The 111,817-nt window shown below is 67.9% G+C and carries 113 protein-coding genes and 2 tRNA genes (2 of these 115 only partly in view); 34 read left to right on the top strand and 81 right to left on the bottom strand.

Features of this window, described 5'->3' with window-relative positions; translation table 11 throughout:
- The 40 genes from ACQP0P_RS07230 to ACQP0P_RS07035 all read right to left on the bottom strand — a co-directional run.
- Positions 1 to 629, bottom strand: partial view of an adenylate kinase gene (locus ACQP0P_RS07230; protein ID WP_030912884.1) — the 5' portion only. Its footprint begins 22 nt before the window's first position; the window shows 629 of its 651 coding nt (coding positions 1-629); it begins with the start codon at positions 627 to 629; its stop codon lies off the left edge, out of view.
- Entirely contained in the window at positions 629 to 1,948 is a 1,320-nt protein-coding gene (gene secY / locus ACQP0P_RS07225) for a preprotein translocase subunit SecY (protein WP_343968316.1), read from the bottom strand. Before secY ends, ACQP0P_RS07230 begins: the two co-directional genes overlap by 1 nt.
- A gap of 179 nt (positions 1,949 to 2,127) precedes the next feature.
- Positions 2,128 to 2,583 (bottom strand): 50S ribosomal protein L15, encoded by a 456-nt coding sequence (gene rplO / locus ACQP0P_RS07220; RefSeq protein WP_433372575.1) that lies wholly within the window; start codon positions 2,581 to 2,583, stop codon positions 2,128 to 2,130.
- A gap of 2 nt (positions 2,584 to 2,585) precedes the next feature.
- Entirely contained in the window at positions 2,586 to 2,768 is a 183-nt protein-coding gene (gene rpmD, locus ACQP0P_RS07215; RefSeq protein ID WP_030912892.1) for a 50S ribosomal protein L30, read from the bottom strand.
- A 3-nt stretch (positions 2,769 to 2,771) separates the two neighbouring features.
- Entirely contained in the window at positions 2,772 to 3,404 is a 633-nt protein-coding gene (gene rpsE, locus ACQP0P_RS07210; protein ID WP_030912894.1) for a 30S ribosomal protein S5, read from the bottom strand.
- Between the two features lie 61 nt (positions 3,405 to 3,465).
- Positions 3,466 to 3,849 (bottom strand): 50S ribosomal protein L18, encoded by a 384-nt coding sequence (gene rplR, locus ACQP0P_RS07205; RefSeq protein WP_030912897.1) that lies wholly within the window; start codon positions 3,847 to 3,849, stop codon positions 3,466 to 3,468.
- A gap of 2 nt (positions 3,850 to 3,851) precedes the next feature.
- Entirely contained in the window at positions 3,852 to 4,394 is a 543-nt protein-coding gene (gene rplF, locus ACQP0P_RS07200) for a 50S ribosomal protein L6 (RefSeq protein WP_433372570.1), read from the bottom strand.
- Positions 4,395 to 4,411: 17 nt separating this feature from the next.
- Positions 4,412 to 4,810, bottom strand: coding sequence for a 30S ribosomal protein S8 (gene rpsH, locus ACQP0P_RS07195; RefSeq protein ID WP_343968325.1), 399 nt, complete (start codon positions 4,808 to 4,810; stop codon positions 4,412 to 4,414).
- A gap of 146 nt (positions 4,811 to 4,956) precedes the next feature.
- Entirely contained in the window at positions 4,957 to 5,142 is a 186-nt protein-coding gene (locus ACQP0P_RS07190) for a type Z 30S ribosomal protein S14 (protein ID WP_189793343.1), read from the bottom strand.
- Positions 5,143 to 5,144: 2 nt separating this feature from the next.
- The gene (gene rplE, locus ACQP0P_RS07185; protein WP_030912902.1) at positions 5,145 to 5,714 is read right to left on the bottom strand and encodes a 50S ribosomal protein L5; all 570 of its coding nucleotides are present in this window, start codon (positions 5,712 to 5,714) and stop codon (positions 5,145 to 5,147) included.
- Positions 5,714 to 6,010: a 50S ribosomal protein L24 gene (gene rplX / locus ACQP0P_RS07180; protein WP_063766231.1), complete on the bottom strand. Its 297-nt coding sequence runs from the start codon at positions 6,008 to 6,010 to the stop codon at positions 5,714 to 5,716. The genes rplE and rplX overlap by 1 nt, the downstream gene beginning before the upstream one ends.
- A gap of 8 nt (positions 6,011 to 6,018) precedes the next feature.
- The gene (rplN, locus tag ACQP0P_RS07175; protein WP_386314812.1) at positions 6,019 to 6,387 is read right to left on the bottom strand and encodes a 50S ribosomal protein L14; all 369 of its coding nucleotides are present in this window, start codon (positions 6,385 to 6,387) and stop codon (positions 6,019 to 6,021) included.
- A 181-nt stretch (positions 6,388 to 6,568) separates the two neighbouring features.
- Positions 6,569 to 6,850, bottom strand: coding sequence for a 30S ribosomal protein S17 (rpsQ, locus tag ACQP0P_RS07170; protein ID WP_030912907.1), 282 nt, complete (start codon positions 6,848 to 6,850; stop codon positions 6,569 to 6,571).
- Positions 6,843 to 7,079, bottom strand: a complete 237-nt coding sequence (gene rpmC / locus ACQP0P_RS07165) for a 50S ribosomal protein L29 (RefSeq protein ID WP_030912909.1) — start codon at positions 7,077 to 7,079, stop codon at positions 6,843 to 6,845. The genes rpsQ and rpmC overlap by 8 nt, the downstream gene beginning before the upstream one ends.
- Positions 7,079 to 7,498: a 50S ribosomal protein L16 gene (rplP, locus tag ACQP0P_RS07160; RefSeq protein WP_362870058.1), complete on the bottom strand. Its 420-nt coding sequence runs from the start codon at positions 7,496 to 7,498 to the stop codon at positions 7,079 to 7,081. Before rplP ends, rpmC begins: the two co-directional genes overlap by 1 nt.
- A 2-nt stretch (positions 7,499 to 7,500) precedes the next feature.
- Positions 7,501 to 8,358, bottom strand: a complete 858-nt coding sequence (gene rpsC, locus ACQP0P_RS07155; protein ID WP_433372563.1) for a 30S ribosomal protein S3 — start codon at positions 8,356 to 8,358, stop codon at positions 7,501 to 7,503.
- Positions 8,358 to 8,711, bottom strand: a complete 354-nt coding sequence (gene rplV / locus ACQP0P_RS07150; RefSeq protein ID WP_030912916.1) for a 50S ribosomal protein L22 — start codon at positions 8,709 to 8,711, stop codon at positions 8,358 to 8,360. The genes rpsC and rplV overlap by 1 nt, the downstream gene beginning before the upstream one ends.
- Before the next feature lie 198 nt (positions 8,712 to 8,909).
- Entirely contained in the window at positions 8,910 to 9,188 is a 279-nt protein-coding gene (gene rpsS, locus ACQP0P_RS07145; RefSeq protein WP_030451498.1) for a 30S ribosomal protein S19, read from the bottom strand.
- 11 nt (positions 9,189 to 9,199) lie between these two features.
- Entirely contained in the window at positions 9,200 to 10,036 is an 837-nt protein-coding gene (rplB, locus tag ACQP0P_RS07140; RefSeq protein WP_271220144.1) for a 50S ribosomal protein L2, read from the bottom strand.
- 91 nt (positions 10,037 to 10,127) lie between these two features.
- Entirely contained in the window at positions 10,128 to 10,430 is a 303-nt protein-coding gene (rplW, locus tag ACQP0P_RS07135; protein ID WP_030912923.1) for a 50S ribosomal protein L23, read from the bottom strand.
- On the bottom strand, positions 10,430 to 11,077 hold the full coding sequence (gene rplD, locus ACQP0P_RS07130) for a 50S ribosomal protein L4 (RefSeq protein ID WP_433372559.1): 648 nt from the start codon (positions 11,075 to 11,077) through the stop codon (positions 10,430 to 10,432). Before rplD ends, rplW begins: the two co-directional genes overlap by 1 nt.
- Positions 11,074 to 11,727, bottom strand: coding sequence for a 50S ribosomal protein L3 (rplC, locus tag ACQP0P_RS07125; RefSeq protein WP_433372556.1), 654 nt, complete (start codon positions 11,725 to 11,727; stop codon positions 11,074 to 11,076). The genes rplD and rplC overlap by 4 nt, the downstream gene beginning before the upstream one ends.
- A 14-nt stretch (positions 11,728 to 11,741) precedes the next feature.
- Positions 11,742 to 12,050: a 30S ribosomal protein S10 gene (gene rpsJ / locus ACQP0P_RS07120; protein ID WP_030912931.1), complete on the bottom strand. Its 309-nt coding sequence runs from the start codon at positions 12,048 to 12,050 to the stop codon at positions 11,742 to 11,744.
- A 335-nt stretch (positions 12,051 to 12,385) separates the two neighbouring features.
- Positions 12,386 to 13,579 (bottom strand): elongation factor Tu, encoded by a 1,194-nt coding sequence (gene tuf / locus ACQP0P_RS07115; protein ID WP_433372554.1) that lies wholly within the window; start codon positions 13,577 to 13,579, stop codon positions 12,386 to 12,388.
- Between the two features lie 306 nt (positions 13,580 to 13,885).
- Positions 13,886 to 15,934 carry an elongation factor G gene (gene fusA, locus ACQP0P_RS07110; protein ID WP_433381727.1) on the bottom strand — a complete coding sequence of 683 codons (2,049 nt, stop codon included), beginning with the start codon at positions 15,932 to 15,934 and terminating at the stop codon, positions 13,886 to 13,888.
- 87 nt (positions 15,935 to 16,021) lie between these two features.
- Positions 16,022 to 16,492, bottom strand: coding sequence for a 30S ribosomal protein S7 (gene rpsG / locus ACQP0P_RS07105; protein WP_012887827.1), 471 nt, complete (start codon positions 16,490 to 16,492; stop codon positions 16,022 to 16,024).
- Between the two features lie 2 nt (positions 16,493 to 16,494).
- Positions 16,495 to 16,866, bottom strand: a complete 372-nt coding sequence (gene rpsL / locus ACQP0P_RS07100) for a 30S ribosomal protein S12 (protein WP_012887826.1) — start codon at positions 16,864 to 16,866, stop codon at positions 16,495 to 16,497.
- 541 nt (positions 16,867 to 17,407) lie between these two features.
- Complete coding sequence (locus ACQP0P_RS07095) at positions 17,408 to 21,295, bottom strand: DNA-directed RNA polymerase subunit beta' (protein ID WP_433372551.1); 3,888 nt, start codon at positions 21,293 to 21,295, stop codon at positions 17,408 to 17,410.
- A 26-nt stretch (positions 21,296 to 21,321) separates the two neighbouring features.
- A complete protein-coding gene (rpoB, locus tag ACQP0P_RS07090) occupies positions 21,322 to 24,789 on the bottom strand; it encodes a DNA-directed RNA polymerase subunit beta (RefSeq protein WP_433372548.1) in 3,468 nt (1,155 codons plus the stop codon).
- Positions 24,790 to 25,232: 443 nt separating this feature from the next.
- Positions 25,233 to 25,757 (bottom strand): hypothetical protein, encoded by a 525-nt coding sequence (locus ACQP0P_RS07085; protein ID WP_433372545.1) that lies wholly within the window; start codon positions 25,755 to 25,757, stop codon positions 25,233 to 25,235.
- Positions 25,754 to 26,272 carry a hypothetical protein gene (locus tag ACQP0P_RS07080; protein ID WP_433372542.1) on the bottom strand — a complete coding sequence of 173 codons (519 nt, stop codon included), beginning with the start codon at positions 26,270 to 26,272 and terminating at the stop codon, positions 25,754 to 25,756. The genes ACQP0P_RS07085 and ACQP0P_RS07080 overlap by 4 nt, the downstream gene beginning before the upstream one ends.
- Positions 26,273 to 26,475: 203 nt before the next feature.
- Entirely contained in the window at positions 26,476 to 27,477 is a 1,002-nt protein-coding gene (locus tag ACQP0P_RS07075; RefSeq protein WP_433372539.1) for an ABC transporter ATP-binding protein, read from the bottom strand.
- Positions 27,478 to 27,709: 232 nt separating this feature from the next.
- Positions 27,710 to 28,099, bottom strand: a complete 390-nt coding sequence (gene rplL, locus ACQP0P_RS07070) for a 50S ribosomal protein L7/L12 (protein WP_030923997.1) — start codon at positions 28,097 to 28,099, stop codon at positions 27,710 to 27,712.
- An 82-nt stretch (positions 28,100 to 28,181) separates the two neighbouring features.
- The gene (gene rplJ / locus ACQP0P_RS07065; RefSeq protein WP_343968364.1) at positions 28,182 to 28,706 is read right to left on the bottom strand and encodes a 50S ribosomal protein L10; all 525 of its coding nucleotides are present in this window, start codon (positions 28,704 to 28,706) and stop codon (positions 28,182 to 28,184) included.
- 321 nt (positions 28,707 to 29,027) lie between these two features.
- Positions 29,028 to 29,837 (bottom strand): LppX_LprAFG lipoprotein, encoded by an 810-nt coding sequence (locus ACQP0P_RS07060; protein ID WP_433372534.1) that lies wholly within the window; start codon positions 29,835 to 29,837, stop codon positions 29,028 to 29,030.
- A 164-nt stretch (positions 29,838 to 30,001) separates the two neighbouring features.
- On the bottom strand, positions 30,002 to 30,715 hold the full coding sequence (gene rplA, locus ACQP0P_RS07055) for a 50S ribosomal protein L1 (protein WP_030923988.1): 714 nt from the start codon (positions 30,713 to 30,715) through the stop codon (positions 30,002 to 30,004).
- A 177-nt stretch (positions 30,716 to 30,892) separates the two neighbouring features.
- Positions 30,893 to 31,324, bottom strand: a complete 432-nt coding sequence (gene rplK, locus ACQP0P_RS07050) for a 50S ribosomal protein L11 (protein WP_343968369.1) — start codon at positions 31,322 to 31,324, stop codon at positions 30,893 to 30,895.
- Positions 31,325 to 31,485: 161 nt separating this feature from the next.
- A complete protein-coding gene (gene nusG / locus ACQP0P_RS07045) occupies positions 31,486 to 32,256 on the bottom strand; it encodes a transcription termination/antitermination protein NusG (protein ID WP_433372531.1) in 771 nt (256 codons plus the stop codon).
- 72 nt (positions 32,257 to 32,328) lie between these two features.
- Positions 32,329 to 32,577 carry a preprotein translocase subunit SecE gene (gene secE / locus ACQP0P_RS07040; RefSeq protein ID WP_037972396.1) on the bottom strand — a complete coding sequence of 83 codons (249 nt, stop codon included), beginning with the start codon at positions 32,575 to 32,577 and terminating at the stop codon, positions 32,329 to 32,331.
- A 75-nt stretch (positions 32,578 to 32,652) separates the two neighbouring features.
- A tRNA-Trp gene (locus ACQP0P_RS07035) sits at positions 32,653 to 32,725 on the bottom strand.
- Positions 32,726 to 32,970: 245 nt separating this feature from the next.
- Here ACQP0P_RS07035 and ACQP0P_RS07030 point away from each other — a divergent pair.
- The gene (locus ACQP0P_RS07030; RefSeq protein WP_433372526.1) at positions 32,971 to 34,176 is read left to right on the top strand and encodes a pyridoxal phosphate-dependent aminotransferase; all 1,206 of its coding nucleotides are present in this window, start codon (positions 32,971 to 32,973) and stop codon (positions 34,174 to 34,176) included.
- A gap of 132 nt (positions 34,177 to 34,308) precedes the next feature.
- On the opposite strand, the gene ACQP0P_RS07025 is transcribed toward ACQP0P_RS07030, so the two are convergent.
- Both ACQP0P_RS07025 and ACQP0P_RS07020 read right to left on the bottom strand, forming a co-directional pair.
- Entirely contained in the window at positions 34,309 to 36,351 is a 2,043-nt protein-coding gene (locus ACQP0P_RS07025) for an ATP-binding protein (RefSeq protein WP_433372523.1), read from the bottom strand.
- Complete coding sequence (locus tag ACQP0P_RS07020) at positions 36,348 to 38,453, bottom strand: ATP-binding protein (RefSeq protein ID WP_433372520.1); 2,106 nt, start codon at positions 38,451 to 38,453, stop codon at positions 36,348 to 36,350. The genes ACQP0P_RS07025 and ACQP0P_RS07020 overlap by 4 nt, the downstream gene beginning before the upstream one ends.
- 266 nt (positions 38,454 to 38,719) lie before the next feature.
- On the opposite strand from ACQP0P_RS07020, the gene ACQP0P_RS07015 reads away from it, so the two are divergent.
- Positions 38,720 to 39,739, top strand: a complete 1,020-nt coding sequence (locus tag ACQP0P_RS07015) for an adenosine deaminase (RefSeq protein ID WP_433372517.1) — start codon at positions 38,720 to 38,722, stop codon at positions 39,737 to 39,739.
- On the opposite strand, the gene ACQP0P_RS07010 is transcribed toward ACQP0P_RS07015, so the two are convergent.
- Genes ACQP0P_RS07010 through ACQP0P_RS07000 form a run of 3 tightly spaced genes read right to left on the bottom strand, consistent with a single transcriptional unit; the run spans position 39,728 to position 43,138 of the window.
- Complete coding sequence (locus ACQP0P_RS07010; RefSeq protein WP_433372514.1) at positions 39,728 to 40,501, bottom strand: hypothetical protein; 774 nt, start codon at positions 40,499 to 40,501, stop codon at positions 39,728 to 39,730. The two genes, ACQP0P_RS07015 and ACQP0P_RS07010, sit on opposite strands and share 12 nt — an antisense overlap.
- Entirely contained in the window at positions 40,488 to 41,060 is a 573-nt protein-coding gene (locus ACQP0P_RS07005; RefSeq protein WP_433372511.1) for an RNA polymerase sigma factor, read from the bottom strand. Before ACQP0P_RS07005 ends, ACQP0P_RS07010 begins: the two co-directional genes overlap by 14 nt.
- A 41-nt stretch (positions 41,061 to 41,101) precedes the next feature.
- Positions 41,102 to 43,138 carry an ATP-binding protein gene (locus ACQP0P_RS07000; protein ID WP_433372508.1) on the bottom strand — a complete coding sequence of 679 codons (2,037 nt, stop codon included), beginning with the start codon at positions 43,136 to 43,138 and terminating at the stop codon, positions 41,102 to 41,104.
- 384 nt (positions 43,139 to 43,522) lie between these two features.
- Here ACQP0P_RS07000 and ACQP0P_RS06995 point away from each other — a divergent pair, with 384 nt between their 5' ends.
- The gene (locus ACQP0P_RS06995; RefSeq protein WP_350911335.1) at positions 43,523 to 44,233 is read left to right on the top strand and encodes a class I SAM-dependent methyltransferase; all 711 of its coding nucleotides are present in this window, start codon (positions 43,523 to 43,525) and stop codon (positions 44,231 to 44,233) included.
- Positions 44,234 to 44,496: 263 nt separating this feature from the next.
- Positions 44,497 to 44,676 carry a hypothetical protein gene (locus ACQP0P_RS06990; protein ID WP_433372504.1) on the top strand — a complete coding sequence of 60 codons (180 nt, stop codon included), beginning with the start codon at positions 44,497 to 44,499 and terminating at the stop codon, positions 44,674 to 44,676.
- 82 nt (positions 44,677 to 44,758) lie between these two features.
- Here ACQP0P_RS06990 and ACQP0P_RS06985 read toward each other — a convergent pair whose 3' ends face one another.
- The 3 genes from ACQP0P_RS06985 to ACQP0P_RS06975 all read right to left on the bottom strand — a co-directional run bounded on the left by ACQP0P_RS06985 (position 44,759) and on the right by ACQP0P_RS06975 (position 47,909).
- A complete protein-coding gene (locus ACQP0P_RS06985; RefSeq protein WP_433372501.1) occupies positions 44,759 to 45,904 on the bottom strand; it encodes an acetyl-CoA C-acetyltransferase in 1,146 nt (381 codons plus the stop codon).
- A gap of 174 nt (positions 45,905 to 46,078) precedes the next feature.
- Positions 46,079 to 46,975, bottom strand: a complete 897-nt coding sequence (locus ACQP0P_RS06980; RefSeq protein WP_433372498.1) for a class F sortase — start codon at positions 46,973 to 46,975, stop codon at positions 46,079 to 46,081.
- A gap of 13 nt (positions 46,976 to 46,988) precedes the next feature.
- A complete protein-coding gene (locus ACQP0P_RS06975) occupies positions 46,989 to 47,909 on the bottom strand; it encodes a hypothetical protein (RefSeq protein WP_433372495.1) in 921 nt (306 codons plus the stop codon).
- Between the two features lie 380 nt (positions 47,910 to 48,289).
- Between ACQP0P_RS06975 and ACQP0P_RS06970 the strand changes: the two genes are divergently transcribed.
- From ACQP0P_RS06970 to ACQP0P_RS06940, 7 genes are all read left to right on the top strand, one after another.
- On the top strand, positions 48,290 to 48,958 hold the full coding sequence (locus tag ACQP0P_RS06970) for a DUF2291 family protein (RefSeq protein ID WP_433372492.1): 669 nt from the start codon (positions 48,290 to 48,292) through the stop codon (positions 48,956 to 48,958).
- A complete protein-coding gene (locus ACQP0P_RS06965; protein WP_433372489.1) occupies positions 48,955 to 50,523 on the top strand; it encodes a sugar ABC transporter ATP-binding protein in 1,569 nt (522 codons plus the stop codon). Before ACQP0P_RS06970 ends, ACQP0P_RS06965 begins: the two co-directional genes overlap by 4 nt.
- Entirely contained in the window at positions 50,520 to 51,632 is a 1,113-nt protein-coding gene (locus ACQP0P_RS06960; protein ID WP_433372486.1) for an ABC transporter permease, read from the top strand. The genes ACQP0P_RS06965 and ACQP0P_RS06960 overlap by 4 nt, the downstream gene beginning before the upstream one ends.
- Before the next feature lie 166 nt (positions 51,633 to 51,798).
- Complete coding sequence (locus ACQP0P_RS06955) at positions 51,799 to 52,359, top strand: 2Fe-2S iron-sulfur cluster-binding protein (protein WP_433372483.1); 561 nt, start codon at positions 51,799 to 51,801, stop codon at positions 52,357 to 52,359.
- Positions 52,356 to 53,366 (top strand): FAD binding domain-containing protein, encoded by a 1,011-nt coding sequence (locus ACQP0P_RS06950; protein ID WP_433372480.1) that lies wholly within the window; start codon positions 52,356 to 52,358, stop codon positions 53,364 to 53,366. The genes ACQP0P_RS06955 and ACQP0P_RS06950 overlap by 4 nt, the downstream gene beginning before the upstream one ends.
- Positions 53,363 to 55,465 (top strand): xanthine dehydrogenase family protein molybdopterin-binding subunit, encoded by a 2,103-nt coding sequence (locus ACQP0P_RS06945; RefSeq protein ID WP_433372477.1) that lies wholly within the window; start codon positions 53,363 to 53,365, stop codon positions 55,463 to 55,465. Before ACQP0P_RS06950 ends, ACQP0P_RS06945 begins: the two co-directional genes overlap by 4 nt.
- 153 nt (positions 55,466 to 55,618) lie before the next feature.
- Complete coding sequence (locus ACQP0P_RS06940; RefSeq protein WP_433372474.1) at positions 55,619 to 56,782, top strand: PQQ-dependent sugar dehydrogenase; 1,164 nt, start codon at positions 55,619 to 55,621, stop codon at positions 56,780 to 56,782.
- Positions 56,783 to 56,824: 42 nt separating this feature from the next.
- Here ACQP0P_RS06940 and ACQP0P_RS06935 read toward each other — a convergent pair whose 3' ends face one another.
- From ACQP0P_RS06935 to ACQP0P_RS06925, 3 genes are all read right to left on the bottom strand, one after another.
- Complete coding sequence (locus tag ACQP0P_RS06935; protein ID WP_433372471.1) at positions 56,825 to 58,051, bottom strand: glycerophosphodiester phosphodiesterase family protein; 1,227 nt, start codon at positions 58,049 to 58,051, stop codon at positions 56,825 to 56,827.
- 1,491 nt (positions 58,052 to 59,542) lie between these two features.
- Positions 59,543 to 60,397, bottom strand: a complete 855-nt coding sequence (locus tag ACQP0P_RS06930; RefSeq protein WP_433372468.1) for a class F sortase — start codon at positions 60,395 to 60,397, stop codon at positions 59,543 to 59,545.
- A gap of 12 nt (positions 60,398 to 60,409) precedes the next feature.
- Positions 60,410 to 61,831, bottom strand: coding sequence for a hypothetical protein (locus tag ACQP0P_RS06925; protein WP_433372466.1), 1,422 nt, complete (start codon positions 61,829 to 61,831; stop codon positions 60,410 to 60,412).
- A 241-nt stretch (positions 61,832 to 62,072) separates the two neighbouring features.
- Here ACQP0P_RS06925 and ACQP0P_RS06920 point away from each other — a divergent pair, with 241 nt between their 5' ends.
- Positions 62,073 to 63,218, top strand: a complete 1,146-nt coding sequence (locus ACQP0P_RS06920; protein ID WP_433372463.1) for an acyl-CoA dehydrogenase family protein — start codon at positions 62,073 to 62,075, stop codon at positions 63,216 to 63,218.
- An 82-nt stretch (positions 63,219 to 63,300) separates the two neighbouring features.
- Here the strand turns inward: ACQP0P_RS06920 and ACQP0P_RS06915 are convergent, their stop codons facing one another.
- Complete coding sequence (locus tag ACQP0P_RS06915) at positions 63,301 to 63,720, bottom strand: hypothetical protein (protein WP_433372460.1); 420 nt, start codon at positions 63,718 to 63,720, stop codon at positions 63,301 to 63,303.
- 199 nt (positions 63,721 to 63,919) lie between these two features.
- Here ACQP0P_RS06915 and ACQP0P_RS06910 point away from each other — a divergent pair, with 199 nt between their 5' ends.
- Positions 63,920 to 64,081, top strand: coding sequence for a hypothetical protein (locus ACQP0P_RS06910; protein WP_169750261.1), 162 nt, complete (start codon positions 63,920 to 63,922; stop codon positions 64,079 to 64,081).
- A 16-nt stretch (positions 64,082 to 64,097) separates the two neighbouring features.
- On the opposite strand, the gene ACQP0P_RS06905 is transcribed toward ACQP0P_RS06910, so the two are convergent.
- The 5 genes from ACQP0P_RS06905 to pdxH form a co-directional block, all read right to left on the bottom strand.
- Complete coding sequence (locus tag ACQP0P_RS06905; protein WP_433372457.1) at positions 64,098 to 64,871, bottom strand: alpha/beta fold hydrolase; 774 nt, start codon at positions 64,869 to 64,871, stop codon at positions 64,098 to 64,100.
- 52 nt (positions 64,872 to 64,923) lie between these two features.
- Positions 64,924 to 67,149 (bottom strand): SpoIIE family protein phosphatase, encoded by a 2,226-nt coding sequence (locus ACQP0P_RS06900; protein WP_433372454.1) that lies wholly within the window; start codon positions 67,147 to 67,149, stop codon positions 64,924 to 64,926.
- 117 nt (positions 67,150 to 67,266) lie between these two features.
- Positions 67,267 to 67,971, bottom strand: a complete 705-nt coding sequence (locus tag ACQP0P_RS06895; protein WP_433372452.1) for a metal-dependent transcriptional regulator — start codon at positions 67,969 to 67,971, stop codon at positions 67,267 to 67,269.
- A 159-nt stretch (positions 67,972 to 68,130) separates the two neighbouring features.
- Positions 68,131 to 69,378, bottom strand: coding sequence for an MFS transporter (locus ACQP0P_RS06890; protein WP_433372449.1), 1,248 nt, complete (start codon positions 69,376 to 69,378; stop codon positions 68,131 to 68,133).
- A 56-nt stretch (positions 69,379 to 69,434) separates the two neighbouring features.
- The gene (gene pdxH / locus ACQP0P_RS06885) at positions 69,435 to 70,061 is read right to left on the bottom strand and encodes a pyridoxamine 5'-phosphate oxidase (protein WP_433372446.1); all 627 of its coding nucleotides are present in this window, start codon (positions 70,059 to 70,061) and stop codon (positions 69,435 to 69,437) included.
- A gap of 196 nt (positions 70,062 to 70,257) precedes the next feature.
- Here pdxH and ACQP0P_RS06880 point away from each other — a divergent pair, with 196 nt between their 5' ends.
- Positions 70,258 to 71,364 (top strand): citrate synthase 2, encoded by a 1,107-nt coding sequence (locus ACQP0P_RS06880; RefSeq protein ID WP_433372443.1) that lies wholly within the window; start codon positions 70,258 to 70,260, stop codon positions 71,362 to 71,364.
- A 221-nt stretch (positions 71,365 to 71,585) separates the two neighbouring features.
- Positions 71,586 to 72,695: a phosphoserine transaminase gene (gene serC / locus ACQP0P_RS06875; protein ID WP_433372440.1), complete on the top strand. Its 1,110-nt coding sequence runs from the start codon at positions 71,586 to 71,588 to the stop codon at positions 72,693 to 72,695.
- Between the two features lie 413 nt (positions 72,696 to 73,108).
- On the opposite strand, the gene ACQP0P_RS06870 is transcribed toward serC, so the two are convergent.
- The 10 genes from ACQP0P_RS06870 to ACQP0P_RS06825 form a co-directional block, all read right to left on the bottom strand.
- The gene (locus tag ACQP0P_RS06870; protein ID WP_433372437.1) at positions 73,109 to 73,516 is read right to left on the bottom strand and encodes a BlaI/MecI/CopY family transcriptional regulator; all 408 of its coding nucleotides are present in this window, start codon (positions 73,514 to 73,516) and stop codon (positions 73,109 to 73,111) included.
- Between the two features lie 409 nt (positions 73,517 to 73,925).
- Positions 73,926 to 74,582, bottom strand: a complete 657-nt coding sequence (locus ACQP0P_RS06865) for a rhomboid family intramembrane serine protease (RefSeq protein ID WP_433372434.1) — start codon at positions 74,580 to 74,582, stop codon at positions 73,926 to 73,928.
- A gap of 155 nt (positions 74,583 to 74,737) precedes the next feature.
- The gene (locus ACQP0P_RS06860; RefSeq protein ID WP_433372431.1) at positions 74,738 to 75,502 is read right to left on the bottom strand and encodes a crotonase/enoyl-CoA hydratase family protein; all 765 of its coding nucleotides are present in this window, start codon (positions 75,500 to 75,502) and stop codon (positions 74,738 to 74,740) included.
- 10 nt (positions 75,503 to 75,512) lie between these two features.
- Entirely contained in the window at positions 75,513 to 76,286 is a 774-nt protein-coding gene (locus ACQP0P_RS06855) for an SDR family oxidoreductase (RefSeq protein WP_433372428.1), read from the bottom strand.
- Positions 76,287 to 76,422: 136 nt separating this feature from the next.
- Complete coding sequence (locus tag ACQP0P_RS06850) at positions 76,423 to 76,761, bottom strand: STAS domain-containing protein (protein WP_350911279.1); 339 nt, start codon at positions 76,759 to 76,761, stop codon at positions 76,423 to 76,425.
- A gap of 103 nt (positions 76,762 to 76,864) precedes the next feature.
- Positions 76,865 to 77,602, bottom strand: a complete 738-nt coding sequence (locus tag ACQP0P_RS06845) for an energy-coupling factor ABC transporter ATP-binding protein (protein ID WP_433372426.1) — start codon at positions 77,600 to 77,602, stop codon at positions 76,865 to 76,867.
- Positions 77,599 to 78,363: a cobalt ECF transporter T component CbiQ gene (gene cbiQ, locus ACQP0P_RS06840; protein ID WP_433372423.1), complete on the bottom strand. Its 765-nt coding sequence runs from the start codon at positions 78,361 to 78,363 to the stop codon at positions 77,599 to 77,601. The genes ACQP0P_RS06845 and cbiQ overlap by 4 nt, the downstream gene beginning before the upstream one ends.
- Positions 78,363 to 79,394 (bottom strand): energy-coupling factor ABC transporter permease, encoded by a 1,032-nt coding sequence (locus tag ACQP0P_RS06835; RefSeq protein ID WP_433372420.1) that lies wholly within the window; start codon positions 79,392 to 79,394, stop codon positions 78,363 to 78,365. Before ACQP0P_RS06835 ends, cbiQ begins: the two co-directional genes overlap by 1 nt.
- A 133-nt stretch (positions 79,395 to 79,527) precedes the next feature.
- Positions 79,528 to 81,435, bottom strand: a complete 1,908-nt coding sequence (locus tag ACQP0P_RS06830; protein ID WP_433372417.1) for a glycosyltransferase family 2 protein — start codon at positions 81,433 to 81,435, stop codon at positions 79,528 to 79,530.
- Between the two features lie 218 nt (positions 81,436 to 81,653).
- A complete protein-coding gene (locus tag ACQP0P_RS06825) occupies positions 81,654 to 82,571 on the bottom strand; it encodes a COG1470 family protein (RefSeq protein ID WP_433372415.1) in 918 nt (305 codons plus the stop codon).
- A 452-nt stretch (positions 82,572 to 83,023) separates the two neighbouring features.
- Between ACQP0P_RS06825 and ACQP0P_RS06820 the strand changes: the two genes are divergently transcribed.
- Positions 83,024 to 83,482 (top strand): hypothetical protein, encoded by a 459-nt coding sequence (locus ACQP0P_RS06820; RefSeq protein ID WP_433372412.1) that lies wholly within the window; start codon positions 83,024 to 83,026, stop codon positions 83,480 to 83,482.
- Positions 83,483 to 83,589: 107 nt separating this feature from the next.
- Positions 83,590 to 83,892: a hypothetical protein gene (locus ACQP0P_RS06815; protein WP_433372409.1), complete on the top strand. Its 303-nt coding sequence runs from the start codon at positions 83,590 to 83,592 to the stop codon at positions 83,890 to 83,892.
- 783 nt (positions 83,893 to 84,675) lie between these two features.
- Here the strand turns inward: ACQP0P_RS06815 and ACQP0P_RS06810 are convergent.
- The gene (locus ACQP0P_RS06810; RefSeq protein ID WP_433372407.1) at positions 84,676 to 84,924 is read right to left on the bottom strand and encodes a hypothetical protein; all 249 of its coding nucleotides are present in this window, start codon (positions 84,922 to 84,924) and stop codon (positions 84,676 to 84,678) included.
- 902 nt (positions 84,925 to 85,826) lie between these two features.
- On the opposite strand from ACQP0P_RS06810, the gene ACQP0P_RS06805 reads away from it, so the two are divergent.
- Entirely contained in the window at positions 85,827 to 87,935 is a 2,109-nt protein-coding gene (locus tag ACQP0P_RS06805) for a tetratricopeptide repeat protein (RefSeq protein ID WP_433372404.1), read from the top strand.
- Positions 87,936 to 88,072: 137 nt separating this feature from the next.
- On the opposite strand, the gene ACQP0P_RS06800 is transcribed toward ACQP0P_RS06805, so the two are convergent.
- A complete protein-coding gene (locus tag ACQP0P_RS06800) occupies positions 88,073 to 88,525 on the bottom strand; it encodes an NUDIX hydrolase (RefSeq protein WP_433372401.1) in 453 nt (150 codons plus the stop codon).
- Positions 88,526 to 88,601: 76 nt separating this feature from the next.
- Between ACQP0P_RS06800 and ACQP0P_RS06795 the strand changes: the two genes are divergently transcribed.
- The 10 genes from ACQP0P_RS06795 (at position 88,602) to ACQP0P_RS06750 (ending at position 96,917) form a co-directional block, all read left to right on the top strand.
- A complete protein-coding gene (locus ACQP0P_RS06795; protein WP_433372399.1) occupies positions 88,602 to 89,387 on the top strand; it encodes a GntR family transcriptional regulator in 786 nt (261 codons plus the stop codon).
- A gap of 369 nt (positions 89,388 to 89,756) precedes the next feature.
- Positions 89,757 to 90,044 carry a hypothetical protein gene (locus tag ACQP0P_RS06790; RefSeq protein ID WP_433372396.1) on the top strand — a complete coding sequence of 96 codons (288 nt, stop codon included), beginning with the start codon at positions 89,757 to 89,759 and terminating at the stop codon, positions 90,042 to 90,044.
- A gap of 424 nt (positions 90,045 to 90,468) precedes the next feature.
- On the top strand, positions 90,469 to 91,203 hold the full coding sequence (locus ACQP0P_RS06785; protein ID WP_433372394.1) for a GntR family transcriptional regulator: 735 nt from the start codon (positions 90,469 to 90,471) through the stop codon (positions 91,201 to 91,203).
- 119 nt (positions 91,204 to 91,322) lie between these two features.
- Complete coding sequence (locus ACQP0P_RS06780; RefSeq protein ID WP_433372391.1) at positions 91,323 to 91,742, top strand: plasmid replication, integration and excision activator; 420 nt, start codon at positions 91,323 to 91,325, stop codon at positions 91,740 to 91,742.
- Positions 91,739 to 92,065 carry a hypothetical protein gene (locus ACQP0P_RS06775; RefSeq protein ID WP_433372388.1) on the top strand — a complete coding sequence of 109 codons (327 nt, stop codon included), beginning with the start codon at positions 91,739 to 91,741 and terminating at the stop codon, positions 92,063 to 92,065. The genes ACQP0P_RS06780 and ACQP0P_RS06775 overlap by 4 nt, the downstream gene beginning before the upstream one ends.
- Positions 92,066 to 92,148: 83 nt before the next feature.
- Complete coding sequence (locus tag ACQP0P_RS06770) at positions 92,149 to 93,594, top strand: FtsK/SpoIIIE domain-containing protein (protein ID WP_433372385.1); 1,446 nt, start codon at positions 92,149 to 92,151, stop codon at positions 93,592 to 93,594.
- Positions 93,594 to 93,788, top strand: coding sequence for a hypothetical protein (locus tag ACQP0P_RS06765; protein ID WP_433372383.1), 195 nt, complete (start codon positions 93,594 to 93,596; stop codon positions 93,786 to 93,788). Before ACQP0P_RS06770 ends, ACQP0P_RS06765 begins: the two co-directional genes overlap by 1 nt.
- Positions 93,785 to 95,524 (top strand): replication initiator, encoded by a 1,740-nt coding sequence (locus ACQP0P_RS06760; protein ID WP_433372380.1) that lies wholly within the window; start codon positions 93,785 to 93,787, stop codon positions 95,522 to 95,524. Before ACQP0P_RS06765 ends, ACQP0P_RS06760 begins: the two co-directional genes overlap by 4 nt.
- The gene (locus ACQP0P_RS06755; protein WP_433372377.1) at positions 95,521 to 95,775 is read left to right on the top strand and encodes an excisionase family DNA-binding protein; all 255 of its coding nucleotides are present in this window, start codon (positions 95,521 to 95,523) and stop codon (positions 95,773 to 95,775) included. Before ACQP0P_RS06760 ends, ACQP0P_RS06755 begins: the two co-directional genes overlap by 4 nt.
- Positions 95,775 to 96,917: a tyrosine-type recombinase/integrase gene (locus ACQP0P_RS06750; protein ID WP_433372374.1), complete on the top strand. Its 1,143-nt coding sequence runs from the start codon at positions 95,775 to 95,777 to the stop codon at positions 96,915 to 96,917. The genes ACQP0P_RS06755 and ACQP0P_RS06750 overlap by 1 nt, the downstream gene beginning before the upstream one ends.
- Before the next feature lie 51 nt (positions 96,918 to 96,968).
- Here the strand turns inward: ACQP0P_RS06750 and ACQP0P_RS06745 are convergent.
- The 3 genes from ACQP0P_RS06745 to cysS form a co-directional block, all read right to left on the bottom strand.
- A tRNA-Thr gene (locus ACQP0P_RS06745) sits at positions 96,969 to 97,041 on the bottom strand.
- A gap of 72 nt (positions 97,042 to 97,113) precedes the next feature.
- A complete protein-coding gene (gene rlmB / locus ACQP0P_RS06740; RefSeq protein WP_433372372.1) occupies positions 97,114 to 98,082 on the bottom strand; it encodes a 23S rRNA (guanosine(2251)-2'-O)-methyltransferase RlmB in 969 nt (322 codons plus the stop codon).
- 23 nt (positions 98,083 to 98,105) lie between these two features.
- Positions 98,106 to 99,503, bottom strand: coding sequence for a cysteine--tRNA ligase (gene cysS / locus ACQP0P_RS06735; protein ID WP_433372369.1), 1,398 nt, complete (start codon positions 99,501 to 99,503; stop codon positions 98,106 to 98,108).
- A gap of 193 nt (positions 99,504 to 99,696) precedes the next feature.
- On the opposite strand from cysS, the gene ACQP0P_RS06730 reads away from it, so the two are divergent.
- On the top strand, positions 99,697 to 101,025 hold the full coding sequence (locus ACQP0P_RS06730) for a hypothetical protein (protein ID WP_433372366.1): 1,329 nt from the start codon (positions 99,697 to 99,699) through the stop codon (positions 101,023 to 101,025).
- Positions 101,026 to 101,101: 76 nt separating this feature from the next.
- Positions 101,102 to 102,298, top strand: coding sequence for a fumarylacetoacetate hydrolase family protein (locus ACQP0P_RS06725; RefSeq protein ID WP_433372364.1), 1,197 nt, complete (start codon positions 101,102 to 101,104; stop codon positions 102,296 to 102,298).
- Positions 102,299 to 102,350: 52 nt separating this feature from the next.
- On the opposite strand, the gene ACQP0P_RS06720 is transcribed toward ACQP0P_RS06725, so the two are convergent.
- The 4 genes from ACQP0P_RS06720 to ACQP0P_RS06705 all read right to left on the bottom strand — a co-directional run bounded on the left by ACQP0P_RS06720 (position 102,351) and on the right by ACQP0P_RS06705 (position 104,122).
- Positions 102,351 to 102,617: a GlsB/YeaQ/YmgE family stress response membrane protein gene (locus ACQP0P_RS06720; RefSeq protein ID WP_433372361.1), complete on the bottom strand. Its 267-nt coding sequence runs from the start codon at positions 102,615 to 102,617 to the stop codon at positions 102,351 to 102,353.
- Between the two features lie 92 nt (positions 102,618 to 102,709).
- Positions 102,710 to 102,976 (bottom strand): GlsB/YeaQ/YmgE family stress response membrane protein, encoded by a 267-nt coding sequence (locus tag ACQP0P_RS06715; RefSeq protein WP_355561110.1) that lies wholly within the window; start codon positions 102,974 to 102,976, stop codon positions 102,710 to 102,712.
- A gap of 187 nt (positions 102,977 to 103,163) precedes the next feature.
- On the bottom strand, positions 103,164 to 103,622 hold the full coding sequence (ispF, locus tag ACQP0P_RS06710) for a 2-C-methyl-D-erythritol 2,4-cyclodiphosphate synthase (RefSeq protein ID WP_030924407.1): 459 nt from the start codon (positions 103,620 to 103,622) through the stop codon (positions 103,164 to 103,166).
- Between the two features lie 17 nt (positions 103,623 to 103,639).
- Positions 103,640 to 104,122, bottom strand: coding sequence for a CarD family transcriptional regulator (locus ACQP0P_RS06705; protein ID WP_030924410.1), 483 nt, complete (start codon positions 104,120 to 104,122; stop codon positions 103,640 to 103,642).
- Between the two features lie 261 nt (positions 104,123 to 104,383).
- Here ACQP0P_RS06705 and ACQP0P_RS06700 point away from each other — a divergent pair, with 261 nt between their 5' ends.
- On the top strand, positions 104,384 to 104,971 hold the full coding sequence (locus ACQP0P_RS06700) for a copper chaperone PCu(A)C (RefSeq protein WP_433372357.1): 588 nt from the start codon (positions 104,384 to 104,386) through the stop codon (positions 104,969 to 104,971).
- Positions 104,972 to 105,156: 185 nt separating this feature from the next.
- Here ACQP0P_RS06700 and ACQP0P_RS06695 read toward each other — a convergent pair whose 3' ends face one another.
- Positions 105,157 to 105,846: a response regulator gene (locus ACQP0P_RS06695; protein WP_433372355.1), complete on the bottom strand. Its 690-nt coding sequence runs from the start codon at positions 105,844 to 105,846 to the stop codon at positions 105,157 to 105,159.
- The gene (locus tag ACQP0P_RS06690) at positions 105,843 to 107,027 is read right to left on the bottom strand and encodes a sensor histidine kinase (protein WP_433381724.1); all 1,185 of its coding nucleotides are present in this window, start codon (positions 107,025 to 107,027) and stop codon (positions 105,843 to 105,845) included. Before ACQP0P_RS06690 ends, ACQP0P_RS06695 begins: the two co-directional genes overlap by 4 nt.
- Positions 107,028 to 107,185: 158 nt before the next feature.
- On the opposite strand from ACQP0P_RS06690, the gene phoU reads away from it, so the two are divergent.
- Positions 107,186 to 107,845, top strand: coding sequence for a phosphate signaling complex protein PhoU (phoU, locus tag ACQP0P_RS06685; protein WP_433372349.1), 660 nt, complete (start codon positions 107,186 to 107,188; stop codon positions 107,843 to 107,845).
- 87 nt (positions 107,846 to 107,932) lie between these two features.
- On the opposite strand, the gene ACQP0P_RS06680 is transcribed toward phoU, so the two are convergent.
- The 3 genes from ACQP0P_RS06680 to mshA are packed head-to-tail and all read right to left on the bottom strand — an operon-like array spanning position 107,933 to position 110,451.
- Positions 107,933 to 108,676 carry a phosphoglyceromutase gene (locus ACQP0P_RS06680; protein WP_433372346.1) on the bottom strand — a complete coding sequence of 248 codons (744 nt, stop codon included), beginning with the start codon at positions 108,674 to 108,676 and terminating at the stop codon, positions 107,933 to 107,935.
- Between the two features lie 34 nt (positions 108,677 to 108,710).
- Complete coding sequence (locus ACQP0P_RS06675; RefSeq protein WP_433372344.1) at positions 108,711 to 109,190, bottom strand: YbjN domain-containing protein; 480 nt, start codon at positions 109,188 to 109,190, stop codon at positions 108,711 to 108,713.
- 22 nt (positions 109,191 to 109,212) lie between these two features.
- Complete coding sequence (mshA, locus tag ACQP0P_RS06670; RefSeq protein WP_433381721.1) at positions 109,213 to 110,451, bottom strand: D-inositol-3-phosphate glycosyltransferase; 1,239 nt, start codon at positions 110,449 to 110,451, stop codon at positions 109,213 to 109,215.
- Positions 110,452 to 110,594: 143 nt separating this feature from the next.
- Between mshA and ACQP0P_RS06665 the strand changes: the two genes are divergently transcribed.
- Both ACQP0P_RS06665 and ACQP0P_RS06660 read left to right on the top strand, forming a co-directional pair.
- Positions 110,595 to 111,332, top strand: coding sequence for an SDR family oxidoreductase (locus tag ACQP0P_RS06665; protein ID WP_433372341.1), 738 nt, complete (start codon positions 110,595 to 110,597; stop codon positions 111,330 to 111,332).
- 3 nt (positions 111,333 to 111,335) lie between these two features.
- Positions 111,336 to 111,817 carry the 5' portion of a class I SAM-dependent methyltransferase gene (locus tag ACQP0P_RS06660; RefSeq protein WP_433372339.1) on the top strand. 310 nt of this gene lie beyond the right edge of the window, so 482 of the gene's 792 nt are visible here — the first part of the coding sequence; the start codon lies at positions 111,336 to 111,338; its stop codon lies off the right edge, out of view.

Raw genomic sequence — 111,817 nt, 5'->3', positions numbered from 1 at the left:
GCCTCCATAGCGCGCTGAGTGATCTCTTCCACCGGACCGGTGGCGTCGACTCCGACAAGGATGCCCTCGTCCGCGTAGAAGGAGACCAGGGGGGCGGTCTGCTCCTGATAGACCTCCAGGCGGTGCCTGACGGTCTCCTCCTTGTCGTCGTCGCGCTGGTACAGCCGGCCGTCACAGGCGTCGCAGATGTCGTCCTTCTTGTCGTCGAAGTCGACGTGCCAGATACGACCGCACTGGCTACAGGTGCGGCGCCCGGCGAGCCTACGGACGACCTCCTCGTCGTCGACCACGAGCTCCAGAACGATGTCCAGACCGGATCCGAACTCAGCGAGGATCTTCTTCAGGATCTCGGCCTGGGGCACGTTCCTGGGGAAGCCGTCGAGCAGGAAACCGTCCTGCGCGTCTTTCTCAGCGAGACGGTCGCGGACCATCGCGATGGTGACCTCGTCAGGCACAAGGTCACCGCGGTCCATGTATTCCTTGGCAAGCTTGCCGAGCTCCGTGCCACCCGAGACGTTGGCACGGAAGATGTCACCTGTCGAAATCTTCGGGATCGACAGGTTCGACGCAATGAACTGGGCCTGTGTCCCCTTACCCGCTCCGGGGGGCCCGACCAGGACGAGGCGCACTATTTCAGGAAGCCTTCATAGTTGCGCTGCTGCAGCTGGCTCTCGATCTGCTTCACGGTGTCAAGGCCGACACCAACCATGATCAGAATGCTCGTCCCTCCGAACGGGAAGTTCTGACTCGCACCGACGAGCGCCAGCGCGACGATCGGCACCATGGAGATCAGGCCCAGATACAGCGCGCCAGGAGCGGTGAGTCGCGTGAGCACATAGTTCAAGTACTCAGCCGTCGGGCGCCCCGGGCGGATGCCCGGGATGAAACCACCGTACTTCTTCATGTTGTCGGCGACTTCAACGGGGTTGAAGGTAATCGACACGTAGAAGTACGTGAAGAACACGATAAGCAGGAAGAAAGTGATCATGTACGTCGGGGTGGTCCCTCCGCCGCCGAACTCCTGCGAGATCCACTGGATGATCTTGTTCGGCTCTTCCTGGCTGTTCGTGAAGAGCGTCGTGATCAGCTGCGGAAGGTAGAGCAGCGAGGAGGCGAAGATGACCGGGATGATGCCGGCCTGGTTGACCTTCAGCGGGATGTAGGTCGACGTCCCGCCGTACATCCGGCGGCCGACCATGCGCTTGGCGTACTGCACCGGGATCCGGCGCTGGGCCTGCTCGACCATCACGACCAGGGCGATCATCGCGATACCGACGACGATGACCACGGCGAAGACGAAGCCGCCCTTCTGCCTGGCGATGTTCAGCAGCTCGGACGGGAAGACGGCGATGACCTGAGTGAAGATCAGGATGGACATGCCGTTGCCGATGCCGCGGTCGGTGACGAGCTCGCCCAGCCACATGACGACGGCGGTGCCGGCGGTCATGGTCAGCACCATCGTGACGATGGCGAAGACGTTGTCCTTGTCGAGGAGGATCTCTTCGCGGCACTGCGGGAACAGCTGGCCACCACGGGCCAGGGCCACGAAGGCGGTCGACTGCAGGACGGCAAGCCCGACCGTCAGGTAACGCGTGTACTGCGTGATCTTGGTCTGTCCGGCCTGCCCCTCCTTCTTGAGGGCCTCCAGGCGCGGAATGACCACGACGAGCAGCTGAAGAATGATGCTCGCGGTGATGTACGGCATGATGCCGAGGGCGAACACTGAAAGTTTCAGGAGGGCGCCGCCGCTGAACAGCTGCACCATTCCGTAGATGTTGCCCGCGTCCCCCGCCTGCGCCTGGGTGAGACAACGGCTGATGTTCTCGGTATGCACACCCGGAGTCGGCAGGACCGACCCAAGTCGGAACAGCGCAATGATGCCCAAAGTGAAGAGCAGCTTCTTACGCAGGTCCGGCGTACGGAACGCTCGGGTAAATGCGGTCAGCACGGTCCCTCCTGCGCGCCTGAAAGGCGAGGTCGGTCAGCGATGGTGCGGGGGTGTTCCATCTTTGCCATATCCAGTCAATGAGCCCAAGGAAATGAGTCGAGGCCCACTGTCCAGCGAACTCTAACGCACTACGGGCGCGGGAGCCCATTACGAGCCCCCGCGCCGCGTGATGATGACACCTACAGCTCGGAGACGGAGCCTCCGGCGGCAGCGATCTTCTCCTTGGCACTGGCGGAGAAGGCGTGCGCCTCCACGTTCAACGCCACGGAGATGTCACCGGTTCCCAGAACCTTGACGAGCTGGTTCTTGCGAACCGCACCCTTGGCGACCAGCGCCTCCACGGTGACGTCGCCACCGTCGGGGAACAGCTCACCGAGCCTGTCAAGATTGACGACCTGGTAGGCCGTCTTGAACAGGGCGTTGGAGAAGCCCTTGAACTTGGGCAGGCGCCGCTGCAGCGGAACCTGACCACCCTCGAAGCCGAGCGGGACAGTGTTCCTGGCCCTCGTGCCCTTGGTTCCGCGACCCGCGGTCTTGCCCTTGGACGCCTCGCCGCGGCCCTTGCGGACCTTCGACTTGTTGGCGCCGGGGGCCGGACGCAGGTGGTGGATGCGGAGCGGAGTGTTCTCTGCCATGTCTAGTCGACCTCTTCCACGGTGACGAGGTGCGTCACCACGGAGACCATGCCGCGGATCTCCGGGCGGTCCTCCTTGACGACGACGTCGCCGATTCGCTTAAGACCGAGCGAGCGCAGCGAGTCACGCTGCTTCTGCTTGCCACCGATCTTCGAGCGGACCTGGGTAATCTTCAGGCGTGCCATGAGCTAGCTCACCGCCTTCGCCGCCGCGGCCTCCGCGAGACCCTCGGCGCGAGCCTTGAGCATCGCCTTGGGGGCGACGTCCTCGATCGGCAGGCCACGGCGGGCCGCGATCTCCTCGGGGCGGCTGAGGCCCTTCAGAGCGGCCACGGTGGCGTGCACGATGTTGATCGGGTTGTCCGAGCCGAGCGACTTGGACAGCACGTCGTGGATACCCGCGCACTCCAGCACGGCGCGCACCGGGCCACCGGCGATGACACCGGTACCGGGCGACGCCGGACGCAGGAAGACGACGCCGGCGGCCTCTTCGCCCTGCACGATGTGCGGGATGGTGCCCTGGATACGGGGCACCTTGAAGAAGTGCTTCTTGGCCTCTTCGACACCCTTGGCGATCGCCGCGGGCACTTCCTTGGCCTTGCCGTAGCCGACACCGACCATGCCGTTACCGTCACCGACGATGACGAGGGCGGTGAAGCTGAAGCGACGACCACCCTTCACGACCTTGGCCACTCGGTTGATCTTCACAACGCGCTCGATGTACGAGACGCCCTTGTCAGCGTTGCCACCGCGGCGGTCGTCACGACGACCGTCACGCCGCTCGCCACCGGCGGCGCCACCGCGACGCGGAGCTCCGGCCATTAGTGGTTCCTCTTCTCATTCGTAAGACGGGCCATCGGTTGCGCTCTGGTGAAAGGAGTCATCAGAACTCCAGTCCACCTTCGCGGGCGCTGTCCGCGAGAGCCGCGATGCGGCCCGCGTAGCGGTTGCCACCCCGGTCGAACACGACCGCGGTGATCCCGGCTGCCTTGGCCCGCTGAGCGAGAAGCTCGCCGACCTGCTTGGCCTTGTCGGTCTTGGCGCCCTCGGCCGAGCGCAGGGAGGCGTCCATGGTGGAGGCGCTCACCAGCGTGTGGCCCTGGGCGTCGTCGACGATCTGCACGAAGAGGTGCCTCGTGGAGCGGTTGACGACCAGACGCGGACGCGTGGCCGTACCGACAACCTTCTTGCGGACTCGGCCGTGGCGGCGGGCCCGCGAGACGGCGCGGGCGGCCGTGTGCTTGCCGAACGCAGTCTTGCCAGCCATGCCTACTTACCAGCCTTTCCGACCTTGCGGCGGATAACTTCACCCTGGTAGCGCACGCCCTTGCCCTTGTACGGGTCGGGCTTGCGCAGCTTGCGGATGTTCGCGGCGATCTCGCCGACCTTCTGCTTGTCGATGCCGTCCACGTGGAACAGCGTCGGCTTCTCGACGCGGAAGGTGACACCCTCGGGAGCGTCGACGATCACCGGGTGGCTGAAGCCGAGAGCGAACTCAAGCTGAGTCGGGCTCTTGGCCTGCACGCGGTAACCGACGCCCACGATCTCCAGGGACTTCGAGTATCCCTGGGTCACACCGGTCACCATGTTGGCGACCAGGGTGCGGGACAGGCCGTGCAGCGCACGGACCTTGTTCTCGTCGTTGGGGCGGGTGACGGAGAGGTTTCCGTCCTCACCCTTGGCGATCGCGATGGGTTCCGCGACCGTAAGCGAAAGCGTGCCCTTGGGGCCCTTGACCGTGACGTCCCGGCCGTCGATGGCGACGTCCACTCCGTTCGGTACGGGGATGGGCAGCCGTCCGATTCTTGACATGCTGTTCGTTCTCCCCTCTACCAAACGAAGGCGAGGACTTCCCCGCCCACTCCACGCTTGCCGGCCTGCTTGTCCGTCATGAGACCGCCGGACGTCGAGATGATCGCGACGCCCAGTCCGCCCAGGACTCGAGGCAGGTTGTCCTTCTTTGCATAGACCCGCAGGCCGGGCTTGGAAACCCGTCGCAGGCCCGCGAGCGACCGCTCACGGCTCGGCCCGAACTTCAGCTCCACCACGAGGTTCTTTCCGACCTTGGCGTCTTCGACGCTCCAGGACTGGATGTAACCCTCCTGCTGGAGGATCTCGGCGATGTGCGCCTTGATCTTCGAGTACGGCATCGCCACGCTGTCGTGGTACGCCGAGTTCGCGTTTCGCAGACGCGTCAGCATGTCTGCGATCGGGTCGGTCATCGTCATGGCCGGTGGCCTTCCTCACCGCGGTTTCCGCAGGGGACCTTCGGTGCGGTCATGGGCGCTTGTAGTCAGCGCCCGGTGAATACGAACTTCTATGTGTGGCCGGTGCCCCGCGCGGGCCCGTGATGATCAGGGGACCGCGCGGACGGCTACCAGCTCGCCTTGGTGATGCCGGGCAGCTCGCCCCGGTGCGCCATCTCACGGAAGCAGATACGGCACAGGCCGAACTTCCGGTAGACGGCGCGGGGACGACCACAGCGCGAGCACCGAGTGTACGCCCGGACCTCGAACTTGGCCTTGCGAGCAGCCTTGACCTTGAGCGACGTCTTCGCCATGATCAGGCCTCCTTGAAGGGGAAGCCGAGGTGCTTCAGCAGCGCCCGGCCCTGGTCGTCGGTCTTAGCGGTGGTCACGACCGTGATGTCCATACCACGCTGGCGGTCGACCTTGTCCTGGTCGATCTCGTGGAACATGACCTGCTCGGTGAGACCGAAGGTGTAGTTCCCGTTGCCGTCGAACTGCTTGGGCGACAGGCCGCGGAAGTCACGGATGCGGGGCAGCGCCAGCGAGAGCAGCCGGTCGAGGAACTCCCACATGCGGTCGCCGCGGAGCGTGACGTGCGCGCCGATCGGCATGCCCTCGCGCAGCTTGAACTGGGCGATGGACTTGCGGGCGCGGACGACCGCCGGCTTCTGGCCGGTGATCACGGTGAGGTCGCGGACGGCGCCTTCGATGAGCTTCGAGTCACGCGCGGCCTCGCCGACGCCCATGTTCACCTTGATCTTGGTGATGGTGGGCACCAGCATGATGTTCTCGAACCCGAACTGCTCGTTCAGCTTCGCGATGATCTCTTCGCGGTAGCGCTGCTTGAGGCGCGGGAGGGTCCGCTCTTCAGTGTTCGCGGTCATCAGTTGTCCTCACCCGTCTCCTCGGAAGCAGCCTTGGCCGACTCCTTCTTGGCGGGCTTGTCGTCATCCTTGAGCTTCTTGACGTTGCTCACGTGGATGGGAGCCTCCATGGTCTGCACGCCGCCGGTCTTGGCGCCACGCGGACCCTGGTTGGTCTCCTTGGAGTGCTTCTTGACCATGTTGACGCCCTCGACCACCACGCGCTCGTCGCGCGGGTGGGCGGCGATCACGCGGCCCTTGGCACCCTTGTCCTTGCCGGCGATGACCAGAACGAGGTCACCCTTCTTCACATGCAGCTTCGGCATTACAACACCTCCGGCGCGAGCGAGATGATCCGCATGAACTTCTTGTCACGCAGCTCACGTCCAACGGGACCGAAGATGCGGGTGCCCCGGGGGTCACCGCTGTCCTTGATGATGACGGCGGCGTTCTCGTCGAAGCGGATGTAGGAGCCGTCGGGCCGGCGGCGCTCCTTGACAGTGCGGACGATGACGGCCTTGACCACATCGCCCTTCTTCACGGTGCCGCCGGGAATGGCGTCCTTGACAGTGGCGACGATGACGTCGCCGATTCCCGCGTAGCGCCGGCCAGAGCCACCGAGCACACGGATGCAAAGGACTTCCTTCGCACCGGTGTTGTCGGCGACCTTGAGCCGCGACTCCTGCTGGATCACTTGTACTCCTGTTTGTCTCGCTGGTTCTCACCCGTGGGTGAGCCTTGCGGAACCTGCTGGGTCTTTTTCCCCCGGCGACAGTCCTTGGCGGACCGCCGACGCAGGCGGGGCGAAGATCGCTTCGCCCCCTTGGACGCCGTCATGGGGGGTGACGGTGTCACCCCCCACGAGGCGCGTTGACTTACTTGGCCTTCTCGAGGATCTCGATGACCCGCCAGCGCTTGCTGGCGGAGAGCGGCCGGGTCTCCATCAGGAGGACGCGGTCGCCGACACCACAGCTGTTGGCCTCGTCGTGCGCCTTGTACTTGGTCGTCCTGCGGATGACCTTGCCGTACAGGGGGTGCTTGACGCGGTCCTCGACAGCGACCACGACAGTCTTGTCCATCTTGTCGCTGACGACCAGACCCTCACGGGTCTTGCGGTAGTTCCGCGTCTCGGTCGTGGTTTCCGTGGCCTCAGCCATCAATCGACTCCTTCTCTACCGTGACGATTCCGAGCTCCCGCTCGCGCATCACCGTGTAGATACGGGCGATCTCGCGGCGAACGGCACGCAGCCGCCCGTGGCTCTCCAACTGGCCGGTCGCAGCCTGGAAGCGGAGGTTGAACAGCTCCTCCTTGGCTTCCTTCAGCTTCGTGACCAGAGTGTCCTGGTCTTCCACCCGCAGCTCACCGGCGGTCAGGCCCTTAGCCATCACGCCTCACCCACTTCACGCTTGACGAACCGGCACTTCATCGGCAGCTTGTGCATCGCACGACGCAGGGCTTCGCGAGCCACCGGCTCGGCGACACCCGACAGCTCGAACATGATGCGACCGGGCTTGACGTTGGCGATCCACCACTCCGGCGAACCCTTACCGGAACCCATCCGGGTCTCGGCGGGCTTCTTGGTGAGAGGACGGTCCGGATAGATGTTGATCCAGACCTTTCCACCACGCTTGATGTGACGGGTCATCGCGATACGAGCCGACTCGATCTGACGGTTGGTCACGTAGGAGTGCTCAACCGCCTGAATGCCGAACTCGCCGAACACGACCCTGGTGCCGCCCTTGGCAGCGCCGTGACGGTCGGGCCGGTGCTGCTTACGGTGCTTGACCCTGCGCGGGATCAGCATGGTCAGCTCCCTTCAGCACCCGGCTGCGTAGCCGGGCCGGTCTCGGGGGCAGCCTGGGAGGCCGCCTCGTTCCTGGGGGCGCGGTCGCCACGGCCGGCACCGGCACCACGACGGGCGCCACCGGCACCACGACGGGGACGGTCGCCGCCACCGGCACCGGGACCACGACGGTCGTCGCGGTCACGACGCTGGCCCGCACGAGCACCGGCGGCGGCCGCCTCGCGCTCGGCGCGGCTGGTCGGAGCCTCACCCTTGTAGATCCACACCTTCACGCCGATGCGGCCGAAGGTGGTACGGGCCTCGTACAGGCCGTAGTCGATGTCCGCGCGGAGGGTGTGCAGGGGCACGCGGCCCTCGCGGTAGAACTCCGAACGGGACATCTCAGCGCCGCCGAGACGACCGGAGCACTGCACCCGGATGCCCTTGGCGCCGCTCTTCATCGCCGACTGCATCGCCTTGCGCATGGCACGGCGGAACGAGACACGGCTGGACAGCTGCTCGGCCACCCCCTGGGCGACGAGCTGAGCGTCGATCTCAGGGTTCTTGACCTCAAGGATGTTCAGCTGGACCTGCTTCTTGGTCAGCTTCTCGAGGTCACCGCGAATCCGGTCCGCCTCGGCGCCGCGGCGGCCGATGACGATGCCCGGACGGGCGGTGTGAATGTCGACCTGAACCCGGTCGGTGGTCCGCTCGATCTCCACCTTGGAGATGCCGGCCCGCTCCATGCCCTTCTTGAGCATGCGGCGGATCGCCACATCCTCGGCAACGTACGACTTGTAGAGCTTGTCGGCATACCACCGGCTCTTGAAGTCGGTCGTGATGCCGAGGCGGAACCCGTGCGGGTTAACCTTCTGACCCACTAGCGGGTCCTCCCCTTCGGCTCGCGGGACTCCACGATCACGGTGATGTGGCTGGTCCGCTTGTTGATCCGATAGGCACGACCCTGAGCACGGGGACGAAACCGCTTCAGCGTCGGGCCCTCGTCGACCCAGGCACGGCTCACGAAGAGCGTGTCACGGTCGAGCTTGAAGTTGTGCTCCGCGTTGGCAATGGCGCTCGACAGCACCTTGTACACGGTCTCGCTCGCCGACTGGGGAGCGAACTGCAGCACGGCCTGCGCCTCCGAAGCGGGCAGCCCGCGAATGAGGTCCACCACGCGGCGGGCCTTCATGGGCGTGTGGCGCGCGAACCGCGCCTGAGCCCTGGCTTCCATCGCTTACTCCTCTTACCTTCTGCTTCGTATCGGGCGAGTCCGTCGGGCCATGTGACGATCAGTACGGCTGTCGCTCTCCGACCACTTCCGGCTCGACGTCCTCTCCCACTGGTGGGTCGAGTCCGTCTCGCCTTGCAGCGATCGACAGGGCTGTCGCTTTCCGATTGTTCCCGGCTCGACTTCCTCTCCCTAAGGCGCTTATCGCCGGCTGCGGCGGTCTTCCTTGACATGGCTGCGGAAGGTCCGCGTCGGCGCGAACTCACCCAGCTTGTGGCCGATCATCGACTCGGTGACGAACACCGGGACGTGCTTGCGGCCGTCGTGAACGGCGATCGTGTGGCCGAGCATGTCGGGCACGATCATGGAGCGCCGCGACCACGTCTTGATGACGTTCTTGGTGCCCTTCTCGTTCTGGGCATCCACCTTCTTCTGAAGGTGGTCGTCCACGAAGGGACCCTTCTTGAGGCTACGTGGCATTTTGGCTGCTCCTACCGCTTCTTCCGCTTGGTACGACGGCGGATGATCAGCCGGTCGCTGGCCTTGTTCGCCGCACGAGTACGACCCTCGGGCTTGCCCTTGGGGTTGACGGGGTGACGACCGCCGGAGGTCTTACCCTCACCACCACCGTGCGGGTGGTCGACCGGGTTCATCGCGACGCCGCGGACGGTGGGGCGCTTGCCCTTCCACCGCATACGTCCGGCCTTACCCCAGTTGATGTTGGCCTGCTCGGCGTTGCCGACCTGGCCGATAGAGGCCCGGCAGCGAACGTCGACCTGGCGCATCTCACCGGAGGGCATACGCAGCGTGGCGTACTGGCCCTCCTTGGCGAGGAGCTGAATCTGCGCGCCGGCGGACCGGCCCAGCTTGGCGCCACCGCCCGGACGGAGCTCCACCGCGTGGATGAAGGTACCGGTCGGGATGTTGCGCAGCGGGAGGCAGTTGCCCGGCTTGATGTCGGCCGTGGGGCCGTTCTCGATCTTGTCGCCCTGCTTGAGGCCGGTCGGGCAGAGGATGTAGCGCTTCTCCCCGTCGGCGTAGTGCAGCAGCGCGATACGGGAGGTGCGGTTCGGGTCGTACTCGATGTGAGCGACCTTGGCCGGAATCCCGTCCTTGTCGTGACGCCGGAAATCAATGATCCGGTAGGCGCGCTTGTGGCCACCGCCCTGGTGACGGGTGGTGACACGGCCGTGGACGTTACGGCCACCCTTGCTGTGCAGGGGTGCAAGCAGCGACTTCTCGGGCGTGCTGCGCGTGATCTCGGCAAAGTCCGAGACGCTGGCGCCGCGGCGACCCGGGGTCGTCGGCTTGAGTTTACGGATGCCCATCTTTTTCGTTCATCCTTCGTCGGTTAATCCGGTCGAACGCCCCTCACCTGGTGGTGAGGGGCTTTCTCCCTGTACGTACTGAGCGAGCGCGTCAGCCGATCTGGCCGAAGATGTCAATCCGGTCGCCTTCGACCAGGCTGACGATCGCTCGCTTGGTAGCCGGACGCTGGCCATAGCCGAACCTGGTCCGCTTACGCTTGCCCTGGCGGTTGATGGTGTTGACGCTGGCCACCTTGACGCCGAAGATCTTCTCAACAGCGATCTTGACCTGCGTCTTGTTGGCCGTCTTCCGCACCAGGAACGTGTACTTGTTGTGCTCGTCGATCAGGCCGTAGCTCTTCTCGGAGACAACCGGCTTGATGATGATGTCGCGCGGGTCGGCGATCTTCTCCATCAGGCGTCTTCCTTCCCGCTCTTGCTCAGACGCGCGACGACCTGGTCGTACGCCGCCTGAGTGAAAACGACGTCGTCGTGGCAGAGCACGTCATAGGTGTTGAGCTGCCCGGCGTCCAGCAGGTGGACCTCGGGAGCGTTACGCAGGCTCAGCCAGCTGAGCTCGTCACCCTCGTCGACGACGACCAGGACGCTACGCGCCTCGGTGATCTTGCGAAGCGACTCGAGAGCCGCCTTGGTCTTCGGGGTCTCCCCCGCGACCAGACCGCTGACCACGTGAACGCGGCCCCCGGTCGCCCTGTCGGACAGGGCCCCGCGCAGGGCGGCGGCCTTCATCTTCTTGGGAGTCTTCTGCGAGTAGTCCCGCGGAACCGGACCGTGGACGGTGCCGCCGCCGGTGAACTGCGGAGCGCGGGTCGAACCCTGGCGGGCGCGGCCGGTCCCCTTCTGGCGGTACGGCTTCTTGCCGCCACCACTGACCTCACCGCGGGTCTTGGCCTTGTGGGTGCCCTGCCGGCGAGCGGCGAGCTGGGCCACGACGACCTGGTGGATCAGCGGGATGTTGACCGTGGTGCCGAAGATGTCCTCCGGCAGATCGACGGTCCCGGCCTTGTCGCCGCTCGCGTCGAGGACGTCAATGGTGCTCACTTGGCAGCCCCCTTCTTGGCAGCGGTGCGGACCAGAACCAGGCTGCCGTTGGCGCCGGGGATCGCACCCTTGATCAGGATGAGGCCCTTCTCGGCGTCCACGGCGTGGACCTTGAGGCTCTGGATGGTCGTGCGGGCGTTGCCCATCCGGCCGGCCATCCGCACGCCCTTGAAGACGCGGCCCGGGGTGGCGCAGCCACCGATGGAACCCGGCGAGCGGTGCTTGCGCTGCGTACCGTGCGAGGCGCCCAGGCCCTTGAAGCCGTGCCGCTTCATGACACCCGCGTAACCCTTGCCCTTGCTCTTGCCCGTCACGTCGACGTACTGGCCGGCCTCGAAGGTGTCGGCCGAGAGCTCCTGGCCCAGGGTGTACTCGCTCACGTCGTCAGTGCGGATCTCCGCGAAGTAACGGCGCGGGGTGATGTCGTGCTTGCGCAGGTAGTCGCCGAGCGGCTTGTTGACCTTCCGCGGGTCGATCTGCCCGAAGCCCAGCTGGATGGCGGTGTAGCCGTCCTTCTCAGCGGTGCGGACGCGGGTCACGACGCACGGACCAGCCTCGACGACGGTCACCGGGACCATCCGGTTGTCCGCGTCGAAGACCTGGGTCATGCCGAGCTTCTTGCCCAGGACGCCCTTGATCTGCTTAGCCATGTCAGTGCGTTCCCTCAGAGCTTGATCGAGATGTCAACGCCGGCGGGAAGGTCGAGTCGCATGAGCGAGTCGACCGTCTTCGGCGTCGGGTCGATGATGTCAATCAGCCGCTTGTGCGTGCGCATCTCAAAGTGCTCGCGGCTGTCCTTGTACTTGTGCGGCGAGCGGATGACGCAGTACACGTTCTTCTCGGTCGGCAGCGGCACCGGGCCCGCGACCTTGGCGCCAGTCCTTGTCACCGTCTCGACGATCTTCTTGGCCGAGACGTCGATGACCTCGTGGTCATAGGCCTTGAGCCGAATGCGGATCTTCTGTCCCGCCATAATGGCCTCGGTGTCCTTCACTGTCGTCTGAAAAAGTTACGTGCGGCCTGTTGCCGCTGTGTCATGGCCGGGTCCGTCTCGGACGTCCCCTCCATGTTGCGCGGAGCCCGCCTCGCCCTTCAGGCGACGCCCTCCGCACACGCCCCACGTAGCAGACGCTGTGAGTCCGCGCTTTCTTCCGTGATCTGGCAGTTACTTCGGTCATCGTTCGGCCGAACCAACTGCGAGATCACGGTTCGTGGGGTCCCTGCCGGGGTTCGCGCCCTGCGGCGCGGGCCCCTCGTGGGGAAGCGGCCGGCCCTGCGATGAGGGCCGACCGCCACTCCGCGATCGTACTACTTGAGGATCTTGGTCACTCGACCCGCACCGACGGTGCGGCCACCCTCACGGATGGCGAACTTGAGACCGTCCTCCATCGCGATGGGCTGGATGAGCGAGACGGTCATCTCGGTGTTGTCGCCCGGCATGACCATCTCGGTGCCCTCGGGGAGGTTCACCACACCGGTCACGTCAGTCGTACGGAAGTAGAACTGCGGGCGGTAGTTGTTGAAGAACGGCGTGTGGCGGCCGCCCTCGTCCTTGCTCAGGATGTAGACCTGGGCCTCGAACTCGGTGTGCGGGGTGGTCGTGCCCGGCTTGATGATGCACTGGCCGCGCTCGACGTCCTCACGCTTGATACCGCGCAGGAGCAGACCGACGTTGTCACCCGCCTGGCCCTCGTCGAGGAGCTTGCGGAACATCTCGACACCGGTGACCGTGGTGGTGGTCTTGGTCTCCTTGATACCGATGATGTCGACGGTCTCGCTGACCTTGACGATGCCACGCTCGATACGGCCGGTGACGACCGTGCCGCGACCGGTGATCGAGAAGACGTCCTCGACCGGCATCAGGAACGGCTTCTCGGTCTCACGAACCGGCTCGGGGACGTTCTCGTCCACCGCGGTCATGAGCTCGATGATCGAGTCGCCCCACTTGGCGTCGCCCTCAAGCGCCTTCAGCGCCGAGACGCGGACGACCGGCAGGTCGTCGCCGGGGAACTCCTGAGCCGAGAGAAGCTCGCGGACCTCGAGCTCGACGAGCTCCAGGATCTCCTCGTCGTCCACCATGTCGGACTTGTTGAGGGCCACGACGATGTAGGGGACGCCGACCTGGCGGGCCAGGAGGACGTGCTCCTTCGTCTGCGGCATCGGACCGTCGGTGGCGGCGACCACGAGGATCGCACCGTCCATCTGAGCCGCACCGGTGATCATGTTCTTCACGTAGTCGGCGTGACCGGGGCAGTCCACGTGGGCGTAGTGGCGCTTCTCGGTCTGGTACTCGACGTGCGAGATGGAGATCGTGATACCACGAGCCTTCTCCTCGGGCGCCTTGTCGATCTTGTCGAACGCGGTCGCCTCGTTGAGGTTCGGGAAACGGTCGTGGAGCACCTTGGTGATCGCCGCGGTCAGAGTGGTCTTGCCGTGGTCGATGTGCCCAATGGTGCCGATGTTTACGTGCGGCTTGGTCCGCTCGAACTTGGCCTTGGCCACTGCTCTCTCCTTAGAGATTCTGACGTGACTTGCGTCTTCATATTCGGGTTCGGGGAGGCCGATCCCTCTCGGAACCGGCCCGCGAGAAAGCTCTCGCCCCGCACCCCCGGCAACGGGCGGCGAGTCTCCTCGCCTCCCGTAACCGAAGTAGGTGCCGGACTTACTCGCCCCGCACCCCTCCGGTAGCGGGGCGACGATCTCCTCGCCTCCCGTAACCGAAGTAGGTGCCGGACTTACTCGCCCCGCACCCCTCCGGTAGCGGGGCGACGATCTCCTCGCCTCCCGTAACCGAAGTAGGTGCCGGACTTACTCGCCCCGCACCTTCGCGACGATCTCCTTGGCGATGTGCGCGGGCACTTCCGCGTAGGAGTCGAACTGCATGCTGTAGCTCGCGCGTCCCTGCGTCTTGCTACGGAGGTCTCCCACGTAGCCGAACATCTCAGAGAGCGGCACGAGCGCCTTGACGATCCGGGCACCGGAGCGCTCGTCCATCGCCTGGATCTGCCCGCGGCGACCGTTGAGGTCACCGATGACATCACCCATGTAGTCCTCGGGCGTGGTGACCTCGACGGCCATCATCGGCTCCAGGATTACGGCGTCCGCCTTGCGCGCGGCCTCCTTGAAGGCCATCGAACCGGCGATCTTGAAGGCCATTTCGGACGAGTCCACCTCGTGGTAGGCGCCGTCCTGCAGGGTGACCTTGACCCCGACCATGGGGTAACCGGCGAGAACACCGAACTCGGCGGCCTCCTGGGCGCCCGCGTCGACCGAGGGGATGTACTCCCTCGGGATACGGCCACCGGAGACCTTGTTCGCGAACTCGTAACCGTCGTTGCCCTCGCCCAGCGGCTCAATGTCGATGATGACCTTGGCGAACTGGCCGGAACCACCGGTCTGCTTCTTGTGGACGTAGTCGACCTTCTCCACCTTGCGGCGGATGGTCTCCCGGTAGGCCACCTGAGGCCGGCCGATGTTGGCCTCGACCTTGAACTCGCGGCGCATCCGGTCGACGAGGATCTCCAGGTGGAGCTCGCCCATACCCCAGATGACCGTCTGCCCGGTCTCCTCGTCACGACGGACCTGGAAGGACGGGTCCTCCTCGGCCAGACGCTGGATGGCGGTGCCCAGCTTCTCCTGGTCACCCTTGGTCTTGGGCTCGATCGCGACGCTGATGACCGGCGCCGGGAAGTTCATCGACTCCAGGACCACGGGGTGAGCCGGGTCGGACAGGGTGTCACCGGTGGTGGTGTCCTTCAGGCCCATGACGGCGACGATCTGACCGGCGACGGCCGACGGGCGCTCCTCGCGCTTGTTGGCGTGCATCTGGTAGATCTTGCCGATCCGCTCTTTGCGGCCTTTCACCGAGTTGACCACGGCGGTGCCGGTCTCGAGCGTGCCCGAGTAGATGCGGATGTAGGTGAGGCGTCCCAGGTGCTGGTCGCTCATGATCTTGAATGCCAGCGCGGAGAACGGCTCGTTCACATCCGCGTGGCGCTCGATGATCTCCTCTTCCTTGCCGACCGCGTGGCCCTTGAAGGCCGGGATGTCGGTCGGGGCGGGGAGGTAGGCGACGATCGCGTCGAGCAGGGGCTGGATGCCCTTGTTCTTGAACGCGGTGCCAGTCAGGACCGGGTTGATAGAGCTGCTCAGCGTGGCGCGGCGAATGGCCGCGACCAGCTGCTCCTCGGTGGGCTCGACGCCCTCCAGGAAGAGCTCCATCAGCTCGTCGTCGTTCTCGGCGACCGTCTCGACCAGCTTGTCACGCCACTCGCGAGCAGTCTCGGAGTACTCCTCCGGGATGTCCACGGTCTCGTACATCTCGCCCTTGGCCGTCTCGGTGCCCCAGTAGAGGCCCTTCATCTTGACCAGGTCGATGACGCCCTTGAATTCCGCCTCGACGCCCCAGGGAAGCTGGACGACGGCGGGGGTCGCGTTCAGGCGGCTGACCATCATGTCGACGCAGCGGTGGAACTCCGCGCCGACCCGGTCCAGCTTGTTGACGAAGCAGATCCTGGGCACTTCGTAACGGTCGGCCTGACGCCACACCGTCTCGGACTGGGGCTCGACGCCTGCAACGCCGTCGAACACGGCGACGGCACCGTCGAGGACGCGGAGCGAGCGCTCCACCTCGATCGTGAAGTCCACGTGACCCGGCGTGTCGATGATGTTGATCGTGTGGCCGAGCCACTCGCAGGTCGTAGCAGCGGAGGTGATGGTGATACCACGCTCCTGCTCCTGCTCCATCCAGTCCATCGTGGCTGCGCCCTCGTGGACCTCACCGATCTTGTAGTTGATACCGGTGTAGAACAGGATGCGCTCAGTCGTCGTGGTCTTGCCCGCGTCGATGTGAGCCATGATCCCGATGTTGCGGACCTTGGCCAGGTCAAGAGCGGTCGTGGTGGCCACTTCTCTCGCGTCCTCGTCGTCTCGTCGAAGCCGCTGTTACCAGCGGTAGTGGGCGAAGGCCTTGTTGGACTCGGCCATCTTGTGGGTGTCCTCACGCTTCTTGACGCTTGCGCCGAGGCCGTTGCTGGCATCGAGCAGTTCGTTCATGAGGCGCTCGGTCATGGTCTTCTCGCGGCGGGCCCGGGAGTACTGCACCAGCCAGCGCAGGGCCAGGGTGGTGCTACGCGCGGCGCGCACCTCGACCGGGACCTGGTAGGTCGCGCCACCGACACGGCGGCTGCGGACCTCAAGGGTGGGCTTGACGTTGTCCAGCGCGCGCTTCAGGGTGACGACCGGGTCGTTGCCGGTCTTCTCCTTGGCGCCTTCGAGGGCGCCGTACACGATGGACTGAGCGATGGACCGCTTGCCGTCCAGGAGCACCTTGTTGATAAGCGCGGTGACCAGGGGCGAGTTGTGAACCGGGTCAGCCATGAGCTGACGACGGCCAGGAGAACCCTTGCGAGGCATTCTTACTTCTCCTTCTTCGCGCCGTAACGGCTACGGGCCTGCTTGCGGTTACGGACACCCTGGGTGTCGAGCGAACCGCGGATGATCTTGTAGCGAACACCCGGCAGGTCCTTCACACGACCACCGCGGACGAGCACGATGGAGTGCTCCTGAAGGTTGTGACCGACACCGGGGATGTAGGCCGTGACCTCGATACCGTTGGTGAGCCGGACACGCGCGACCTTGCGGAGGGCGGAGTTCGGCTTCTTGGGGGTCGTGGTGTAAACGCGCATGCAGGTGCCGCGTCGCTGAGGGCTGGCCTTGAGCGCCGGGGTCTTGGTCTTGGTGACCTTGTCCTGGCGGCCCTTGCGGACCAGCTGCTGAATCGTGGGCACCGCGTCTCCGTTCGTGCTAGCCGGTTAATCGAATGTCGTGCATTTTGCAGGCGCTGCCGGTGTCATGACCTGCGGTTCTTTCATCCCCTCCGACCCACGCGGTCGGGCGTGTCGCGCACTTGTCACGTCACAACCCGGTCAAGGCCGGTCCGATGGAGGAGGTCATGCGGCACCCCTGCCGACTCCCCACCGGGAACCTGTCGACGCACACGCATGAGGGCCCATGAAGACATGAGCACGAAGGGCAAGACTACCCAGCCGAGCGCAACACGTCAAAACGGCCGCACCAGCAGGGCGCCGCTGTGGGCGCCCGCATTCGTGTCATGACTCCCACGACCGGTTTCCGACCGACCGCTTCCGGGTCCACGTCGAGCTTACCCGTCGCAGAGCACTTCTCCGGCCGTTCTCCCCATTAACGTACGGCTTTCGCCGCAACATTCCGGTCAAGAAAGGGCCACACCCACCCGTCACGGACGTGAACATGGTGGAAAGGCAGCGGCGCCCGGTCCCCTGCCGGGGACCGGGCGCCGCCTGCGATCACTTAGCGGTTGTACTGACCGAAGTCGTACTCCTCCAGCGGCACGGCCTCACCGGAGCCCGAACCGAAGGTGTAGTCCGCCGCGGAGCCGTCGTAGCCGCCGACCGTGTACATCGCGGCCTTGGCCTCCTCGGTGGGCTCGACCCGGATGTTGCGGTACTGCGGCATACCGGTACCGGCCGGGATGAGCTTTCCGATGATGACGTTCTCCTTGAGACCGAGCAGCGAGTCCGACTTGGCGTGGATCGCCGCGTCGGTGAGCACTCGGGTCGTCTCCTGGAAGGACGCCGCGGACAGCCAGGACTCGGTGGCGAGCGAGGCCTTGGTGATACCCATCAGCACCGGACGCCCGGAGGCCGGCGTGCCGCCCTCCGCCACGCACTCGCGGTTGATCCGCTCGAAGCGCGGCCGCTCGACGAGCTCACCGGGCAGCATGTCGGCGTCGCCGGACTCCAGCACGTTCACGCGCTTGAGCATCTGCCGCACGATGATCTCGATGTGCTTGTCGTGGATCGACACACCCTGCGAGCGGTAGACCTGCTGGACCTCCGCCACGAGGTGCAGCTGCACGGCCCGGGGGCCGAGGATGCGCAGCACCTCGTTGGGGTTGACGGCACCGGCGATCAGCTGCTGGCCGACCTTGACCCGCTGCCCGTCGGTGACCAGCATGCGCGACCGCATCGACACCGGGTAGGCGACCTCCTCGGAACCGTCGTCCGGGACGATCACGATCTTCCGGGTCTTGTCGGTCTCGTCGATGCGGACCCGGCCCTCGGCCTCGCTGATCGGGGCGACGCCCTTGGGGACGCGCGCCTCGAAAAGCTCCTGGACACGGGGCAGACCGTGGGTGATGTCGGCGCCCGCCACACCACCGGTGTGGAAGGTCCGCATCGTCAGCTGGGTGCCGGGCTCACCGATCGACTGGGCGGCGATGATGCCGACCGCCTCGCCGACGTCCACCAGCTTGCCGGTCGCGAGCGAGCGGCCGTAGCAGGTGGCGCAGACACCGATCTTGGCCTCGCAGACGAGGGCGCTGCGGGTCCTGACGGTCTCCACTCCGGCCTCGACCAGGGCGGTGACGTGGATGTCGTTGATGTCGACGCCCACCGGAACGATGATCTTGCCGTCCACCTCCACGTCCTCGGCGAGGATGCGGCCGTGCACGTTGCTCTCGGCGTTCTCCGCCTTGACCAGGTTGCCCTGAGAGTCGCGGTCGGCGACGTGCAGCGGGACGGCGCGGTCGGTGCCGCAGTCGATCTCGCGGACGATGACGTCCTGCGCGACGTCCACCAGACGACGGGTCAGGTACCCCGAGTCGGCGGTCCGCAGCGCGGTGTCCGCCAGACCCTTCCGCTGGCCGTGGGTGGAGATGAAGTACTCCAGCACCGACAGGCCCTCGCGGAACGAGGCCTTGATCGGGCGCGGGATCGTCTCACCCTTGGTGTTGGACACCAGACCACGGATGCCGGAGATCTGCCGGACCTGCATCAGGTTTCCTCGGGCGCCCGACTGGACCATCATCCAGACCGGGTTGGTCTTCGGGAACGCCTTCTGCATGTCGTCGGTCACGTCGCTGGTCGCGTGCGTCCAGATCTCGATGAGCTCCTGACGACGCTCCTCGTCCGTGATCAGACCACGCTCGTACTCGCGCTGGACCTTGTCGGCCCGGCGCTCGTACGTCTCCATGATCTCGGACTTGTTCGGCGGCGCGATGACGTCCTCGATGGAGATCGTCACACCGGCCCTGGTCGCCCAGTAGAAGCCGGCGTCCTTGAGGGCGTCGAGCGCGGCCGCGACCTCGACCTTGGGGTACTTCTCAGCGAGCTCGTTGACGATGACCGACAGCTGCTTCTTGCCGACCTGCGAGTTCACGTACGGGTAGTTCGCCGGCAGGGTCTGGTTGAACAGGCAGCGGCCCAGAGTGGTCTCCAGGCGGTAGCTGTCACCGGCCTCCCAGCCCTCGGGGGCCGCCCAGCCGCGGGGCGGCGGGACGTCTCCCCGCATCCGGATCTGGATCGACGACTGGATGTCGAGCTCCCGGCGGTCGAAGGCCATCAGCGCCTCCGACACCGAGCCGAAGACCCGTCCCCGGCCGACGCCGTTCTCGTCCTCGTCCTTGAGCGTGGTCAACGAGTAGAGACCGATGATCATGTCCTGGGTGGGCATGGTCACGGGCTTGCCGTCGGCCGGCTTCAGGATGTTGTTCGTCGACAGCATCAGGATGCGGGCCTCGGCCTGCGCCTCGGCGGACAGCGGCAGGTGCACGGCCATCTGGTCGCCGTCGAAGTCCGCGTTGAACGCGGTGCAGACGAGCGGGTGGATCTGGATGGCCTTGCCCTCGACCAGCTGCGGCTCGAAGGCCTGGATGCCCAGGCGGTGCAGGGTCGGCGCGCGGTTGAGCAGCACGGGGTGCTCGGTGATGACCTCTTCGAGGACGTCCCACACGACCGGGCGAGCACGCTCGACCATCCGCTTGGCCGACTTGATGTTCTGCGCGTGGTTCAGGTCGACCAGGCGCTTCATCACGAACGGCTTGAAGAGCTCCAGCGCCATCTGCTTGGGCAGACCGCACTGGTGCAGCTTCAGCTGCGGGCCGACGACGATGACCGAACGGCCGGAGTAGTCGACTCGCTTGCCCAGCAGGTTCTGGCGGAACCGGCCCTGCTTGCCCTTCAGCATGTCGCTGAGGGACTTCAGCGGGCGGTTGCCCGGACCGGTGACCGGGCGGCCGCGGCGGCCGTTGTCGAACAGCGCGTCGACGGCCTCCTGGAGCATCCGCTTCTCGTTGTTCACGATGATCTCGGGGGCGCCGAGGTCGAGAAGCCGCTTGAGTCGGTTGTTCCGGTTGATCACACGGCGGTACAGGTCGTTCAGGTCCGAGGTGGCGAACCGGCCACCGTCGAGCTGCACCATGGGGCGCAGGTCCGGCGGGATGACCGGGATGCAGTCGAGGACCATCCCGTTGGGCGAGTTGCGAGTGTTCAGGAACGCCGACACGACCTTGAGACGCTTGAGCGCGCGGGCCTTCTTCTGGCCCTTGCCGCTGCGGATCGTCTCGCGCAGGTTCTCGGCCTCAAGAGCGAGGTCGAAGCTGGTCAGACGCTCCTGGATGGCCTGGGCGCCCATGCCACCGCGGAAGTAACGGCCGAAGCGGTCGCGCATCTCGCGGTAGAGCAGCTCGTCGCCCTCAAGGTCCTGGACCTTGAGGTTCTTGAAGCGGCTCCAGACCTCGTCCAGCCGGTCCAGCTCGCGCTGGGCCCGGTCACGCAGCTGCCGCATCTCGCGCTCGGCGCCCTCACGCACCTTGCGGCGCTGGTCGCCCTTGGCGCCGGCGGCCTCAAGCTCGGCCAGGTCGGTCTCCAGCTTGCGCTGGCGAGCCTCGATGTCGGCGTCACGGCGCTGCTCGACGTGCTGCCGCTCGACGGAGATCTTCGCCTCCAGCGACGGCAGGTCACGCTCGCGCATTTCCTTGTCGACGTGCGTGATCATGTAGGCCGCGAAGTAGATGACCTTCTCGAGGTCCTTCGGAGCCAGGTCGAGCAGGTATCCCAGCCGGGACGGGACACCCTTGAAGTACCAGATGTGCGTGACGGGCGCGGCCAGCTCGATGTGGCCCATCCGCTCACGACGCACCTTGGCGCGGGTCACCTCGACGCCACAGCGCTCACAGATGATGCCCTTGAAGCGGACGCGCTTGTACTTACCGCAGTAGCACTCCCAGTCTCGGGTCGGACCGAAGATCTTCTCGCAGAAGAGTCCGTCCTTCTCGGGCTTGAGCGTCCGGTAGTTGATGGTTTCGGGCTTCTTCACCTCGCCGTGCGACCACTGGCGGATGTCGTCGGCGGTCGCGAGGCCGATCCGAAGCTCGTCGAAGAAGTTGACGTCGAGCACTTGTAATCCCCTCCTCAGCTTCTAGATCAGACCTCTTCGACGCTGCTCGGCTCACGCCGGGACAGGTCGATGCCGAGTTCTTCCGCGGCGCGGAAGACGTCTTCGTCGGTGTCGCGCATCTCGATGGACATGCCGTCGCTGGAGAGCACCTCGACGTTCAGGCACAGCGACTGCATTTCCTTGATGAGGACCTTGAACGATTCCGGGATGCCCGGCTCAGGGATGTTCTCGCCCTTGACGATCGCCTCGTAGACCTTCACCCGGCCGAGGACGTCGTCGGACTTGATGGTGAGCAGTTCCTGGAGCGCGTAGGCGGCGCCATACGCCTCCAGAGCCCAGACCTCCATCTCACCGAAGCGCTGGCCACCGAACTGGGCCTTACCACCGAGCGGCTGCTGGGTGATCATGGAGTACGGGCCGGTCGAACGAGCGTGGATCTTGTCGTCGACCAGGTGGAGCAGCTTCAGGATGTAGATGTAACCGACGGAGATCGGGTGCGGGAACGGCTCGCCGGAACGGCCGTCGAACAGCTGGGCCTTTCCGTTCGCGCCGACCATGCGCCCGCCGTCCCTGTTGACCAGGGTGTTGTCGAGCAGGCCGATGATCTCTTCCTCGTTGGCACCGTCGAACACCGGCGTGGCCATGTTGGTGCGCGGGTCGACCTCTGCGAAGCCCTTGTCACGCAGCCGCTCGGCCCATGCCTCCTCGATGCCCGAGATATCCCAGCCTCTGGCCGCGATCCACCCCAGGTGGGTCTCCAGGACCTGGCCGACGTTCATTCGGCCGGGCACGCCCAGAGGGTTGAGGATGATGTCGACCGCCGTACCGTCCTCAAGGAACGGCATGTCCTCGACCGGAAGGATCTTGGAGATGACACCCTTGTTGCCGTGACGGCCGGCCAGCTTGTCACCGTCGGTGATCTTACGCTTCTGGGCCACGTAGACGCGGACCAGCTCGTTGACGCCGGGGGGGAGCTCGTCGCCCTCCTCGCGGCTGAACACGCGAACGCCGATGACCTTGCCCTGCTCGCCGTGCGGCACCTTCAGGGAGGTGTCACGGACCTCGCGGGCCTTCTCACCGAAGATCGCGCGGAGCAGGCGCTCCTCGGGGGTCAGCTCGGTCTCACCCTTGGGGGTGACCTTGCCGACGAGGATGTCGCCAGGGACGACCTCGGCGCCGATGCGGATGATGCCGCGCTCGTCGAGGTCGGCCAGGACCTCCTCGGAGACGTTCGGGATGTCCCGGGTGATCTCCTCGGGGCCCAGCTTGGTGTCCCGGGCGTCGACCTCGTGCTCCTCGATGTGGATCGAGGACAGGACGTCGTCCTGCACCAGGCGCTGGGAGAGGATGATCGCGTCCTCGTAGTTGTGCCCCTCCCACGGCATGAACGCCACGAGGAGGTTCTTGCCCAGGGCCATCTCGCCGTTGTCGGTGCAGGGACCGTCCGCGACGACCTGGTTCACCTCGATCCGGTCGCCTTCCGCGACGATCGGCTTCTGGTTGAAGCAGGTGCCCTGGTTGGAGCGCTTGAACTTGGCGACGCGGTAGGTCGTGCGGGTGCCGTCGTCGTTCATCACCGTGACGTAGTCGGCGGAGACCTCCTCGACCACGCCCGCCTTCTCGGCGGTGATGACGTCGCCGGCGTCGGTCGCGGCACGGTACTCCATGCCGGTGCCGACCAGCGGCGCCTCGCTCTTGAGCAGCGGCACCGACTGGCGCTGCATGTTGGAGCCCATGAGCGCACGGTTGGCGTCGTCGTGCTCCAGGAACGGGATCATCGCGGTCGCCACGGACACCATCTGGCGTGCCGAGACGTCCATGTAGTCGACCTCGTTGGCGCGCAGGGACTCGAACTCCCCGCCCTTCCTGCGGACGAGCACCCGCGGCTCAAGGAACGTTCCGTCGGAGCCGATCGGCGTGTTCGCCTGGGCGATGACGTGCCGGTCCTCCTCGTCCGCGGTCAGGTACTCGACCTGGTCGGTCACCCGGCCGTCGACGACCTTGCGGTACGGGGTCTCGACGAAGCCGAAGGAGTTGACCCGGCCGAAGGAGGCCAGCGAGCCGATCAGACCGATGTTCGGTCCTTCCGGCGTCTCGATCGGGCACATCCGGCCGTAGTGCGAGGGGTGAACGTCCCGGACCTCGAAGCCGGCCCGCTCACGGGAGAGACCACCGGGGCCCAGCGCGGACAGACGACGCTTGTGCGTCAGGCCGGCGAGGGGGTTGGTCTGGTCCATGAACTGCGACAGCTGGGATGTGCCGAAGAACTCCTTGATCGACGCCACGACCGGGCGGATGTTGATCAGGGTCTGCGGCGTGATCGCCTCGACGTCCTGGGTCGTCATCCGCTCGCGGACGACGCGCTCCATGCGGGCCAGCCCCAGGCGGACCTGGTTCTGGATGAGCTCGCCCACCGTACGGAGACGACGGTTGCCGAAGTGGTCGATGTCGTCGGTCTCGACGACGATCTCACCGTTGGCGCCGGGCATCGACACCTCGCCGGCGTGCAGCCGGACGATGTACTCGATGGTGGCGACGATGTCGTCCTCGGTGAGCGTGCCCTGGGTGATCTCGCTGTCGACCCCGAGCTTCTTGTTGATCTTGTAACGGCCGACCTTGGCGAGGTCATAGCGCTTGGAGTTGAAGTACAGGTTCTCCAGCAGCGTCTGCGCCGACTCCTTGGTCGGCGGCTCGCCCGGGCGCAGCTTGCGGTAGATGTCGAGCAGAGCGTCGTCCTGGCCGGCCGTGTGGTCCTTCTCCAGGGTCGCCCGCATGGACTCGTACTGCCCGAAACGCTCAAGGATCTGCTCGCTGGTCCAGCCGAGCGCCTTGAGCAGAACGGTGACGGCCTGCTTGCGCTTGCGGTCGATGCGGACACCGACGCTGTCCCGCTTGTCGATCTCGAACTCTAGCCAGGCGCCCCGGGAGGGAATCACCTTGCATCCATAGAGGTCCTTGTCCGAGGTCTTGTCGACGCTGCGGTCGAAATAGACACCCGGGGACCGGACCAGCTGGGAGACGACGACACGCTCGGTGCCGTTGATGATGAATGTGCCCTTGCCGGTCATGAGCGGGAAGTCGCCCATGAACACGGTCTGGCTCTTGATCTCACCAGTGGTGTTATTGATGAACTCCGCCGTGACGAACATCGGGGCGGAGTAGGTCATGTCCTTGTCTTTGCACTCATCGACTGAGTACTTGGGCGGCTCGAACCGGTGGTCCCGGAACGACAGGGACATGGTTCCGGAGAAGTCCTCGATGGGACTGATCTCCTCAAAGATCTCTTCGAGGCCCGACTGGGCCGGAACGTCCTTGCGCCCGGCCTGGCGAGCCGCCTCGACCCGCCCCTTCCACTTCTCGTTGCCGAGCAACCAGTCGAAGGACTCGGTCTGAAGAGCGAGAAGATCGGGAACTTCGAGCGGCTCCTGAATCCGTGCGAAAGACACACGACGGGGACCGGCGGGTACGGCGAAGGCGTTGCGCGAGGCTGCCAACAGATGTCCTTCCGAGGGCTCGCGGCGGACTGACTACACGCACGCCAGACGACCATGCATCAGAGCACCAAAAGAAGCGGGTCGTCAAAGGGCAGCGCAAAGGGGCAGTGTAGCCGAACGGCACACACCTGTCCACCTCAGTCTCACTGCAAGCTCCACGTTGGTCGCAGCATCGCCCGTCAGAGCCGAAACGTCAAGCCCGGGAGCTGACATTTCGGCCGGGAAATAGCCGAGACCCTGGGAGTTTTCCCACCGGGTGACCTGCGCACACCACAGGATGCAACACGATGTCCGACCTGGTGTGGCTGACGCTGAGTCACTCGGCGGTTCGAACGCCAGCCGATGGTTCGACTGACGATCGACGCTGCCATGGCAGGTGTACCCAACCGCAAACCCATCCCAAACCAAGGCTTTACTAACAATTGAATGAAGCGACGCGCCGATCATGGTGACGGGGGATCTCCGAGCAGTGTGGAGAGCTCGGCGACGAACCAGCGGGAGTCCTTCTTGACCATGATGAACCTGGCCCGGTTCTGGCTGACCTGCCGGCGCGGCTCCTCCTCTCCCTGAGGGATCTTCACAGTGCTCATGTTCATGAACAGCAGCACCTGGACCCGGCCGGAGTCGCCGGACTCCACCGACTCCACGCCCGCCCCGATCACCGTCGCCTGCTGCACGGCTCTCTGCTCCCTGGCCTGCGCGGCCATGCCCCTGGTGAGCTGCCGGTAGTGCAGGCTGAGCGCCCCGGTCGTGTAACCGCCCGCCCTTGCGAAATCCTGTTCGATCGTACGATAGTCGTAGGACAGCATGTCGGAGGCGACCGACCGGGCCGCGGCGAGCGCCTCCTGTCCGGCCCTCTCGTCCGCGCGCAGCCTGCTGAGATCTGTGAACATGACCCAGACCACCGCCGCGAGCGCGAGCGCCACGACGGCCATGAGTCCGACCGCCAACCGGGAGGAGCGCGTCACGGCACCAGCTCCGCCTTGGACACGAGCCAGGCTCCCCCGACCTTGGTCACTTCCATGTTCCACCGGTGGAACTGCTCCCGTGGAGCGTTCTTACTCCCGTCCCACCGGATCACCTCATCGCCCACCACCATCACCTGGGCCGTGTCCCCTGTCAGCGAGACCAGCCCCAGGGCGCGTAGCGCGCCCGCACGGAGGATCTTGTCCTTGATCGTGCCCTCCCTGCGTTCCGTGGCGGTTCTGACGTACTCGGCCCTGGCCTCACCCGTGGAGCCGTCGAGGATTCGCTGAATGTCGGCATCGACGCTCCGGTATCCGATGGAGAGCAGATGCACCGCGTGCGCTCCCGCCGCCCGCGTCGCCGCCTGCCTGTCGTCCGCCGCCGCCTGGGCGTCGCGCAGGTCGGAGCCGATCCAGAACGCGGCGACGAGCAGCATCGCGATCAGCACTCCGAGCACCGGTGCTGCGATCCTGAGCGAGCGGCGGGGGCGGCGGGGGCGAGCGGCGTGCACTGCCATGCGTTCTCTCCCATCGCACGGTCCGTGGAACGCGAGCCGGTGAGCGCGGCTTTCCCGCCACCGGGACGGTATGCTCCCCGATCGCCGGATCATAACCCGCCGCACAGATCCGCATACCAGCCTTTGCTCACCTGCTTCGGGCCGTTTCGCCCAGCGTTTCGCTTCGTGCGGTGAACGGCGGGACGCCCGCTACCCGCCCGCGGTCAACGTGCGCCGTGGACGTGCGCCGTGACCAGCCGGGGATACTCCTCCAGCCAGTTCCGGCCCCTCTCGTCCACGAACGAGTTGGGCGGCGGGATGACCCCGTTGGCGGCCAGCCACGAACCCGGCGGGCGCTGCGTGCGGCGGATCCGGCTCTCGCTCGGCATCAGCTGCGGCGGGATCGGCGGCAGCCCGCCGGGGTCGTGCCCCAGCTGGGCCTCGGCCTCCAGCTCGGAGACGTCCTTCTCCTCGGACATGCCGATCGGGCCGTGCCTGCGGGCGTTGAGGAACTGCCTGACCACCGGCTCGTCGCTGGAGAGCAGCATCTCCCTTGGCCCGAACATGATCAGCTCACGCCGGAACAGCAGACCGATGCTGTCGGGCACCGTACGGGCGGTGTTGATGTCGTGGGTGACGATGAGGAAGGTCGCCTCGATCTCCGCGTTGAGATCCACGATCAGCTGGTTGAGATAGGTCGTGCGAACCGGGTCGAGGCCCGAATCGGGCTCGTCGAACAGGATGATCTCGGGGTCGAGGACCAGTGCCCTGGCCAGGCCCGCGCGCTTGCGCATGCCGCCGGAGATCTCGCCGGGAAGCTTGCCTTCGGCACCGGCCAGCCCGACGAGCTCCATCTTCTCCATCACGATGCGGCGGATCTCGGCCTCGCTCTTCCTGGTGTGCTCGCGCAGCGGGAAGGCGACGTTGTCGTAGAGGTTGAGCGAGCCGAACAGCGCCCCGTCCTGGAACAGCACGCCGAACAGCCGCCTGAGCTCGTAGAGCTTGTTCTCACTGCAGTTGGCGAGGTCGTGCCCGTCGATCCAGATGTGGCCGCGTTCGGGCCTCAGCAGGCCCACCAGGGTCTTCAGGAAAACGGATTTGCCCGTTCCGGACGGACCGAGCAGCACGGAGATCTCGCCGGCGGGAAGCGTCAGCGTGACGTCCTCCCAGATGACCTGCTTCCCGAACGACTTGGTCAGACCCTCTACCACGACTTCGACGCCCACGTGCCGCCCTTCAGGAGCCCGCAGGACGTGCCCGTCCCGCGGCGTGCCGGAGACTCCGCCGACAGAACCTGCGACTGCATCAACCGTAGCCGCGATCCCCCGGATTGGAAGAGGGTCCAATAGCTTCCGTCGATCGTTATGCCGTGGTTATAAGACATCGTGTCCAACAGAGCGAACACAAAAAGAGCGGGCCACCGGCACCAGGTGGACCCGCTCTTTCCGGTAAGACGAACTACTTGACGGTGACCGTCGCGCCGGCACCCTCAAGGGCGGCCTTGGCCTTCTCGGCCTGCTCCTTGTTGACCTTGCCGTCGAAGACGGACTTGGGAGCGCCGTCAACGAGGTCCTTGGCCTCCTTGAGGCCCAGGCTCGTCAGGGCGCGGATCTCCTTGATGACCTGGATCTTCTTGTCGCCGGCGGCCTCGAGGACGACGTCGAACTCGTCCTGCTCCTCGACCTCTTCGGCAGCGGCCGCACCGGGGGCGGCAGCGGCGGCGACGGCGACCGGAGCGGCGGCCTTGACGTCGAAGGTCTCCTCGAAGAGCTTCACGAAGTCGGACAGCTCAAGGAGAGTCATCTCCTTGAAAGCGTCGAGCAGCTCGTCGGTGCTGAGCTTCGCCATGATGGTTCCTCCATACGGATCTGACTACTAGGGAAAGTTGGGACCGCGGTTGCGTTAATCCCCTGTGACCGCCTGCGCGGACCTACTCGCCGGCGCCTTCGCGCTTGGCGCGCAGTGCCTCGGCCAGCTGAGCCATGTTGGTGGGCAGCGCGTTGAAGACGGCGGCCGCGTGGCCCTGCTTCGCCTTCATGGCACCGGCCAGCTTCGCGAGGAGAACCTCACGCGACTCGAGGTCGGCAAGCTTGGTGATCTCGTCCGGCGTCATCGACTTGCCGTCGACGACACCGCCCTTGATGACCAGGAGGGGATTGGCCTTGGCGAAGTCACGCAGACTCTTGGCAGCCTCGACCACGTCGCCGTTGACGAACGCGATCGCCGACGGACCCGCGAGCAGGTCGTTGAGCTGGTTGAACCCGGCCTCAGTGGCCGCGATCTTGGTCAGCGTGTTCTTCACCACGGCGAACTTCGCATTTTCACCGAGAGAAACGCGCAGCTGCTTGAGCTGGGCGACGGTGAGACCGCGGTATTCGGTCAGAACGGCAGCATTGGAGCCGTCGAAGCTGCTCTTCAGCTCAGCGACAGCCGTTGCCTTTTCTGCCTTCGCCATGGGCCTCCTTCCAGATGTGCCGCCGGGGTAAGGGCCCATGAAAAACAGACAAGCCCCGGCGCAGGCGCACGGGGCTCACATAAGGAGATTAATCCAGATGAAAACTCACATCACACCTACGCGGGCCGTCCACTGACGTGGCTCCTTAGGTCATCAGGCCATGCGGCCTGACGACGACCGGCGGTCTTCGGCGTTGACAGCGTACGCCCTGCCGTCCACGAATGCCAAATCAGTCCTGGAAACCGGTCCCGCCCCCCGCCGACGGGAAAAGGCTCGCGCCCCCCGCCCGTGCGGGCGGGGGGCGCGAGTCTCGGGAGAACCTCAGTTTCCGCCGCGGTGCTCGGGCAGGTCGCCCACCTGGTCGGCGGGCGGCGCGGTGATCTCGACGGGCTCGTTGAAGCCCTTGAAGAACGCCGTCAGGCTGAACGTCACATCCTGCTCGGAGCCACCGAGCGTGACCTTGCGGGGCAGGCTCTGCGCATCGGCCCAGAGGTCGAACTTCACGTTCTTGACCCGTGAGAACTCCTCCTGGAGCTTCTCGCGCTTGGCCGGGTCGAGCAGCTGTGCGGCCTCGGCCACCGGGAAGGTACCGCTGTAGTGGGTGGTGTCGACCCCGCCGACCGTTTCGGTGCCGACCGCCTTGACGTCCTTCGAGGCGGTCAGCAGCTTGACGGTGCCGGCCAGGTCGAACTGCTGGGCCTGGTCCATGAACTGCCTGACCCCGGCCTGCCCCTTGGCGTCGAGCTCGCCGAGCGACACCTTGACCCACGGCTTGGTGGTGCCGGCGAACCTGTTGAGGAGCTCGGACTTCACGTAGACCGTCTCACCCGACAGGATGGCCCGCGCCCCGCCGGGCACGTTCTGGCCGCCGAAGGTGACCGTGTCGAGCTTGATGTCCGTCGCCAGCTGGGGCTTGCTCTGGTAGAGCATGCTGCCCTGGATCTTGCTCGCGCCCTTCTCGCCGCCGCTCGCGTCGAGAACCAGGTCCGCGGAGTAGGAGGTGACCTCCTCGGCCTTCTGCGCACTCTGCTGCACCGCGTCGGCCGCGGCCAGTTTGACGTTTCCGAGGGAGCCGGTGCCCTGCGCACCGCATCCCGCGACCGCGACGAGCGCGGCCGCTCCCAGTGCCACTGCCGGAGCCAATCGGCGCATTTCGTCTTCACCCTTTCGTTCCCCCGATGATCCTGACTACGACAGTACGCGCCGGGAAAGCCGGGCGCGTCCTTCGGAAGAACGAAGAAGGGCCTCAACCGAATGGCCATTCGGTTGAGGCCCGCTGCGAAAGACGTCTGGTATCAGGCGTCGAGCTCGGCGGTCAGCGCCCGCGTCTGGTTGGGGTCGACCTGGATGCCGGGGCCCATGGACGTGGAGAAGACGACCTTCTTGACGTAGCGTCCCTTGGCCGCGGACGGCTTGAGACGGATCACCTCTTCGAGGGCGGCGGCGTAGTTCTCGATGAGCTGACGCTCACCGAAGGACACCTTGCCGATGATGAAGTGCAGGTTCGCGTGCCGGTCGACACGGAACTCGATCTTGCCGCCCTTGATGTCGGTGACGGCCTTGCCGACGGCCGGGGTCACGGTGCCGGTCTTGGGGTTCGGCATCAGACCACGGGGGCCGAGCACGCGGCCCAGGCGGCCGACCTTGCCCATGAGGTCCGGGGTGGCGACGACGGCGTCGAAGTCGAGGCGGCCCTTGGCGACCTCGTCGATCAGCTCGTCGGCACCGACGATGTCGGCACCCGCAGCGCGGGCCTCCTCGGCACGGTCACCGGTCGCGAAGACCAGGACCCGGGCGGTCTTGCCGGTACCGTGCGGGAGGTTGACGGTGCCGCGGACCATCTGGTCGGCCTTGCGGGGGTCGACACCCAGCCGCAGGGCCACCTCGACGGTGGCGTCGAACTTGGCGACGTTGGTCTCCTTGGCCAGCTTGGCCGCCTGGGCCGGGCTGTACAGGGTGTCGCGGTCGACCTGCGCCGCTGCGGCGCGGAATCCCTTGCTGCGCTTCACTTGCTCACTCCTGTGAATCCGAGTGTCCGTGGTGTGGGCCTGCGCCGGCCCCTCCACTTACTTCGACGTTTGGTGGTCTGACGCGATCGAGATCGCGCTCGCCGCCGGCCCCTGTTCGATCTCGCGGACGCACTTCAGCTCCGCGAGGTCGCCGCCGGGTCCGTACGGCAGGTGTTGCTAGTCGGCGATCGTGATACCCATCGACCGGGCGGTGCCGGCGATGATCTTCTCGGCCGCCTCGATGTCGTTGGCGTTGAGGTCCTGCATCTTGGTCTCGGCGATCTGGCGCAGCTGCTCCTTGGTGAGCTTGCCGACCTTGTCCTTCTGCGGGACGGCCGAACCCTTCGCGACACCGGCGGCCTTCTTGATCAGCTCAGGCGCCGGAGGCGTCTTCGTGACGAAGGTGAAGGTGCGGTCCTCGTAGATGGTGATCTCAACGGGGATGATGTTGCCGCGCTGGGCCTCGGTGGCAGCGTTGTACTGCTTCACGAAGTCCATGATGTTGACGCCGTGCGGACCGAGGGCGGTACCGACCGGCGGCGCGGGCGTGGCCTGGCCAGCGGGGAGCTGAACCTTGACCAGCGCGGCGAGCTTCTTCTTAGGAGGCATGCTTCTCTCCGGGTCCTTCTTCTCTGAACGGTGTTCCTGAGCCCCCGCGACCGCGGGGGCCACCACCGCGGGGCCCACCACGGCAACCGCAGCTTGACCGGTGCGGTGGACGGAACATCCCCGCGACCGCGGGGCAGACTGACGAAGTCTACGCGACCGGCCTAGATCTTCGAGACCTGGTTGAACGAGAGCTCGACCGGGGTCTCGCGACCGAAGATCGACACGAGCACCTTGAGCTTCTGCGACTCGGCGCTGATCTCGCTGACCGTGGCGGGCAGCGTGGCGAACGGGCCGTCCATGACGGTGACGGACTCACCGATCTCGAAGTCGACGGTCGCGGCGGAGGCCTTCGCGGTCGACTTCTTGACCTCTTCCGACGGCTCGGGCGCGAGCAGCTTGGCGACCTCTTCGAGGCTCAGCGGGCTCGGCTTGTTGGAGAGACCGACAAAGCCGGTCACACCGGGCGTGTTACGCACCGCGGACCAGGACTCGTCGGTGAGCTCCATCCGGACCAGCACGTAGCCCGGCAGCACCCGCTCCTTGACCAGCTGGCGCTTGCCGCTCTTGATCTCGGTCACGTGGTGGGTGGGCACCTCGACCTGGAAGATGTAGTCCTCCATGTTGAGGGACTGCGTGCGGGTCTCGATGTTGGACTTCACGCGGTTCTCGTAGCCGGCGTAGGAGTGGATGACGTACCACTCGCCGAACAGACCCCGCAGGTGCCGCTTGAACTCCTCGACCGGGTCGACGTCGGGAAGGACGTCACCGTCTTCGTCGACGGCGCCGGCCGGGGCCTGCTCGGCCTCGTTTTCGGCGTCGACATCCTGCCCGTCGGACTCACCAAGCGAGTCCTCGGTGACGTCTACGGCCTTCTCCAGCTCATCCTCACGCTCTTCGCGGGGCTCGCCGGCCGACTGTGCAGACTCGGACACGGTGCTCTTTCTCTTTTCGTCGATGGCTGATGGACTCGTCCGCAGGGCGGCCCGCCCGCCGGAGACCGCGGCTCAGGCTCCGCCGAAGATTCTCAGCACGCCCTCGGTGAACAGCGCATCCAAAGCCGACACGATCCCGACCATGATCAGAACGAAGACCAGGACGATGATGGTGTACGAAATGAGGTCTTTGCGCGTGGGCCAGATGACCTTACGCAGCTCGGCGACAACCTGCCGATAGAAAAGGGCGGGAGAAGTGCGCTTCGCCTTCTTCTCACCGCTCGGCTTGTCTGCGGTTTCGCCGCGCGTGTCGATCGCCACAGTCCTCACCTGAATCCATCGAGTCCAACGCATATCAGCGGCGCGCTAGACGCCAGATGCGCGGACCGCTCCTCGCAGGGCACGAGGGACTCGAACCCCCAACCGCCGGTTTTGGAGACCGGTGCGCTACCAATTGCGCTAGTGCCCTAAGACATGAACCACCATACATCGGTTGGACCGAAGTTTGTCCGCGGCTCACGGTCTTGACCGCCGGTTCACGCATGCGGCGGAAAGAACATGCCGGAGTCTACGTGTGATTGCTCACTTCGTCGAACCGGAGGGCGATCGCCCAGCTCAGCGAATCTCCCCCGGGCGCTCGGGCCTGCCGGGGCGAGCCGTCCGGATAGTGGATACCCGGCGGGAACAGCGGCACAGGTCTGTAACCATGGAGGTATGACCCGTCCCCGCATCTCAACACGCATCTCCGCGATCTCAGAGTCCGCCACGCTGGCCGTGGACGCAAAGGCCAAGGCGATGAAGGCGGCAGGCCGCCCGGTCATCGGCTTCGGCGCCGGCGAGCCGGACTTCGCCACTCCCGGCTACATCGTCGAGGCCGCCGTCGAGGCGTGCCGCAACCCCAGGTTCCACAAGTACACGCCGGCCGGCGGCCTTCCCGAGCTGAAGCAGGCCATCGCCGACAAGACGCTCCGCGACTCCGGCTACCAGGTCGACGCGGCCCAGGTCCTGGTCACCAACGGCGGCAAGCAGGCGGTCTACGAGGCGTTCGCCACGCTACTCGACCCGGGCGACGAGGTGCTGGTCGTCGCCCCCTACTGGACCACCTACCCCGAGGCGATCAAGCTGGCCGGCGGCGTCCAGGTCGACGTGGTGACCGACGAGACCACCGGCTACCTGGCGAGCGTGGAGCAGCTGGAGGCGGCGCGCACCGACCGGACCAAGGTCCTGCTGTTCGTCTCCCCGTCCAACCCGACCGGCGCGGTGTACTCCCCCGAGCAGGTCGCCCAGATCGGCCGCTGGGCCGCCGAGCACGACCTGTGGGTCGTCACGGACGAGATCTACGAGCACCTGACCTACGGCGACGCGACGTTCGCGAGCATCGCCACGGTGGCCCCCGAGCTGGGCGACAAGGTGGTGATCCTCAACGGCGTCGCCAAGACCTACGCGATGACCGGCTGGCGGGTGGGCTGGCTGATCGGCCCCAAGGACGTCGTCAAGGCCGCGACCAACCTGCAGTCGCACGCCACCTCCAACGTCTCCAACGTCGCCCAGATCGCCGCGCTGGCCGCCGTCAGCGGCGACCTGTCGGCCGTGGCCCAGATGCGCGAGGCCTTCGACCGCCGCCGCCAGACCATGGTCCGGATGCTCAACGAGATCCCGGGCGTGCTCTGCCCCGAGCCGAAGGGCGCCTTCTACGCCTACCCGTCGGTCAAGGAACTGCTGGGCAAGGACTTCGACGGCCGCCGTCCGGCGACCTCCGCCGAGCTGGCCGAGCTCATCCTGGAGGAGGCCGAGGTGGCGGTCGTCCCCGGGGAGGCGTTCGGCACCCCGGGCTACTTCCGCCTGTCCTACGCACTCGGCGACGACGACCTGGTCGAGGGCGTGGGCCGCATCGTCAAGTTCCTCGGCCAGGCCCGCTGAACACCTCCCCGGTGCGGGAGACGAGTGGCCGCCGCACCCCCGCCGGGTCGGGCTCCGGCCGACGGGGTGGCGGGCGGGGTGGCGGGCGGGGTGGCGGGCGGACGGCCTCCGTGCCCGCCGGATGAGCCCGGCTCAGCCGCGCAGGGCGTAGGTCACCGCGGACTCGAAGTGGGAGGCCGCCCCCTCGGCGAAGGCCAGCGCGTAGGCGGTCTCTCCGATCAGCCCCTCGGCGTGGGCCGCGGCGGCCTCGCGGAGCCCGGTCATGGTGTCGGCCCCCAGGCCGGGCAGCCCGAAGGTGATCCAGATGCGCTGCGCGGCGCCGAGGAGCCAGGCTGCGCGGGAGCCGTCACCCGCGGCCGCGGCGATCCGGGCGAGCTGGTCGATGGCGAGCGCGCCGCCGACCACGTCTCGCAGCCGCCAGTTGACCTCCAGCGCCGCCCTGGCCGCGGCTGAGGCCTCGGCGACCTCCCCCCGGCCCAGCAGGGCCAGAGAGCGGATGTAGTCGCTCAGGGCTCGCTGGGAGAGCTCTCCACGCGCCTCGCAGTACCGGCGCGTCTCGCGCAGGATCTCCACCGCCCTGTCGAAGTCGCCGCCGAACGTGGCGGCCATGGCCAGGAGGAGGGGAACGGAGAACAGGCCTGACGAGCCGGGCTCGGCCTGCCGTAACCCGGCGGCTCCGCGCAGCGCGTACCCCCGCGCGCCCTCCAGGTCGCCGGTGAGCAGGCAGGCCCCGGCGAGGCGGAGGTGGGCGTGGGCCTCGGTCTCGCCGTCGCCGTGGCGCCGGGCGCTCTCGGCGCTCTCCCTGGCCCGCCTGCGCGCCAGGGGTATGTCGCCCGCGAGGAGCGCGAGGTGGGCGGCGACCCAGAGCGGTCTTGACCTGGCTCGGTCCGGGGCCGGGACGGCGGCCAGCGCGCGGTCGAGGTAGTGGCGGCCCTCCCGGACGAGGCCCAGGTGACACCAGAGAACCCACAGGGCTCCGGCCAGCTCCAGGGCGGTGCGGTGGTCGCCGCCCGCGAGGCAGCGGTCGAGTGCCGCGCGGATGTTGGACAGTTCCCCGCGCGCCCAGCAGGCCCATTCGAGCTGGCGGGGGCCGCACCACTGGGCGTCCATGCGGTGGGCGGCGGCCAGGTAGTGATCACGGTGGCGGCGGCGCATCAGGGCGCCCTCGCCCAGCTCGTCGAGCCAGTCGCGCCCGTAGTCCCTGATGGTGTCGAGCAGGCGGTAGCGATCACCCACGCGGGCGACGACGGACTTGGTCACGAGTACGGCGAGCACGCCGGCCACGTCGGGCAGGCACTCGTCCTCGCAGACGCCGCGTGCCGACTCCTCGTCGAAGGTGCCCGCGAAGACCGACAGGCGGGCCCAGAGCAGGCGTTCCGCGGGCGTGCAGAGCTCGTGGCTCCAGCCGGCCGCGGTGCGCAGCGTGTGGTGGCGTACGAGGATCCCCTCGCCGTCGGCCGGCAGCTTGAAGCGGTCTTCGGGCTGGTCGGCGAGCTGGATCGCCGACAGGCCACGCGCGTGACCGGCCGCCAGCTCGATGGCGAGCGGGACACCGTCGAGCCTCCGGCAGAGTCTGGCGACGGCCATCATGGCCCGCTCGTCCGTGCGCAATCCGGGGGCGACGGCCGTCGCGCGGTCCAGAAAGAGGCTCATCACGTCGTACCCCGCGAGGTCGGCGGCCTCGGGCGGGGGGACGGGAAAGGGATCGACGCCCATGACGACCTCGTACGGCAGGCAGAGCTCCTGGCGGCTGGTCACGATGATCCGGACATCGGGCGCGCCGGTCAGGATGGCCGTGACCATGGTGGCACAGGGATCGACGAGGTGCTCGCAGGTGTCCAGGACGAGCAGGAGCCGCCGGTCGGCGAGGAACTCGACGAGGGACGTGAGGGCCGGGCGTCCGGCCCTCACGCGCAGGCCGAACATCCCGGCGACGCTGCCGGCGAGCAGGTCGCCGTCCGTCTCCGAGGAGAGTTCGGCCACCCAGACGCCGTCGGGGTAGTCGTCGCGGACGCTCCGCGCCGCCTGGAGGGCGAGGCGCGTCTTGCCGACACCACCGGCGCCGTGCAGGGTGAGCAGGCGCGTTCCGGTGAGGAGTTTCGTGATCTCGTCAAGCTCGGCGGCGCGTCCGAAGAAACTGTTCATCGCGACCGGCAGGTTGCCGCGCGGCGTCAAGAAAGATTCCCCTGGATCGCGTGTTCCACCGCGTCGCGCAGGCTGATCGAACCTCCTTGCTCCTCCAGCCGGTCGAACTGCGCCCTGCCCAGGCGCCCGCGCAGCCTCAGCTCGGACGTACGGATCAGGCTCGCGATCATGGGTGAGCGGCTGGGCGGCACCCCGGCGTTCTTCCAGGCGGCGCGGGAGGCCCCGAACATGACGGCGGCGAAGGTGTCGTCGGCGGATGACTCGGCGATCACGACGAACACCTCCAGCGCCTCCATCAGCGAGATGGTGTCGCCGAACAGGCGGCCGCCGCGCAGGGAGCCGCGGGCGGACTCCGCGGCGGACGCGGGGTTGCCGAGGAGGTGCTCGGCCTGGCCCAGGAGGAGGTCGAGGCGGATGAGGGTCCAGTAGTCGCCGCAGGACTCGCAGAGCTCACGTCCCTCCCGCAGGATGGACACGGCCTGGCCGTGGTGGCCGGCGAGCATCATGGCGGTGGCGACCACCGTGTAGGTGGGCAGGAAGCCGGGGAAGACGTTGCCGGTGGAGCGGTGGCGCACCCGGGCGTGCTTGATGAGCCGCAGGGCCTCGCCCACGTCGCCCCTGACGACGGCCAGGTGGGCCTGGAACTGGCTGACGTAGGCCGTGGCGTAGCCGTTGGCGTCCTCGGCCGCGCACTCGGTGAGGATGCGCTCGGCGCGTTCGAGGTCGCCGCGCTGGATCGAGACCCAGGCGTGCACCCAGAGCGCCTTGACCCGCTCGGGACTGACCGTGCGGTCGAGGTCGAGACCGCGCTGGAGGAGGTCGTCGCCGGGTGCCTGCATGCCGCAGCACGCCCACAGGAACCACAGGTTGCCGACCAGGTCGAGACCGCGGCGGTACTCCTGCGGCCGGGAGTAGCAGTATTCGATGGCACCGCGCATGTTGCCGCATTCGAGGACCAGCCTGCGGTACCACTCGAGCTGGCGGCCCTGCCAGCTCATCTCGGCGCGGGCGGACAGGGCGAGGAAGTGATCACGGTGGCGGCGCTGGATCTCCTCGGTCTCGCCGAGCCGGTCGAGCCAGACTAGGCCGAACTCGCGGACCGTGTTGAGCAGGCGGTAGCGGACCCCGTTCTCGCCCTCCTCGCGGACCAGGACGGACTTGTCGAGCAGACCCAGCAGGCCGTCGAGGATGTCCTTGGCGGCGAGGACACCGCCGGCGCAGACCTCCTCGGCGGCCTCGATGTCGAAGGTACCGGCGAAGACCGAGGCCCGTGCCCACAGCAGGCGTTCCGGCGGGGTGCAGAGTTCATGGCTCCAGCCGAGGGCGACGCGCATGGAGCTGTGCCGCCGGGGAGCGGAGGGGAGCCGGTGCGGTTCCGCGTCGTGCCCTTCACCGTGGGTCTCGCGACCGGCTGAGGGGGCCGTACGGCTCTCGAAGGCCGCGGCGAGTTCGTCGGGTGAGGCCATCCGGCCGTCGAAGGCGGCGAGCCCGGCCGTGGAGAGCGGGCGGCCGTCGAGGGTGACCAGCCCGTCGAGGATCCCGGGGCCGCCTCCGGCCACGGCGAGCCTGATCGCCAGCGGCAGGTTGTCGAGGCGCCCGCAGAGCTCGGTCGCGTCGGGGCCGCCGATCAGACCGGCGGTGAGGGTGTCGATCAGGCTGACGGCGTCGGCGTCGGGCAGACCGCCGACCGGGTAGAGGTGCTCGCCGGGCAGGCCCAGCCGCTGCCTGCTGGTGGCCAGGACACGTAGTCCCTCGACCGAGCGCAACAGCAGGCCGACCAGGATGCCCGTGACGCCGACGACGCGGTCGCAGGTGTCGAGGACGAGCAGGACCCGGCGTGTGACGAGCTCGTCGACCAGCGCCCGCAGCGCGGGAACGCCCGGCCTCCGGCGGACGCCGATCGCGTCGGCGAACGTCTCGGCCAGGGAGTCGAGGTCGCCGGGCGCCTCCGACAGCTCCACGACGTGGACGCCGTCCGGGAACCGGGGTTCGAGGATGCGGGCCAGCCGCAGGGCGACGCAGGTCTTCCCGGCTCCGGCCGGACCGGTCAGCGTGACGTGCCGCACCCTTTCGAGCAGTGCGGAGACGTCGGCGAGTTCGGTCTCCCTGCCGACGAAGACATCCGCTTTCATGGCAGCCCCAGCGTCCTGACAACGTGTGCATCTACCGTCGCACGGAGACATGGTCCACTGAAAGCCCGTTTCCTAGATTTCCTCGATATAACGGGGGATGCGATAAGGACGGGCACTTCCGGAAGCCGGCCACACCCGCCCCGAAATAGCCTCCTCGTCGCCTTCCGCCATATAGGTCCCCTTTCGCCCTCTGCGGCGCGCGAGCGGACCGTCAGGTCGGGACCAAAGAACACCGGGGGTCACCGGAGGTACGGCACTCTATTGAAATGCCACGTCCCCTCAGCGAACTGCCCAAGGCGCACCTGCACCTGCACTTCACCGGCTCCATGCGGCACTCGACCCTCGTCGAGCTGGCTCGCGAACACGGCTTACACCTTCCCGACGCGCTTGAGGAGGACTGGCCACCTCGGCTGCGCGCCACCGACGAGCGGGGCTGGTTCCGTTTCCAGCGGCTGTACGACATCGCGCGCTCCGTCCTGCAGCGGGAGAACGACGTCTACCGGCTGCTGCGCGAGGCGGCCGAGGACGAGGCGGCCGAGGGGTCGGCCTGGCTGGAGATCCAGATCGACCCGTCCGGGTACGCGTCGAGGTTCGGCGGGCTCACCTCGGCCATGGAGCTGATGCTCGACGCGACGCGCAGGGCCGCCGACCACGCGGGAATAGGGATCGCGGTCGTGGTGGCCGCCAACCGCACCCGCCACCCCCTCGACGCCAAGACCCTCGCCCGCCTCGCCACGCACTACATGGACCAGGGCGTGATCGGGTTCGGGCTCTCCAACGACGAGCGGCGCGGCCGGGCCCGTGACTTCGACGGGGCCTTCCGGCTGGCCAAGCGTGCGGGGCTGCTGGCCGTGCCGCACGGCGGGGAGCTGCTGGGCGCCGCCAGCGTGGCCGAGTGCGTCGACGTGCTGGACGCCGACCGGGTCGGGCACGGGGTGCGGGCGGCCGAGTCGCCACAGCTCATGGAGCGCCTCGCCGCCCGGGGGATCACGTGCGAGGTCTGCCCGACCTCCAACGTCGGTCTCGGGGTGGCCGAGCGGGCCGAGGACGTGCCGTTGCGGCGCCTGTTCGAGGCGGGGGTGCCGATCGCACTGGGCGCCGACGACCCACTGTTGTTCGGCGCCAGGCTGCTGCCCCAGTACGAGCTCGCCAGGCAGGTGTACGGCTTCTCCGACCCGGAGCTGGCCGAGCTGGCCCGCCAGTCGATACGGGCGTCGGCGGCACCGGAGGCGGTGCGCAAGAAGCTCCTCCAGGGGATCGACGACTGGCTGGCCTCAGCGGACTGAGCGGGCGATCTCCAGGGCGCGGCCGATGTCTCCGGCCCCCTCCAGGCGCAGGCCGACCTGCCCGCGCTGCCAGATGAGGGTGGGCCCGGCCGCGCGGGGGCGGGCCTCGGCCGCGCCGCCGCGCCGGGGCAGGTAGGTCAGGCCGTGTGGGGCCGGGATCCACTGCGCCTCCGCGTCACCCACCCGGGTCTCCAGCGGCCAGGGCGGTCCCAGCTCCTTGCGGAAGACGAGCAGGAGGCTACCGTCGTACTCGTCCAGCCTGAGGCCGGGCCAGAGCAACGAGACCACCCGGCCGCCGTCGCCCACCCTGACCTCGGCGGGCTCGCCGAGCGCGGCGGGGACGGCGATCGGGAACGCCGCCTGCCGTCCGGCCTGCTCCAGGGTGACCCGCCGCTCGCCCGGCAGTGGCTGGGGCGCCCAGGAGGGCAGGGGCCCGGGGTCGCCGATCCTGAGCTCGACGCCCGCGAAGCGCAGGATCTCCGCGACCGCCGCCCTTCCCGCGGGCGTCGCCCCCAGGAGCAGCGCGACGAGGATCGCGACGGCGGCGACCGCCGCCCGCCTCCGCGCCCGCCCACCGGCCCGCAGCGCCCCCCACCCCCGCCGGAGCACTCCCCGGCCACCCGTGACCGCGGGCGCCTCGGGGGCGGGCACCTCCAGGCGGGCCCGTACGGCCCGCGCGACCTCGGCGGGGTGCGGGGAGGGGACGTCGAGGGACTCGCCGAGGTCGAGAAGCCTGGCCTCAAGGTCGTCAGATGAGGTCACGTGCCACCTCCTCGCGCAGACGGGCCAGGCCACGGGAGGTCCGCGACTTGACGGTGCCGACGGGAAGATCGAGCACCTGGGCGGTCTCGGCCTCCGACAGCTGAAGGAGATACCGACAGACGACGGTCTCGCGTTCCCGCTCGGGCAGCGTACGCACCGCGTCGAGGAGCCGCGCCCGCCGGTCGGTGGAGACGGCCGCCTCCTCGGGGCCCTCACCCACCGACGGAACGGCCTCGGTGAGCCGCGTGGCCAGCCTGTCCCTGCGGCCCCGGGAGCGGGTCAGGTTGTGCGTCTCGTTCGCCACGATCCGCAGCAACCAGGGGCGGAACGGCGCGCCGCGGCGGAAGGACCTCAGGTTGCGGTACGCCTTGACGAACGCCTCCTGGACCACGTCCTCGGCCTCGTCGGCGGCTCCGAGCATGGCCGCGGTGCGGTGCGCGAGCACGCTGTAGCCGGCGACCAGGACCTCGTAGGCGTCCAGGTCACCTGCCAGCGATCGGGTGATCGCCTCGTCGTCGTCCGTCGGGGGGCTCCTTCGCAGATGTCTGAGAGATTTCACCGCATTCGGACCCTCCCGCGAAAGCCCTCGGGCGAGCTTGCTCAGTGGAGGGCGTAGGCGACCGCCGCGTCCGGGTCGGTCTCGTAGCCCTCGGCGAAGATCGCGTCGTAGGTCTCGTCACCGAGCAGTTGCCTGGCCGTCCGCTCGGCGACGGTTCTCGGCTCGGACATGCCCGCCGAGCCGAGGCCCCGCAGCCCGAAGGTGGCCCGCAGCCGTACCACCGCCCCCTGGAGCCTGGCCGTGCGGCGGCCGTCGCCCTCGACCGCGGCGATCACCGCGAGCTGGTCGACGGCCAGCGCCACACCGGCGGCGTCGCGCAGGCGCCACTTGACGTCGAGCGACTGCCGGGCGGCCTCCGTCGCCTCGCGCACCCTGCCGAGCCCCAGCTGGGCGATGGACAGGACGTAGTCGCCGCAGGCGCGGGCCCAGCGCTCGCCGTGCGCGTCACAGAGCCGCTGCACCTCCTTGAGCACCGAGACGGCCCTGTCGAACTCGCCGCGCCAGGTGACCGCCATGGCCATGGTCACCAGGGCGAAGGGTTCGCCGACCGTGTCGGCCTCCGCCCTGCGGAAGTACTCGCGCACGCGCTCGACGCACGGCTCGACCTCGTCGAGGGCGCCGGCGCACAGGGCACGGCTGGCCAGCCGGAGCTGGGCGTGCCCGGCCGCCGCGTAGTCGCCCCAGTCGAGGGCCGCGGACAGCGCCGCCTCGGCCCTGCGGCGACCCGGCTCCAGCTCGCCCCTGGCGATGGCCGCGCAACCGTCGGCCCACAGGAGTCTGGGCAGGTGAGGGTCGGTGACGGAGGCCGATTCGAGCGCGCGTGCCATGTGGTGGCGGCCCTCGTTCAACCGGCCCAGGCAGAACCAGAGGATCCAGAGCGTGCCGGCGAGCTCGACGGACACCGGGGAGGCGGGGTCGAGGGCGAGACGCAGGTCGGTCATGGCGAAGGCGAGGCGGGCGGCCCACTCCTCCTGTCCGGGGCCGTACCAGCCGGTCTCGGCCCTACGTGCCAGGTCGAGGTAGTGGTGGCGGTGCCGCCGCGCCAGCCTGGCCTCGTCCCCGAGCAGGGCGAGCCGCTCCCTGCCGTACTCCCTGACCGTGACCGGCTGACGGTAGCCGCCGGGAACCCGGACCAGGAGGAACCTCCGCACCAGGCTTTCCAGCAGGTCCGGTACGTCCCTCAGGTGCTCGTCGCCGCACACCCGCTCGGCGTCGGCCGCGTCGAAGTTTCCCGCGAAGACCGAGAGCCTGGCCCAGAGCAGGCGTTCCCCGGGGCCGCAGAGCTCGTGGCTCCACCTGATCGCGGCGCGTACGGTCTGGTGGCGGGGCACCGGCGCCCGGCTGTCGGGCGGGGTCTCGAACCGGCTCTCCAGGTGGTCGGCGAGCCGCTCCACCGGCATGTCCCCCAGCCGTCCGGCGGCCAGCTCGACGGCGAGCGGGACACCGTCCAGCCGCCGGCAGATCCTGGCCGCGGCCGCCAGGCCGGTCTCGGTCGTCTCCAGGCCGGGCGCCGCGGCGGCGGCCCGGTCGAGGAGGAGGCGGAGCGCGTCGTTCCCCATCGTCCTCTCCTCCTGCGGCCACGGCGCGTCGAAGGGTCCGACGGGCAGCAACGCCTCCTGCGGCAGTCCGAGCGGCCGGCGGGAGGTCGCGATGATCCGCACCCCCGGCGCCGCCGCCAGGATCTGGGCGACGAGGTCGCGGCAGGCGGGCAGGAGGTGCTCGCAGTTGTCGAGGAGCAGCAGGAGCCTCCTGCCCGCGAGAAACTCGACGAGCGTCTCGTCCTGCGTCCGCACGGACCGCTCGGGGATGCCGAGGACCGCCGCGACCGTGTGGGCGAGCAGGTCACCGTCGCGCTCGCCGGACAGTTCCACCAGCCACGTGCCGTCCGGGTGGTGCTCGTGCCACCGGCGTGCGGCCCTGATCGCGATCCGTGACTTGCCGATGCCGCCGACACCGGTGACCGTGGTCAGCGGTGTGTCGGCCAGCAGCTTCAGCAGCCGCCGCACCTCGCCTTCCCGGCCGATGAAGCCATCCGTCTCCGCGGGCAGGTTCCCCCGCCACCATTGGACCTGTTCCATCGGTTCGCGCTCCTTCTCCACTTACCGGGAATAGCACTCCTCCCAAATCACGGACCGGTCGGCCGGTGATTCCCCAGGGGGATTTCCTTGTCCCCCGGTGCAAATCTCACCGCCGTATCGAGGTCGAACTTCCCCCGTACGGCGTGAAACGCGGAAATGCAGGTGCTTTATAACTGATTCGGCGGAGCCGGTAATCGGGGGGGCGAGCCCGCCCGGAGGCCGATCCCCCCGGGCGCGGCTCCCGGCGGCACCGCCCGTGGATCGTTTGCGGGGCCGCCTTGAGGGAAGCGCCATTAGACTCTGGCTGTCCCTGGCCGCGGCCTGTCGCCGCGGCCTTTCCTTAACCGAGCTGGACGGAACCGCATGTCTGGGTATGACCGCGTAGTGCAACCCGCGGCCGGTGACGAGGCCCTGGAGAACCACCTTGGTGGGGACGAGGCCAGGAATTACCGGCAGTACGAGCTCGACATGGTCGCCCCACACGTGGGCCGGTCCATGCTGGAGATCGGTTCCGGGCTTGGCCACTTCGCCGAGCAGTTCCTGCCCCGCCTCGACCGGCTGGTGGTCAGCGACTTCGACCCCTACTGCGTGGAGCAGCTGCAGAAGCGCTTCGAGGGCCGCGACGACATCGACGTGCTCCAGTTCGGCCTGCCGACCGAGATCCCCATCGGCGAGAAGGTCGACACCGTCGTGATGATGAACGTCCTGGAGCACATCGAGGAGGACGTCGAGGCCCTGCGGTCGCTCGCCAAGGTCACCCTCCCCGGCGGCCGGATCATCATCTGGGTTCCGGGCTACATGCAGCTTTACGGGGACTTCGACCGCAAGGTCGGCCACGTCACCCGCTACACCCCGGCCACCCTGCGCAGCACGGTCTCTCGTGCGGGCCTGGACATCGACGTGCTCAAGCCGATCAACTTCCTGGGCGGCATCGCCTGGTGGGCCGCGGTCCGCCGCGGCGGTGTCGGCTACCCCGACCCCCGCCTGGTCAAGATCTACGACCGCACCGTGGTACCCCTCACCCGCCTCATCGAGCGCTTCGTCCGCCCGCCGTTCGGGCAGACCGTCTTCTGCGTCGCCCGCGTGCCGAAGTGACCTCCGCCCGCGCCGTCCCCTCCCCCGTGGCCATCGCGGTGCCCTGCGCGGCGTGACGGCCGGGGGGCGCGAACAAATCGGTTGCACGCCTCGGCAGGGGCGCCGTAAGGTCATTCACATGTGGATCAACTCCTAAGAGCCGGCGTCGATCAGCCTTCGCTGATCCGCCCGCACTCAGCGTTTCAGCCCCGTTCATCTGACGCGGCAGCTGAGTTGTCCGACCCGGGATCTCGCCGCGTCGTCACTTTCCTCAAGGAGTCCATATGCGAATTCATGCCGCCCGCAAGCGCAGTGGCAAGTCCAAGACCACCAAGACCACCAAGACCCGCACCCCGCTGCCCGAGCATGTCGTGCCCGCGGCGCCCCGGCGGCTGCCGATGCCGGCCACGCCGATGAGGCCCACCCGGCAGCCGCGCCGGATCCCCGGCAAGGGTGGTCGCTGACCTACGGAAAAGCCCCGGTCCACCGACCGGGGCTTTCCCATCTCTCACGGTGCCTCGCGGTTCGAGGCCGCGGGCACCGGCGTCACAGACGCTCGATGATCGTGACGTTGGCCTGGCCGCCGCCCTCGCACATCGTCTGTAGCCCGTACCGGCCACCGGTCCGCTCAAGCTCGTGCAGGAGCTTGGTCATCAGGATCGCGCCGGTGCCGCCCAGTGGGTGGCCCAGGGCGATCGCGCCGCCGTTCGGGTTGACCTTGGCCGGGTCGGCGCCGAGATCGTTGATCCAGGCCAGCGGGACCGGGGCGAACGCCTCGTTGATCTCGGTGACGTCGATGTCCTCGATGGACAGGCCCGCCTTCTTCAGCGCCTTCTGCGTCGCCGGGATCGGCGCGGTCAGCATGTAGACCGGGTCGTCGCCGGTCAGCGCCAGGGTGACGATGCGCGCCCTGGGGGTCAGGTTGTGGTCGCGGACCGCCTGCTCGGAGGCGATCAGGATCGCTCCGGAGCCGTCGGAGATCTGCGAGGAGGTGGCGGCCGTGATCTGCCCGCCGTCCCGCAGCGTCTTCAGCGACGCCATCTTCTCCAGCGTGGTGTCCGGGCGCGGGCCCTCGTCGTCCTCGACACCGTTGAGCGGGGCGATCTGGTCCTTGAAGTAGCCGTTCGCGACGGCCTTGGCCGCCCGCTGGTGGCTCTCGTACGCGAACTGCTCCAGCTGATCGCGCTTGAGATTCCACTTCTCGCACATCAGCTCCGCGCCGCGGAACTGGGAGATCTCCTGCTTGCCGTACCGCTCGACCCACTTTTCGCCGAAGGGGAAGGGCATGCCCTTCTCCAGCGCCGCGCTGATGCTCGACCCCATCGGCACGATGCTCATGGACTCCACCCCGGCGGCCACGACGAGGTCCTGAGTACCGGAGAGCACGCCCTGGGCCGCGAAGTGGATCGACTGCTGGGAGGAGCCGCACTGACGGTCGATGGTCACACCGGCGACGCTCTCCGGCAGACCTGCGGACAGCCACGCGTTGCGCGCGATGTCCATGCTCTGCGGGCCGAACTGCATGACACAGCCCATGATCACGTCTTCGACCGCCGACGGGTCGACACCCGTACGCTCGATGAGCGCTCCGAGGGTGTGCGCGGCCAGATCGGTGGGGTGGACGGTGGACAGACCGCCCTTCTTCTTGCCGACCGGGGTGCGGACCGCCCCGACGATGTACGCCTCTGCCACAGTGCCTCCTGCGTGTGAACCGAGCTGCCTGCGAAACCGAGCATCATTCGGTCAGTAGGAGGTTACAACAGAACTTTTGTCCACGCCCTATCCGGGGGTCACCTCTCCACCGAGAGGACACTCCCGCCCTTTTACGAAATATCAGGAGCGCTGCGCTGACCTGGGCGGTGCCGCTCAGGCCATCCTGGTGCTCGTCATGGTCGCGTAGGCGATGACATTGTCCGTGTAATGACCGGTCGCGCGGTCATAGGTGCCGCCACAGGTGATCAGGTGCAGCTGCGGGTTCGGCGACTCGCCGTACACCCGCTGCGTCGGGAACACCGACTTGTCCGCCTGCTCCAGCCCGCCGACGGTGTAGACGGCGATGACGCCGTCCTTTCTGTGCACCTCGATGACGTCACCGTTGCGGATCTCGTCGAGGCGGCTGAAGACCGCGCTCCCCGAGCGGGTGTCCTTGTGTCCGAGCATGATCGCGGGACCGGCCTCGCCGGGCGTGGGTCCCGAGCGATACCAGCCGACCAGGTTTGGTTTGTCGACCGGCGGCACCTCGATCGCGCCCTTGCCGTCGAGCCCGACGGATCTGATCGGCGCGTTGACGCCGAGCCGCGGGATGACCAGGCGGACCGGACTGGAGGGCTGCATGGCCGGGGCCGCAGGCAGGCTGGGCTGGGGCGGCGGCGCGGTCGGGGGCGCCTGGAAGTACGGGTTCACCGGCGCCGCCGCGGCCTGATTTCTGGGGGGCAGCGTGGTGCGCTCGCCCATGCCGTACTCCTCCGGCGCGGCCAGCACGTAGAGCATGCCCACCAGCACCGTGACCACCCCGGCGATCCCGGCCAGGATGAGCACCGACCGCATCACCCGCCCACCGTCGAAATGCCCGTCGAAATGCCCGTCGAAATGCCCGTCGAGATGCCCGTCGGGGTGTCCCCGTCGCGGCCACTCCTCGTACGGCTCCCCGTAGGGCTGGCCGTGCTGCTGCTGGAACGGGTGCGGATACTGCGGCTGGACCGGGACCGGCCGGTAGTGGGGCACGTGCCCGGGGTGTTGACCGCCCGGCGGGGGGGTGCTCATCCGGCCACCCCGATCAGCCTCGGCCCGCGGTGCGACGCCGCAGCACCATGCCGCCGATCCCGGCGAACGCCACCATCAGCACACCGCTGAGCATGATCATTCGGGCGTCGGGGCCGGCGTCCCCGCCACCGCCCGTGGCGGCCCCTCCGTTGGGGGTCTCGTCGATCTGCCCGTCGGAGGAGGGCTTTTCCGGCTCGGAGGTCTTGGTCTTGGTGACGGTGACCGTCGGCTTGGGAGTGGCGCTCGGACTCGCGGTCGCACTCGGGCTGGGGCTCGCACTCGGACTCGGACTCGCGCTCGGACTCGGACTCGTACTCGGGGAACCCGTTCCCACGGTCACCCGCAGCGCGGCGACGCTGGCCTCGGCCGGGTTGAGAGGAGTACCACAATTGAGCAGCTCGGCCTCGTTGGTCCCCGTGCCGGGGTCCAGGTACAGGGTGAACGGGCCCGGCTGGAAGGCCACCACGCCGGTCGCACTGGGGGTCACCGTGACGAGCAGGGGAGGTGCGGTGATCGGCTGCCCGGCGGCCGGAGGAGCGGCGGTGACCGCGAGCGAGCGGAGCTCGGAGGGAAGCGCCAGGACCGACGAGGGAGTGGCTTCGATCTGCACCTCCGCGTCGATGACGACACGCGCGCCCGCCGGGGCCTGCGCGGTCGGGGTGACGGTGGGCCCCGCGGCGGGATGAGCGATCTTCCAGGTCGCCACCAGGGGCGAGTTGGTCGCCGCCGCCGCCGGGCCGCTGAGATCCATCTGGAAGGTGTACGTCGCCGACGGTGACGACACGCCGCCGAGCGTGCAGGCGTAGCTGACCGGGTTGGGGTTGGCGTACATGGAGGCGACCGCAGGGACCGCGCCGAAAAGAACGCCCGCGCCCACCGCGGCGATCGCGGCTGTCTTGACCGCGACGCGCCGCCGCGTCTTGGACTTCAGCACAGTCTCTCCCCATTCCAGATCCATCGACCGGCTCGCACCGGTCCTTAAGGCTTACCTGCCTTGGTCAAGGTTCGGCATAGATCCTACGAACAGAGACCATAGTGCGCGAGCGAGTCGGCGAAACGGACACAAATTCCCATCTATCCCACAGCAAACGACACCGTACATCGGTGAAGTTTCAAACAACAGACGGGGTGTGGCGCATGGGGGTCACGGTGAGTAGCCGACCTCCGCCGGGATCCGCACGGTGTCGTGGCCACCGCGGAACAGAACGCGCGAGGGTTCCGGCAGCTCGATCGGCTCCCGTTCAGGGCGGATTCAGTGGAAGCCACACGAACGGGTATACGGGTCTTGACATCCTCCCAAGCTGGAGGTTTGTGATGAGCACCCCGGTTGCGGCACACCCGCGCGGCGGGCAGGTGCCTCGTCGGCGGATCCCGGCCAGATGGGTGGCCGCCGCCCTGGCGGCGGCCCTCCTGGCCGCCATCGGGTTCAGCACCCAATACCGCTCCGCGGAGTCGGTCGCGGCGTCGGGCACCCGGTTCGACCCGGCCGCCTTCGGGGCGCGGACGTACGAGAGCGAGGTCGTGCCCGCGATCAGGGAAAGGGCGGTCGAGCTGCCCGTGCTGGTGAAGGCCATGACCACCGACAAGAGGGCAGCCGAAAGGCGCTACGGCGTCCGGCAGGGCAACGGCCCCTACAATTTCGCGGTCAGGGGCACCGGCAGGGCCGGAATGGCGGAGTCCGGGCTGATGCCCGTGACCGTGCCGGGCCTGCCACCGGGCACCCGGGTCTCGTTGCAGGTAGGTCCTGCCGTCAACGGCACGGCGCTGCGGGACGCGGCCGGCATCGGATTCAGGCGGTTCCGCAACCAGGCGGAGTACGCCGCCGCCGCCACCGCGCTGAACAACCGGTTGTGGGGGGAGCTGCTCAAGAACCTGGACCCGGCGCGCCTGAACGGCAAGAAGATCTCCTTCGCCGGTGCCTTCAACTTCCTCACCCCCTCCGTCGTGACCATCACCCCGGTCTCGATCAAGGAGGTGCCGTGAAGCCCGCGGCGCCCAAAATCCTGAGCGCCCGCGACGTCACCAAAGTGTACGGGAACACGCACGTGCTCAGGGGTGTCGACTTCGACATCGCCGCCGGTCGGGTGACCGCGCTGTTCGGCAGGAACGGGGCCGGCACGTCGACCCTGCTGAAGATCCTCTCCGGGATCGAGCAGCCCACCACCGGCCACGTCGAACTCGACGGGGAGCCCGTCAGGCTCCTGTCTCCCCGCGACGCCGCCCACCGGGGCATCTCGATCATCCCTCAGGAACTCAATCTCTTCCCCAATCTAAGCATCCAGGACAATCTGTTCCTGGCCCGCGAGATCTACGGGGGCCCCTGGGTGATCGACCGCTCCTCCCAGCGGGCCACCAGCGCGGCGATCCTGCACAGTCTGGGAGAGGACCTGGATCCCGATCGGCTGGTCGGTGACCTGAGCCCGGCCCGGCAGCAGATCATCGAGATCGCGCGGGCGCTCCTCCAGGAGGCCCGGGTGCTGATCATGGATGAGCCCACCTCGGCGCTCACTCCTCCGGAGGTCGAGGCGCTGTTCCGGGCCATCAGGGAGCTGACCGCGAGCGGAGGCGCGGTCGTCTACGTCTCCCATCAACCGGACAGGGTGCTGAAGATCGCCGATGACGTCGTCATACTGCGTGACGGGCGGCCGGCCGCCACCGCGAACGCCAGGACCGTCGATATCCGGTGGGTCGTGGAGCAGATGGTCGGCCCCGACCGGGAGGCCCTGTTCGCACACCTCACCCAGGTCATCGAGGCGGAGCCACCGCCGTCACGAGCGGAACTGCTGACCCTGCACGGGCTCTCGGTGGCCGCTCCGGCCAATCCCGGTCATCTCGCGATCGACGACCTCTCCCTGACCGTCGGGGAGGGCGAGATCGTGGGGATCTACGGCCTGGTGGACTCGGGCCTGACCGAACTGCTGGAGGCGCTCGCCGGCCGGATCCCCTCGCAGTCGGGTGACGTCCTGCTCTCGGGCATCCCGCTGGAGGGCGCGAGCATCCGCGACCGCATCGACCGGGGCCTGGTCCTTGTCCCCCGGGACCGGCGGCGCGACGGCCTCATCCAGACGATGTCGGTCGGGGAGAACCTCTCCCTGGCCGGGCTGGACAGGTTCGTCCGACGGTTGTTCGTCTCCCGGGAGCGCGAACTGGACGCCGTCGATCTGATGATCTCCGACGTCGCCCTCAGGGCGGACGACGCCGGAGCCCCCGTCGAATCGTTGAGCGGCGGCGACCAGCAGAAGGTGGTCATCGGCAGGGCGCTGCTGACCGATCCCCTGGTACTGCTGCTGGACGAGCCCTCGCGCGGCGTCGATGCCGGCGCCAAGGCCGACATCTTCGAGCTTCTGGCGGCACGAGCACGACACGGCCTGGCCGTCCTCTTCACCACGTCCGACGCCGAGGAGGCCCTGCACATCCCCGACCGGCTGCTGGTGCTCGCCCGCGGGGGCGTCACCGGCGACTTCCGGCGTGGCGCGATAACCCGGGAGGAGTTGATGAGCGCGCTGGACGGCGTCACCGTCGACAGGACCGAGGGCGGTGCGAATTGACACCTCGGGGAACACCCCCCGCACCGGCGCCTCCGGGCCGCCCCCCGCCGGAGCGGATCGCGGCCCAGGCACGCCGCCTGTCCCTGCTGAACGGCCTGTTCGAGCTCCGGGCGCTCATCGCGCTGGCGGCCCTGATCGTGCTCTTCGGCATGCTGACGGATTCGTTCCTCACGATGCCGAATCTCGTCAAGATGACCGAGCACATCGCGGTCAACGGGGTGGTCGCGCTCGGCATGCTGCTGGTCATCCTCAAGGGCGGCGTCGACCTGTCCGTCGGCTCGGTCATCGGGCTCTCCGGGGTCGTCGCCGGCGAGTTGCTCGAAGGTCTCCATCTCAGGTTCGTCGACGTGATCGCCTACCCGCCCGTGTGGGGCGTGATCGTGCTCTGCGTCGCGGTCGGCATGCTCGTCGGCCTGGTGAACGGTGTCCTCATCACCCGGTTCGAGGTGGCGCCGTTCATCGCGACATTCGGCATGCTGTACGTGGCGCGGGGACTCGCACTGCTGATCTCCGACGGCTCGACCTACACCAACCTGGACGGCGACCCCCAACTCGGCAACACCGGCTTCGGCCTCCTCGGCAACGCTCGCCCGCTCGGCATCCCGATCCCGATCTGGATCATGATCGTCCTGGCCGTCGCCGTCATGCTGGTACTCACCAGGACACCGTTCGGCCGATGGTTGTACGCCGCGGGCGGCAACGAGCGGGCCGCGGAGCTCTCGGGGGTCCCGATCAACCGCGTCAAGACGGTCGTCTACGTGATCTCCGGCGCCTGCGCCGCGCTCGCGGGTCTCCTCATCGCCTCGGAGCTGACCGTGGCGGCACCTCAGGCCGGTGAGACGTTCGAGCTCAACGCGATCGCCGCGGTCGTCCTCGGCGGCGCCACGCTGCACGGGGGACGCGGCACCGTACGGGGCACCCTCGTCGGAGCCGTCGTCATCGGTCTCCTCGTCAACGGCCTGATGATCCTGGACGTGTCACTGTTCTGGCAGATCCTCATCAAGGGATCCTTGGTCATCTTCGTGGTGCTGCTGGACCAGGGGCAGCAGCGGCTCCAGCGGCACAGGGCCGCCGTCTCGGCGCTGGTCACCGACGGGCGACCGGACTGACGGGCTCCGGCGGCCGCCTCCCGACACCCGTCCGCGGCACATCTGCCGATCCCGGTGTCTCCCCGAGCCGCCGGTGATTCTCACGGCAGTACGGTTGCCGCTTCTTTTGGATTTTCAGATTAATAGGTGATCCAACTCTCATTGGGTAATTGGCAGGATAAACGGCATGGCAGTCGAAGCGTTCAGCAGCGATATCACGCTGCGCATCAACGGTGCCGACCACTCCGTCTCCCTGGACAACCGGGTGACCCTGCTGGACGCGCTGCGCGAGCATCTCAACCTGACCGGGGCGAAGAAAGGATGTGACCACGGGCAGTGCGGGACGTGCACGGTCCTGCTGGACGGCCGGCGGGTGAACAGCTGCCTGACGCTCGCGGTCACCGCCACCGGACAGGAGATCGTCACCATCGAAGGGGTCGCCGGTCTGGCTCGCGCGAACGACCTGCACCCCGTTCAGCGGGCGTTCCTCGACCACGAGGGCTTCCAGTGCGGCTACTGCACGCCGGGCCAGATCTGCTCGGCGATCGGCGCGCTCGCCGAAGCGGATGCGGGCTGGCCCAGCCATGTCACCGAGGACGTCGCGGCCGGTGTCGCCTCCTGCGCCGCCCTGGATGCCGAAGAGGTCCGCGAACGGATGAGCGGCAACCTCTGCCGCTGCGGGGCGTACGCCGGGGTTGTCGAGGCGGTCCTCGACGTCGCCGGATCGAGTCCCGGAGGCAACCGATGAGACCCTTCGCCTACCAGCGCGCCACCGACCCCGGTGCCGCCGCCACCGCCGTCGTGGACGGCACCGACGCGATGTTCCTGGCCGGCGGAACCAATCTGGTGGACCTGATGAAACTCGGCGTGGCCCGGCCGGCGAGGCTGGTGGACGTCACCCGGCTGCCGTACGACCGGATCGAGCACCGGGCCGACGGCAGCGTGCTCATCGGCGCGACGGTGCGCAACAGCGACCTGGCCGGCGACCGGGGCATCAGGGAGCGCTTCCCGATGCTCGCCCGGGCCGTGCTGTCCGGAGCCTCCGGACAGCTCAGGTCGATGGCCACCACCGGCGGCAACCTGCTGCAGCGCACGCGCTGCCCGTACTTCCAGGACGTCACCAAGCCGTGCAACAAGCGCGACCCGGATACGGGCTGTTCCGCGATCGGCGGCAGTCACCGCGACCTGGGTGTGATCGGCATCTCCGACAGCTGCGTGGCCACCCACCCGTCCGACATGGCGGTGGCGATGGCCGCTCTCGACGCCGTGGTGCACATCAGGCTCGCGGGCGGAAAGGAGCGGGCGGTGCCGCTCCACGACCTCTACCTGCTGCCCGGCGACACCCCCGATCGCGAGACGGTACTGGAGCCCGGCGACCTGATCACCGGCGTCGAACTGCCGCCGCCCCCGGACGGCGCGGCCATGCGATACCACAAGGTCCGCGACCGCTGGTCCTACGCGTTCGCGGTGGTCTCGGTCGCGGCCCTGGTCACGACGGAGGGCGGCGGGACGCTGCGGGAGATCCGGCTGGCGCTGGGCGGGGTGGCCCCGCGGCCGTGGCGGGCGCACCAGGCCGAGCGGATGCTGGCCGGTCACCGGCCGAACAAGGAACTGCTGCTGGCGGCGGCGGAGGCGGAGTTCGCGTCGGCGCGCCCCCTGCCGGGGAACGAGTTCAAGATCGGGCTCGCCGCCGACCTGATCGCGGCGAGCGTACGCGATCTCACGGGGAATCTCGTGGGAGAGGAACGGCGATGACCACGCTCGACAAGGTGGTGGGCGGAGCACCGGCCAGGATCGACGGGCGCGAGAAGGTCACCGGCGCGGCCCGCTACGCCTACGAGTACCCGGTGCCGAACGCCGTCTATGTCTGGCCCGTGCAGGCCACCATCGCCCGCGGCCGGGTGCGCGCCGTCCACGGCGGCGCCGCGCTGGCCCTGCCGGGGGTGATCGCCGTACTGGACAGCGGCAACGTCTCTCGGCTGCACCCCGCCGACGACGCCGAGCTGGCCGTCCTGCAGTCGGCCGACGTCGCCTACCGCGGGCAGATCGTCGCGGCCGTGGTCGCGAGCACCCTGGAAGGTGCCCGCGAGGCGGCGTCGGCGGTGCGGGTGGACTACGACGAGCAGGAACACGACGTCGTGCTGGACCCGGGCAACCCGCGGATCTTCTCGCCCCGGCAGGCCAGCGCGGGTTTCCCCGGGACCGTCCACTGGGGTGATGCCGAGAGCGCCCTGGCCGCGGCACCGGCCGGCATCGACGCCACCTACACGACCCCGGCGGAGCATGCCAGCCCGATGGAACCGCACGCCACGATCGCGTTCTGGGAGGGCGAGACCCTGACCCTCTACAACGCCGATCAGGCGCCCTGGATGTCGGCGATCGCGATCGCCGCGCTGTTCGGCCTCGCCGACGGCGCGGTGAGCATCGTCGCGGACCACATCGGCGGCGGTTTCGGGTCGAAGGCGTTACCGCGCCCGCCGACCGTGCTGGCGGCGCTGGCCGCCCGTGCCGTCGGGCGGCCGGTCAAGGTGGCGATGACCAGGCAGCAGATGTTCCCGCTCGTCAGCTACCGGACGCCCACCGTGCAACGCGTGCGTCTGGGGGCCGAGCTGGACGGCCGGCTGACCGCGGTGTGGCACGACGCGCTCCAGCAGAGCTCGAAGCGCGTCGAGTACACCGAGCCGACGGTCGCGGCCAGCCGCATGATGTACGCGACGCCCAACAGCCACACCGCCCACCGGTTGCTACAGCTGGACGTGCCGACCCCATCGTGGATGCGCGCGCCCGGCGAGGCTCCGGGGATGTTCGCCCTCGAATCGGCGATGGACGAGCTGGCGTACGCCCTCGGGATGGACCCCGTCGAGCTGCGAGTCGTCAACGAGCCCGCGCTGGACCCCGAATCGGGCCTCCCGTTCAGCAGCCGCAACCTGATCGCCTGCCTGCGGGAGGGGGCGGCGCGCTTCGGCTGGGCCGGACGCGACCCGGTGCCGGGCGTCCGCAGACAGGGCCGGTGGCTCGTCGGCACCGGCGTCGCGTCCTCGACCTACCCGGTTTTCACCATGGCGTCCACCGCGACCGCCCGCGCCGAGCCCATGGGCAGGTTCGTGGTCGAGATCGCCGCGGCCGACATCGGTACCGGGGCTCGCACCGCGCTGGCCCAGGTGGCGGCCGACGAGCTCGGCGTGCCGATGGACCGGATCACCATCCGGGTGGGCCGCAGCGTCTTCGGACCCGCGCCGTTCGCCGGCGGGTCCATGGGCACCGCCTCGTGGAGCTGGGCGGTGAGCAAGGTGTGCCGGACCCTGGTCAGGGAGCTCGACGAGCGGTCCGGGGTGGTCCCCGCCGAGGGGCTGCAGGCGCGGGCGGACACCACCGAGGACCTCGCCGCCCAGGGGCGGTTCTCCCGCCACTCGTTCGGAGCGCAGTTCGCCGAGGTCAAGGTCGACGTCGACAGTGGGCAGGTCCGTATCGAGCGGCTGCTCGGGGTCTTCGCGGCCGGCCGGATCGTCAACGTCAGGACGGCGCGCTCGCAGTTCCTCGGCGGCATGACGATGGGGATCTCCATGGCCCTGCACGAGGCCCTGCAGATGGACCTCCGCTTCGGTGACTTCACCAACCACGACCTGGCCACTTACCACATCGCGTCGAACGCCGACGTCCGCGGGATCGAGGCCCACTGGATCGACGAGCATGACGACGAGCTCAACCCCGTCGGCGTCAAGGGCATCGGCGAGGTGGGGATCGTCGGCACCGCCGCCGCGATCGCCAATGCCGTCTTCCACGCGACCGGCTCCCGGCAGCGCGACCTGCCGATCACCCTCGATCGGGTGCGGGCCGCCATGCACACCGGCTGACGGGATCTTCCCCGCCGATCTCGGGGAGATCGCCGCGACAGGTGCGGTCGGGCGGGATTTACCGGGAGCATGGGGCAGAGTGGTCGAGTAGACCGGGACTGACCGGCCCAGGACTGCCCGTCGCCGGCGCGCTCGATCACAGAAGGGGTGACCATGAGGAAGACCGCGAGCCGGATCGTGCCGACCGCCGGCCTGGTGGTGATGCTGCTGGCCGCCTGCGCCGACGACCCGGCCGCCCCCCCGAGTGCGGCGTCGGCGACCTCGGGGAGCGCGAGCGGCACTCCCGGGGAGAGCGGGACTGCCGGCCCGGCTCCGAGCAGGGTGCCGGACGGGGTGCCGGACCTCCAGGCGGGAAAGGAGATGGCCCGCGACATCGAGGTGCCCTGGGGGCTGGCGTTCCTGCCGGATGGCGACGCGCTCGTCTCCGAGCGCGACAGCGGCCGGGTGCTCCAGGTCCCGGGGCGTGGCGGGCGGCCACGCGAGGTCTACCGGGTGCCCGGCGTGGTCGCGAGCGGCGAGGGCGGCCTGCTCGGGCTGGCCGTGTCACCCGGCTATGCCAGGGACCGTTACGTGTACGCCTACCTCACCGCCGAATCCGACAACCGGATCGTGCGCTTCCGCCTCGGCGACGCCGCCCCCGAGGTGCTGTTCGACGGCATCGCCAAGGCCTCCTTCCACAACGGCGGCCGTATCGCGTTCGGACCGGACGGCATGCTGTACGCCGGCACCGGAGACGCGGGTCAGCGGGACTCGTCGCAGGATCCGCGCCTGCCGAACGGGAAGATCCTCCGGCTGACGCCGGAGGGCAGGCCCGCCCCCGGCAACCCGACGCCGGGCTCGCCGGTCTACAGCCTCGGCCATCGCAACGTCCAGGGGCTGGCCTGGGACGAGCGGGGACGCCTTTTCGCCACCGAGTTCGGGCAGAACACGCTGGACGAGGTCAACCTGATCGAGCCCGGCCACAACTACGGCTGGCCGGAGGTGGAGGGCAAGGGCGACACGCGCGGCGGTGAGTTCACCAACCCGCTGGTGACGTGGCCCACGAGCGAGGCCTCCCCCTCCGGTGCCGCCATCACCGGGAACACGCTGTACGTGGCGGCGCTACGCGGGGAGCGGTTGTGGACGGTGCCCCTGCGCGACGGGAGAGCCGGCGAACCCCGGGCCGAACTGGTCGGCCGGTACGGCCGCCTGCGCACGGTCGCCGTGGCACCGGACGGGGCGCTCTGGCTGACCACGTCCAACACCGACGGGCGCGGTGAGGTACGCGAGGGCGACGACCGGATCCTGCGCTATCCGGCCAGAGCCGAGACGGAGTGACGTGCCCCTCGGCCGCGGCCGACGCGGCACCGGCGGACACGGTCAGCCCTCGGCCCGGAACCGGTCCCGTACGGCGCGCGCCATGCCGGGGTCGTCGGCGATCACCCCGTCCAGGTTGAGCCGGTACAGACGCCTGAGCCACTTCCGCACCTCCTCGTTGGCACGCCCGCCCGAGCTGTCGCCCCTGAGGTCCGCCCGGAGCCGCACGGCGAGTTTGCGAACCGTCGTGGCGTGCACCAGGAGCCCTTCTCGCTGGGCGTTCCTGACGAGCTCGGCGGGTGGTACCGGCCTGCTCTCGAAACCGCCGGGATCACGGGGGCCGATCCGCTTCGTGACCACGCCGATGCCGTCGGCGTACCCGGCGATCTCTCGCAGTCCCTCCGGAGTGACCATGTCGTCGTAGGTAGCCGGATCGCCGGACCGCACATGGTCGTACGGGGCGCCGTTCGCTCCGATGAACTGGATGAGCCGGAGCCGGGTGAGGGGATGCAACCGCTTGAGGTTCCCGGTCTCGAAGGACTGGATGAAGACCGGGTCCCGCTCGTCGTCCCAGCCGTACTTCCGGAAGGTCTCCAGCAGCGGTTCCTCCAGCGGCAGCCCGATCGAGGCGAAGTAGGTGGGGAACTTGGTCTCGGCGTAGACCCCCACGCCGTGATTCTGCGCGAGCTTGACTATCTCGTCGAGCGTCGGGATTCTCTCCATCCCGTCGTAGGCGGTGTTGCCTCGACGCTGCGTGGGGAAGCGTTCCCTGGCACGGAGGGTGCGCAGCTCCGCGAGGGTGAAGTCCTCGGTGAACCAGCCCGTGTGCCGGATGCCGTTTATGGTCTTGGAAGTCCTGCGGTCGGCGAACTCCGGATGCCTCGCGACGTCGGTGGTCGCCGAGAGCTCGTTCTCGTGCCGGGCCACCAGCACGTGGTCCTTGGTCGAGACGAGATCGGGCTCGATGTAGTCGGCGCCCATCGAGATGGCGACCGTGTAGGCGAGCAGCGTGTGCTCGGGCCGGAAGGCGCTGGCCCCGCGGTGCGCGATGATGATCGGCTCGACCCCGCGGCGGCCGAGCCGCTTGGCCACCGGACTCGCCTGACGCTCGGCCGTGGAGTGCGCGGACCGTTCGGCCGTGGAACCCGTGAGCCGTTTGGACACCGAGTCGCCGGACTGCCCGGCCGCGGGGATCGCGGATCGCGTACCCGTCGAATCCCCGTGATGGAGGACGCCGATCACGGCCATTCCTATGAATACGGCCAGCACACCGGCCCGCGCCTTGCTCACCTGCGTACACCCCTCACTCTGGGTCAGAGGGGGGACACATTCGCATAAACGCCTATACCCGGACCGGACAGGTGATTAACGATCAGAAGCGATCCCCTCGGGAGCACGTTGCGCGACTGTTTACGGAAATAATCTGAAATGTCCCCCGGCGGCCACGCCGACATCGCGTTCCCTCGGAGCAGTCGACATCATCGCCACGACCGGGCTGACAACGGCCTCCACAGCACGTGCGCGAGTGCGGTGCCCGCTGTGACGCGACCCCGCAGGTCCGTCCGACGGAGAAAGCAGAAGTGGCCGACTGCCCGGTTCGCGTCTCGACGTCTCCTGGGACGTCACCGCCGGCCTGTCGATTCAGCGCGCGACCGCCCACCGCGCCGGCCTCGGACCCCATACCGGTCTCAGACCCCACACCGACCTCAGGCCCCTCGCCGGCCTCCGGTCCCCTTGCCGATCCCAGGCGGCGGACCGGCGTCGCACCGGCCGCGCGCCACAACCCGTTGCCGCCCCGGTCTCAAACTGCAGGCCAGGCCGCTACCAACCGGCCCGGCCCGGCCGCTGCCCGTGCCGGTGGTGCCCGCCGTGCCTCGCCCGCCCATGCCGTCCGTACCAGCGATCCCTGTGTCGCCGCGCATCCGAACCGCGCCGCCCGAACCCGCGGTCGCCGTACCGTCCCGCCTCGAAACCCCGCCGCCCGAACCCGCGGTCGCCATACCCACCGGACTCCGGACCCCGCCACCCGAACCCCCGGTCGCCATACCCACCGGACTCCGGACCCCGCCACCCGAACCCCCGGTCGCCATACCCACCGGACTCCGGACCCCGCCGCCCGAACCCCCGGTCCTCATACCGCCCAGGCCTCAGATCCTCCGACCGCCCGAACCCCCAGCCCGCACCGCGCTCGGCATCTGAATCCGGCCGGCCAACCCGGTGGTCCCCATATCGCCCGGAATCCGAATCGTCTGACCGCCCGAACCCCCGCCCCCCGCCGCGCTCGCCACCCCTGCCCCGCCACCCGAACCAGCGACCTCCGTGACGCCTCGCCTCATGACCCCGCCGCCCGAACTCCCGCGCCCTGTGCCGTCCGGTATCCGAACGCCTCGGTCGCCCGAACCCCCAGTTCCCTCCGCGTTCGATGCGCGACTCGGAGCGCGTGGCCGTGTGCCCGTTCCCCGAACGCAGCCGTTTGATCGTCCATCCTCCGGCGTGCTTGCCCCCCGAGTTCGCGGACTTGTGCGCGCCCCAGCTCGTGGAGCGCTCGTGCGACGGCTTCGAATGCTGGACGGCGCCGAGAGCGGCCACCCCTATGAGTACGGCCACGACACCGGCCCGCACGATGCTCACCTGGGCACACCCCGCCTTCTGATCATTCGGGGGGGCCACTTCGTACAAACAACTCCCTACCCGGATTGCCGGGGAGGCTAACGATCGGAGGCGATCGTCGAAACGGCCGTGGCCCGCCGATTCAGCGAGTACGGCGGCCGGACCCGGCGCTCAGGTACGACGGGTCTTCGACAGGGTCGCGTAGACGATGATGTTGTCGGTGTAGTGACCGGTCTTCCTGTTGTAGACACCGCCACAGGTGATCAGGCGCAGGGTCGCCTCACCGGTGTTGCCGTAGACCCGCTTCGACGGGAAGGCCGCCTTGCTGACCTGCTCCACACCGTCGACCGTGAACTCCACGACGGTCCCGTCCGTCCGGGAGACCTTGATCTTGTCCCCGCGCTTGATCTCCTTCAGCCGGCTGAAGACGGCGGCCCCGCTCCGGGTGTTCACGTGCCCGAGAACCACCGAAGGTCCCTGCTGCCCGGGGATGGGACCGTACCTGTACCAACCCGCCTGGTTGGGCTTGCTCAGCGGAGGAGTCTGGATCTCCCGCTTGGAGTCGACACCGAGCGCCATCAGCGGGGCCAGCACGCCGATCTTCGGGATGGCCAGCCGCCGGGGCTTCACCCCGTCGCTCTTCAACGGCGCCGGAGGCTGGACCACCGGCAGCGGCGGCGGCGCCGCGGGCGCGGCGGCCGTCAGCGGGACGTCCAGCCCGCCCGGTCCCACCGCTGCCGGCAACACCCCCGCGGGCTGCTGCTCGGCGACCTGCTCCCCGGTTCCCGGCTGCGCGCCCGGCTGTGCCTGAAGGGGGCTGACCGCCGCCTGCGGCTCGGACAGCCCATAACCCGGATCCTCCGGCGCCGGTGAGAGGTACGCGAGCAGCCCCGCCATGATCGCGGCCACCCCGCCGAGCGACCCGGCCACCAGGAGCCCGGCCATCAGCATGTTCCCCTTGGGCTTGGCCGCCGGGCCGCCACCGGGATAGGGGCCGGGACCGCCCTGCACAGGTCCTTGGTACATCCGGCGCCTCCTTCAGCTGTCCCTCTGGCCGCGCGCGTGTGCCGCCCGCCGCCTCATCAAGGCCACGCCGCCCAGCGCGCTACCGGTCACCATCACCGTTCCCGCGCCGAGAAGCCCCAGGCCGGAGCCCCCCTGTGGCGCCTCACCGGTCTGGGCCCCACCGCTGGGCGTGATGATCACCTGCGGCGCGGTCGGCGTGGGCCGGGTGGGGGTGACGGTGGCGGTCACCGTCAGGGTCGGCTTGGGCGTCGAGGTGGTCGTGGTGGTGCTCGTGCTGTTGACCCCGTTCGCCGGAGGAGTCGTCGTGCCGGTGTGGCTGGGGGTCGGCGTACCGGTGCGGGTGTTGGTGGGGGTGGGGGTGGGAGTCGTCGGCGTGACCGTGGGGCTCGGCGATCCGGTCCCCGGGCCCGTCGGGTTGGGCGACTGTGACCCGCCCGCCTTGGAGATGGTGACGTCCACCGCCACGGGAGCACTGATGAGTGAGCAGGTGGCTCGGTAGCCCTGGGGCGGATCCACCAGTTGCTTCGTGATCACCCGGAAGGCGTCAACCTGCGTCCAGGTGCCGTTCTCCAGGTTCGTGACATCGATGGTGTGGGTGCCGTACTCAAGGCCGCGGAAACTCCACAGCGTCAATCCGCCTCTGTGGGCGTCGTTCGTCGGCGTGCCGTCCTCGTTCTCCGAGGCGTCGATGTAGGCCGGGCTGGCCGGTTGACCGTCGATCTTGAATCCGACCTTGCCCGCGCCCTGGTCACGCTGGGCGACGTACTCGATCCCGGTACCCGTGAAGGTGAAGGAGGCCCAGGAGTTCACCCGGTTCGTGCGGTGCAGGTCGTGGTGGTAGTCGTTGTTGTTCATCGGCTGGTCGTTCACGTCATCCCAGTCGGCCTGGGCGTGGTACTTCACCCGGGGGTCGTCGTCGTTGACCATGACCTCGCCTGCCGGAGGTGTGAAGTCCACGTACAGTTTCTGGGGAGTGACCCTGACCGTCCCCTCCTTGCTGGTGTGAGCGGAGTCGGAGATGCCCTTGGGCAGTTCCAGGGGGGTGCCGGGCTGGAGCTGCCCCGGCTGGTCCACGCTCCCCTTCGGCTGGAGGACGCCGGTCCAGCTACCGGTGAGCTGTACGTCCCCGGTGACTGTGGCCTTGCCACCGGGGGCAAAGTAGGCCGGCGAACCGAACCTGGACGCCCCCTCGTAATCGAGGGCCCAGCCGATGTTGAGCGGCTCGCCGACCGTGAGCGTCGTGGGAATCGACACCTTTGTCCGCAGCTTCACGGCGCCGTTCAGGGCGACCCCACCGGTACAGCTGTAGTCGACCACGAGTTCGGCGTTGCCGGCATCGGCCGCTTCGGAGGGCAGCGCGACCAGCGCGCCACCGACAAGGCACAGGGCCGAAACCGCGAGAGATCTACGGAGCCCAGATCGCCACCGAACCACTACATACTCCGATCACAAAGGCTGCCGTCAACGGGCATAGCCATAGCACACCGAGGGTAGATCGTACGGTTTAAACCGTCTTCAGCGCAGCGAGATATCGAGTACGTACGGAGACCGTGGCGCACTTGTGATCTGGATGTAAACCTACAAACCACCGCAAGCCGCACCAGCGACGCCCCACCGGGTGTACCCAGGAGTAACAGAATCGTATTCTGTGTCACGGACCCCTAGGAGGCACACAATGCAGCGAGACCTCTTCGAAGAGGAGCACCAGCTCTTCCGAGAGACAGTACGCGAGTTCCTGGCCCGCGAGGTGGCGCCCCATCATGCCCAGTGGGAGAAGGACGGCATCGTCCCCCGCGAGGTGTGGAAGAAGGCCGGCGAGATCGGCATGTTCGGCTTCGGGGTACCCGAGGAGTTCGGCGGGGCGGGAATCACCGACTTCCGCTACAACGCCGTGATCTCCGAGGAGATCATCTCGACAGGCGCGTCCGGTCTGGGGTTCTCACTGCACAACGACGTCATGGCGCCGTACTTCGTGGATCTCACCAATGACGAGCAGAAGGCGCGCTGGCTGCCCGGGTTCGCCAGTGGCGAGCTCATCACGGCGGTCGCGATGAGCGAGCCCGGCGCGGGTAGCGACCTGCAGGGCATCAGGACGACCGCCGTACGCGAGGGCGACCACTACCTGGTCAACGGCCAGAAGACCTTCATCACCAACGGCATCAACTCCGACCTGGTCGTCGCGGTCACGAAGACCGACCCGGAGGCGGGCGCCCGGGGGATCTCGCTGCTGGTCGTCGAACGGGGCATGGAGGGCTTCACCCGGGGCCGCAACCTGGAGAAGATCGGCATGCACGCCCAGGACACGGCGGAGCTGTTCTTCGACAACGTCCGGGTCCCCGCGGCCAACCTGCTGGGTCCAGCGGAGGGACAGGGCTTCTTCCAGCTCATGGCCAACCTGCCACAGGAGCGCCTGTCGATCGCGGTGATGGCGGTGGCGGCGGCGGAGACGGTCCTGCGGGCGACCATCGAGTACTGCAAGAGCCGCACGGCCTTCGGCCGCAACATCGGCAGCTTCCAGAACACCAGATTCGTCCTGGCGGAGCTGGACACCGAGGTGGAGATCGCCCGCCACTACGTGGACAAATGCATCCGGGCACTCAACGCCGGGGAACTCACCGCGGTGGACGCGGCCAAGGCGAAGTGGTGGACCACGGAGTTGCAGACCAAGGTCATCGACCGCTGCCTGCAGCTGCACGGCGGCTACGGCTACATGATGGAGTACCCCGTGGCCAAGGCCTGGATCGACAGCCGTGTCCAGACCATCTACGGCGGCACCACCGAGATCATGAAAGAGATCATCGGCCGCTCCTTCGGCTTCTGACCCGACCCGGCCACCACACGGGAGGACCGCCGCCCTCGTGACGACAGGACGGCGGTCTCCCGTGATCGGCCGGCCGGTGCCGTCACTCCTGGGTGATCTCCTGGATCTGGACGGCCACCCCGTCCTTGATCGTCACTTCGGCGAGGAGGACGTCACCCTTGCCGAGAGCCTTCCGTAGTTGCTCCACGGAGCAGCTGTGCGGAGCCTTCCCTTCCGTGCAGATCAGACCCTGTGCGTCGAGCACGACCGTGTAGGGCACCAGGAGGGCTTGCACCCCCTGGTCACTGGCGGGGGCCACCGTGATCGAGTCCGCTCCCCGCAGGGCTAGCCGCCCCCGTACCGTGTCATCGATGCCCCGGCCTCCCGGCACGCTCACCGACGGCGACGACGTGGGAGGCGGCGTGGAAAGCTCCGTCGGTGAGGCGGAGGCGGGAGGCGACGGAACCGCGGAGACCTCGGGGGATGGAGTGGCGGAGGCGGTCACGGTGATGGTCGCGGTCACCGGAGCACCGGATGTACCGCCCGCGCCCGAACATCCGGAGAGACCTACGGCCAGGGCTGCCATCAGCAGGGCACGCGTTACCTTCGATGTCCTGTTCACGAAACGTAACGATCTCACGGGTTCCGAATCGCGTTTACCCGCCACGGAAGCGGCCCCGTCGACGCATACTGGTCAACGGAGACTTCCCGAGGAGGTGACGATGGATAGCGGGCTGATTCTGCTGATCTTCCTGGCGTTCCTGTTCGCCTGGGGCCTGAATCGGGTACGGCGCGCCTTCCGGCTCGGCCCTGTCGCGTACGCCGGTGTCATGGTGGTGTTCGTCATCGCGATGCTGGCCATCTGGGGACAGTCGTTCCGCTAGGCACAGGTCGGCATCCCTAGGCGGACGCCTCCAGCAGCACCCTCGCGACCAGCTCGGGATCGTCGGTCATCGGCACATGCCCGCACCCCTTGAGCAGTTTCACCCGCTGCCCCGACCATTTGGCGGCCCTTACCGCCTGACGGCGCAGAAGCAGCCTGTCGTGCTCGCCCCAGGCGATCGTGACCGGCACCTTCGGCGGCGCGGGAGGCATCAGTCCCGTGAACGAGGCGAGGGTCTCGTCGAACCCCGAGGCGTCCTTGAGCGCCTGGAGAGCGGCGAGCAGCGCCTCCGGGGAGAGCCTGGTGGGGTGGGCGACCAGGAGATTCATGGAGAGAACGCGGCCCAGCGGTTCCTCCGCGAGGGCCAGCGCCCGGTCGGGGGGAAGGGCACGGGCGGCGGCCCTGGTGGCCAGCAGGACGGCTCGCGCGTACGCGAGCTCGCTACGGTTCCAGAACCCGGCGGGAGAGAGCGCGGTGGCCGAGCGGACCGCGGCGCGCGCGGCCAGTTCGAGGGCGACGTAACCGCCCAGGGAGTTTCCCGCCACATGCGGGTCGCGCAGGCCGAGCATCCCGAAGAAGGACTCGATCGCGTCCGCCAGACTCTCCGCCGTGTACGGCGTGCCGGACGGCAGCGGCGGTGAGATGCCGAAGCCGGGAAAGTCGACGGCGATCACGTCTCGCTCGGCGGCGAGCCGGTCGAGCACCGGCAGCCATGCCTGCCAGTGATGCCCGATGCCGTGCAGCAGGACCAGGGGCGAGCCCGTTCCACGCCGTTCGAACGCCAACTCCATGTTCCGAGTCAACCACCGATCGGACAGTTGTTCCAGCTCTGCCACGTGTTGTTCAGCGCGACCTGGTGGGGATCTCGAACCAGACGGCCTTGCCTTCCTTGGTGGGGCGGGAGCCCCAGCGCTTGGCGAGTTGGTCGACGAGATAGAGGCCCCGTCCACCCTCGTCGTTCTCCCCCGCGCTGCGGATACGCGGCAGCCGGAGGTCCTGGTCGAAGACCTCGACCCAGACGGACTCACCGCCCCGGCGCAGCCGGAGGGTGAACTCCTTCTCATTGACGATCTCGTCTTCGAAGCCGGGGATGTCCCAGGACTCGTCGAACGACAGCGGAGGGCCGTCCATCGTCAGCTCCCTGCGCGGGATGCTGGCGCTGGCGGCGTGCAACACGACATTGGTGACGACCTCGGAGACCAGCAGGCAGGCGAGCTCGGCGCGCTCCTCGGGGACGTTCCAGCCGATGAACGCCTCCGAGGCCATCCGGCGCGCCTCACCCACCATGATCGGCTGGGCCGGGAAGGTGCGCTCCTCGACGGCCAGGTCCTCGGGGGCGGACCTGAGCACGAGAATGGCCATGTCATCGTCGATCTCGCCGGGCACCGCGACGGTGGCGGCGTCGGCGATGCGCTCGACGGAGGTGTCGCTGATCTCGATGAGCCTCTCGCAGAGCTGCCCCAGCGTCTCCTCGATGTTGGGCGGCCTGCCGTCCGCGTCGCGGATGGGGCGGCGGTCGACGAGCCCGTCGGTGTAGAGGAGCAGCGCGGCCCCGGGGGGCAGGGTCCGCGTCTCCTCCTTGTAGACCAGGTCCGCGTGCATGCCCTTGGCCCGGACTCCCAGCGGCTGGCCGACCTCGCGGATGTCGAGTTCGGTACAGGTGTCGCCGATGAGCAGCAGTGGGGGGGCGTGACCGGCGTTGGCGAACGACAGCTGCCGCGACCAGGCGTCGTACACCAGATACTGGCAGGTGACGATGGGGGGGATGCTGATATCGGCGCCGCTCTCGTCCTGCTCGGGGGTGGCGATGATGCGCGTCCACTCGTCGAGCCTGGCGAGGATCTCCGCGGGCGGTTTGTCGTCCTGGGCGAAGGCTCGCAGCGCCGCCCGCAGCTGCCCCATGACCGCCGCGGCCTTGGCGCCCCGGCCCTCGACGTCGCCGATCACGATGCCGACCCGGCCCGCCGAGAGCGGGATGACGTCGTACCAGTCACCGCCGACCTGGGTCTGGATGCCCTGCCCGTGGCTGGCCAGGGGTGCCGCGGGAAAGTAGCGGACCGCGATCTCCAGCCCGTCGAGCTGCGGCAGCGCGCGGGGAAGAAGGTGCTTCTGGAAGGACTCCGCCGTGTGCCGTTCCTCCTCGAACAGCAGCGCGTTGTCGACCGCGAGGGCGACCCTGGTGGCGATCGCCCCCACGAAGTCACGGTCGAAGGCGTCGTAGTGCGGGCTACGCCGGTCGGTCAGGTTGGACAGCCCCAGGTACATCAGCCCGAGGGTCTCACCTCGCACGCAGAGCGGCGCCACGATGGCCGAGGTCATGCCGATCTCGGCGGCCAGGCGGGTGTTGGCCTCGCCGGGGCTGGGATAGTTGGTCTGGGAGAAGTCCTCGACCAGGATCGTCTCCTGGCGGCGCAGCGCGATGTCGGCGTAGTGTCCCGCCGGATAGCGGATCTCCGCCCCGATCGGCGCCCAGGTGTTGGGCGGCGGGCTCCAACCCTGGACGTGTGTGGAGACCCTGCGGGTCAGCCGCCCATCCTCCATCAGCTCGATGAAGCAGTGGTCGGCGAACTGCGGGACGAGCATCTCGGCGACGCGCTTGAGCGTCTCCTCGACGTAGAGCGATCCGGCGAGGCGCTCGCCGATCCGCTCCAGCAGGCCGAAACGGTCCTTCTCCCGCTCGTTGCTGCGCATCGCCTCACGAGCGGTGATGACGATGCCCGTCACCGCTCCCGAGGGGTGACGCAGCGGCACGGCCTGGGCCCGTACGTAGATGATCGTCCCGTCGCCGCGCCTGACGTCGAACGTGCCCTCCCAGACACCGCCCTTGAGGACGTGCTTGGAGAGCTCGACGGCCAGCGGATGGTCCTTCTCCATGATGCCCAGGGAGAGGGACTGATCACGTGGTCCCGATGTGCCCGGACGCCCGAAAAGCCGTTCCGCGAAAGGGTTCCAGTAGAGCAGGTTGCTGAACCTGTCGGTGACCACCACCGCCATCTCAGCATGATCTAGGACGGAACCAGCCGTAAGGTGATCAGCGGCATCCTGGGAAACATCCCCCCACCGCTTCATCCGGTGACCGCCCCTCGTGGGCGGGTGTGTGCAAAGCGAACCACGGTTGCTCCTGCAGTCTCGGCCTGGGAGCGGAGGGACTCCCGAACGGGATCCAACCGAGCTAAGGGGCCTCGGTCAGCGTGTGGAGACGAAAACGTGCGCGGCAATCTCTCGCGGGAGATCCGCAAGAAGATTGTCCGCCTCGTCGTCACCTGTCACCCGCACACCGTCGTCGCTCACCGCGAGCGTTACCTCGCGTCCGGGTTGTATCCCAACTTGCTTGAGTTTAAGCATCACAGCCGGATCGCTTTGCACTTGTTCGCTAATTCGCCGCACGACAACGGGTATATCTCTGGGTCCGGCCATCGCGGCCATCGACGGCAGCGACTCCGACCGCCCGTCGGGAAGGCCCGAGACGCCGAGTTCCTCCAGGCCGGGGATCGGGTTGCCGTGCGGGTCCTCCGTGGGGTTGTTGAGCAGGCTGACCAGCCTCGCCTCCACCGATTCGGACATGACGTGCTCCCAGCGGCAGGCCTCGATGTGCACATCCTCCCAGGGCAGGCCGATGACCTGGGTGAGCAGACACTCGGCGAGACGGTGCTTGCGCATGACACGGGTCGCGAGAGTACGTCCCAGATCGGTCATGGTCAGGTGCCGGTCGCCCTCGACGCGAACCAGACCGTCGCGCTCCATCCTGGCGACCGTCTGGCTGACTGTGGGACCACTCTGCTGGAGCCGCTCCGCGATGCGCGCGCGCAGGGGGACGATGCCCTCCTCCTCCAGCTCGAAGATCGTACGAAGGTACATCTCCGTTGTGTCGATCAAGCCGTGTGCGGTCAAGGTTCCTCCCGTCCTCTCTCGATGCTACGTCCATCGCGCGGTGTTCCCGGGAGGGCGGCGCGGGACCTTGGAAGTTCGAAGACACGACCCTATTGGGAGAACGGCTCATGATGGCAAAGGACAGCAACACCGGGGGCCGCCGAATCCTTCCCTAGCTGCTCAAATACTACTCGCGACCGGTTGATATTTTCTGAAGGCCGGGACGGACAGCCCCACCGCGACCACGGCCACCGCGCAGGCGATCCCACCGCCCACCCAGGCCCCCGTGGCCCCGAACCACGAGGCGGTGGCGCCGGCCCGGAGGTCCCCCAGCCTGGGACCTCCCGCGACCACCACCATGAAGACGCCCTGCATCCTCCCGCGCATGTCGTCGGGCGCGTGGATCTGCAGGATCGTCTGCCGCCACACCGCGGAGATCAGGTCGGCGGCTCCGCCGAACGCGAGCAGCGCGACCATCAGCCACAGCTGGTCCGCGAGTCCGGCCGCGGCGACGGTGAGCCCCCAGGCGGCGATCACGTACGTGAGCGCCATTCCCTGACGCCGGACCCGCCCCACCCAGCCCGACAGCACCCCGCCGAGCACCGAGCCGATGGCGATGCTGGCCGACAGCCAGCCGAACGCGACCAGCGAACCACCGAACCTCTCGGCCACGACCTCCGGAAACAGCGCCCTGGGCAGTGCGAACGCCATGGCGATGAGATCGACGACAAACGACATCAGCACCACCGGGTGCCCGCAGACGTAACGCAGGCCGTCCACGACCGACCGCAGGCCTGGGCGCGTCACCTCGCCGACCGGTTCGAGTCGCGGCAGTCTCACCGCGGCGTAGAAGCCCGCGCCGAACAGCAGCGCGTCGATCAGGTAGGCGGTGGCGAAACCGCTCTGGGCGAGCACGACCCCGCCGATCAACGGCCCGACGACGGTGCCGAGGCCGCTCACCAGGAAGTTGAGGGTGTTGGCCGCCGGAATCAGGTCGACCGGGACCAGCCTGGGGATGATGGCCCCCCTGGTCGGGCCCGTGATGGCGAAACCTGTGGCGTGCAGGGCCACGGTGGCCAGCAACAGGCCGACGCTCGTCGACCCGAGGGCCGCCTGGACCAGCAGCGCGAGCGTTCCCGACCAGGCGATCAGCGCACCGATGATGAGAAGCCTGCGCCGGTCGACGGCATCGGCGATCGCACCGCCCCAGAGCCCGAAGACGATCAGAGGGATCAGGTTGGCGGGGCCGAGCATGCCGACCCAGAAGGACGACTCCGTGATGTCGTAGATCTGGGCGCTGACGGCCACCGAGGTGAGCTGGAAGCCGATGAACGACACACCCTGACCGGCCCAGAGTCGCCGGTAGGCGGGGATGCCGAGCGGACGTGTGTCGGCCGCGTGCCTACGGACGAAATTCCCGAACCCCACACCGCTCCCTCTCTACCGGACATATGTGGATATATCAGCAAAGAGGGGGCAGGGTGTCATGGAGCCAGGCGTTCGATGATCCAACCGGCGCCGGAGCGCCGGTAACGGAGGCGGTCATGCATACGGTCTGTGCGGCCCTGCCAGAACTCCACCTCGGCCGGCACCACGCGCAGTCCGCCCCAGAAGTCCGGGATCGGCGGATCCTCCGGCCAACGCTCCGACAACTCCTCGTAGCGGGCGTCCAACTCGTCCCTGGAGCGCACAACCGCGGACTGCCGCGAGGCCCAGGCGCCGATCCGCGACCCGTAGGGCCGGGACCTGAAGTAGGCGGCCGACTCCTCGCGCGGCAGCCGTACCACCGCCCCCTCCACCCGTACCTGGCGGCGGATGGAGTGCCAGGGGAACAGCAGGGCGGCCCTCGGGTTCTCCGCCATGTCACGCCCCTTGCGCGACTCGTAGTTGGTGTAGAAGACGAATCCGTTCTCGTCGTAACCCTTGAGCAGTACGGTCCTGGCCGTCGGCCGGCCACCCGCCGAGGCGGTCGCCAGCACTGTCGCGTTCGGCTCGGGAAGCCCGGCGTCCACGGCGTCGCCGAACCAGGCGGCGAACTGCGACACGGGGTCGGGTGCGAGGTCCTCCTCGACGAGAGGCAGTCCCTGGTACGTGCGACGAAGTCCCGCCATCGAGGGCGGTCGCGATGCGGCATCCACGGGAAGGTATTCTCCCGTGCCGAGCCGGAAGCCCGCTCAGCGCCCCCCACCTGCGGCGATCCCGATTTGGTGGGTCCGGCGGCAGGCTGCCCCGGCTCAGGGGGTTGAATATGACCCGCCGGTATCTCGACATCAAGGCTTTGACTTCAAGAAAGGGAGGCGGCCGAAAATGTCCGACTTCAAACCCGGGCTCGAAGGCGTAGTAGCTTTCGAGACTGAGATCGCGGAACCGGACAAAGAAGGGGGCGCCCTCCGCTATCGGGGCGTCGATATCGAAGAGCTGGTCGGCCGCGTCCCCTTCGGGAACGTGTGGGGCCTGCTTGTCGACAACGAGTTCCAGCCGGGTCTGTCCCCGGCCGAGCCCTACCCCATTCCTGTCCACTCCGGTGACATCCGCGTCGACGTGCAGAGCGCGCTGGCCATGCTGGCCCCCGCGTACGGTTTCAAGCCGCTGCTCGACATCGACGACAAGGAGGCCCGCGCCAACCTGGCGCAGGCCAGCGTCACGGCCCTGAGCTTCGTCGCCCAGTCCTCCCGCGGTCTCGGGAAGCCGATGGTCCCCCAGAGCGAGGTCGACAAGGGCGAGAGCATCGTCGAGCGGTTCATGATCCGCTGGCAGGGCGACCCCGACCCCAGGCACGTCAAGGCCATCGACGCCTACTGGACGTCCGCCGCCGAGCACGGCATGAACGCCTCCACCTTCACCGCCCGGGTCATCGCCTCCACCGGAGCCGATGTCGCCGCGGCGCTGAGCGGTGCGGTCGGCGCCATGTCCGGCCCGCTCCACGGCGGTGCGCCCGCGCGCGTGCTGCACATGATCGAGGGTGTCGAGCAGGTCGGCGACGCCAAGAAGTACGTGCAGTCGGAGCTCGACAAGGGCCAGCGACTCATGGGCTTCGGTCATCGCGTCTACCGTGCCGAGGACCCCCGGGCACGAGTGCTCCGCCGCACCGCCAAGGAGCTCGACGCGCCGCGTTACGAGGTCGCCGCGGCGCTGGAGAAGGCCGCCCTGGAGGAGTTGCACGCCCGCAAGCCCGACCGGGTGCTCGCCACCAACGTCGAGTACTGGGCGGCGGTCATCCTGGACTTCGCCCAGGTCCCCTCATCCATGTTCACCTCCATGTTCACCTGCGCCCGTACCGCGGGCTGGGCCGCGCACATCCTGGAGCAGAAGCGCACGGGCAGGCTTGTCCGCCCCAGCGCCGACTACGTGGGTCCCCCTCAGCGCTCGGTCCACGACGTCCCCGGCGCCGCCGAGGCCGTCAGCTCCTTCTGATCCTGCTGAATTCCCGTCTTGTACGGCTGTCGCGTGGACGTCTCGCGCGACAGCCGTTGCCGTTCCCGGCTCTTCGAAGCCCTCGCGCCCCGCTCTCCTACCGGCCGTCATCCGGTTTCCCGCCCCCGCGATCACCTGGCCCGGCTCAAAACCGTCCCACGTCTCGTCTCAAAATCCGGACCTCGTCCTGGATCGATCCGCGGGCTCAGTAGGCTGGTCACGTGGCTGACATCGTGATTCCCTCTGACATCAAGCCCGCCGACGGCCGTTTCGGCTGCGGGCCCTCGAAGGTGCGCCCCGAGCAGCTCTCGGCTCTCGCCGCCTCCGGCTCCAGCCTCCTGGGCACCTCTCACCGCCAGAAGCCGGTGAAGTCGCTTGTCGGGCGTGTCCGCGCGGGGCTGGCCGAGCTGTTCTCCCTCCCCGAGGGGTACGAGGTCGTCCTGGGCAACGGCGGCACCACCGCGTTCTGGGACATCGCCGCCTTCGGGCTGATCCGCGACAGGTCGCAGCACCTGAACTTCGGCGAGTTCTCCTCCAAGTTCGCCTCCGTGGCGGCCAAGGCTCCATGGCTGGGCGACCCGACCGTGATCAAGTCGGAGGTCGGCAGCCACCCCGAGGCCAGGCTGGAGGAGGGCGTCGACGTCTACGCGCTCACCCACAACGAGACCTCGACCGGCGTCGCGATGCCGATCAGCCGGGTGGGCGAGGAGGGCTCGCTCGTGCTCGTCGACGCCACCTCCGGCGCCGGCGGCCTGCCGGTCGAGGCGAGCGAGTTCGATGTCTACTACTTCGCCCCGCAGAAGAGCTTCGCCTCCGACGGCGGCCTCTGGATCGCCCTGATGTCCCCGGCCGCGCTGGCCAGGGTCGACGAGATCGCCTCAAGCGGGCGCTACGTCCCCGACTTCTTCAGCCTGCCGGTGGCCATCGACAACTCCTCCAAGGACCAGACGTACAACACCCCGGCGGTCGCCACGCTCTTCCTGCTCGCCGAGCAGATCGAGTGGATGAACGGCAACGGCGGCCTGGCCTGGACGACCGCTCGCAGCGCCGAGTCGGCCCGGCGCCTCTACACCTGGGCGGAGAAGACCTCCTACACCACCCCGTTCGCGGGTCCGGAGTTCCGCTCCAACGTGGTCGGCACGATCGACTTCTCCGATGACGTCGACGCCTCCGCGATCGCCAAGGTCCTGCGCGCCAACGGCATCGTCGACACCGAGCCCTACCGCAAGCTCGGCCGCAACCAGTTGCGCGTCGCGATGTTCCCGGCCATCGACCCCGACGACGTCGAGGCCCTGACCACCTGCGTCGACTACGTGGTCGAGCGCCTGTAGTCCCGCTCCCTGGCGGTGCCGGGCCTGGTGGCAGGCACCGCCGGGATTCGTCCGGTGAGACCTCCGGTCCCGCGCGGGAACCTGGGCCCTGTCCTGCGGATCTTTTGCCTACTGCGGCCGGTCAGGCGGCGCCTCGCCGCGTTGTCGTCGGTCACCGCAGCACGCCGCGGCTCCCTCCTCCGCCGTGCGAGACACCACCTGACCGATCCTCGCCACGGCAAGATCCACAGGACAGGGCCTAGGAGGCTGGTGTTAAACGGCCGCTTAGCGATCATGGTGGAGCGTCACACCCACAGAGCGTCCATTCCGGAGGCAGATTCGGCCTCCAAGTGGAGTGTGTGCTCCCGATCCTCACCGTTTTTGACGGCTTGGTGGAGGGACCAAGATTACTTCGCGCGAAAAACACCAGCCTCCTAGGGCAGGGCGCCCGACGGCCCGCCCGTACCCGGAGTGAACGCCTGTTCCCCCGCGCGCCGGGCCAGTTCGTGCAGCAGGCGCAGGGCGTCGTCCGGATCCACTCCCTCCGCGAACCGCGAGAGCACGGGGGCCCGGTCCGGGCTGCCCGCCAGGGCCGCGAGCATCAGCCCCGCCACGTGCTCATCCCTGGAGCGGCTGGCGGTGTAGCGGAAGGCGTTGCGCACGGGTGCCCTCTCCAGCAGACCCTTCCTGACAAGACGCTCGGCGACGGTCTGCACCGTGGTGTAGGCCAGGCTCCGTTCCGCGTCCTGATTCAGCATGTCCTGCACCTGGCGGACCAGCAGTGGTTGCTTGCAGCCCCACAGCACATCCATGATCGCGCGTTCCAGGGATCCCAGGTTCACCCGCGGCCACCTTTCGAGGGTCGCGCCCGGCAGCGGATGGCCCTGGAGAACATGTACGGGCACGCAGCCAGGCAGGGTCACACATGAAATTTGCTCATATTGTTACTTAAATCCATCGATGCGGCCATAGCTGGTGAATGTCGATCCTCTTAACAGATCACACTTCAGATCGCCGCTATTCGCCCCTGGAGCGCGCGCACCACCTCATCCGACCACGAACATTCCCGCAGCATTACAAAGCCCTACACAGCCCTCACAGCCCCGCGCAGCACCTGTCCCTGGGCGAAACCCCAAGAGCCGGCCGGGTGGCTGCAAGCCCGCGCGGCGCGGAGGACGGCGTACGGCGGGGACTCGGCGGCAGAAAGGACGGCGACGACGTGCGGCGACCAGGGCGAAGGAGTCCGGAGCCTCAGTAGGCCGGAGAGACCCCCCGCGGGCGCCTGCGGCGCAGCACCCAGGCCGCGATGACGCCGCCGATCAGGCCGAACAGGTGCCCCTGCCAGGAGATGCCCGCCTCCCCGGGAAGCACCCCCCAGATGATCGAGTAGTAGGTGATCGCCACGCCGACGCCGATCACGATGTCGAGGGCACGGCGGTCGAACAGGCCCCGGGCGACGACGAAGCCGAAGTAGCCGAAGACCAGGCCGCTGGCACCGACCGTGAGAACCTTGGGCTCGTTGACGAACCAGATGCCCAGGCCGCTGACCAGGACGATGATCAGGCTCGCGGCCAGGTAGCGGCCGATCCCCCGCAGCGCGGCGAGGAAACCGAGGATCAGCAGGGGCAGCGAGTTGGCCATCAGATGGCCGAAGCCGCCGTGCAGGAAGGGTGCGAGGAGGACGCCGCCCAGACTCTCCGGGACCCAGGACCAGATGCCGTAGACGTCGAGCGTTCCCTCCCCCGGCAGCACGTAGTCGACGATCTCGACCACCCACATGACGCTGACCAGGAGGACGTTGATGATCGCGGCGCCCAGCGCGCCCGCCGCCAGGTTTCCCGCCCTGCGCTTCAGGAGGTCGCCGGAGGATCGGCCGGTGGGGGTCATCCCGGTCGCATGGTCGTTCATTCACTCTCCTGGCCTTGGAGCGGCGTCGTGGATGTCAAGTGCCCCCGCCGCACCCGCCCACACCTTTACCGTACGCATTCCCGGCCATGAACGCGCCGGGTGTGATCCATCGATCACACCCGGCCCGCGAATCCCCTCCGGAATCCGAAGGGGATCTACTCACCCTTCCATTGGGGGGCGCGCTTCTCGGCGAAGGCCGCCGCGCCCTCCATGGCGTCCTTGGACCCGAACACCGGGTTGATGATCTCGCCCTGCTTCCTGAACATCTCGTCGAGGCTCCAGTCCGCGGACTCGACGATCACGCGCTTGGTCGCGGCGAGCGCCATCGGGGCGTTGGCCGCGATCCTCTTCGCGAGCTCGACGGCCTTGGCCAGCGCCTCACCCACGGGCGTGATGTGGTTGACCAGGCCGACCTCGTACAGCCGGGAGGCCGGGAAGTGGTCGCCGGTCAGGGCGATCTCCATGGCGATGTGGTACGGAATGCGACGCGGCAGCCGCATCACGCCACCCGCTCCCGCGACCAGACCCCTCTTGGGCTCGGGCAGCCCGAACTTGGCCTCCTCGGAGGCGACGATGATGTCGCAGGCCAGCGCCAGCTCGCAGCCCCCGGCCAGGGCGTACCCCTCGACGGCGGCGATGAGCGGCTTCTTCGGCGGCGTCTCGGCCACCCCGCCGAATCCCCTGCCCTCCACGACCGGGAAGTCCCCGCTCAGGAAACCTTTCAGGTCCATACCCGAGCAGAACGTGCCACCGGCGCCGGTGAGGACGTAGGCGGCCACGTCCTTGCGCTCCTCCAACTCGTCCAGCGCGGCGGCGACGCCCCTGGCGACCGTGCCGTTGATGGCGTTCCTGGCCTTGGGCCGGTTGATCGTGATGACGGCCACGCCGTCGTCCACTTCGACCAGAACCTCGTCAGACACCGGATGACTCCTACTTGGGCTGGAAGCGGATGCCGCCGTCGAAACGGATCGTCTCGGCGTTCATGTAGTCGTTCTCGATCAGCGAGCGGACCAGGTGCGCGAACTCCGAGGCCAGTCCCATGCGCTTGGGGAAGACCACCGGGGCCACGAGCTTGGCCTTGAACTCATCGGCGTTGGGCGAGAAGCCGTAGATCGGGGTGTCGATGATGCCCGGGCAGATGGTGTTGACGCGCACGCCGATGGCGCCGAGGTCGCGCGCGGCAGGGAGGGTCATGCCGACGATGCCGCCCTTGGACGCCGAGTAGGCGACCTGGCCGGTCTGCCCCTCCAGCGCCGCCACCGAGGCGGTGTTGATCACCACTCCGCGCTGGCCGTCCGCGTCGACCGGCTCCGTCTTCGCGATCGCCGCGGCACCGATGCGCATGAGGTTGAAGGTGCCGATCAGGTTGACCTCGATGACCTTGCGATAGGAGGCCAGGTCATGGGGCGAGCCGTCGCGACCCACGGTCCGGCTGGCCCAGCCGATGCCCGCACTGTTCACCACGACGCGCAGCGGCTTGCCGGTCGCCACGGCCGCGTCCACGGCCGCCTGCACCTGCACCTCATCCGACACGTCGGTCTTGACGAAGACGCCGCCGAGCTCGTCGGCAAGGGGCTTGCCGCGCTCCTCGTTGAGGTCGGCGATGACGACGGTGGCACCGTGCGCGGCGAGGTCGCGGGCCGTGGCCTCGCCGAGGCCGCTGGCACCGCCCGAGATGATTGCTGCTGCTCCGTTCAAGTCCATGAGCGGACTTTAACCCGCGGACCGAATGAAGTTCTACTCGGGGTGGGTTAAATCTCTCCGATGCCAGGCCCTGGCCCCCTTGCCTGCCACGGTCGGTCAGACGGCCCTCGCCACGGCAGGATCCGCGGGATGGAGCCTAGATCTCTCCGACGGCAGTGCTCACGTCAGGATAGACCTTGATCCGCCGGTCGAGCCCCGTCGTGCGAAGTATCCGGGCCACCGGCGCCTGGGGAGCGGCCAGGCAGACCCCACCGCCACCGCTCGTGGCCAGCCGCCACGCCTCGATCAGCACCGACAACCCGCTGGAGTCCATGAAGGACAGGTCGGTGAGGTCGAGAACCAGTCGCGCACCGTCCAGCTTGATCGCGTCACGGACCTCGTCTCGCAGGAAGGGAGCGGTGAACAGGTCGAGTTCGCCCTCGACAGCCACCACCACGGCGTCGCCGATCGCGCGGCGAGCCAGCCGTAGCTTCATCAGTCCTCCTCGCGCCCAGGGCAGACCCACTTTACTTCGCCACCACGGCACGCGAGGTCGTGCACGACTCTTCACAGGAATCCGCAGCCAGGACGCCCCGGGGTCAGGAGGCCGCGAAACCGTAGGGCAGTTCGAGCCGGTGGGCGGCGAGCAGGCCGGCATCGGCGAGGATCTTACGGGTCGGCCCGTCCGCGGCGATGACCCCTCCGGAGAGGATGAGCGAGCGCTCGCACAGCTCCAGCGCGTAGGGCAGGTCGTGGGTGACCATCAGGACCGTCACGTCGAGCCCCCTGAGGATCTCGGCGAGTTCTCGCCTGGAGGCCGGGTCCAGGTTGGACGACGGCTCGTCGAGCACCAGGATCTCCGGCTCCATGGCCAGCACCGTCGCCACCGCGACCCGGCGGCGCTGGCCGAAGGACAGGTGGTGCGGCGGCCGGTCGATCGTCTCCAGCATGCCCACGCGCTCCAGCGCGTCCTTGACCCGGCGCTCCAGCTCCTCGCCCGTGATCCCCAGGTTGGCCGGGCCGAAGGCCACGTCCTCGCGGACGCTCGGCATGAAGAGCTGGTCGTCGGGGTCCTGGAAGACCAGCCCGACCCGCCTGCGGATCTCCTTGAGCGATCCCTTCCCGACCGGCAGCCCCGCTACGGCCACCGTGCCGTGGCCGGCGGTCAGGATGCCGTTGAGGTGCATCACCAGTGTGGTCTTGCCCGCACCGTTCGGCCCGAGCAGCGCGACCCGCTCACCACGCTCCACGCGGAAGTCCACGCCGAACAGCGCCTGCGTACCGTCCGGGTACGCGTACGCCAGGCGGCTCACCTCCAACGAAGGCGGCGCGGTCATGCGACCCCCCAGCTCCCAAGCAGCACGGCAAGCGCCGCACCTGGCAACATACCGGCGACGAGCCACTGCCGCGACGCGACGGACAGATCCTGGATGACCGGCATCGAGCCGGTGTAGCCCCGGCTGAGCATGGCCAGGTGCACCCGCTCACCCCGCTCGTACGAGCGGATGAACAGTGCCCCCGCCGACCTGGCGATCACCGGGATGTGCCGCACGTCCCTGGCCACGAACCCGCGTGACTCCCGCGCCACCCGCATCCGGCGCATCTCCTCCAGGATCACGTCCATGTAGCGGAGCATGAACATGGCGATCTGTACCAGCATCGGCGGCAGTTTCAGCCGCTGGGCGCCCAGCAGGATCAGCCGTGGCTCGGTGGTGGCCGCGAGCAGCACGCTCGCGGCCACGCCCAGGGTCGCCTTGGCCAGGATGTTCCAGGCGGCCCACAGACCGGCGACGCTGAGCGAGAGTCCCATGAACGTCACCCGCTCGCCGAACCCGATGAACGGGATGGCCAGCGCGAACACCACGAACGGCACCTCGACCACCATCCGCCGCAGCAGGAATCCCGCCGGGACGCGCGCGGCCACCGCGACGGCGGCCAGCAGCACGGCGTACAGACCGAAAGCCCAGAACCACTCGCGCGGGGTGGCGACCACTACCAGGGCGAACCCGGCCACCGCCACCAGCTTGCACTGGGGTGGCAGCCGGTGCACGAGCGTGTCGCCCGGCCGGTGGAGCCGATGGTGATGGCCTGCCCCCACTAGACGGAGACCTTCCTGTCACTGTCCTCGCCACGGCGACGCACCGTGAAGAACAGCCCGCCGCCGACGGCGAGGGTCACCCCGACGCCGATCAGACCGGCCACCCCCACCGGGATGCCGCCCACGTCCCCGTAGTCGGCGAGCGGCTGCTCGCCCAGCGAGTGGTCGGCCGCCTGTCCGCTGAAGCCCTTGTCCTCGGCCACCCGCTCCAGGCCGTCGGGCGAGGAGGAGGCGTAGAAGCTGACCACGCCCGCCAGCAGCGCCGCCACCGCGATGCCGGCGGGCAGGAACCAGCCACGACGGCGCGCGGCGACCGGCGCCGGGGACGCCTGGGACGCCGCGGAGACGGTCACCTCGCCGCCGGCGCCGCGCAGGACCAGCGGCGCGACGAACTCCTTGGCGCCGTACACCAGGTCGGGCCGGATCGCCAGGACGGTGCTGACGGTGACCGCGGTGATCAGGCCCTCCCCGATGCCGATGAGCAGGTGCACGCCGCCCATGGCCGCGGCGACCGTGCCGATCTCGATGGGCGCGGTGCCGCCGATCCAGAACAGCAGAGTGAAAGCCAGCGCCGTGGCGGGCACCGAGACCAGCGCCGCGACGAACGAAGCCGCCACCACGGCTCCCCTGCCCCGCACGCTCCTGGTGATCAGCCGGAAGGCGCCCCACCCGACCAGTACCGCGACGACGCCCATCAGCGTGATGTTGACGCCCAGCGCGGTCAGGCCGCCGTCGGCGAAGAAGAACCCCTGTACCAGGAGGACCACCGCCATGCACAGCACCGCCGTATACGGGCCGACGAGTATCGCGGCGAGCGCACCGCCGAGGAGATGGCCGCTTGTGCCCGCGGCGACCGGGAAGTTGAGCATCTGGACGGCGAACACGAAGGCGGCGACCAGGCCTGCCATGGGGGCGGTGCGGTCGTCGAGTTCACGGCGGGCGCCGCGCAGGCAGACGGCCACGCCCGCAGCCGCGACCACCCCCGCCGACAGCGACACCGCCGCGTTGAAAAAGCCATCGGGTACGTGCACGGCAAGCCTCCGAAACGCGGATTTGGCTCCACTTTAGGCCATAGGCTTGTAGTTGCAAGATACTGGCATTAACACCCGGCGAAGGTCTGGTGACTTCCGCATGGCACCGGGCTCGCGGCGGTCCCGGGCGCCGTCAACGCACGATGCGCCTGACGAAGGTCCGGGGGCCGAAGGTGCGCACCACGGTGCTGAGCCGCCCCTTGCCCGCCGTGGCGTAGGGCCTGACGCTCCACCGGGTCGCGCCGCGCCACCAGGTGCGCGGCTGCTCGATCATCTCGGGCACCGCCTCGATCCTGAAGCGCGCGGGCGGCCCGCCCAGGTCCATCTCCAGGTAGGCGTCCCAGGTACCGGGCCCCAGCCGGCCCATCGCCTGCCAGGCCGTGAACGTGCCGTCCTCGCCGACCGTGACCGGCTCACGCCGCTCCCGGCTCGACTCGCGCTCCCGCCAGACCAGGTAACGCACCGCGTCCGCCGCCGGAGCGGCGGTGCCCACGGTGACCTCACCGTGCAGCACCAGCCGGTGCCCCGCCGCCCAGCGGGCGCGCACCAGCCTCGCGCTGCCCGGCACCGCGACCACGTGGCCGCCGATGTCAAGGCTGAGGTTGCCGTAGGGGCGGGTGAAGTACGGCAGGGCGACGACGTCGCCGACCACTCGCGGCGCGGGCGGCACCGGAAGTGCGGTCAGTCCGTCCCTGTCGGAGCCCAGGCGTGCGAGCCGGGGAACGCCCTCGAAGGCGACACCCACGTGAACGTCCCAGACGCCGGAGGACAGGCCGGTGACGTCGACGACCCCGGTGAACTCCGCGCAGTCGCCCGTTACCGGGACCACGACCTCGTCAAAGGGGCCGGCGCCCGCGTGCCGGCGCCGCAGCACCAGGGCGAGGTCACCACCGACGATCTCCGGGCGGTCGTACCGCTCCAGCGTGCTCAGTGCCACCTTGCCGGAGATCGCCAGCCTTCCCTCCCGCTCCCAGCGGAGCGCGGTGAGCTCCCTGCGGACCGAGGCCGACTCGATGTGCGCCAGCCGCACCAGGCGGTCGATGTCCTCCAGTGCGGCGATCCTGCTCCGGTCGATCGCGGGGAGCCGGTCGCGGACCCCGTTGGTCAGCCACCGCTCGCACATGTCGGCCACCTCGGCGGCGATCTCCTTGCGCTCGACCTCCCCGGCGTCCAGGAAGGGCCTGCCGAGGTTGCCGAAGGCGTCCATCCGGAAGTGCCGCCGCAGGAGGTGGTCGCGGAGGTCTCCCGGCCGTACGTGGGCGAGCATCAACTCGATCGGCCGCCTGATCATCCGCAGCCAGGAGACCGGGTCGCGGCTCCCCTGCCGCTGCATGATGCTGGTGCCGTCGGGCCGGGCGACCAGGTGGTAGCAGTCGTAGTCGGCGACCACCGAGATCACGTTCGCGTGGCAGTAGGCGTGGGTGGTGAAGACGACGTCCTCGCCGACCAGAAGCGTCTCGTCGAAACGGATGGCGTGCCGCTCCAGCATCTCCCTGCGGAACAGCTTGAAGCAGCTCAGGCTGTTGTAGACCGCGCTGTCACCGAGCGGCACCCGCTCGGCGTTCTCCCTGAACATCGAGATCGGCACCTTGCGGTCATGACCGACGATCTTCCCGAGCACGATGTCCGAGCCGTTGCGGTCGGCCATCGCGAGCATCCGCTCCAGCGCCTGGGGGCCGAGGTAGTCGTCCGCGTCGCAGAAGAAGACGTACCTGCCGCGTGCATGGGAGAGGCCGACGTTGCGCGGGCGCCCCGCGCCGCCGGAGGCCTCCTGCCGGACGACGCGGATCACCCCGCGGTGGCAGGAGGCGTACAGGTCGAGCAGCGCGGCACCGCCGTCGGTGGAACCGTCGTCGACGACCACCACCTCCAGGGCGACCCGCTGGATCAGCAGCGAGGTCAGGCACCTGTCGAGATAGGGCCGGCAGTTGTGCAGGGGGACGATCACGGTGACGTCGACGTCGGACCGGATCGCCTCCTCCCTGGTGATGTCGCAGCCGCCCCGCCCCGTACGGACTCGCTGAAGAGTCGTTACCGCCACCGCCGCGCCCCTCGTCGGTTACTTTCCGCTTATCTAGCGTCTCAGTATGTGACTAAGGGCCACTCGTGCGGAGCAAATCCACAGGGTTGCCTCCCCGGGAAGGCTGAGTTCGGCGAGAAACGACTGGTTCGCCCACCATGGGCAGGAAACCCGCCTCCCCGGACGTCACCGCCCTCGGCCGCCCGGTCGGCCCGTGACACCAAAGACACGCCGCACTCCTAAACCCCGCTGCCGGCCCGGTCGAGGTCGTCTCGATCGTGGTCGGCGCGCCCGTTCGGGGCCCGATCCGCCCCGAACGCCCGAACCCGACGACGGCGCGGCAGCCAGGCGATGATGTACAGCACGAGTGCCACCACGATCAGCGTCCCGAGGAGGCGCAGGGGGAGGATGACGAAAGTCGCGCTCCGCCGGAGTGTCCCGTTGGACCCGGAGACCGACACCGTCGCATGGCAGAGGCACATGAACGGCGGATCCGCCCATCTGACGGCGACGTCCCTGCTGTCTCCCCTGAGCAGGGTGAAGTCGGGAAACCGCACCTCGTACCCGTTCACCTCCACCTTCAGCGCACCGGGGCCGAGGAAGTCGCGGTGAACGGTCCCGAGATTGTCGACGGTGGTGGTGAAGTCGACGGGGCCGCCCGTTGAGAAGGCACCGGAGGTGCGCAGGTCACCGATGCGCACGGACGTGTCGATCGGCCCCGGAACCGTGATGTAGATCGGCGTTCCGATCGCCCGGTTCAGCTTGATGTTGCCCCCACCGGCCCCTGCCGGGGCCACGAAGAGCAGGGCCACCTGGTGCTCGCCGTGCTCGGGCTCCGGCGGAGGGTCGATCAGTACGGTGACGCCCCGCTCCGCCCCGGGGGCGAGACGGAAGCTCGCCGGCCTGACCTTGAGCCAGCCGGCGGCCGAGCGGGGTGCGTCACGCTCGAAGAGCATCTTCCCGGCCCCGTCCATGGCGAAGCCCACCCTGTCGACGACCACGTCGACGGGCGACCGCCCCCTGTTCGCCACCTGGAACGACTGAGGTTCGTCGATCTCCTCCGGGGCGACGACCAGCCGTGGTGGACTCACCGTCAGCGAGAAGTCCGGAGTCGCGCCCGGCGCCCCGGAAGCCCCCGGCCCCACCGTCAGCGTCACGCCTCCTACCATCAGAAACGCGACGATCACACGTCGAAGCCTTCCGTTCACCGCTCAGCCCCCTTCACGGGCGAACCGAACATCTCGCCGAGTGCCCGACGGGTGGGCCCGCAGGATGCCGGCGACCGGCACGAAGGCCCTCAAGATCCTTTTTACACAGAGTAGCCATTTGATGACATAGAGCGCAAGCTTTCGGGAGGCCGTGTCTCCGGTGCCCGGCTCTTCCGATCACGCATCAGGCCAGAGGCGCGCCGACCTCGAAAGAGCCCGGTATACCCCTTCACCTTCACCGGAGAACCGGCCTTTGGCACTGAAAGGGGTGCGCACCCGGGATGCAACGGAGCGGACAGGCAGGCTCCCCGGTCTTTTCGATCGCGATAATCTCGGGGCCGAAACACCCCCGCCGGAGGCTGCTCTTGGATGAGGGGGCGAATAATCGACATAATCACGGTGTGTTCAGGAAACTACCGCCTGGCCCGTTCAAACCACTTGCGGGCGTACTGCTGTTGTCGGTGGCGATCCTTGTCCTCAAGTGGGTGAGCGGGGCAGACCCCTATGTGCGTGGACCGTTCTTCTGGGCGGCCCTGGTCGCCGCGGTTCTGAGCATGGCTCTTGCACTGGCGGTGGCCGTGAAAAGTTTTCGCAGGGCCCGCCGACATGAGTACAGCGCGCCTGAACCGGAGGAGGCACCTGATGAGCCGCGTAACCGTCTGCTCATGTTCTCGGCGGCCATGCTCCTGGTGATGGCGACGGAGCTGTCGTTGACTCTCTCACTGCTCGCGGCCACGGACGGCGGGGACCCTCACACGACGGGGCCGCTCGACTGGGCCTTCTGGGCGAGCCAGGGGCTGCTCTTCGTGTTGATTGTCGGGGTGATTGCTTGGGGCATGCGGAGAGGTGTCCAGTGGTGAGAGCGGGTGCTGCCGATCCGAGGGTAGCGGCTGGAACCTGTGGTCAGAGCGCTCCACATCCATGGCAGCTCTTTGCGCAAAAACGACCAGGGTCCACAATTGATCCCGTGCGCAAACGAGCTCTCTTATTTCTTCCTACGGTCATGTGTGGGATCGCAGCGGTACTCCTGGGCATGGAATCGATGGTTCGGGCGCACTACCAGGTGAGTCCCTACAAGCCATGGAGCGTTCTCGGCTGGTTGGGGTTCACCTTCTTGGTGCTCGCCATGTTCGTGGGCATCGGCCTGGCTGTTTGGGCGCTGCGTACCGCGAATGCGAAGCGCGACCAACACGAGTCGGCGCAAGGGGATATGCCCGAAGCACCGCGTAACGCTTGGGCGGCGGCAGGCCGCTGGTTGGCACGGCACTGAGGTAGGGCACGGTGCGCCGTCACCGGCGCCCCCGTAGCGGGGGCGTACGGCAGGGCACGTTCCAGCACACGCGCCTGAAGGCGTGACCACTTGCCACCCTGGCTGATTTCGAACACCACAGGAGTCGATCGTGGGCTGCGCCGGGCCGGCCGAGGACCTGGACGTCGGTGACCATCTCACCTTCGAGCAAGAGGGTACGGGCGAACGGGCACGCAACAGGCACAGAAGATCATAAAGTCCGACTGAACAACGAGAGGCCAGGTCACCTGATATCAGGTGACCTGGCCTTTCACATGCGAGCCGACGAGGGGAATCGAACCCCTGACCTACAGTTTACAAGATCTCGGTACGCGACCCTCTGAGCTGCTGCGGCGCTGGTCAGGGGCAGTCTCGCCCTGTCCGTGAGTCCCCGTGATTCCCCCTTGTTCCCCTGCCTTACTGGCACGCGAATGGCACGGCCTGAGAACCCCGTGCGGACGCACACACCTCCCCCGCCGGATCTTCCCGTCTGCCTCGTCCCACCCCGGAGGGGCAACAGCTCGGGGACGGAGGATCAAGGCCGTCTTCGCGTGTACGCCAGGCGGTAGACGTTCCTCGACCATGCGATGCCAACGGTCACAGACGGCCTTGATCCGGAGGAGCCGAGATGTTGGGCTTGCCTGGGACGTGGCAGACGGGAAGATCCGGCTTCCACCTCAACCACTTACAGCCTTCGTGGTGCTACGTCGATCATCCCGGAGCCGAAGTGCCCCCGCCGGAGGCTGTTCTTGTCGACTTTGCCCGCTAGGAGGTCGGGCGGTGCCAGGGGTGATCTTTGTAGCGGAGGACGTCGATCAGGTGTCGGCTGTACCCGCTGGCCTGCACGACTTCGTCGATCTTCCCTGTGTGGGAATGGTGAGGGAGGAACTGCTGTACGAGGCTTGCGATCTGGGCGCGGATTTCTTGGAGCTCACGCGTCATGTAGCGCTCTTCTTCGCTGAGCCTGCCGAGTTCGGAGTAGCGACCGTCTGGAGGTGGTGTGCTCTCGGCCATGTCGCCACTGTAGGCGGCGGGCTGGTGGTCAGCGAGTGGGTTAGGTACGGCGGGTGTGTGGGTTGGCGGACAGTCCGATGCGCTGCCGCTCAACTCTGCGGGCTCGTTCGGGACAATCGACCGACGAGGAGGACGGTGCTGTCGGTGCCTACGGTCCACCTCGTCTGCCTGGATGCTCTCGGTTGGCGATCCGATGAAGAAGCTCACGCTTTGCACCAGTTGCTGGCTGTAAGATCGTATCCGGATCTTGGCACAGGAAGCCTCCCGGAAGCGGGACCTCCGGGGGAGGTTGGGTATATGGCGTTTGTGATCTCGGGTCGAGTACGCCATCGGCACATGTCCCCGAGGCACGTTCAGCAAGCTTTGGAAAAGCGGCTTCCCGGCCTTGTCGCTAGCTTCCCTGAATTTTCGGTTAGCCGAAGTCATTGCAAGGTCGAATTCTTCTGCAACACGTCAACGACGTTGGACTTCACCATAACCATGACCGGGGGAGCCGTTCAAACCCCGGCCGCTTTTGCGCTTCTCGTACGAGAGGCGGAGATGCTGGCCGAGGTCTTAATGCAGGCACTTTCGCGATGGTCTCGTAAGGCGGAAGTACAGTTCTGCCAACTAGAGGATTTGCGCTCTCGCAGCGTTCTTCTATCTTGGGAGAAAGAGTCACCATTGACATCTGCCCCAGCCAAGGTCTCCTACATTATTTGTCTGGTCTTACTTTTTGCAGGCGCGTGGCTTATTCGCGGCCTTCTTGAGCAACCTTCCAGCGAGGCTAGAGACTACAATATTTTATCCTTAGCGATCGCCGTTGGCTTGCCAGCACTCACCCTACCAACACCTTTCGTATTCGAGTACTTGCGGCGTCGAGGAAGTGGAAACTGGCTCTTCCGACAAAAAGGGGGTTCGGCATGATGGCGAGGAATCAACCTATTGAGTCTTTCGCAATAGAGGAAATTTCTCATGAACTCCAACTCCTCGGATGGAGTACTGTTTCTGGAATTAACCCTTCAGGATGGGTTCCCGACATTCTGGTCACAGATGGCAATGGCGCTCTTCTCTGTATTGAAGTAAAGGTCGGCAAATCTTCCCTACACTCCAACGTGCTTAGCGTGTTGCGCCATGCACAAATGGACATCGCGACGGCATGGCCAGGTCGCTCAGTAGTGGCGCTGCTGACAATGAATCCAATCAGCGAGCGCATGCAGTCAGCGCTGTCCTCAACAGGAATTATGTTCCTGCGCTTTGATTCGCAAGAGGAAATTAATGGTGTGACCCGTGAGCTAATTCGCATGATTGAGAGCGGCACACAGGGAAATCTCCAAGCCGCTGAACCTGTGCAGAGTTTAATGAACCAGGTCGCCTTCGCACTAGAAAGAAATGAGTGGGAGAAGGCTGGCGCGCTTTACGAACATATCTTGCAGGATCAAATAAAGATCTTTGGCTCCGATCACCCAACCGTTCTCGAAACGAAGTATCGCATAGCAGAATTGCTAGCACGGGGCGGAAAAATTCCTGAAGCGCTGAATGCGCTACAGAAGTTGGTAAACGATCTGATAAAAGTTCTAGGTCCCGATAACCTCAACACTCTGAGAGCGCGTCAACACCACGCGATCCTTCTTGTTCAGAGTGGTGATCTAGATTCTGCACTGCAGTCTATTTCAGCGATCCTTACTGATCAGGAACGTGTCCTCGGGGTCGAACATCCTGACACTCTGGCGAGCCGCGCTTACATTGCAAACATATATGGCGCGCAGGGGCGTTTGGACGATGCCGTTGTGTTGTTGGAGCAGACTCGGGCTGATTTCATACGTACCTTGGGTGAGGATCACTTAGGGATTTTGACTATCAGCCGTAATCTTGCTGATGCTTATCGGTCGCTGGGGCGAGAAGACGAGGCCATCAACCTCTATCAAAAGTCTCTTACGGATTCGGTCCGCGTGCTGGGCGAACACCACCCGTCTACTCTAGTTAGTCGCCACAAACTCGCTGCCGCATACGTGTCAGCAGGACGGATTAACGAGGCCATCGACCTCTACCAACAAAATCTGGCCGAGCGTACACGCGTGCTGGGTGAATACCACCCAGATACTCTAGTTAGTCGCCACAACCTCGCTGCCGCATACGTGTCAGCAGGACGGATTAACGAGGCCATCGACCTCTACCAACAAAATCTGGCCGAGCGTACACGCGTGCTGGGTGAATACCACCCAGATACTCTAGTTAGTCGCCACAACCTCGCTGCCGCATACGTGTCAGCAGGACGGATTAACGAGGCCATCAACCTCTACCAACAAAATCTGGCCGATTCCATCCGCGTGCTAGGCGAAAATCACCCTGATACTTTAACCAATCGCCATAACCTTGCGTACGCATATGAGTCGGTGGGACGGGTCGACGAAGCCATCAACCTCTACCAACAAAGTCTGGCCGATTCCATCCGCGTGCTGGGCGAGAGTGATCCTGGAGTCTTAGCTAGTCGCCATAACCTTGCGTACGCATATGAGTCGGTGGGACGGGTCGACGAAGCCATCAACCTCTACCAACAAAATCTGGCCGATTCCATCCGCGTGCTAGGCGAAAATCACCCTGATACTTTAACCAATCGCCATAACCTTGCGTACGCATATGAGTCGGTGGGACGGGTCGACGAAGCCATCAACCTCTACCAACAAAACCTCGCTGCACGATTGCTTGTGTTGGGTGAAGATCACCCTGATACCTTGACTGGCCGCCACAACCTCGCGGGCGTATATCGGTCAACAGGACGTGCGGAAGAGGCTATCGACCTCTATCAACAAAACCTCGCTGGAACCGTTCGGATGCTGGGTGAGGATAATTCCTCGACTATAGCCCGTCGCCATAGTCTCGCTTATGCCTATCAGTCGGCGGGACGAGTGAATGAGGCCATCGCTCTGTATAGACAGACACTCAACGATTGCATTCGGGTGTTGGGCGAGCATCATCCCCTCACTATGACCGTGCGGAACAACTTGGCTATGGCTCGAAAAGCCCACTGAGCCATGTCCAGGACGCGGCCCGGAACGCCGCCGGCCGGGACCGGCCTCCAGGCCGCACGCCCGGCCGGCGAGCGGGCAAGGGCCGCTCGGCGGCGCGCAGCGCCGCCCTTGATAACCCATAAGAACAATTCGGCAAGTCACCCATGTAGCTGTGACGACCCGAGTAGATGAGTGCCGTCGTGGTGGCGGATGGCCGGCGCTTGGCCGTGGTGCATGGCGTCGAGGACGCGGATGGCGAATGCCTCGGAGGCGAGTTCCCGGACCTCGTCCGCGGTGACCCAGCGGAACGCGCGGGTCTCGTCGGTCTCGGTGATGTGGCCGCCGATGACCTTGCAGCGGAAGACCAGGGCGACGATGCCGCGTGTCATGTTCTTGTAGACGCCGGTGAGGGTGACGGGCTCGACGTGCAGGCCGGTCTCTTCGTGGATCTCTCGGAGTAGGCCGGCGGTGATGTCCTCGTCGCGTTCGAGGACTCCGCCGGGTGCTTCCCAGTGGTTGTTGTCTCGTCGTTGGGTGAGGAGTGCGCGGCCTTGGTCGTCGATGATCACGCCTGCCACGCTGACGGAGTGCTGCGTGTTGTGGTGATCCATCGGATGTCCTCCGGGGCTGCTGATCGCTATTCTCGGACTGCGGTACACGTATGTACGAGTTGAGGAGTTGTTGGTCGTGGCCGAGCTGCCGTTTCCGGATCTGGACCCGACCAGCGATCGGGCCGTCTTCCGGCAGATCGCCGATCACATCAGGCATACGATCGAGCGGGGCACTCTGGCCGAAGGTGACAAGGTGCCCTCGGAAGCTCGGCTCATGCAACACTACGGCGTCGCGCGGATGACCATTCGCAACGCGCTCCAGGTCCTCCAGGGTGAGGGGCTGACGGTGGCTGAGCATGGGCGTGGTGTCTTTGTCCGGTCTCATCCTCCGGTGCGGCGGCTGGCCTCCGACCGGTTCGCCCGTCGCCATCGTGAGCAGGGCAAGGCCGCGTTCATCGCGGAGACAGAGGGTGCGGGCGGGAAGCCGACCGTCGACTCCATCGAGATCACCGAGGAGCGGCCCTCTGCGGAGGTCGCCGGACTGCTCGGGATCAGCTTGGAAGATCATGTGATCGTCCGATCGCGCCGGTATCTGATCAATGGTCAGCCGGTGGAGACGGCCGTGTCGTATATCCCGGCGGAGATCGCGCGGGGCACGCGGATCGCGCAGCCGGACAGTGGTCCGGGTGGGATCTATGCCCGGCTGGAGGAGTTGGGGTTCCGGCTGGATCGTTTCGTGGAGGAGATCCGGTCTCGGATGCCGTTGCGTGATGAGGTGCGGGCGCTGAAGCTGGCGCCGGGTGTTCCGGTGTTTCACCTGGTCCGTACGGCTTATGCCGCCGATGGTCGTGCGGTGGAGGTGTGCGACACGGTGATGTCCAGCGATGCCTATGTGCTCTCGTACGAGCTGCCTGCGCGATAACGCTTGACGAACTCCTCTAGAGGAGTCATAAATGTCTTACGCGCTTACTCCTCTAGTCGAGCAGACGTCTACTGGAGGCAGATCAACTGAGCGCGAAGCGTCGACTTGAGGGGCACACGTCATGACCGGGCAAGCATGCATTTCATGCGACGGCAAAGGGTGGAAGTACGTAAGCCAGCGGCGTGCTCTGATCGGCGGTCCGCGAGGATCGCCCCTGTCTCTCATCCGTGTCCGGGACGACTGCTCCCTGTGCCAGGGGCAGAGAGTCGCCCCGGCTTCGATCACACGGCCCGGCGCATGAGCGCCTTGCCACCTGCGGGACGCCTGGTCCTCGGTGACATCTGTTCTCCGGTAGGGGCGGCGGAGTCCTTGAAGGTGGAGCTGGGGCTGTGCGGGATCGATGCCGACGTCAACGACGGTTACGGGCTGGCCGTGGTGTCGGTCTGGACGGGATTGACCGTCTGGTCAGACGGCCTGACCTTCTGGTGGAGTACGGGGCGCTTAGATGCCAGGCGCGGACAGGTGCTGTATGCCTGGCACGCGGCGGCGGAGCCTGCACGGGCCGCGCGACGAGTGGCGTTCCGTTACACCGATCTCCGGAGGGCTCATCCGCTGCCTGCTGTGACGACGGGGGCTCATTGTGCCGATCCTGTCTGATGAGTGCGTCAGGATCAGTCCGCATGTGGCCATGGCTCAACGTGATCATGTGCGTCTGGAGTGGCGGACGCCTGAGGGGGCTTTGGAGCGAGCACACCCGGAGGTGTGGACGTGCGTGTGCCGGGCCACGGTCTACGAACTTCAGGTTGGCGCCGGGCAGGGGTTCATCAGGCGGACCGTTCAAAACGATGACGGTCACCTGGTCCATGAGACCCGTCTGTGGAGGATCACCGAAGCTCGGGCCGTCTGGTCGGCGTTGCTGGCTGGGCGGGCTCGGTAGACGAGTGTGGTGGTGCGGTGACTGGTTGCGGAGGGCGCCGGAGGTCTCGCACCGCCACACTCCCCACCTGCGGTAGAGCGTTCGCTTTGCAACTCGGAAGTTCGCATCTATGCTGACGATAAGTCGAGTAGTTGGGTTGTTAATATGTCCGTTTCCGGTGAGGAATACGCGCCTCCGAAGTACGCCCAGATCGTTGCGCAGATCCGGCACAAGATCGCGGACGGCACCTATCCGCCCGGTTCTCTGCTGCCTTCTGAGACGCAGCTGATCCGGGAGTTCGCGGTCAGCCGTCCTACCGTGGTGCGGGCACTCCAGGTGTTGCAGCTTCGGGGCTTCATCGACCGGGAGCACGGCAAGGGCTCGTACGTGAAGATGGCGCCTCCGCTGGCTGAGGAGGACTTCTCCCGGCCTGGCCGTGCCGTCTTGGACCGTGCGGAAGCCGGCCAGGGCGCTGCGGTGCTGGAGGCGGGGCCTCGTCCGGCTCCCGCGAACATCGCGGCGACGTTGGCTCTGCCCACCGGGGCGCCGGTCATGATGCGTCGAATCCTGCTGAGCGACGGTGCTGATCCATGTGAGCTGGTCACCTTCTGGTGTCCGATCGAACTGGCCGAGGGAACCGATCTGGGCAAGGCGCTGCCCCTGACGGCGGGCATCCGTCAGCACGTGCAGGCGATCAAGGGGCTTCGGCTGGATCACGTCATCGAACGTCTGGCGGCTCGTCACCCCACGGCCGACGAGATGAAGCTGTTGAGGCTGGGCAAGACGGCGGCGGTCATGGGGGTGACGGCTCGGGTCTTCGCCGGGAATCGTCATGTCATGGTCATCGAGGTTGCCCTGCCGGGGACGCTTCACGAACTGGAAGACACCTACTCTCTGTAGTGTGATGTAGCTCACACATCCAAACGGAAACTCGTCTTGTCGAGTATCCGTTCATCGTTTAGCTTCAACTTGACAGTACGAGTTACCGACATGCCAACCGAACAACAGGAGAACACATCATGGCCATCCAAGGCCCCATCCCCGTCAGCTTCGATCTGGTCTTCCCGCACGGCTGCTACGTCGTCGGTGAGGTCGAGCAGGTCAAGGACTTCACCGCCTCGACCGGCGGGCGCACGGTCTACGCCAAGGACAAGACCACCGGCGAACTCGTCTGGCAGGTCGCCGTCATGGACGCAGACCCGACCCTCAAGGCCACTCAGAAGACGGTGGCGGTCAAGATCCTGTCCCCGGTCCAGCCCGTTCCTCCACCCTCGCTGCCCAACATGCCGTTCGTGCCGATCGAGTTCGACGGCATGACCGCCACCGCCTACGTCGCCGAGAAGACCGGCCGCCTGGCCTGGTCCCTGCGGGCAACGGTGATGCGGGCTCCCCGAACCGCTGCGGTCAAGGCTTCGGCAGGTAAGGACGTGGCCGCGTGAGTGAGCACAAGCCCTACACCTACGTCACCGCGTCGATCCGCGAAGGCGTCACCCGGTTCGATGTCTCCTTCTGCACCTCGGAGGTGTCGGCCAAGGCGTTCGGGGGCGACGGGGAGCGGCCGTTCCTGACCCTGTCCAGCACTGAGGCACAGATGACGGTCACCACCACAGGCGGCGGGCCGGTCACCGAACGGGACGTGAACCTCGCGCGGGAGATCTTCACCGCTGCCGCGCGCTACCTGGCCGACTGCGAGCGCCTGCACACCGAACAGTCCACCAATCCCCACCAGGCCGACGAGTCCGAGCAGGGCAAGGCGGCCTGACACGAAGCGGGGCCGCTGGAACTGGCATTCCGGCGGCCCCTCGGTTCTCCCCAGACAGCACATCAAGAGAGGGCTCAAGCCTAATGTTCAAAAAACTGCCCGGTGACGAGGCACGCACCCTCGTCTCCACCACCCCCGACACCGCCGTAGTGTTCCGCCCGGCCGTGGTCCGTACCCCGGCCATCCTCACCATCACGATCTTTCTGTGGCGTCTGCTGGCCGGAATGGTCCGGCTCATCTGGCGTCACCCGGTCGCTATGGCGCTGGTCGCCAGTCCGGTCGTGCTCGGTGTCCTGTACGGCTGGCGCGTCGCCCTGGTCGCCGTCACCGTTCCCCTCTCGCTCCTGGCCCCGTGGCCGTTCTTCGACCGGGCCTCGTTCGATCGCTGGATCGGCTGGCGCCTGCTGGCCTTCTGGCGGCTGGTGTGGATCTACCGGCGGCACTGGCAACCGGTGATGATCGTCTCCGGGCTCGGCCATCATCTCCAAGGCCGTGACTACCTGCCTCACCTCGTCGGCGTCTCCTGTACCTCCTGGGCGGATGTGGTCACGGTGAAGATGATCAGCGGACAGTCGGTCAAGGACTGGTCCGACCGCATCGACCACCTCGCCCACGGGTTCGGTGCCTCCTCCTGCCGGGTCGCCGTCGTGCGGGCTGGTCGTCTGCGGCTGACCTTTCCCCGCCGTGACCCGCTGGCCGTCCCCCTGCCGGCGGTTCCCCTCCCTGCGGTGGCGTCGGTGGGGCCGGTCGAGATCGGCAAGTGCGAGGACGGCTGCCCGTACCTGCTCAAGGTGCACGGGACGCACGTGCTGATCGCGGGCGCGACCGGAGCGGGTAAGGGCTCGTTCCTGTGGTCGGCCGTCCGTGGTCTGCTACCGGCGGTTCGGGCAGGCATCGTTGAGGTCTGGGCGTTGGACCCCAAGCGGATGGAGTTGTCCTACGGACGCGAGATCTTCGGAGATCGGTATGCCGCCGATCCGGCCGCGTGCGCCGATCTGCTGGAAGCCGCCGTGCGGATCATGCAGGAGCGGGCCGACCGCTACGCCGGACTCCAGCGCTCCCACACCCCCACCGTCGATGACCCGTTCGTCCTAGTCCTCGTTGACGAGGTGGCGTTCCTGACCGCCTACCAGTCCGACAAGGGTCTCAAGGTGCGCATCTCCGCCGCGCTGGCGACGCTGACCACCCAAGGCCGTGCGGTCGGGTTCGGCGTCATGGCGGCTCTCCAGGACCCGCGCAAAGAGGTCATGAACATCCGCAACCTGTTCCCCGACAAGATCGCACTCCGGCTGGATGAGTCCGAGCAGGTGGACATGGTCCTCGGTGACGGCGCTCGGGATCGCGGCGCGCTGGCTGATCACATCTCCCCGATCCCCGACCAAGGCGCGGGTGTCGCCTACGTACGGCTGGAGACCTCACCCGATCCGATCCGGGTCCGCGCCGCGTACGTCTCCGATGCCGACATCCGCGCCATGGCGGCCCTGGTGACCGGCGACACCCTGCCGATCGAGATGAACGGGGCGGCCTGATGAGAATCATCCTGCACGGCACCCCAGCCGAGATCGAGGGTCTTCCCCTCCGGCGGCTGCGGACCTTCGACGGTTCCGATCTCGCCGAAGTGACGGTGATCGTCGACCTCGACTCCGCGCGGCTGCGCAAACACCCCTACCACGACGCCTACCGGCTGTGCGCGGACCTGATCGACCCGAAGGGGGCCATGTGACCGACACCCCCGTCCACCCGTCCACTCCCTCGACCGACACCTCGCCGAACGGCTCTGATCGCACCCTGCCCCGCCTGGTTCGTGACACCCTGCCTGTCGCCCTGGACGTGGCCATCGAGGTGGCCAAGCTCAACGGCGTGTGCATCCGCCCGATCGAGATGCGGCGCCTGGACACCCACACCGGCACGGTCGAGCCGTTCGACATCCCCTGTGGCACCACGCAAGAGGCCAAGTGTCCGCCGTGCGCCAAGCGCAATCAGCAGTTGCGCCGGGCGCAATGCCGGGAAGGCTGGCACCTCGGCCATGAGCCCATCGCCGAACCCCACCCCTCCACCGATGATCAGCGGTGGTTGATCGAGTTCCGGGCCGACGTGCAGGCCAAGCGTGACGAGGCCGAACGAGATGGGGAAGAGGTCGCCGACTGGGACGAGGCGATAGCTGGGATCGATGCGGAGATCAACGCAGCTGGGATGCGGGGCAACGTCCTGGGTGGCCGGGCGACCCCGAAGCGCTCGCGTTCGACGAGGCGGCGCCAGGATGCGCCGGACCTGCCCAAGCGGGCCAAGCAGGACACCACCCTCGGCCGGACCTTCATCGCCCCCGACGGCAGGGTCTACCGGCCGTCGCTGTTCGTCACCCTCACCCTGCCCTCGTACGGCAAGATCCGCTCCGGCCTGGGCGTGCCGGTCGATCCGAGCAGCTACGACTACGCTCGTGCGGCTCGCGATGCCCTGCACTTCTCCAAGCTGGTCGATCGGTTCGTGCAGAACCTTCGCCGGGTGGCCGGCTACGACGTCCAGTACTTCGCCACCGTCGAACCACAGAAACGGCTCGCCCCTCACCTACACATGGCCATCCGCGGGACCATGCCCCGCGCGGAGATCAAGGCGATTGCCGCCGCGACCTATCACCAGGTGTGGTGGCCCTCGGTCGATGAAGTCCGTTTCGATGCAGACCACCTGCCGGTCTGGGCAGAGCGGGCCGAACGCGCTGAGCCCTACCCAGACGGACAGAGCGGTGACTACCTCGACCCCGCCACCGGCGAACTCCTGCTCACCTGGGACGAGGCGCTCGACCAGCTCGACCAGGACGACGAGGCCGAACCCCTGCACGTGGTCCGCTTCGGCCCGCAAGTCGATGTTCAGGGCATCGTCGCCGGATCACCGGACGCGCACAAGCGCATCGGCTACCTCACCAAGTACCTGACCAAGAACCTCGGCGACACCCTCGACCCCGACGACCCCACCACCGACGACCTCGCCCGTCGTGACCACGCCGTTCGGATGGTCGAAGCGCTCCGCTACGAACCCTGCTCGCCGACGTGTGCGAACTGGCTCCGCTATGGGATTCAGCCCAAAGGCGCCAAAGCCGGGATGCTGCCGGGCCGGTGCAAAGGCAAGGCACACAAGGCCGAACACCTCGGCTACGCGGGCCGTCGCGTCCTGGTCTCCCGCAAGTGGTCCAACAAGACCCTCCGCGAACACAAGCAAGACCGCCGGGCCTGGGTCCTCGACATGCTCGGCCTACCCGACGACACCGTGACCGACTCCCATCGCTACGTGTGGCGACCGGTCTCGACCAGCGACCCCAACCGCACCCCACTGGCCAAACGGCTGCTACGCGGCGTCGCCGACCGCCACCGCACCAAAGCACGCCTGGCCGAACTCCAGGCCAGAGCGGACGGCATCCCCGTTCCAGATCTTTCGGCAACTCCGGCCCTGGGGGTGGCGGCATGACCAGGAAGACCAGGCAAGAAACCGTCTCGCTCCTCCCGGAGCTGGCACGGGGCCGGTTGCTCACCGTGGAAGAGGCGGCCGAACGGCTCAACACCACCCCCCGTTTCCCCCGTCGCCTGATCGAAGAACGCCGCATCGCCTTCATCCACGTCGGACGAAACGTCCGTATCCCCGAAGCGGCCTTAGAGGCGTTCATCGCTGCCGGGCTGGTCGAACCGATCACCACCACACGCCGCAGGAGGGCTGCCTGATGGGAGAACGCCGGAAGTTTGGCAACATCCGCAAGCTCCCTTCCGGGCGCTTCCAGGCGCGCTACAAGGGGCCTGACGGCGTGTTCTACACCGCCCCCGAGACCTTCGGCAACAAGACCGATGCGGACAACTGGCTCGTTCTCAGAGAGTCGGAGATCCTGCGGAAGGACTGGACCGCCCCCGACGCTGGAAAGATCCGTTTCGGCACCTTCGCTACCGAGTGGATAGATGATCGTGTGCTCAAGCACCGGACGGAAGTGCTTTACCGGGGCCTGCTCAAGAACCATCTCTCCCCGACTTTCGGCAACTGCTACCTCTCCGACATCAAAGAGGCCGACGTACGGCGTTGGCGCAAGGAACGGCTCGGCGTCGTCGGACAGTCCACCGTGGCCAAGGCTTACCAGCTACTCAAGTCGATCATGGGCACGGCCGTGGAGGATGAACTGATCCGCCGTAATCCGTGCCGGATCAAGGGCGCCGGGATGCCGAGCACCCCGGAACGGGAGATGATCCCGCTGACCAAGGTCGTGGAGATCGTGACGGCGGTCCCCGATCGCTATCGGGCGCTCGTGCTGCTGGGCACCTTCGCGAGCCTGCGATGGAGCGAGCTGGCCGGGCTCCGCCGTACACACCTCGACCTTGATCAGGGAGTGCTTCGGGTCGCCGGTGCGCTGGTCGAGATCGGCGGTGGCAAGGTGCTGGACGAGACGCCCAAGTCGCGAGCCGGTCGGCGGATGGTGTCCATTCCCCCGGAGATCATTCCGGACCTGCGGGTACACCTGGAGATGTTCGCGGAGCCGGAGGAGAACGGGCGCGTTTTCACCGGCCCCAACGGCGGGCCTTTGAAGCACTCGGGATTTCGCCGGACGTGGAACAGGGTCCGTGTGGCTGTCGGGCTCCCCGATCTTCATTTTCATGATCTCCGCCACGTCGGCAACACCTTGGCCGCTTCCAGCGGAGCGAGTCTCAAAGAGCTGATGTCCCGTATGGGGCACTCCTCGACGCGGGCGGCGCTGATCTACCAGCACGCCAGTCAGGACCGGGACAAGGCCATCGCGGAGGCTCTGGGCAAGGCACTCAAGGTGGCGCAGAAGACGGCCAGTGGCACGCGGGTGGCACGAAAAGGCAAAAAGCCCGCTTAACGATCAAAGGGCCAGGTCACCGGATGCCGGTTGACCTGGCCCTCTATCACGAGCCGACGAGGGGAATCGAACCCCTGACCTACAGTTTACAAGACTGTCGCTCTGCCGATTGAGCTACGTCGGCATGGTCGCCAGACGATTGTAGTCGGCTCAAGCCTCACACGTCACCGAGGTATGCCGCGACGATTGCGAACCGTTAGGAACGACGCTTGCGGGCGACCTCGTAAAGGGCGATGCCGGCGGCGACGCCCGCGTTGAGGGACTCGGCCGCGGCGTGCATCGGGATGCGGACGACCAGGTCGCAGGACTCGCGGACCAGGCGGGACAGGCCCTTGCCCTCGGAGCCCACGACGACGACCAGCGGGCCGTCGAGGAGGTTGGCCTCGCCGATGTCGACCTTGCCCTCGCCGTCCAGGCCGATCACGAACAGGCCCGCCTCCCGGTACTCCCGCAGGGTGGCGGTGAGGTTGGCCGCGCGGGCGACCGTCAGGGTGGCCAGCGTGCCCGCCGAGGTCTTCCAGGCACCACCGGTGACACCGGCCGAGCGGCGGGAGGGGACGACCAGGCCGTGGGCGCCGAAGGCGGTGGCCGAGCGGGCGATGGCACCCAGGTTGCGAGGGTCGGTGACACCGTCGAGGGCGACGATCAGCGGCACCTCCGCGGCGTCCTGGGCGATCCGCACCAGATCGTCGGGGTGGGCGTAGTCGTACGCCGGGATCTGCAGGGCGATGCCCTGGTGGATCCCCCCCTCGGTGAGTCGGTCCAGCTTCTCCCGCCCGACCTCCAGCATCGCGATGCCGCGGTCGGCGGCGATGCGGACCGCCTCCTTGACGCGGTCGTCGTTGTCGATGCGCAGGGCCACGTAGAGCGTGCTGGCCGGGACTCCGGCCCGCAGCGCCTCGACCACGGGGTTGCGCCCGCCGATGTGCTCGGGCGCGTCGTCGCTCCGCCTCGGACGAGCCGAGGTACGCGGGGAGGCGGACCTGCCGGTCTTCTCCTCGCGCTCGATCCGCTCGGCGCGCGCCTTGTCCTTGTGCCAGTGCCGCATGTGCGCCGGCGGGGTGGCCCCCCTGCCCTCCAGGCCTCGGCGGACGTTGCCGCCGGTGCCCTTGGTCGGACTCTTCTTCTTCGCGGGTCGCCCGGACCCTTTACCCCCACCAGCCATGGTCTATAGCGTACGGCCTGGTTTTACCGCGAGAGTTCCCAGCGAGGGCCCTGGGGGGTGTCCTCGACGTGGATCCCGGCCCGGGAAAGCTGGTCACGGATGCCGTCGGCCGCCGAGAAGTCCCTGCGTGCCCGCGCCGCCTGCCGCTGCTCCAGGGCGACGGCGACCAGCGCGTCGACGGTCGCCCGCATGCCGGTCTCGCTGCCCGTGGAGCGCCACTGCTCCGAGCGCGGGTCGAGGCCGAGGACGTCGAGCATGTTCTGCGTCTCGGCGAGCAACCTGGCGACCTGCTCCTTGTTGCCCTGGGCCAGCGCGACGTTGCCCTCGCGGACCACCTCGTGCACCACGGCGAGCGCCTGGGGGGTGCCCAGGTCGTCGTCGAGAGCCTCGGAAAAGGCCACCGGGAGCGGCGCGTGCGCGTCGACGTCGTGGATGACCTCGGCCGCGCGGGTGACGAAGCCCTCGATGCGCTGGTAGGCCGTGGCGGCCTCGAAGAGCGCCTCCTCGGAGTATTCGATCGAGGAACGGTAGTGCGGGGCCGCCAGGTAGTAGCGGAGCTCGACCGGGCGGACCTTCTTGGTGACCTCGGGGATCAGTAGGGAGTTACCGAGCGACTTGCTCATCTTCTCCGCGCCGATCTTGAGCATGCCGTTGTGCATCCAGTAGCGGGCGAAGCCGTCGCCGGCCGCCTGGGACTGGGTCAGCTCGTTCTCGTGGTGCGGGAAGATCAGGTCGACGCCACCACCGTGGATGTCGAAGGTCGAGCCGAGATACTTCGTCGCCATGGCCGAGCACTCCAGGTGCCAGCCGGGGCGGCCTCGGCCCCACGGGGTCGGCCAGGTCGGCTCGCCGGGCTTCTCGCCCTTCCAGAGCGCGAAGTCACGCGGGTCGCGCTTGCCGGAGTCGGTCTCGGTGTCACCCGCGGCCCGCATGTTCTGCAGCTTCTGGTTGGAGAGCGATCCGTACCGGTCGGCGTAGGACATGACGTCGAAGTAGACGTCGCCACCGGAGGCATAGGCGTGGCCGACGGCGATCAGCCGGTCCATCAGCTCGATCATCTCGGGCACATGGCCGGTGGCCCGTGGCTCGACGGTCGGAGGCAGGCAACCCAGCACCTCGTAGGCCCAGGTGAAGGCCCTCTGGTTACGCTCGGCGACGGCGAACCACGGCACGTTCTCCGCCGCCGCGACCCTGATGATCTTGTCATCGATGTCGGTGACGTTGCGGCAGAAGGTCACCTCGTAGCCTGACCTGATCATCCAGCGGCGGAGCACGTCGAAGTTGACGCCCGAGCGGATGTGCCCGATGTGCGGGGGAGCCTGCACGGTGGCACCACACAGGTAGATCGAGGCCCGGCCGGGTTCGACCGGGACGAATTCGCGGACGGCGCGTACGCTGGTGTCGTATAGCTGCAGGCTCACGAGGGCAAGGCTAATACCTCACCTCCCCTCACAAGCCAGGTTGCGGGACGTTGAAGACACCCACTAGGGGATTTTCTGACCATTAGTGGTGAATGTCCCCCAGTCAGCCCGTGAAAGAGCACCGGGTAGAAGACATACCCGGAAGCGATACGGACGATCATGCCGGGTGTCGATTCTGTAGGCTCGAAGAGCCATGGACGCCAAATCCCCCGCGGCGGCAGACCCGCTCTCCCGCCCGTCCCCGCCCCTGACCGCCGCCGAACCGAGCAGGACGGTCCTCGCCCTGCGCCGCGCCGGGATCGCCGTCGCCGGAGTCGGCGTGGCCGCCCTCACCGCCGCGGCCTGCGTGCTCTCCTTCGAGGACCTGCGCGCCCTCGCCCTGGCGGGCAGAGCGCCCGCCGACCTCGCGTACCTCTACCCCGCCGCCTTCGACGCACTGCTCGTCGTCGCGATGATCGGTGTGCTGCTGCTGAGGGGCGGCTGGTGGCCGGTACGGCTGCAGGCGGGGGTGGTCCTGACGCTGCTGTTCGCCGGCGCGGCCGCCGCCGAGGTGGCCACCGCCATGCGGATGGCGGTGGACGAGCAACGGGCGGCCGTCGTGGTCGCCGTCGCCCCCTGGGTGATGCTGATCCTGGCCCTCTGGCTCTGGCTCCTGCTGATCAAGCACGCCGCCGCCAGGCGTGCCGTGACCGACGCGAGCCTGGCCGGCCGGATCACCTCTGAGCACGACATCGTGCCGTTCCCCGAGGCGGACCGGCCGTCCTCGGAGCATCCGGGCGCGCCGGACCGCGAGGAGCGCCGGCAGGGGCCTGGCCACCCCGGGCAGTTGGTGCACCACCCCGCGGCCGAGATCATGCTCGATCCGCACGCCGCCCCTCCGCTGGAGACGGTCCCGCACCACGACCTCCCGACGGGAGAGCCTGTGGTCGGCCCCACCGCGGCGCCGGAGACCCCCGAGGTCGCCGACCTCCCGCAGGGCCCCCCGCCTCCGCGGAGGGCCGCGGCTCCCCGGCAGGGAAAGCCGATGCGCTGGGGTGACCTGGTCCGGCCCCGCCAGGGCGATCTGCTCGTTCACCCGCCCCATCCCGGCCTGCGAGCCACCGAGGAGGAGCCGGGAGGCGAGAGCAGGGTCAGCGAGCGGGTGGAGACCTGGGGCACCGACGCCGGCCTCCCCCGGGAGCGGAAGGCCCGGACGAGCGAAGCCGATACGGCCGAGGCCGGCCCGCCCGACACGGCTCGACGCGACACGGACGAGGTTAGCGAGCGCGACGCCGACACCCAGCCGATCCTCGCCGTGCGGGATCGGGCGGCGAACGTCACGCCCGGCGGGACGGCGACGGAGGTGACCGCGGCGGCGGCGAAGGCGGATGCCACGGGCAGGAGAGCCGGCGGCTCACCCGACCCCGCGCACGGCGCCGAGGCCGCCGAGACCGGGGAGGAGGCCCAGGCGAACCAGGAGGACGGCACCGCGGCTCCTCCCTCCGGGCGGATGCGCAGCACGCCCGTCCCGCCCGGCGAGTGAGGGGCGAAAGTTTGACCACGCCCGCATGACCCCCTGACCGGATCCGGGGAACGAAGCCGGCGTGACGAAGTGCTGGGTGAAGGCCTCCGATGACAGCGGCTTTCCGGTGCGGAACCTGCCCTTCGGGGTTTTCTCGCGCCGCGGCGAGTTCCCCCGTGTCGGCGTGGCGATCAGCGACCAGGTACTGGATCTGGGCCTGCTGGCGGAGACCGGGGTGCTGAAGGGCTCGCGCTGGTTCGCCTCCGGCACCCTCAACGCGTTTCTGTCCGCGGGACCGCGGATCTGGCAGGAGGTCAGGGAGCGGTTGATCCATCTGCTCACCGAGCCGTCATGCCGCCCGGTGGTGATGCCCGCGCTCATCCCGATGGTCGAGGTGCTGATGCACCTGCCGTTCCACGTGGCGGACCTGATCCGCTTCCAGTCGTCCATCGAGCACGAGACGAACCTGGGCCGGATGTTCCGGCCTCCCGGCGATCCGCTGCCGCGCAACTGGCCGCGGATGCCCATCGGACAGTACGGCAGGGCGTCGAGCGTGGTGGTCTCCGGCACTCCGGTCGTGCGCCCGTCAGGCCAGCTCCGGGGCCTGGGAGGAGCTGACCCGGTATTCGGGCCGTCCACTCAGCTGGATCTCTCCGCCGAGATCGGCTACGTGGTCGGCGTCCCCTCAACCCCGCCGCACGCGCTGGGAACCCAGGCGTTCGAGGACCACGTCTTCGGAGTGGTGGTGGTCAACAGCTGGCGGGCCCAGGACATCATCGCCTGGGAGAGCACACCGCTCGGGCCGTTTCTCGGACGGTTCGCCACCTCGATCTCTCCGTGGGTGGTCCCGCTCGCGGCGCTGGAGCCGGCCCGGGTGGTGCCGCCCGCCCAGGACCCACCTCCGCCGCCCTATCTGCTGGCCAGGCGGCAGTGGGGCCTGAACCTCACCCTGCGGGTCGAGTTGAACGGCCGGCTCCTGTCGGAACCGCCGTTCGCCACCCAGTATTGGACCGGCCCGCAGCTATTCGCCCACACGGGTGTGAGCGGCGCCCCGCTGCGGACCGGCGATCTGCTCACCTCCGGACCGGTGTCAGGATCGGCCAGAAGCCAGTTCGGCACGCTGCTCGAACTGACCTGGAACGGCCGAGACCCGCTCGGCATGCCGGACGGAACCGAACGGATCTTCCTGGAGGACGGCGACATCGTGCGCGTCACCGCGAGCACCTCCGGCCCGGAGGGGGGTCAGCTGAGCCTCGGCGAGGTCACCGGAGTGGTCCGCCCCGCCGTCCGCTAGACGCTGTCCACCAGACGCTGTCCACCAGAGGCTGTTCGTCAGAGGCTGTTCGTCAGACCCTGGAGCGCTTGAGACCGGCGACCAGGCCGACACCGACGACTGCCAGACCCACCTGCATGACGAGTTCGATCCAGTCGATCCCGTCCGTGGTGACGACGCCGAGAACCTGGGCGATGGCGGTGCCGATGAGCGCCGCGACAATGCCGACGACGATGGTCAGAATCCATCCGATCGCCTGCCTACCGGGAAGCAGCAGGCGACCGATGGCGCCGATGACAGCGCCGATGACGATTGCTCCAAGAATGGACTCAATAGTCATTTCAACCTCCCAGTGAGGGTGAGACCTTCACTCTCACAGGGAGGTGACTACCCCCTATGTCATGGATATTCCCGTAAACAGCAAAAATTCGGTCAGTGCGACTTCCTCGCCTGCATCTGAACGACGAGGAGCACTCCGATCACGGCGAGCGCGAGTTGGATGAGGTGCTCCCACCAATTGATCCCCCGCGTGTTGGTCAGGCCGACCGATGCGGCGATGGCGGTGCCGATAAGCGCCGCGATGATGCCGACGATGAGCGTCAGGCCGATGCTCAGGTTCTGGCGCCCGGGAAGAATGAGGCGTGCCAGCGCGCCGATGATGGCGCCGATGATGATTGCGGAGACAATCGATCCGATCATGTCCGGCTCCCCCTGTCACGAGACACAGTCATCAGGGAGTTACCCAGCGCATTCATAGATCATCCCAAAAAGGGGTGGCCCGTACCGCGCCAGGAAACGAGCCACCGCCTCGATGTGGATTGACGGGCATTCCGCGCCGCCCGCCGGAACGTTTCCACGTTCCGCATGAGAAGACGTCCGACAACCGCTAGAGGTTCACCACGATCGCGGTCGCGATGGCCGCGACGCCCTCGCCTCGGCCGGTGAGGCCCAGCCCGTCGGTCGTGGTGGCACTGACGCTCACGGGGGCGCCCACGGCCGCGCTGAGGGCCTTCTCGGCCTCGACGCGACGGGGGGCCATCTTGGGCCGGTTACCGATCACTTGGACGGCCACGTTGCCGATCTCGAAGCCCGCGGCCCGCACCTGGCGAGCGGTCTCCTCCAGCAGGGCGGCACCCGAGGCACCGGCCCAGCGGGGATCGGACGTGCCGAACAGGCCCCCGAGGTCGCCGAGACCGGCCGCCGACAGCAGAGCGTCACAGGCCGCGTGAGCCGCGGCGTCACCGTCGGAGTGCCCGGCCAGGCCGGTCTCCCCGGGCCAGTGCAGGCCGGCGAGATGGAGCTCGCGGCCGGAAGCGAACGGGTGGACGTCGACTCCGACGCCCACCCGTGGAAATGTCTTGTTCAGGAGTTGAGAACCTCGTCCAGCAGGGCCTCGGCCTTGTCCTCATTGGTCTTTTCCGCGAGGGCGAGCTCGCTGACGAGGATCTGCCTGGCCTTGGCCAGCATTCGCTTCTCTCCCGCGGAAAGTCCGCGTTCCCTGTCTCGTCGCCACAGATCGCGAACGACCTCGGCGACCTTGTTGACATCACCGGACGCCAACTTCTCAAGGTTCGCCTTGTAGCGGCGGGACCAGTTCGTGGGCTCTTCGGTGTGAGGCATTCGAAGCACGTCGAAAACGCGCTCAAGGCCCTCTTGTCCGACTACATCGCGAACACCCACGAGTTCGGCGTTGTCAGCCGGCACCTGGACGGTAAGGTCGCCCTTGTCGACCTTAAGAACCAGGTAGGTCCTTTCCTCACCTTTGATGGTCCGGGTCGTGATCGCCTCGATCCGAGCAGCCCCATGGTGGGGGTAGACGACAGTGTCGCCGACCTGGAAAGTCATGTGACAAGTACCCCTTCCGCTGTACTCAAGAGTACCACGTATCCACAGCCTCCCGGAACAGTGAAATCACCATAACTGCAGGTCAAAGCCGCGTCTTATGACTTGACAAGTGCTCAAGTGTGTGAATCAAGGGGGCAAAAAGCACTTATGACCTGCGTTCCCCACCTCCGAATGATCAGGCAGGGCGAGGCGGAAGCCGGTAAACGTCGCCGATAGGGTTGGCCCTGCCCTACCTCATGCGTGACAAGGAGAACTCGCACCGTGACCCGCAACAGCCGTCACCGGGCGATCGCCGCCGCCGCGTCCCTCGCAGCCGCCCTGACTCTGGCCGGCTGTGGCGCCGGATCCGACGCGATCACCAACAAGCCCTACTCGCCGACCGAAGCCGTGACGCACAACGACAACAAGAAGGGCATCGACATCTCCCAGGCGTTCTTCCTGGGCCCCGACTCCGGCGGGTCACTGCCGGCGGGCACGGCCACGCCGCTCTACATGTCCCTGGTCAGCACCAAGGGCCCCGACCAGCTCGTCGGTCTCGGCGTCGACCCGGCCCTCGGCACGGCGAAGGTGACCGCGCCCGTGACGCTCCCCCAGAACCAGCGGGTGAACGTCGGCAAGCCGACACCCACGATCCTGATCGAGGGGCTGAAGAAGCCGCTCAAGGGCGGCGAGGGCATCCCGGTGCAGCTGCAGTTCGCCAACGCGGGGGTTGTGCAGCTCACGATCCCGGTCATCACCCGCAGCCGCGAGTTCACCGCCTATCCGCAGGTTCCCGGCGCCTCCGCGGCTCCCACGCCGCCCCCCACCCCCTCCGCCCCCGCCGAGGACGGGCAGGGGCACGGCCACTGACCACTCCCGGCGGCCTCACCCTGGTGGGCCGCCGGGCGACCACGGCTCCCGGGAGATCCGAATCCCCGGGAGCCGGTCATCGGATAAGGCCCGGCCCCGGTGACCGCCTCCGGACACGCCGAGGGGCCGTACGGCGCGGGCACGCCGTACGACCCCTCGGACCGTCCGGAGGCGCGTGCGAAGGCTCAGGCCTCCGCGGGGTCGAACTTGTAGCCCAGGCCCCGGACCGTGAGGATGCAGCGCGGGTTGGACGGGTCGGACTCGACCTTGGCCCGTAGCCGCTTGACGTGCACGTCCAGGGTCTTGGTGTCGCCCACGTAGTCGGCACCCCAGACCCGGTCGATGAGCTGGCCCCGGGTGAGCACCCGCCCGGCGTTGCGCAGCAGCACCTCCAGCAGCTCGAACTCCTTCAGGGGCAGCTGCACCGGCTCGCCCCGCACGGCGACGATGTGGCGGTCCACGTCCATCCGGACCGGACCGGCGGCCAGCACCGCCGGCTCCAGCTCCTCCACATCGCCCTGGCGGCGCAGCACCGCGCGGATGCGGGCCACCAACTCCCTGGAGGAGAAGGGCTTGGTGACGTAGTCGTCGGCGCCGAGCTCCAGCCCGACCACCTTGTCGATCTCGCTGTCCTTGGCGGTGAGCATGATGACGGGCACGTTGGAGCGCTGGCGGAGCGAGCGGCAGACCTCCGTCCCCGGCAGGCCGGGGAGCATCAGATCGAGCAGCACCAGGTCGGCGCCGTTCCGGTCGAAGGTCTCCAGCGCCTCCGGCCCTGTGGTGGCCACGGCCACCTCGAAGCCCTCCTTGCGCAGCATGTATGACAGAGCGTCGGAGAACGACTCTTCGTCCTCGACGACAAGCACGCGAGTCACTGCGCGGCCTCCAGGGGGATCGTGGTGGTAGCTGGTACTGCCACCGCCATGCCGCCGAAGGCGGGCAGGCGGAGGGTGAAGGTGGAGCCGGAGCCCTCCTTGCTCCACACCGTGACCGCCCCGTTGTGGGCGGCGGCCACGTGCTTGACGATGGCCAGGCCGAGGCCCGTGCCACCGGTCGCGCGCGAGCGTGCCGCGTCGACGCGGAAGAACCGCTCGAAAATTCGTTCCTGGGCGCTCTCGGGGATGCCGATGCCCTGGTCGCTCACGCTGATCTCGACGTATTCGGTGTTGGGGCCCGCCCCGCGGGCACTGACCACGACCCGGGTGTGCTCGGGGCTGTAGGCGACCGCGTTGTCGATGAGGTTGCGCAGGGCGGTGACGAGAAGCTCGTCGTCGCCCCATATCCGCAGGCCCTCGACGCCCCCGGAGACGAGGGTGATGTCCTTGGCCGCCGCGGTGGTGTTGCAGCGGTCGATGGCCTCGTGCACCGCCTCGTCGATCAGCACCGGGCCCGGAGTGGGGATGGGCTCGGCGCCCTGGATGCGGGAGAGGGTGATCAGGTCCTGGACGAGGTAGGTGAGCCGGGCCGCCTCATGCTGCATACGCCCGGCGAAGCGGGTGACCGCCTCGGGGTCGTCGGCGGCGTCCTGGATGGTCTCGGCCAGCAACGACATCGCGCCCACCGGCGTCTTGAGCTCGTGGCTCACGTTGGCCACGAAGTCGCGGCGGACCGCCTCGACGCGGCGGTGCTCGGTCTGGTCCTCGGCGAGGACCAGCACCTGACCGTAGGAGCCGAGCGGGGCGACCCGCACCGCGAAGTTGGTCGACTCCTGGCCGAACTTGTGGCCGGCCACCTCGATCTCGCTCTCGCGGATCTCGCCGTCCCTGCGTACCTTCCTGGCCAGCGCGAGCAGCTCGGCCGCCATCAGGTGCTCTCCCTTGACCAGGCCGAACGCGCGCGCCGCCGAACTGGCGCGCAGCACCCGGTCCTCCTTGTCGAGCACGACCGCCGAGGACGGCAGCACGGCCAGCACCGAGGCGACCCCGTGCGGAAGCGCGCCGGGCTCGACGCCGTCCACCGGTGTCATCCCGTCACGCCGTCCGTGGCTCTGCTGGCGGATGACCATCACAGCCAGCGCTCCCACGACGAAGCCGGCCAGCGCGGCCAGGCTCGCCATCAGCTCACTCACGTGGTCCTCCCGTAGGCTTCACGTTTTCGATGGTAGGCGGGGGTTTCCACGTTGGGGACGGCCCGGGGGTGGTGACAGCGGCCTTTCCCGCAAAGTTCACTTTGCGGTCGAGGTTCGTTCACCGGTCCCCTCATACGGTGAGTTCCATGCGCGACGCCTATCACGAAGACCTCGACGCCCTCACCGAACGGCTGGTCGAGATGACCCGGCTCGTGAGGTCGGCGATATCGAGGGCCACCACAGCCCTCTTGGACGCGGACCTTCATCTCGCCGAGAGCGTCATCTCCCAGGACGAGGAGGTCGACCGGATCTTCGCGGAGATCGAGGCCACGATCTTCGACCTGATGGCCAGGCAGCAGCCGGTGGCCGTGGATCTCAGAATGATCATCGCGGCGCTGCGGATGGGCACCGACCTGGAGCGGATGGGCGACCTCGCCGAGCATGTGGCCAAGGTCGCCAGGCTGCGCCATCCCGACTCCGCGATCCCGCCGGAGATCCGTGCCACCATCCTGGAGATGGGCCAGATCGCCGAACGCCTCATCACCAAGACCGGCAGCTGCATCGCCTCGCGCGACGTGGAGTCCGCCCTGGAGCTGGAGGCCGACGACGATGCGATGGACAGGCTGCACCGCAGGCTGTTCAAGGTCCTGATGGCCCCCGACTGGAAGTACGGCGTCGAGCCGGCCATCGACGTGACGCTGATCGGCCGCTACTACGAGCGCTATGCCGACCACGCGGTCCGTGTCGCGCACGACGTGGTCTATCTGGTGACGGGTTCCCGGCCGCAGGACACCAGTGCCCTCTGACTCCCCATCGGAACAGTCTCCAGGAACGTCAGGAGGGCCCGCCGGATCCGGCGGGCCCTCCTGACGTTCCTGCGGCTGAGGCCGGGACTACTTGCCCTGGTTGGCCACCGCCTCGATGGCGGCCTCGGCGGCGGCGGGGTCGAGGTACCGGCCGCCCCTGGTGACGGGGTGGAAGTCCGCGTCCAGCTCGTACTGGAGCGGGATGCCGGTGGGGATGTTGAGCCCGGCGATCTCGTCGTCGCCGATCCCGTCCAGGTGCTTGACCAGCGCCCGGAGCGAGTTGCCGTGCGCGACGACCAGCACGCTCCTACCGGCCGCGAGGTCGGGCACGATCTGGTCGTACCAGTAGGGCAGCATGCGCTCGACGACGTCCTTGAGGCACTCGGTCCTGGGCAGCAGCTCGCTCGGCAGCAGCGCGTAGCGGGGGTCGCCCGCCTGGGAGAACTCGTCGTCGTCGGCGATCACCGGCGGCGGGACGTCGTAGGAGCGGCGCCAGAGCATGAACTGCTCGTCTCCGAACTCGGCCCGCGTCTGCGCCTTGTCCTTGCCCTGCAGGGCGCCGTAGTGGCGCTCGTTGAGCCGCCAGGACCGGGAGACCGGCAGCCAGAGCAGGTCGGCGGCGCCCAGCGCGAGGTTGGCCGTCTGGATCGCCCTGGTCAGCAGCGAGGTGTGCACCACGTCGGGTCGCACCCCGGCGTCGAGCAGCAGCCTTCCTCCGCGCCGTGCCTCCTCCTCGCCCTTGACCGAGAGTCCCGCGTCCACCCATCCGGTGAACAGACCCTTGGCGTTCCATTCACTCTCACCGTGCCGGAGCAGCACCAAAGTCGACATACCGACAAGCTTAGTGGGCGTCCCCCGGTGCCCCTCAGCGCTCGGGATCGGCGAAGCGGGCGAATGCCTGGAGGTTGGCGAGCGACTCGCCGCGCTTGGCACGCCACTCCCACTCGCGCCGGATCGAGGTGGCGAAACCCAGCTCCAGGGCGCGGTCGAACCCCTCGTCAGAGTAGGTGAGCACGCACCCGAGAAGGCGGTCGATCTCCTCTTCGGTGACCGCCCCCAACGAGACCCGGCCCACGAGGTAGACGTCACCGATCGCGTCGAGGGCGAAGTGCACCCCGTACATGGAGCCGTTCTTGGTGAGCAGCCAGCGGTAGAACTCGGCGTGGTTCTCGTCGGGCCGGCGGCAGAAGAACGCCTCCACGTGCAGGGCCTGGTCGCCGACGATCAGCCAGGTCATGGTGGCGAGCTTGTGCTGGCCGGGGAGCTTCACCAGGAAGGCCCCCGGTCTGGGCTGCTCGTAGGAGACGTCCGCGCTCTTCAGCGCCGCCTCGATCACTTCGCGCATGGGCCCAGCCTACGAGCGGGCCTCATGAATTGACCGCGACGGGGACCCGGTACAGGTTCGCCATCGCCCCGGCGTAGACATCCGCCAGCCTGGCCGCGGTGGCCGACCAGCCGAAGGCCGCCGCGTGGGCCACCGCGGCCGCGGACAGCGCCTCCCGCCAGGCGGGGGCGTACACGAACCGGCCGAGCACCCGCGCCCAGTCGTGGGGGTCGTGCCCCTCGACGAGCACCCCGGAGACGCCGTCGCGCACGGCGGTGCGCAGCCCGCCCACGGACGCGGCTGCGACGGGGGTGCCGCATGCCTGGGACTCCAGGGCCACCAGGCCGAACGACTCGTTGTGCGAGGGGACGACCGTCACATCGGCCGCGCGATACCAGTCGGCCAGCTCGTGCTGGGGCGCCGGTGGAACGATCCTGACCACGTCGGAGATCCCCAGCGAGGCGGCCATGTCGGTGAGGTACGAGGGCCTGGCCAGGCCGTTGCCACTGGGGCCGCCGACGCAGACGACGACCAGCCTCGACCTGAGCGAAGGATCTTCGAGGAGCATCCTGGCCGCGGCGCGCAGCAGCACGTCCGGGGCCTTCAGCGGCTGCACGCGACCCACGAAGAGCAGCACGTGGGCATCCTGCGGCAGTCCGAGCCGGTGTCGGGCCGCGCCTTTGGAGGCGGGCTGGAAGACCCTGAGGTTCACGCCGGGGTTGACCACCTCGACCCGGGCGGGAGCCGCCCCGTACAGCTCGACGAGATCACTGGCCTCGGCGGGGGTGTTGGCCACCAGGCGGTCGGCGACGTCCACGACCTGCTGTTCGCCCAGTACCCGGGCCGTCGGCTCGGGCTTGTCGTCCTCGGCCAGCAGGAGGTTCTTCACCTTGGCCATGGTGTGCATGGTGTGCACCAGCGGCAGGCCCCAGCGCTCCTTGGCCAGCCAGCCCACCTGGCCGGAGAGCCAGTAGTGGGAGTGGATGACGTCGTAGCGGCCCGGCTCGTACATGGCCTCGGCGCGCAGCACGCCCGACAGGAAGGCGCAGAGCTGGCCTGGCAGGTCGCCCTTGTCGAGTTCCTCGTACGGTCCGGCGGTGACGTGGCGGACCGAGACGCCCGGAACGATCTCCGCGACCGGTGGCAGGTCCCGGGATGTCTGCCGGGTGAAGATCTCCACCTCTACCCCGAGTTCGGCCAGGCGTTTGGCCACCTCGACGATATAGACGTTCATACCGCCCGCGTCCCCGGTTCCCGGCTGGTCCAGGGGGGACGTGTGCATGCTGATCGTCGCGACTCGGTTGACCCGCCGTCGCCTCACCGACACCACCTCCGAGTGGGCTCAACCACCTGAGAATCCGCAACATTCCCGACACATCACCTCAGAAGGGTCCGCGCGGGGTGGTCCTGGCAGGATGGAGGGTCATGAAGAGGACAGCTGTGGTGACAGGGGCCAGCAGTGGGATCGGCGAGGCGACGGCCCGCCGGCTGGCCGCGGAGGGCTTCGACGTGGTGGCCGCGGCACGGCGCCGGGAGCGGCTGGAGGCGCTGGCCGCCGAGGTGCCCGGCATCCGCGCGGTCACCCTGGACGTGACGTCGCAGGAGTCGGTGGACGAGCTGGCCTCCTCGCTCGACCGCTGTGACGTGCTGATCAACAACGCCGGTGGCGCGATCGGCCTGGAGCCCGTGGCGAGCGGGGACGTCGCGGACTGGCAGCGGATGTACGACGTCAACGTGCTCGGCACGCTCCGCGTCACCCAGGCGCTGCTGCCCCGGCTGATCGAGTCCGGCGACGGCGTGCTGCTGATGCTGACCTCGGCGGCCGGGCTCGTCTCGTACGAGGGCGGCGGCGGCTACAACGCGGCCAAGCACGCGCAGACCTCGATGACCGAGGTGCTCAGGCTGGAACTGGTCGGCCAGCCGGTCAGGGTCGTCGAGATCGCCCCCGGGCTGGTCCATACCGAGGAGTTCTCGCTGAACCGCTTCCGCGGCGACTCCGCCGCCGCCGACGAGGTCTACCGGGGCGTACCCGGCCCGCTCACCGCCGACGACGTGGCCGACGCCATCGCCTGGTGCGTGACCCGACCGGCCCACGTGAACATCGACCGCCTCGTCATGCGCCCCCGGGCCCAGGCCGCCCAGCACAGGCTCCACCGCGTCTGAACCATGTCCAAGCCGATAGGGGAGATCACCAGGGGGACCACCGGTCACAACCGCCTGCGGCGGGCCGACCGGTGGATCGTCGCCGCGCACGGCCGCCTGCTGCGCGCCGCCGACCGCCCGCTGGTGGTCGACCTCGGCTACGGGGCCTCGCACACCACGCCCCTGGAGATGTTCCTGCGGCTGCGCCGGATCTGTCCCTCGGTCGAGGTCGTCGGCATCGAGATCGACCCGGCCAGGGTCGCGGCGGCCAGGCCCTACGAGCGCCCGGGGCTGTCCTTCGCGCTTGGCGGCTTCGAGTTGCCGGTGGACCGGCCGCCCCTGCTGGTCAGGGCGTTCAACGTGCTGCGGCAGTACGGCGAGGCGCAGGCGTGGGAGTACTGGGCGATGCTCCGCGAGCGGCTCGCGCCGGACGGGGTGATCGTCGAGGGCACCTGCTCGGAGGTGGGCCACCGCGCGGTCTGGGTCGGGCTCGACCGCTCGGGTCC

Source organism: Streptosporangium sp. CA-115845 (genome assembly GCF_050943795.1).
Lineage (GTDB): Bacteria > Actinomycetota > Actinomycetes > Streptosporangiales > Streptosporangiaceae > Streptosporangium.
Note: the sequence above shows the minus strand (reverse complement) of the source record. Positions and strands in the feature narration are given on the sequence as shown.

Excerpts from the sequence above, each read along its gene's own strand:
- ACQP0P_RS06950 (WP_433372480.1), top strand. The coding sequence starts at position 52,356 with ATGAGACCCTTCGCCTACCAGCGCGCCACCGACCCCGGTGCCGCCGCC.
- ACQP0P_RS07000 (WP_433372508.1), bottom strand. The coding sequence starts at position 43,138 with ATGGAACAGGTCCAATGGTGGCGGGGGAACCTGCCCGCGGAGACGGAT.
- rplC (WP_433372556.1), bottom strand. The coding sequence starts at position 11,727 with ATGGCTAAGCAGATCAAGGGCGTCCTGGGCAAGAAGCTCGGCATGACC.
- ACQP0P_RS06810 (WP_433372407.1), bottom strand. The coding sequence starts at position 84,924 with ATGGCCGAGAGCACACCACCTCCAGACGGTCGCTACTCCGAACTCGGC.
- ACQP0P_RS06955 (WP_433372483.1), top strand. The coding sequence starts at position 51,799 with ATGGCAGTCGAAGCGTTCAGCAGCGATATCACGCTGCGCATCAACGGT.
- ACQP0P_RS06765 (WP_433372383.1), top strand. The coding sequence starts at position 93,594 with ATGAGAATCATCCTGCACGGCACCCCAGCCGAGATCGAGGGTCTTCCC.
- ACQP0P_RS06690 (WP_433381724.1), bottom strand. The coding sequence starts at position 107,027 with ATGGCGAGCCTGGCCGCGCTGGCCGGCTTCGTCGTGGGAGCGCTGGCT.
- rplJ (WP_343968364.1), bottom strand. The coding sequence starts at position 28,706 with ATGGCGAAGGCAGAAAAGGCAACGGCTGTCGCTGAGCTGAAGAGCAGC.
- ACQP0P_RS06865 (WP_433372434.1), bottom strand. The coding sequence starts at position 74,582 with ATGAACGACCATGCGACCGGGATGACCCCCACCGGCCGATCCTCCGGC.
- ACQP0P_RS07080 (WP_433372542.1), bottom strand. The coding sequence starts at position 26,272 with ATGGCAGTGCACGCCGCTCGCCCCCGCCGCCCCCGCCGCTCGCTCAGG.
- ACQP0P_RS06755 (WP_433372377.1), top strand. The coding sequence starts at position 95,521 with ATGACCAGGAAGACCAGGCAAGAAACCGTCTCGCTCCTCCCGGAGCTG.
- rpsG (WP_012887827.1), bottom strand. The coding sequence starts at position 16,492 with ATGCCTCGCAAGGGTTCTCCTGGCCGTCGTCAGCTCATGGCTGACCCG.
- rlmB (WP_433372372.1), bottom strand. The coding sequence starts at position 98,082 with ATGGCTGGTGGGGGTAAAGGGTCCGGGCGACCCGCGAAGAAGAAGAGT.
- ACQP0P_RS06770 (WP_433372385.1), top strand. The coding sequence starts at position 92,149 with ATGTTCAAAAAACTGCCCGGTGACGAGGCACGCACCCTCGTCTCCACC.
- ACQP0P_RS06845 (WP_433372426.1), bottom strand. The coding sequence starts at position 77,602 with ATGACCGCGCCGCCTTCGTTGGAGGTGAGCCGCCTGGCGTACGCGTAC.
- ACQP0P_RS06785 (WP_433372394.1), top strand. The coding sequence starts at position 90,469 with ATGTCCGTTTCCGGTGAGGAATACGCGCCTCCGAAGTACGCCCAGATC.
- rpmD (WP_030912892.1), bottom strand. The coding sequence starts at position 2,768 with ATGGCACGCCTGAAGATTACCCAGGTCCGCTCGAAGATCGGTGGCAAG.
- ACQP0P_RS06920 (WP_433372463.1), top strand. The coding sequence starts at position 62,073 with ATGCAGCGAGACCTCTTCGAAGAGGAGCACCAGCTCTTCCGAGAGACA.
- ACQP0P_RS06970 (WP_433372492.1), top strand. The coding sequence starts at position 48,290 with ATGAGCACCCCGGTTGCGGCACACCCGCGCGGCGGGCAGGTGCCTCGT.
- ACQP0P_RS06780 (WP_433372391.1), top strand. The coding sequence starts at position 91,323 with ATGGCCATCCAAGGCCCCATCCCCGTCAGCTTCGATCTGGTCTTCCCG.
- ACQP0P_RS06855 (WP_433372428.1), bottom strand. The coding sequence starts at position 76,286 with ATGGACTTGAACGGAGCAGCAGCAATCATCTCGGGCGGTGCCAGCGGC.
- ACQP0P_RS06905 (WP_433372457.1), bottom strand. The coding sequence starts at position 64,871 with ATGGAGTTGGCGTTCGAACGGCGTGGAACGGGCTCGCCCCTGGTCCTG.
- ACQP0P_RS06720 (WP_433372361.1), bottom strand. The coding sequence starts at position 102,617 with ATGACTATTGAGTCCATTCTTGGAGCAATCGTCATCGGCGCTGTCATC.
- rplV (WP_030912916.1), bottom strand. The coding sequence starts at position 8,711 with ATGGAAGCCAGGGCTCAGGCGCGGTTCGCGCGCCACACGCCCATGAAG.
- phoU (WP_433372349.1), top strand. The coding sequence starts at position 107,186 with ATGCGCGACGCCTATCACGAAGACCTCGACGCCCTCACCGAACGGCTG.
- rpsE (WP_030912894.1), bottom strand. The coding sequence starts at position 3,404 with ATGGCCGGAGCTCCGCGTCGCGGTGGCGCCGCCGGTGGCGAGCGGCGT.
- mshA (WP_433381721.1), bottom strand. The coding sequence starts at position 110,451 with ATGCACACGTCCCCCCTGGACCAGCCGGGAACCGGGGACGCGGGCGGT.
- rpsJ (WP_030912931.1), bottom strand. The coding sequence starts at position 12,050 with ATGGCGGGACAGAAGATCCGCATTCGGCTCAAGGCCTATGACCACGAG.
- ACQP0P_RS07015 (WP_433372517.1), top strand. The coding sequence starts at position 38,720 with ATGCCACGTCCCCTCAGCGAACTGCCCAAGGCGCACCTGCACCTGCAC.
- rplR (WP_030912897.1), bottom strand. The coding sequence starts at position 3,849 with ATGGCTGGCAAGACTGCGTTCGGCAAGCACACGGCCGCCCGCGCCGTC.
- ACQP0P_RS06665 (WP_433372341.1), top strand. The coding sequence starts at position 110,595 with ATGAAGAGGACAGCTGTGGTGACAGGGGCCAGCAGTGGGATCGGCGAG.
- rplB (WP_271220144.1), bottom strand. The coding sequence starts at position 10,036 with ATGGGCATCCGTAAACTCAAGCCGACGACCCCGGGTCGCCGCGGCGCC.
- ACQP0P_RS06800 (WP_433372401.1), bottom strand. The coding sequence starts at position 88,525 with ATGGATCACCACAACACGCAGCACTCCGTCAGCGTGGCAGGCGTGATC.
- ACQP0P_RS06990 (WP_433372504.1), top strand. The coding sequence starts at position 44,497 with ATGCGAATTCATGCCGCCCGCAAGCGCAGTGGCAAGTCCAAGACCACC.
- ACQP0P_RS06880 (WP_433372443.1), top strand. The coding sequence starts at position 70,258 with ATGTCCGACTTCAAACCCGGGCTCGAAGGCGTAGTAGCTTTCGAGACT.
- rpsH (WP_343968325.1), bottom strand. The coding sequence starts at position 4,810 with ATGACGATGACCGACCCGATCGCAGACATGCTGACGCGTCTGCGAAAC.
- rplF (WP_433372570.1), bottom strand. The coding sequence starts at position 4,394 with ATGTCAAGAATCGGACGGCTGCCCATCCCCGTACCGAACGGAGTGGAC.
- rplW (WP_030912923.1), bottom strand. The coding sequence starts at position 10,430 with ATGGAGAAGATCGCCGACCCGCGCGACATCATCATCAAGCCGGTTGTC.
- pdxH (WP_433372446.1), bottom strand. The coding sequence starts at position 70,061 with ATGGCGGGACTTCGTCGCACGTACCAGGGACTGCCTCTCGTCGAGGAG.
- ACQP0P_RS06715 (WP_355561110.1), bottom strand. The coding sequence starts at position 102,976 with ATGATCGGATCGATTGTCTCCGCAATCATCATCGGCGCCATCATCGGC.
- rpsQ (WP_030912907.1), bottom strand. The coding sequence starts at position 6,850 with ATGGCTGAGGCCACGGAAACCACGACCGAGACGCGGAACTACCGCAAG.
- ACQP0P_RS06940 (WP_433372474.1), top strand. The coding sequence starts at position 55,619 with ATGAGGAAGACCGCGAGCCGGATCGTGCCGACCGCCGGCCTGGTGGTG.
- ACQP0P_RS06910 (WP_169750261.1), top strand. The coding sequence starts at position 63,920 with ATGGATAGCGGGCTGATTCTGCTGATCTTCCTGGCGTTCCTGTTCGCC.
- rplE (WP_030912902.1), bottom strand. The coding sequence starts at position 5,714 with ATGACCGCGAACACTGAAGAGCGGACCCTCCCGCGCCTCAAGCAGCGC.
- rplP (WP_362870058.1), bottom strand. The coding sequence starts at position 7,498 with ATGCTGATCCCGCGCAGGGTCAAGCACCGTAAGCAGCACCGGCCCGAC.
- ACQP0P_RS06730 (WP_433372366.1), top strand. The coding sequence starts at position 99,697 with ATGGACGCCAAATCCCCCGCGGCGGCAGACCCGCTCTCCCGCCCGTCC.
- ACQP0P_RS06900 (WP_433372454.1), bottom strand. The coding sequence starts at position 67,149 with ATGAAGCGGTGGGGGGATGTTTCCCAGGATGCCGCTGATCACCTTACG.
- ACQP0P_RS06850 (WP_350911279.1), bottom strand. The coding sequence starts at position 76,761 with ATGAAGCTACGGCTGGCTCGCCGCGCGATCGGCGACGCCGTGGTGGTG.
- ACQP0P_RS06705 (WP_030924410.1), bottom strand. The coding sequence starts at position 104,122 with ATGACTTTCCAGGTCGGCGACACTGTCGTCTACCCCCACCATGGGGCT.
- rpsS (WP_030451498.1), bottom strand. The coding sequence starts at position 9,188 with ATGCCACGTAGCCTCAAGAAGGGTCCCTTCGTGGACGACCACCTTCAG.
- rplL (WP_030923997.1), bottom strand. The coding sequence starts at position 28,099 with ATGGCGAAGCTCAGCACCGACGAGCTGCTCGACGCTTTCAAGGAGATG.
- rpmC (WP_030912909.1), bottom strand. The coding sequence starts at position 7,079 with ATGGCTAAGGGCCTGACCGCCGGTGAGCTGCGGGTGGAAGACCAGGAC.
- ACQP0P_RS06675 (WP_433372344.1), bottom strand. The coding sequence starts at position 109,190 with ATGCGCGAAGTGATCGAGGCGGCGCTGAAGAGCGCGGACGTCTCCTAC.
- ACQP0P_RS06980 (WP_433372498.1), bottom strand. The coding sequence starts at position 46,975 with ATGAGCACCCCCCCGCCGGGCGGTCAACACCCCGGGCACGTGCCCCAC.
- ACQP0P_RS07030 (WP_433372526.1), top strand. The coding sequence starts at position 32,971 with ATGACCCGTCCCCGCATCTCAACACGCATCTCCGCGATCTCAGAGTCC.
- ACQP0P_RS07190 (WP_189793343.1), bottom strand. The coding sequence starts at position 5,142 with ATGGCGAAGACGTCGCTCAAGGTCAAGGCTGCTCGCAAGGCCAAGTTC.
- fusA (WP_433381727.1), bottom strand. The coding sequence starts at position 15,934 with ATGGCTCACATCGACGCGGGCAAGACCACGACGACTGAGCGCATCCTG.
- ACQP0P_RS07020 (WP_433372520.1), bottom strand. The coding sequence starts at position 38,453 with ATGAAAGCGGATGTCTTCGTCGGCAGGGAGACCGAACTCGCCGACGTC.
- ACQP0P_RS06930 (WP_433372468.1), bottom strand. The coding sequence starts at position 60,397 with ATGTACCAAGGACCTGTGCAGGGCGGTCCCGGCCCCTATCCCGGTGGC.
- ACQP0P_RS06805 (WP_433372404.1), top strand. The coding sequence starts at position 85,827 with ATGATGGCGAGGAATCAACCTATTGAGTCTTTCGCAATAGAGGAAATT.
- rplO (WP_433372575.1), bottom strand. The coding sequence starts at position 2,583 with ATGGCAGAGAACACTCCGCTCCGCATCCACCACCTGCGTCCGGCCCCC.
- ACQP0P_RS06750 (WP_433372374.1), top strand. The coding sequence starts at position 95,775 with ATGGGAGAACGCCGGAAGTTTGGCAACATCCGCAAGCTCCCTTCCGGG.
- ACQP0P_RS06945 (WP_433372477.1), top strand. The coding sequence starts at position 53,363 with ATGACCACGCTCGACAAGGTGGTGGGCGGAGCACCGGCCAGGATCGAC.
- ACQP0P_RS06680 (WP_433372346.1), bottom strand. The coding sequence starts at position 108,676 with ATGTCGACTTTGGTGCTGCTCCGGCACGGTGAGAGTGAATGGAACGCC.
- rplK (WP_343968369.1), bottom strand. The coding sequence starts at position 31,324 with ATGCCTCCTAAGAAGAAGCTCGCCGCGCTGGTCAAGGTTCAGCTCCCC.